At 66.5% G+C, this 115,343-nt stretch carries 84 protein-coding genes, 1 tRNA gene and 1 riboswitch (1 of these 86 running past the window's edge); of the genes, 20 read left to right on the top strand and 65 right to left on the bottom strand.

From position 1 onward, the window contains the following. The 7 genes from WS68_RS17780 to WS68_RS17750 all read right to left on the bottom strand — a co-directional run. Positions 1 to 655: the 5' portion of an F-box protein gene (locus WS68_RS17780; protein ID WP_197419635.1), read on the bottom strand. The gene continues 587 nt to the left of window position 1, outside the view; only the first 655 of its 1,242 coding nucleotides appear in the window; its start codon is at positions 653 to 655; its stop codon lies off the left edge, out of view. Between the two features lie 562 nt (positions 656 to 1,217). Next, positions 1,218 to 1,916 (bottom strand): alpha/beta hydrolase, encoded by a 699-nt coding sequence (locus WS68_RS17775; RefSeq protein WP_059572083.1) that lies wholly within the window; start codon positions 1,914 to 1,916, stop codon positions 1,218 to 1,220. 67 nt (positions 1,917 to 1,983) lie between these two features. Further along, positions 1,984 to 2,592, bottom strand: coding sequence for a vWA domain-containing protein (locus tag WS68_RS17770; RefSeq protein ID WP_059572035.1), 609 nt, complete (start codon positions 2,590 to 2,592; stop codon positions 1,984 to 1,986). 77 nt (positions 2,593 to 2,669) lie between these two features. After that, a complete protein-coding gene (locus WS68_RS17765) occupies positions 2,670 to 3,923 on the bottom strand; it encodes an ATP-binding protein (RefSeq protein ID WP_059572082.1) in 1,254 nt (417 codons plus the stop codon). 107 nt (positions 3,924 to 4,030) lie between these two features. Continuing rightward, positions 4,031 to 8,101 (bottom strand): cobaltochelatase subunit CobN, encoded by a 4,071-nt coding sequence (gene cobN, locus WS68_RS17760; protein WP_059572034.1) that lies wholly within the window; start codon positions 8,099 to 8,101, stop codon positions 4,031 to 4,033. Between the two features lie 24 nt (positions 8,102 to 8,125). After that, positions 8,126 to 9,208 (bottom strand): cobalamin biosynthesis protein CobW, encoded by a 1,083-nt coding sequence (gene cobW, locus WS68_RS17755; RefSeq protein WP_059572033.1) that lies wholly within the window; start codon positions 9,206 to 9,208, stop codon positions 8,126 to 8,128. Between the two features lie 70 nt (positions 9,209 to 9,278). After that, a complete protein-coding gene (locus WS68_RS17750; protein WP_059572081.1) occupies positions 9,279 to 10,340 on the bottom strand; it encodes a HoxN/HupN/NixA family nickel/cobalt transporter in 1,062 nt (353 codons plus the stop codon). Positions 10,341 to 10,418: 78 nt separating this feature from the next. Beyond that, positions 10,419 to 10,675: riboswitch (cobalamin riboswitch) on the bottom strand. A gap of 273 nt (positions 10,676 to 10,948) precedes the next feature. Between WS68_RS17750 and WS68_RS17745 the strand changes: the two genes are divergently transcribed. From WS68_RS17745 to WS68_RS17735, 3 genes are all read left to right on the top strand, one after another. After that, positions 10,949 to 11,491 carry a cobalamin biosynthesis protein gene (locus tag WS68_RS17745; protein WP_059572080.1) on the top strand — a complete coding sequence of 181 codons (543 nt, stop codon included), beginning with the start codon at positions 10,949 to 10,951 and terminating at the stop codon, positions 11,489 to 11,491. 112 nt (positions 11,492 to 11,603) lie between these two features. Further along, positions 11,604 to 12,206: a cob(I)yrinic acid a,c-diamide adenosyltransferase gene (gene cobO / locus WS68_RS17740; protein WP_059572032.1), complete on the top strand. Its 603-nt coding sequence runs from the start codon at positions 11,604 to 11,606 to the stop codon at positions 12,204 to 12,206. Positions 12,207 to 12,210: 4 nt separating this feature from the next. Next, the gene (locus WS68_RS17735; protein ID WP_059572031.1) at positions 12,211 to 13,704 is read left to right on the top strand and encodes a cobyrinate a,c-diamide synthase; all 1,494 of its coding nucleotides are present in this window, start codon (positions 12,211 to 12,213) and stop codon (positions 13,702 to 13,704) included. A 287-nt stretch (positions 13,705 to 13,991) separates the two neighbouring features. Here the strand turns inward: WS68_RS17735 and WS68_RS17730 are convergent, their stop codons facing one another. The 6 genes from WS68_RS17730 to WS68_RS17705 all read right to left on the bottom strand — a co-directional run bounded on the left by WS68_RS17730 (position 13,992) and on the right by WS68_RS17705 (position 34,220). Further along, positions 13,992 to 14,207: a hypothetical protein gene (locus WS68_RS17730; RefSeq protein WP_059572030.1), complete on the bottom strand. Its 216-nt coding sequence runs from the start codon at positions 14,205 to 14,207 to the stop codon at positions 13,992 to 13,994. A gap of 269 nt (positions 14,208 to 14,476) precedes the next feature. Beyond that, entirely contained in the window at positions 14,477 to 15,316 is an 840-nt protein-coding gene (locus WS68_RS17725; RefSeq protein ID WP_059572029.1) for a N(5)-hydroxyornithine transformylase PvdF, read from the bottom strand. A gap of 102 nt (positions 15,317 to 15,418) precedes the next feature. Then, positions 15,419 to 17,638, bottom strand: coding sequence for a TonB-dependent siderophore receptor (locus tag WS68_RS17720; RefSeq protein ID WP_059572079.1), 2,220 nt, complete (start codon positions 17,636 to 17,638; stop codon positions 15,419 to 15,421). Positions 17,639 to 17,683: 45 nt separating this feature from the next. Beyond that, complete coding sequence (locus WS68_RS17715; protein ID WP_059572028.1) at positions 17,684 to 19,066, bottom strand: lysine N(6)-hydroxylase/L-ornithine N(5)-oxygenase family protein; 1,383 nt, start codon at positions 19,064 to 19,066, stop codon at positions 17,684 to 17,686. A gap of 109 nt (positions 19,067 to 19,175) precedes the next feature. Further along, the gene (locus WS68_RS17710) at positions 19,176 to 24,407 is read right to left on the bottom strand and encodes a non-ribosomal peptide synthetase (RefSeq protein ID WP_082710122.1); all 5,232 of its coding nucleotides are present in this window, start codon (positions 24,405 to 24,407) and stop codon (positions 19,176 to 19,178) included. Between the two features lie 9 nt (positions 24,408 to 24,416). Then, the gene (locus WS68_RS17705) at positions 24,417 to 34,220 is read right to left on the bottom strand and encodes a non-ribosomal peptide synthetase (RefSeq protein WP_059572027.1); all 9,804 of its coding nucleotides are present in this window, start codon (positions 34,218 to 34,220) and stop codon (positions 24,417 to 24,419) included. A 727-nt stretch (positions 34,221 to 34,947) separates the two neighbouring features. Here WS68_RS17705 and WS68_RS17700 point away from each other — a divergent pair. Then, entirely contained in the window at positions 34,948 to 36,696 is a 1,749-nt protein-coding gene (locus WS68_RS17700; protein ID WP_059572026.1) for a cyclic peptide export ABC transporter, read from the top strand. Between the two features lie 361 nt (positions 36,697 to 37,057). Here WS68_RS17700 and WS68_RS17690 read toward each other — a convergent pair whose 3' ends face one another. Then, positions 37,058 to 39,052, bottom strand: coding sequence for a hypothetical protein (locus WS68_RS17690; protein ID WP_156429566.1), 1,995 nt, complete (start codon positions 39,050 to 39,052; stop codon positions 37,058 to 37,060). Between the two features lie 254 nt (positions 39,053 to 39,306). Here WS68_RS17690 and WS68_RS27795 point away from each other — a divergent pair, with 254 nt between their 5' ends. Next, complete coding sequence (locus WS68_RS27795) at positions 39,307 to 39,522, top strand: hypothetical protein (RefSeq protein WP_156429565.1); 216 nt, start codon at positions 39,307 to 39,309, stop codon at positions 39,520 to 39,522. 195 nt (positions 39,523 to 39,717) lie between these two features. Here the strand turns inward: WS68_RS27795 and WS68_RS17685 are convergent, their stop codons facing one another. The 9 genes from WS68_RS17685 to WS68_RS17645 all read right to left on the bottom strand — a co-directional run bounded on the left by WS68_RS17685 (position 39,718) and on the right by WS68_RS17645 (position 49,950). Further along, positions 39,718 to 40,788, bottom strand: coding sequence for an ABC transporter substrate-binding protein (locus WS68_RS17685; RefSeq protein WP_059572078.1), 1,071 nt, complete (start codon positions 40,786 to 40,788; stop codon positions 39,718 to 39,720). A gap of 332 nt (positions 40,789 to 41,120) precedes the next feature. After that, entirely contained in the window at positions 41,121 to 41,927 is an 807-nt protein-coding gene (fhuF, locus tag WS68_RS17680) for a siderophore-iron reductase FhuF (RefSeq protein WP_059572023.1), read from the bottom strand. After that, positions 41,927 to 44,041, bottom strand: coding sequence for a Fe(3+)-hydroxamate ABC transporter permease FhuB (gene fhuB, locus WS68_RS17675; protein WP_059572022.1), 2,115 nt, complete (start codon positions 44,039 to 44,041; stop codon positions 41,927 to 41,929). The genes fhuF and fhuB overlap by 1 nt, the downstream gene beginning before the upstream one ends. Further along, a complete protein-coding gene (locus tag WS68_RS17670; RefSeq protein ID WP_442857174.1) occupies positions 44,038 to 45,060 on the bottom strand; it encodes an ABC transporter ATP-binding protein in 1,023 nt (340 codons plus the stop codon). The genes fhuB and WS68_RS17670 overlap by 4 nt, the downstream gene beginning before the upstream one ends. Positions 45,061 to 45,092: 32 nt before the next feature. After that, the gene (locus tag WS68_RS17665) at positions 45,093 to 46,112 is read right to left on the bottom strand and encodes a TauD/TfdA family dioxygenase (RefSeq protein ID WP_059572021.1); all 1,020 of its coding nucleotides are present in this window, start codon (positions 46,110 to 46,112) and stop codon (positions 45,093 to 45,095) included. Positions 46,113 to 46,172: 60 nt separating this feature from the next. Next, on the bottom strand, positions 46,173 to 46,421 hold the full coding sequence (locus WS68_RS17660) for an MbtH family protein (protein WP_059572020.1): 249 nt from the start codon (positions 46,419 to 46,421) through the stop codon (positions 46,173 to 46,175). Positions 46,422 to 46,538: 117 nt separating this feature from the next. Next, complete coding sequence (locus WS68_RS17655) at positions 46,539 to 47,228, bottom strand: RNA polymerase factor sigma-70 (protein ID WP_059572019.1); 690 nt, start codon at positions 47,226 to 47,228, stop codon at positions 46,539 to 46,541. Positions 47,229 to 47,309: 81 nt separating this feature from the next. Further along, complete coding sequence (locus WS68_RS27790; protein ID WP_156429564.1) at positions 47,310 to 47,459, bottom strand: hypothetical protein; 150 nt, start codon at positions 47,457 to 47,459, stop codon at positions 47,310 to 47,312. Positions 47,460 to 47,586: 127 nt separating this feature from the next. After that, positions 47,587 to 49,950: an OspG family effector kinase gene (locus WS68_RS17645; RefSeq protein WP_156429563.1), complete on the bottom strand. Its 2,364-nt coding sequence runs from the start codon at positions 49,948 to 49,950 to the stop codon at positions 47,587 to 47,589. A gap of 968 nt (positions 49,951 to 50,918) precedes the next feature. On the opposite strand from WS68_RS17645, the gene capA reads away from it, so the two are divergent. The 4 genes from capA (at position 50,919) to WS68_RS17625 (ending at position 55,391) form a co-directional block, all read left to right on the top strand. Beyond that, positions 50,919 to 51,062, top strand: a complete 144-nt coding sequence (gene capA, locus WS68_RS27785; protein ID WP_156429562.1) for a capistruin family lasso peptide — start codon at positions 50,919 to 50,921, stop codon at positions 51,060 to 51,062. Between the two features lie 73 nt (positions 51,063 to 51,135). Further along, complete coding sequence (locus tag WS68_RS17635) at positions 51,136 to 51,861, top strand: lasso peptide biosynthesis B2 protein (protein ID WP_059572015.1); 726 nt, start codon at positions 51,136 to 51,138, stop codon at positions 51,859 to 51,861. Then, positions 51,797 to 53,530, top strand: a complete 1,734-nt coding sequence (locus tag WS68_RS17630; RefSeq protein WP_082710121.1) for a lasso peptide isopeptide bond-forming cyclase — start codon at positions 51,797 to 51,799, stop codon at positions 53,528 to 53,530. The genes WS68_RS17635 and WS68_RS17630 overlap by 65 nt, the downstream gene beginning before the upstream one ends. A gap of 97 nt (positions 53,531 to 53,627) precedes the next feature. Beyond that, entirely contained in the window at positions 53,628 to 55,391 is a 1,764-nt protein-coding gene (locus tag WS68_RS17625) for an ATP-binding cassette domain-containing protein (protein WP_059572014.1), read from the top strand. A 206-nt stretch (positions 55,392 to 55,597) separates the two neighbouring features. On the opposite strand, the gene WS68_RS17620 is transcribed toward WS68_RS17625, so the two are convergent. From WS68_RS17620 to WS68_RS17605, 4 genes are all read right to left on the bottom strand, one after another. Continuing rightward, positions 55,598 to 56,821 (bottom strand): hypothetical protein, encoded by a 1,224-nt coding sequence (locus WS68_RS17620; protein WP_156429561.1) that lies wholly within the window; start codon positions 56,819 to 56,821, stop codon positions 55,598 to 55,600. Positions 56,822 to 56,938: 117 nt separating this feature from the next. Next, a complete protein-coding gene (locus WS68_RS17615; RefSeq protein ID WP_059572012.1) occupies positions 56,939 to 58,654 on the bottom strand; it encodes an efflux transporter outer membrane subunit in 1,716 nt (571 codons plus the stop codon). Next, positions 58,651 to 61,782: a multidrug efflux RND transporter permease subunit gene (locus tag WS68_RS17610; RefSeq protein WP_059572011.1), complete on the bottom strand. Its 3,132-nt coding sequence runs from the start codon at positions 61,780 to 61,782 to the stop codon at positions 58,651 to 58,653. The genes WS68_RS17615 and WS68_RS17610 overlap by 4 nt, the downstream gene beginning before the upstream one ends. Before the next feature lie 24 nt (positions 61,783 to 61,806). Then, on the bottom strand, positions 61,807 to 62,970 hold the full coding sequence (locus tag WS68_RS17605) for a MexX/AxyX family multidrug efflux RND transporter periplasmic adaptor subunit (RefSeq protein WP_059572010.1): 1,164 nt from the start codon (positions 62,968 to 62,970) through the stop codon (positions 61,807 to 61,809). 149 nt (positions 62,971 to 63,119) lie between these two features. Here WS68_RS17605 and WS68_RS17600 point away from each other — a divergent pair, with 149 nt between their 5' ends. From WS68_RS17600 to WS68_RS17590, 3 genes are all read left to right on the top strand, one after another. Continuing rightward, entirely contained in the window at positions 63,120 to 63,785 is a 666-nt protein-coding gene (locus WS68_RS17600) for a TetR family transcriptional regulator (RefSeq protein WP_059572009.1), read from the top strand. 419 nt (positions 63,786 to 64,204) lie between these two features. Further along, a complete protein-coding gene (locus tag WS68_RS17595) occupies positions 64,205 to 64,897 on the top strand; it encodes a hypothetical protein (RefSeq protein ID WP_156429560.1) in 693 nt (230 codons plus the stop codon). A 404-nt stretch (positions 64,898 to 65,301) separates the two neighbouring features. Further along, positions 65,302 to 66,756 (top strand): M23 family metallopeptidase, encoded by a 1,455-nt coding sequence (locus WS68_RS17590; RefSeq protein WP_059572076.1) that lies wholly within the window; start codon positions 65,302 to 65,304, stop codon positions 66,754 to 66,756. Here the strand turns inward: WS68_RS17590 and WS68_RS17585 are convergent. From WS68_RS17585 to WS68_RS17480, 21 genes are all read right to left on the bottom strand, one after another. After that, entirely contained in the window at positions 66,741 to 67,502 is a 762-nt protein-coding gene (locus WS68_RS17585; RefSeq protein ID WP_059572075.1) for an amino acid ABC transporter permease, read from the bottom strand. The genes WS68_RS17590 and WS68_RS17585 overlap by 16 nt on opposite strands. 2 nt (positions 67,503 to 67,504) lie before the next feature. Continuing rightward, positions 67,505 to 68,233 carry an amino acid ABC transporter permease gene (locus WS68_RS17580; protein WP_059572007.1) on the bottom strand — a complete coding sequence of 243 codons (729 nt, stop codon included), beginning with the start codon at positions 68,231 to 68,233 and terminating at the stop codon, positions 67,505 to 67,507. A gap of 179 nt (positions 68,234 to 68,412) precedes the next feature. After that, positions 68,413 to 69,228 (bottom strand): ABC transporter substrate-binding protein, encoded by an 816-nt coding sequence (locus WS68_RS17575; protein ID WP_059572006.1) that lies wholly within the window; start codon positions 69,226 to 69,228, stop codon positions 68,413 to 68,415. Positions 69,229 to 69,420: 192 nt separating this feature from the next. Continuing rightward, complete coding sequence (locus WS68_RS17570; protein ID WP_059572005.1) at positions 69,421 to 70,350, bottom strand: ABC transporter permease; 930 nt, start codon at positions 70,348 to 70,350, stop codon at positions 69,421 to 69,423. Then, positions 70,347 to 71,189 (bottom strand): ABC transporter ATP-binding protein, encoded by an 843-nt coding sequence (locus tag WS68_RS17565; RefSeq protein ID WP_059572004.1) that lies wholly within the window; start codon positions 71,187 to 71,189, stop codon positions 70,347 to 70,349. The genes WS68_RS17570 and WS68_RS17565 overlap by 4 nt, the downstream gene beginning before the upstream one ends. Positions 71,190 to 71,398: 209 nt before the next feature. Continuing rightward, positions 71,399 to 72,430 carry an ABC transporter substrate-binding protein gene (locus WS68_RS17560; RefSeq protein ID WP_059572003.1) on the bottom strand — a complete coding sequence of 344 codons (1,032 nt, stop codon included), beginning with the start codon at positions 72,428 to 72,430 and terminating at the stop codon, positions 71,399 to 71,401. 306 nt (positions 72,431 to 72,736) lie between these two features. Further along, positions 72,737 to 74,041 (bottom strand): MFS family transporter, encoded by a 1,305-nt coding sequence (locus tag WS68_RS17550; RefSeq protein ID WP_059572001.1) that lies wholly within the window; start codon positions 74,039 to 74,041, stop codon positions 72,737 to 72,739. 270 nt (positions 74,042 to 74,311) lie between these two features. Further along, the gene (locus WS68_RS17545; RefSeq protein ID WP_059572000.1) at positions 74,312 to 75,988 is read right to left on the bottom strand and encodes a SpoVR family protein; all 1,677 of its coding nucleotides are present in this window, start codon (positions 75,986 to 75,988) and stop codon (positions 74,312 to 74,314) included. Further along, entirely contained in the window at positions 75,988 to 77,253 is a 1,266-nt protein-coding gene (locus WS68_RS17540; RefSeq protein WP_059571999.1) for a YeaH/YhbH family protein, read from the bottom strand. Before WS68_RS17540 ends, WS68_RS17545 begins: the two co-directional genes overlap by 1 nt. Before the next feature lie 122 nt (positions 77,254 to 77,375). Further along, positions 77,376 to 79,298 carry a PrkA family serine protein kinase gene (locus WS68_RS17535; protein WP_059518353.1) on the bottom strand — a complete coding sequence of 641 codons (1,923 nt, stop codon included), beginning with the start codon at positions 79,296 to 79,298 and terminating at the stop codon, positions 77,376 to 77,378. A 546-nt stretch (positions 79,299 to 79,844) separates the two neighbouring features. After that, positions 79,845 to 81,674 carry a methyl-accepting chemotaxis protein gene (locus WS68_RS17530; RefSeq protein ID WP_059571998.1) on the bottom strand — a complete coding sequence of 610 codons (1,830 nt, stop codon included), beginning with the start codon at positions 81,672 to 81,674 and terminating at the stop codon, positions 79,845 to 79,847. A 210-nt stretch (positions 81,675 to 81,884) separates the two neighbouring features. Further along, complete coding sequence (gene rbsK / locus WS68_RS17525; protein ID WP_059571997.1) at positions 81,885 to 82,847, bottom strand: ribokinase; 963 nt, start codon at positions 82,845 to 82,847, stop codon at positions 81,885 to 81,887. Beyond that, entirely contained in the window at positions 82,844 to 83,869 is a 1,026-nt protein-coding gene (locus WS68_RS17520) for a LacI family DNA-binding transcriptional regulator (RefSeq protein WP_059571996.1), read from the bottom strand. The genes rbsK and WS68_RS17520 overlap by 4 nt, the downstream gene beginning before the upstream one ends. A 26-nt stretch (positions 83,870 to 83,895) precedes the next feature. Continuing rightward, entirely contained in the window at positions 83,896 to 84,927 is a 1,032-nt protein-coding gene (locus WS68_RS17515) for an ABC transporter permease (RefSeq protein WP_059572074.1), read from the bottom strand. Between the two features lie 32 nt (positions 84,928 to 84,959). Beyond that, positions 84,960 to 86,546 carry a sugar ABC transporter ATP-binding protein gene (locus WS68_RS17510; protein WP_059571995.1) on the bottom strand — a complete coding sequence of 529 codons (1,587 nt, stop codon included), beginning with the start codon at positions 86,544 to 86,546 and terminating at the stop codon, positions 84,960 to 84,962. 129 nt (positions 86,547 to 86,675) lie between these two features. Then, the gene (locus WS68_RS17505; protein ID WP_059571994.1) at positions 86,676 to 87,638 is read right to left on the bottom strand and encodes a sugar ABC transporter substrate-binding protein; all 963 of its coding nucleotides are present in this window, start codon (positions 87,636 to 87,638) and stop codon (positions 86,676 to 86,678) included. Between the two features lie 300 nt (positions 87,639 to 87,938). Next, the gene (locus WS68_RS17500; RefSeq protein WP_059518363.1) at positions 87,939 to 88,865 is read right to left on the bottom strand and encodes a CysB family HTH-type transcriptional regulator; all 927 of its coding nucleotides are present in this window, start codon (positions 88,863 to 88,865) and stop codon (positions 87,939 to 87,941) included. A 67-nt stretch (positions 88,866 to 88,932) separates the two neighbouring features. Continuing rightward, positions 88,933 to 89,988, bottom strand: coding sequence for a sulfate/molybdate ABC transporter ATP-binding protein (locus WS68_RS17495; protein ID WP_059571993.1), 1,056 nt, complete (start codon positions 89,986 to 89,988; stop codon positions 88,933 to 88,935). Between the two features lie 12 nt (positions 89,989 to 90,000). Continuing rightward, positions 90,001 to 91,017, bottom strand: coding sequence for a sulfate ABC transporter permease subunit CysW (gene cysW, locus WS68_RS17490; RefSeq protein WP_231753051.1), 1,017 nt, complete (start codon positions 91,015 to 91,017; stop codon positions 90,001 to 90,003). Next, entirely contained in the window at positions 91,014 to 91,904 is an 891-nt protein-coding gene (gene cysT, locus WS68_RS17485) for a sulfate ABC transporter permease subunit CysT (protein WP_059571992.1), read from the bottom strand. The genes cysW and cysT overlap by 4 nt, the downstream gene beginning before the upstream one ends. A gap of 162 nt (positions 91,905 to 92,066) precedes the next feature. Then, positions 92,067 to 93,104 carry a sulfate ABC transporter substrate-binding protein gene (locus WS68_RS17480; protein WP_059571991.1) on the bottom strand — a complete coding sequence of 346 codons (1,038 nt, stop codon included), beginning with the start codon at positions 93,102 to 93,104 and terminating at the stop codon, positions 92,067 to 92,069. Between the two features lie 271 nt (positions 93,105 to 93,375). On the opposite strand from WS68_RS17480, the gene lexA reads away from it, so the two are divergent. The 3 genes from lexA to WS68_RS17465 are packed head-to-tail and all read left to right on the top strand — an operon-like array spanning position 93,376 to position 95,139. Beyond that, positions 93,376 to 94,023: a transcriptional repressor LexA gene (lexA, locus tag WS68_RS17475; protein WP_059571990.1), complete on the top strand. Its 648-nt coding sequence runs from the start codon at positions 93,376 to 93,378 to the stop codon at positions 94,021 to 94,023. 58 nt (positions 94,024 to 94,081) lie between these two features. Then, positions 94,082 to 94,402 carry a hypothetical protein gene (locus WS68_RS17470; RefSeq protein ID WP_059571989.1) on the top strand — a complete coding sequence of 107 codons (321 nt, stop codon included), beginning with the start codon at positions 94,082 to 94,084 and terminating at the stop codon, positions 94,400 to 94,402. Between the two features lie 35 nt (positions 94,403 to 94,437). Continuing rightward, a complete protein-coding gene (locus WS68_RS17465) occupies positions 94,438 to 95,139 on the top strand; it encodes a DUF2939 domain-containing protein (RefSeq protein WP_059571988.1) in 702 nt (233 codons plus the stop codon). Positions 95,140 to 95,239: 100 nt separating this feature from the next. Here the strand turns inward: WS68_RS17465 and WS68_RS17460 are convergent, their stop codons facing one another. After that, entirely contained in the window at positions 95,240 to 95,734 is a 495-nt protein-coding gene (locus tag WS68_RS17460; RefSeq protein ID WP_059572072.1) for a universal stress protein, read from the bottom strand. A 229-nt stretch (positions 95,735 to 95,963) separates the two neighbouring features. On the opposite strand from WS68_RS17460, the gene nodI reads away from it, so the two are divergent. Together nodI and WS68_RS17450 are read left to right on the top strand one after the other, a co-directional pair. Next, entirely contained in the window at positions 95,964 to 96,878 is a 915-nt protein-coding gene (gene nodI / locus WS68_RS17455) for a nodulation factor ABC transporter ATP-binding protein NodI (RefSeq protein ID WP_059571987.1), read from the top strand. Positions 96,879 to 96,884: 6 nt separating this feature from the next. Further along, positions 96,885 to 97,715, top strand: a complete 831-nt coding sequence (locus tag WS68_RS17450) for an ABC transporter permease (protein ID WP_059571986.1) — start codon at positions 96,885 to 96,887, stop codon at positions 97,713 to 97,715. Positions 97,716 to 97,888: 173 nt separating this feature from the next. Here WS68_RS17450 and WS68_RS17445 read toward each other — a convergent pair whose 3' ends face one another. From WS68_RS17445 to WS68_RS17430, 4 genes are all read right to left on the bottom strand, one after another. Continuing rightward, a complete protein-coding gene (locus WS68_RS17445; protein ID WP_059571985.1) occupies positions 97,889 to 98,311 on the bottom strand; it encodes a hypothetical protein in 423 nt (140 codons plus the stop codon). A gap of 63 nt (positions 98,312 to 98,374) precedes the next feature. Then, positions 98,375 to 99,436 carry a permease gene (locus WS68_RS17440; protein ID WP_059571984.1) on the bottom strand — a complete coding sequence of 354 codons (1,062 nt, stop codon included), beginning with the start codon at positions 99,434 to 99,436 and terminating at the stop codon, positions 98,375 to 98,377. Positions 99,437 to 99,751: 315 nt separating this feature from the next. After that, positions 99,752 to 100,804 (bottom strand): NADP(H)-dependent aldo-keto reductase, encoded by a 1,053-nt coding sequence (locus WS68_RS17435; RefSeq protein ID WP_059571983.1) that lies wholly within the window; start codon positions 100,802 to 100,804, stop codon positions 99,752 to 99,754. A 146-nt stretch (positions 100,805 to 100,950) separates the two neighbouring features. Further along, positions 100,951 to 101,388: a PaaI family thioesterase gene (locus WS68_RS17430; protein ID WP_059571982.1), complete on the bottom strand. Its 438-nt coding sequence runs from the start codon at positions 101,386 to 101,388 to the stop codon at positions 100,951 to 100,953. 191 nt (positions 101,389 to 101,579) lie between these two features. Between WS68_RS17430 and WS68_RS17425 the strand changes: the two genes are divergently transcribed. The 3 genes from WS68_RS17425 (at position 101,580) to WS68_RS17415 (ending at position 103,734) form a co-directional block, all read left to right on the top strand. Then, entirely contained in the window at positions 101,580 to 102,056 is a 477-nt protein-coding gene (locus WS68_RS17425; RefSeq protein ID WP_059571981.1) for a winged helix-turn-helix transcriptional regulator, read from the top strand. 495 nt (positions 102,057 to 102,551) lie between these two features. After that, on the top strand, positions 102,552 to 103,583 hold the full coding sequence (gene dusA, locus WS68_RS17420) for a tRNA dihydrouridine(20/20a) synthase DusA (protein ID WP_059571980.1): 1,032 nt from the start codon (positions 102,552 to 102,554) through the stop codon (positions 103,581 to 103,583). Between the two features lie 75 nt (positions 103,584 to 103,658). Beyond that, positions 103,659 to 103,734, top strand: a tRNA-His gene (locus WS68_RS17415). Positions 103,735 to 103,906: 172 nt separating this feature from the next. Here WS68_RS17415 and WS68_RS17410 read toward each other — a convergent pair. The 12 genes from WS68_RS17410 to WS68_RS17355 form a co-directional block, all read right to left on the bottom strand. Further along, positions 103,907 to 104,953, bottom strand: a complete 1,047-nt coding sequence (locus tag WS68_RS17410) for a phage late control D family protein (RefSeq protein WP_059571979.1) — start codon at positions 104,951 to 104,953, stop codon at positions 103,907 to 103,909. Further along, positions 104,944 to 105,156, bottom strand: a complete 213-nt coding sequence (locus tag WS68_RS17405) for a tail protein X (protein ID WP_059571978.1) — start codon at positions 105,154 to 105,156, stop codon at positions 104,944 to 104,946. Before WS68_RS17405 ends, WS68_RS17410 begins: the two co-directional genes overlap by 10 nt. Beyond that, positions 105,153 to 105,620: a phage tail protein gene (locus WS68_RS17400; RefSeq protein ID WP_059571977.1), complete on the bottom strand. Its 468-nt coding sequence runs from the start codon at positions 105,618 to 105,620 to the stop codon at positions 105,153 to 105,155. The genes WS68_RS17405 and WS68_RS17400 overlap by 4 nt, the downstream gene beginning before the upstream one ends. After that, positions 105,617 to 107,701: a hypothetical protein gene (locus WS68_RS17395; protein ID WP_059571976.1), complete on the bottom strand. Its 2,085-nt coding sequence runs from the start codon at positions 107,699 to 107,701 to the stop codon at positions 105,617 to 105,619. Before WS68_RS17395 ends, WS68_RS17400 begins: the two co-directional genes overlap by 4 nt. A 134-nt stretch (positions 107,702 to 107,835) precedes the next feature. Then, positions 107,836 to 108,120, bottom strand: a complete 285-nt coding sequence (locus tag WS68_RS17390; RefSeq protein WP_059571975.1) for a phage tail assembly protein — start codon at positions 108,118 to 108,120, stop codon at positions 107,836 to 107,838. A gap of 55 nt (positions 108,121 to 108,175) precedes the next feature. Further along, entirely contained in the window at positions 108,176 to 108,682 is a 507-nt protein-coding gene (locus WS68_RS17385) for a phage major tail tube protein (protein WP_059571974.1), read from the bottom strand. Positions 108,683 to 108,728: 46 nt separating this feature from the next. Next, entirely contained in the window at positions 108,729 to 110,165 is a 1,437-nt protein-coding gene (locus WS68_RS17380) for a phage tail sheath C-terminal domain-containing protein (RefSeq protein ID WP_059571973.1), read from the bottom strand. An 88-nt stretch (positions 110,166 to 110,253) separates the two neighbouring features. Beyond that, the gene (locus tag WS68_RS17375; protein WP_059571972.1) at positions 110,254 to 110,556 is read right to left on the bottom strand and encodes a hypothetical protein; all 303 of its coding nucleotides are present in this window, start codon (positions 110,554 to 110,556) and stop codon (positions 110,254 to 110,256) included. A gap of 2 nt (positions 110,557 to 110,558) precedes the next feature. Continuing rightward, on the bottom strand, positions 110,559 to 111,992 hold the full coding sequence (locus WS68_RS17370) for a phage tail-collar fiber domain-containing protein (protein ID WP_059571971.1): 1,434 nt from the start codon (positions 111,990 to 111,992) through the stop codon (positions 110,559 to 110,561). Positions 111,993 to 111,994: 2 nt separating this feature from the next. Next, the gene (locus tag WS68_RS17365; protein ID WP_156429557.1) at positions 111,995 to 113,650 is read right to left on the bottom strand and encodes a hypothetical protein; all 1,656 of its coding nucleotides are present in this window, start codon (positions 113,648 to 113,650) and stop codon (positions 111,995 to 111,997) included. A gap of 8 nt (positions 113,651 to 113,658) precedes the next feature. After that, positions 113,659 to 114,267, bottom strand: coding sequence for a phage tail protein I (locus tag WS68_RS17360; RefSeq protein ID WP_059571969.1), 609 nt, complete (start codon positions 114,265 to 114,267; stop codon positions 113,659 to 113,661). Further along, positions 114,260 to 115,168: a baseplate assembly protein gene (locus WS68_RS17355; protein WP_059571968.1), complete on the bottom strand. Its 909-nt coding sequence runs from the start codon at positions 115,166 to 115,168 to the stop codon at positions 114,260 to 114,262. The genes WS68_RS17360 and WS68_RS17355 overlap by 8 nt, the downstream gene beginning before the upstream one ends. Positions 115,169 to 115,343 lie beyond the last annotated feature (175 nt).

Raw genomic sequence — 115,343 nt, 5'->3', positions numbered from 1 at the left:
TCGCGGCGAACACGCGATCGAACGCCGTCTCTCGCGTCTCTCCCGGCAAATGCCTGATCATGGGAACGAGCGCGCCGAGCGGTCCGCAGCGGCGTCCGGCGGACAGTTGCCCGATTGCGCCGAAAACGCCATTGAACGCCTTCGTCCGGGCCGCGCTCGGCAGACGCCCGATCATCGGGGCGAGCGCCTCGAGCGGCCCGTGGCGGTATTCGCCGGGCAGTTGTCCAGCCGCGTTGAATGCGCCGTTGAATGCCGCCATCTGATCGGCATCCGGTAGGTGCTCGATCATCGAAGCGAGCGAACTGAGCGGCCCGTGGCGATGTTCGGCAGGCAGCTGCCGGAGCGCGTTGAACATGCCATCGAAGGTCGCCGTCCGGCCAGCTTCCGGTAGCTGACGGATCTGCGCAGCAAGCGCCATGAACGGCTCGCGTTGGAAAGACTTGGGAAGTCTCGCAACGCGTGTCAGCAAACCGGTCAGGTTGTCGGCTGTGCGCGCCCTAGCCGCTCCCAGGGTGATCCGCGCAGCCTCTTGTTCTATCTCGAGCCGATGATTCAACGATCGACTGGTGCCGGCCAGTGAAAGCCTGTCCCTGGGCGGCAGATGCGATGCGACCAGCCGGGTGAGTTCCGGGGGCAAGCTCTGCAACTCTTTCAATCGTCCGGAGTCCGGTTGAAGAGCGAGAGATGGCGAGCGGCTCGGCTCAGAACGTTGGGATGGCGCGGCGCTACTGCCGGCGCTGGTGTGAGCGGCACCCTCGACAGGCTCCGGGGTAACGGTCAAATCTGTCGCGGAGTGCGTGCGGCGGATAAGGTGGGGATTGCCTGGCATGGGTGTGTCCGAGCCGAAGTTGGAAAAAAGATCATCCGTGATGCAGCCTCAGCGAACAGCGTGTGCACCGCAATACTTCGCATGCCGGCGAAAATGCGGATGCGCAATCGGACGGTTTGTATCGCGATGCCGCGTCGGCCGGCTTCATCCGCGTATCAACACAGTTCGCGCGAGGCGCTTCCCCGCGCGTAAGGACCACAGCGGCTGCGCGACAACGTGATCGAGAGGGCGTGGATCGTCGAATTTTTCGAAGCGCTTCGCACGCGGCTCAAGCGCAGCTCGACGATGGGCAAACAAAAAAATGGTCGAAGCCCATTTCGACCATTCTAGTGCCGCATCAATCATCAAACCGCTTAGTTCGACCGTTTAGTTCGACCGTTTCCGGCGCTCACGCCGAGGCAAGCGCGGCAATCCGCGCATGCAGCCAGCCGCGCAACGCATCGACCTCTTCCGCGCAAACCGAATGCGGCATCGGATACGCGTGCCATTCGACGCGCGAGCCGGCGCCCGCGCCGCGCGCCGTTGCGAAATCGCGCGCGGCCTCGCCGAGCGCGACCGGTAGAACGTCATCGCTGGTGCCGTGCGCGGCGAAGATCGGCGTGCTTCGATTCGCTTCGGCGAGCCGCCTATCGATGAAGTCCGGCGACGGAATATATCCGGACAGCACGATCAGGCCGGCAAGCGTATCCGGATGCGTGAGCCCCGCCGAATAAGTCATCGCGCCGCCCTGCGAAAAGCCCGCGACGAAAATCCGCGAAGTCGGAATACCGCGCCGGTTTTCCGCGTCGATCAGCCGGCGCACCGTCGCGCAGGACGCCTCGACTCCCGCTTCGTCGACCTGCCGGCCAAGCGTCTGGAACGACAAAATGTCGTACCACGCGCGCATCACATAGCCGTTGTTCGCGGTCACCGCAATCTCGGGCGCGTTCGGCAGCACGAAACGCACGGCTGGCGCATCGCGCAGGTGCAATTCCGGAATCAACGGCACGAAGTCGTGCGCGTCGGCGCCGAGACCATGCATCAGGATCACGGCGAATGTCGGGTTAGGACCGGTTTCGATTTCGATGGTCGGCTGCTCGTCGGTCATGCTGGTCGGCTCCGCAAGGTCGAGTGAATATCGGCCGATGATCGCATATCGGCCGCGCCGCCGGCGATCAGCCGCTACCGAGCGCATCCGGCTCGATCAGCGTCGCGCCCCACGCGCGGGCCAGCCGGGCGCAGCGGCCGAGCCGGACGGACGCGTCATCGAAATCGACGACGACGATCCGCTCGGCATGGACGGGACGCGCCGGTGTTTCGCGAGTGCGTCCGTCGGACAGCACCCAGAGCCAGCGCGCTTGCTGCGGCTGCCGACGCGCGGCGCGCGCGAGCAGCCGCTGCGCGGCGTCGATCCCTTGCGCGAACGGCGTGCCGCCGCCGCCGCCGATCGGCGCGAGCCAGCGCTCGTTCCACCAGCGCGGCACGGCCGGGCCGAAGCGCACGTTGGCCGAGCCGCCGCCGAAGCAAACGAGCGCCGCCGCCGCGCGTTCGCGCGCGAGGCAATCGAACAATGCGACAACCAGCCCCTTTGCACGCGCAAGACGTCCGTGTGCGAGCATCGACGCGGAGCAATCGAGCACGAAGCAATGCAGCGCGCCGGGGCTGCCCGATCGCGGCCGATAGCGCAGATGCTCGGCGCGCAGCGCGTCGCCGCGCGCGGCCGCGAGCGTGGCGCGCCATGCGATGCGCGAGCCGGGTTCGCCGCGCGCGCAGCGTTTGCGTATGCCGGTGTCGAGCCATCGAAGGCCGTTGCCGGACGCATGGGGCGCGACGGCGGCATCGGCGGCATCCGTCCGATGGCTCAGCGTTTTTTTAGCGGCAGCGCAATCACGCGCTTGACGGCCGGCGCCGGGGCCATTCCCACCGGTTCGGGCGGCAGATGGCCCCAGTCGCGATCGGCCGGCGACGCGGCGTCCGCGCGGGTTTGCGCGGTGGCCCCGCGAACCGGGCGGTTCACCCCGTCCGCGCCGGACGACGCGCGGGCTCCGGCGTGCGCCGTGCCGCCCGCTTCAGCGCGGAACCCGGCTCGCGCTGATGGCGGCGGCTCGCTGGCCTGATCGGCGGCGTGCTCGATACGCGCGTCGTCATTTGGTTTGGACGATGCGTCGCGGCCCGCCGGGTTCGATGGCGTTTGGCTGGGCGAATCGCCCGCCGGCGCGCGCCGCGCGGCATGCACCGCCGCGTCGGCAGCCCCCGCCGTATCGGCATCGGGCCGCGTGCGCCGATGGCGCAACACGTCGGCGGCCACGCGCCCGACGTGCGCCGCGTCAACCGACGCCGCGCCTTCGAGCGCGGCCAGCGCCCGCGCGGCGCGCAGCATCACCAGATCGCCGCGCAGCCCGTCGACCGCCGCGTCGATGCACAGCGCGGCGGCGCGCGCATGCGCGGCATCGCTGAATGCAAGCGCCGGCAACGCGTCACGCGCAGCGCGAATCCGCGCGACGAGCGCCGCCTGCGCATCGCGGTACGGCTCCCGGAACGCATGTGCATCGAGATCGAACGCAAGCCGCATCTTGACGATCTGCTGCCGTAGCGCAGCGTCATAACAATTGCCGACTTCGACCATCAGCCCGAAACGGTCGAGCAACTGCGGCCGCAACTCGCCCTCCTCGGGATTCATCGTGCCGACGAGCGCGAAGCGCGCCGGATGGCTGTGCGAGATGCCGTCGCGCTCCACTGTGTTGATGCCGCTTGCGGCGGCATCGAGCAGCGTATCGACGAGCGCGTCCGGCAGCAGATTGATTTCGTCGACATACAGCACGCCGCGATGCGCGCGCGCGATCAGGCCCGGCGCGAAGCGCACCGTGTGATCGGCAAGCGCGCTCGCGAGATCGAGCGAGCCCGTCACCTGTTCGTCGCTGGCCGATAGCGGCAGCGTGACAAAGCGCCCTTCGGGCAGCAGTTCGGCGAGCGCGCGTGCGGCGGTGGATTTGGCCGTGCCGCGCGGGCCGCTGACGAGCACCCCGCCGATGCCCGGATCGACCGCGACGAGCAGCAGCGCCTGCTGCAATGCCTGCTGGCCGATCAGCGCGGCAAACGGATAGGCAGCCGGCAGCGCGGCGGTGTTCTGCGGCGCTGCCGCCGTTCGCGCCGCCGCTGCCGTGCCCGGTTCGGCCGGCCCGCCGCGGGCGCCGCCGTTCAGATCGTTGGTGGTCGCGTCGTTCATTGCCGTGTCCCTTCCAGAAGCTGCTCGCTTGCGAGCAGATAGCTTTCGATCGCGTCGCGGTGCCCGCCCGGCTCCTGCCACAGGCCACGCTGCATCGCCTCGACGAGCCGCTCGCAAATGCCGTGCAGCGCGTGCGGATTGTGCCGCTCGAGGAACGCGCGCGTATCCGGATCGTGCAAATACGCGTCGGCGACGAGTGCGTACTGATGATCGGCGATCACGCGCGCGGTCGCATCGTAGCCGTACAGATAATCGACGGTCGCGGCGATCTCCGCCGCGCCCTTGTAGCCGTGCCGCTTCACGCCGCCGATCCACTTCGGATTGACGACGCGCGCGCGGATCACCCGCGCGATCTCCTCGCGCAGCGTGTTGATCCGTGGCGCGGCCGGGTTGCCGTGGTCGCCGTGATACAGGCTCGGCTGCTGTCCGGACGCGTGCCGCACCGCCACCGCCATGCCGCCGTGAAACTGGTAATAGTCGTTCGAATCGAGAATATCGTGCTCGCGGCTGTCCTGGTTTTGCACGACCGCGTCGATCGCCGCAAGGCGCATTCCGAACGCGTCGTGCGCGGCTTCGCCCGCGCTGTTTTGCGCATATGCATAACCGCCCCACGCATGGTACGCGTGCGCGAGGTCGGCATCCGTCTGCCAGCGGCCGTCGTCGATCAACGTCTGCAGCCCCGCGCCATAGCCGCCCGGCCGCGCGCCGAACACGCGCCAGCCGGCGCGCCGCCGCGCGTCGTCGGCCGGCATGCCGCGCGCCGTGAGCGCCTGCGTATCGCGCAGCACGCGCTCGCGGATCGGGTTGAGTTGCGGCGGCTCGTCGAGGTTCGCGACCGCCTGCACCGCCGCGTCGAACAAATGCATCACGTTTGCGAACGCGTCGCGAAAAAAGCCGGACACGCGCAGCGTCACATCGATCCGCGGCCGGTCGAAGATTTCGATCGGCAGAATCTCGAAATCGGTCACCCGATGGCTGCCCGGCGCCCATTTCGGCCGCACGCCGAGCAGCGCGAGCGCCTGGGCGATATCGTCGCCGCCGGTGCGCATCGTCGCGGTTCCCCATACCGATAGACCGACCGCGCGCGGATAGTCGCCGTGTTCCTGCAGATGCCGCTCGATCAGTTGCTGCGCCGATTTCAAGCCGATCGACCACGCGGCCTGTGTCGGCACCGCGCGGGTATCGACGGCGTAGAAGTTGCGCCCGGTCGGCAACACGTCCGGCCGGCCGCGCGACGGCGAGCCGCTTGGCCCCGGCGGCACGAAACGGCCTTCGAGGCCGCGCCGCAACTGGCGCAGTTCCTCGGCGCCGCACGCATCGAGGCGCGGCAGCAGATCGCGCGCGAGCCGCTCGAGCACCGCGTGCGTGCGCGGCCAATGCGCGGCGACGTAGTCGAGATCGACGCCCGGGCCAACCGGCAAGGCCGCGGCGGCGCCGTCCCGCTCCGGTTCGGCGTGAGCGCTGTCGCCGGCTAGAGCGATCGTCGTATGCTCGGCGCGGCCGGCCGCCCGCCCGCCGCCTGTGCCGCTCATGTGTTGCGCCCGGCTTGCGGCGATCACCGGCTGGCCGTCGCGCCGCGCGCCATCGCACCGCTCGCACACACGCTCGATCAGCGCGCCCGCGAGCTGCTCCAGCCGCTCGCGCGTGTCGCCCGCGTGCCGCCACGGCTCGCCGCTTACCGCGCGAAGCGCGTCGGGCCGCGGCCCGGTCCACGGCTCGGCCCAGTCGGCCGCGAGCGGATCGAAATCGTCGGGCAGCGCGAGATCGCGCGCGAGCGCGCCGATCAACCCGGCGTGCTCGCCGCTGCCGTCGCCCGCCGGAAAGCGCGCGAGCGCGGCGAGCGTATCCCGCCGCTGACGGCCGCGCGGCGAACTGCCGAACGTATGCAGCCCGTCGCGGATCTGCGCTTCCTTCAGCTCGCAAAGCCACGCATCGACACGCGTGAGCAGCGCATCCTCGGCGTCGCGCCCGTCGGGCGGCGCGATGCTGAGCTCCTCGTGCAGCCGGTGCTCGACGATCGTTGCGAGAATCGTTTCGCGCAATACCTTCGCGCGGCGCGCGTCGACCATCAGCGCGTCGTAATACTCGTCGACTTGCCGCTCGAGATCCTGCAGCGGCCCGTAATTCTCCGCGCGGGTAAGCGGCGGCATCAGATGATCGACGATCACGGCTTGCGTGCGCCGCTTCGCCTGGCTGCCCTCGCCCGGATCGTTGACGATGAACGGATACAAGTGCGGCATCGGCCCGAGAATCAGGTCGGGCCAGCACGCGGGCGACAGCGCGACGCTCTTGCCCGGCAGCCATTCGAGATTGCCGTGCTTGCCGAGATGGACGATCGCGTCGATGGCGAAAACGTCGCGCAACCAGAAGTGGAACGCAAGATAGGCGTGCGGCGGCACCAGATCGGCGTCGTGATAGTTCGCGTAATCGTCGCCGCCGCGCGAGCGCGACGGCTGCACGCCGACGAATACGTTGCCCGCGCGCCAGCCCGCGATCGCGAAGCGCCCGCGCCGCAGCGCCGGGTCCGCGTCCGGCGGCCCCCAGCGTTCGTTCAGCGCGTCGCGCAGCGCCGGCGGCAGCGCGGCGAAGCGGCGCAGATAGTCGTCGAGCGCGTAGCTTTGAAACGCCGGGCGCAGCGCGCGCGTGGACGGATCGTTGGTCACGCCCGCGGTGATCCGCGCGAGCAACGCGTCGCCATCTTCGGGCAGCTCGTCGGCCTGCGCGCCGCAAGCGCCGCCGTCGCGGGTATCGGCGATGCGATACCCTTGATCGCGCAGCATCGCGAGCACCGCGAGCGCCGACGCCGGCGTGTCGAGCCCGACGCCGTTGCCGATGCGCCCTTCGCTCGCCGGATAATTCGCGAGAATCAGCGCGATCCGCTTGTCCGCGTTGTCGAGCGTGCGCAGCCGGCACCAGCGGCGGCTCAGCTCGGCGACGAACGCGATCCGCTCATCGTCCGGCTGATAACGGACCACGTCGACCTCGGTATGCGCGCAGCGGTAAGCCAGCCCCTTGAAGCTCACCGCGCGCGTGATGATCCGGCCGTCGACCTCGGGCAGCGCAACGTGCATCGCGATGTCGCGCGCGTGCAGGCCGTGCGGATCGGCCAGCCACGCGTCGCGATTGCCGCCCGACAAGATCACCTGCAGCACGGGCGCGTCGCCGGCGAGCGCCTCGGCCTCGTCGCCGGGCGTGCCCGCGGCGAACGCGGTCGTGTTCAGCACGAGGCAGACGCGCGCGGCATGCACGCCGGCATCGCGCGCATCGGCAACCGGCCCGCCCGCATCGGCCGCATCCGCGCACAACCGCTCGATCACCGCGCGGCTCATCGCATCCTTGAGCGACGTCACCGCGATCGGCAACGGATTGAGCCCTTCGCGCTCGAGCGCGCCGGCGAGCGCGTCGAACACCGCGGTATTGGCCGCCTGCCAGTGCGCCTTGTAGAACAGGATTGCGACCACCGGCGCGCCGTCGCGCCAGCGCGCGCGCCAATCGTCGAGCGTCGCGCTCGCGCGGGCCGGATGATAGAGCGCGGCCGCGGGCAGCGGACGCGGCGGCTCGGGCTCGCTGCCAAAGCCGAGCGCGTGATGCGCGATGCTGCGCAACAGCGCTTCGGCGTTCGCGCTTCCGCCCTCGCGCAGATAACGCCACCACAGCCGGCAAAGATCGGGCGCGACCGTGCTCTTCGCGATCAGATTCGTGTCTTCCTGCAAATCGCCCGAGAACATCGCAAGCTTCATTCCGGTGCGGGCCGCGAGCGCGACCGCCTGCTCGATCCCGTATGGCCAGTACGACTCGCCGCCGAGATGATCGATCACGACGACACGCGCATGCCGCAGCACGTCGTCGATATAGAAATCGACCGATGCGGGCTGGCGCAGAAACGTCACGTTCGCGAGCCGCACACTCGGAAAGCCTTCGGGAAGCATCGGCGCGGCGCTCGCGAGCAGCGACAGCGTCGTGTCGGCCGAGCTGAGAATCACGATGTCGGCCGCACGCTGGTCGATCCGCACGACGCCCGCCGTGTCGTCGACGAAGCCGCCGGGTGTGGTGCGCAGCAAATGCATGGCGCTACTTCGTGCGCGATGCGCTCACGCGGCGCGCACGCGGGCCGCGTGCGCCGCAAGCGTGGCGTCGAATGCGCGCTGCAGCGCCGCCGCGTCGAGATCCTCGCCGATCAGCACGAACCGGCTCGCCCGCGCCTCGTCGTCGCGCCAGCGTCGGTCGAAATAGCTGTCAAAGCGCTGCCCCACCCCCTGCACGACAAGCCGCATCGGTGTATCGGGCAGCGCGGCGAAGCCCTTCACTCGATAGATCGTGTGCGCTTCGACCAGCGCGGCAAGCGCGTCGAGCGCGGCGTCGCGCGAGCCGATCTGCGCATGCACGACAACCGAATCGAATTCGTCATGGTGATGATCGGCGTCGTCGGCCGAGCCGTGGTGGTCGTGCCGCAGATGGATCGTCTCCTCGGACGCCGCGTTCAGGCCGAGCAGCGTCGCGAGATCGAGCTCGCCGCGCTGCGCGCGAACGATCTTCACGTGCGGCGGGATCTCGTCGCGGATCGCCGCGTCGACGCGCGCGAGTTGCGAGTCGTCAAGCAGATCGGTCTTGTTGAGGATCACGAGGTCCGCGGCCGAAAGCTGATCGGCGAACAGTTCGTGAAGCGGCGATTCGTGGTCGAGGTTCGGGTCCGCGCGGCGCTGGGCGTCCACCGCGGCCGGATTTTCCGCGAACTGGCCGCGGGCCGCCGCCGGGCCGTCGACAACCGTCAACACCGCGTCGACCGTAAAGCTGTTCTTGATCGACGGCCAGTTGAACGCCTGCACGAGCGGCTTGGGCAACGCGAGCCCGGACGTTTCGATCAGCACGTGATCGATATCGGCGCGCCGCTCGACGAGCGCCTCCATCACGGGATAAAACTCTTCCTGCACCGTGCAGCACAGGCAGCCGTTCGCAAGCTCGTAGAGCCGGCCGTCGGCTTCGCCGCCCGCTTCGTCGCAGCCGATTGCGCAGCCCTTGAGGATTTCGCCGTCGATGCCGAGTTCGCCGAACTCGTTGACGATCACGACAATCCGGCGGCCGCCCGCGTGTTGCAGGATATGCCGCAGCAAGGTCGTCTTGCCGCTGCCGAGGAAACCCGTGACGATCGTCACGGGAATTTTGCGCATTTGCATGGTCGTTTCCGTCGAGGTATTCGAATATCGTCCGTTGTGCCGCCGCGCCAGCAGGCCGGCCGCGCGGCGCTCAGGCCGAAAGTGTCACGTCGATTTCGTCGTAGCGCTTGAGCCGGTAGACGAGCGCCGATACGGCCCAGCTCACGATGAAGATTCCGATCACGAAATAGCCGAGGATGCCGAAATGCTCGGCCGCCATTGCCGCGAAATCCCACACGCCGCCCTTCAGCTCGAACTTGTCGGCAATCAGCGCGAATGCCTCGATTCCGCCGATCACCACCGCGACCACCACCGATACGAACGTGATCGTCATGTTGTAGTAGATCTTGCGGATGGGCCGCACGAACGCCCAGCGGTACGCGCCCATCATCATGATGCCGTCTGTCGTGTCGATGAGCGTCATCCCGGCGGTGAACAGAATCGGCAGCGCCATCACCGACCAGAACGACAGGCCGCCTTGTGCATGGGTCGCCGAGATGCCGAACAGCGCGATCTCGGTCGCGGTATCGAAACCGAGCCCGAACAGAAAGCCGATTGGATACAGATGCCAGCTTTTCGACACGATCGCGAACAGCGGCCGGAATATGCGCGCGAGAAAACCGCGGCGGTTCAGCAGCAGGTCGAGATCCTGCTCGACGAGCGCCTCGCCGCGCCGGACCGCGCGGAACGTCCGGCACACGGAAATCAGGATCAGCAGGTTCGCGAACGCGAGCACCAGCAGGAAGAACGCCGACACGCTCGTGCCAATCGCGCCGCCCCACGTCTTCATCTCGTCGAAGTGGGACGCAAGCGACGCGGCCGTCGCCGCAACCGCGACGGTCATCACAATCACGATCGTCGAATGGCCGAGCGAGAAGAACAAACCCGCGCCGAGCGGATTTTTCCGCTCGTGCATCAGCTTGCGCGTGACGTTGTCGATCGCGGCAATGTGATCGGCGTCCACCGCGTGGCGCAACCCGAACGTATAGGCGAGCAACGCGGTGCCGAGCAGCGCGGGCTGCCCGCGAAACGCGGCAAGCGCCCAAAGCCACGCGCCGATGTTGAAGGCGATCAGCAGTGCGTAAATGCCGACGATCTTGCTGCGCAGCTCGGCGGGACTGTCGTTGAACAGGCGGAGAAACGGTTTGAGCATGATGCTCCCTTGACGAACGGTCCGGCGCGCCGCCTCCCCGCAGCGCGGATTCCCGGGCACGCGCGCCGCCGCACGGCGCACGCCCCCTGCATCTCGGCCGGTATCCGGGCTGACGAACACGCTGCTTCACCTTCCCGGACGCGACGCATCCAGTGGCCGATCGCACATGCGCTCGCGCATGTGGAGAAGTCAGCGCCGCATCGCTTGCGCAATGCTATCGCTTACCGTTGCGGGGGCAGCACAGGTTGGCGGGCCGTGGCGGCCATGCTCCCTGTTTCCCGTTTAACTGCGCGCAAAAGAACTCGCGCGCGAGCACCAAGACGCGGCGAGTGTAAGGCCCGCGTCCGGAACGCGTCAAGGCGGACAAAAAGCGGAAATGACCGGCGAAACACACGGCGCAAGCACGACGCGCGAGGCCGCATTCGATTCGAACCGGCGGCCAACGGCGCAGGAAGCTTGCCGCTGGCGCGCACCCCGCTGTGCTATCGTATGCGCGCATCGAGCAGAACATCCGCCCGCCAGCGCACCGTGCCCGTCTTACTCAGCATGATTCGATCCGCCTTCCGCCACTGCCACGCTCGCGCCGATCGGTGCCGCGTGCACGCGTGCTGATGCGCGTCGTGCTTGGCATAGGCTGTCGCGCGGGACGCACGGCCGGAACGATCGACACCGCGATTCGCGCGGCGCTCGCGCGCCTGCCCGATGCGCCGGCCGTCGACGTCGTGCTCGTCGCGACGCTCGATGCGAAGGCAAGCGAGCCCGGCCTCGTCGAATGCTGCGCACGGCATGGCTGGCCGCTCGCCGCGTTCTCGCGCGACGAAATCGCCGCGCAACTCGCGCGCGGCCTGAGCCATTCACCACACGCCGCTTGCGGGCCGTCGGCCGAGCGGCGCCTTGGCGCGATCGCCATCGGCGCGGCCGGTTCGGCCGGCGGGCATGCGGTTGCGCTGCGCGATGCGCGCAGCACGCCGTTCGGCGAATTCGGCAAACCGTCCGTCGCCGCGCGCGCGCGCTTCGGCGTAGACGGCGTATGCGAACCTTGCGCGCTGCTGGCCGCGCCCGGCGGCGCGCTCGTCGTGCGCAAGCTCGCGCTCGATGGCGTGACGGTCGCGGTTGCCCGCGTCACCGGCCCGCCCGCCTGCGCGCCATGAGATACGCCGAACGCCAGCCTCGCCGCGCGCCGCTGCCGGCTTCGGCGCATTGCCGGCGGCGCCCGGCCGCTCCAAACTGCTACCCCCCAACCGAATCACAGGACGCCAATCGATGAAAACCGATTCCGAATCGCATCAACGCATGGCCGAGCGCCGCCGCGCGGGTCACGAAAAGAAGCAGGCGGCCGCCACCGTCGAGAAGGGCTTGCTGGTGGTCCATACCGGCAACGGCAAAGGCAAGAGCACCGCCGCGTTCGGCATGGCCGTGCGCATGCTCGGCCACGGAATGCGCATCGGCGTCGTGCAGTTCATCAAGGGCGCGCTGCATACGTCCGAGCGGGATTTTCTCGGCACGCACGCGCAATGCGATTTCGTCACGATGGGCGACGGCTATACGTGGAATACGCAAAACCGCGACGCCGACATCGCGACCGCCCGCCGCGGCTGGGACGAGGCGCGCCGGATGATCGAAAGCGGCGACTACCGGATGGTGATCCTCGACGAGCTCAATACCGTGCTCAAGTATGAATACCTGCCGCTCGACGAAGTGCTCGCGACGCTCGCGGCCCGCACGCCGATGCTGCACGTCGTCGTGACCGGCCGGCACGCGCCCGACGCGCTGATCGACGCGGCCGATCTCGTCACCGAAATGCGGCTCGTCAAGCACCCGTACCGCGAGCAAGGGGTGAAGGCGCAGCGCGGCGTGGAATTCTGAGCCGATGCCCGCCTGCCCCGCGCTATTCATTTCGGCGAGCGCGTCCGGCCAGGGCAAGACCTCGGTGACGGCGGCGCTCGCACGCCATCACTGGCGGCTCGGGCGGCGCGTGCGCGTATTCAAGACCGGGCCGGATTTTCTCGACCCGATGCTGCTCGCGCGCGCGAGCGGCGCACCCGTTTATTCGCTCGATCTCGGCATGGTCGGCGAGCGCGATTGCCGCGCACTGCTCGCGCGCGCCGCACGCGAGGCCGACGTGATTCTGATCGAAGGCGTGATGGGCCTTTACGACGGCACGCCGTCGAGCGCGGACCTCGCGCGGGCGTTTCACGTGCCGGTCGCCGCGGTGATCTCCGCGCAGTCGATCGCGCAGACCTTCGGCGCGATCGCGTTCGGACTCGCGCAATTCCGGCCCGGCGTGCCGTTGCACGGCGTGCTCGCCAATCGCGTCGGCTCCGAGCGCCACGCGGCGTTGCTGCGCGACGCGCTGCCGCAATCGATTCGCTGGCTCGGCCATCTGCCGCGCGATCCGCTGATCGCACTGCCCGAGCGGCACCTCGGCCTGCATCAGCCCGACGATATCGCCGATCTCGAAGCGCGCATCGAACGCGCAGCCGATGCGCTCGCGGCGACGGCGCTCGCGGCGCTGCCGCCTGTCGTCGAGTTCGGCGCGGCGAGCCATGACGTTCGTGGCGATGCCGCTTGCGGAATGGCGGACGTGTTGGATGCGGGCAATCGCGACATATTCGTGCCGGCGCCCGCCGGCGATATCGGCGGTACGCATCCGGCCGCGACAACGGCACTTTTGCCCGCCGATCACGTAACCCGTTCGGCAACCGGCGCCGCCGCGGCAATCAGCGGCCTGCCCGCCAAAGCGGCCCATACCGGCGGCCGTCTCGCCGGCAAGCGGATCGCGATCGCGCGCGACGCGGCGTTTTCGTTCATCTATCCGGCCAATCTCGACGCGCTGCAAGCGCTCGGCGCGCAGCTCGCGTTTTTTTCGCCGCTCGCCGACGAGCCGCTGCCCGACGGCTGCGACGCGCTATATCTGCCGGGCGGCTATCCGGAGCTGCATGCGGCGCGGCTCGCGGCGAACGCGACGACGGCGCGCGCAATCGCCGCGCATGTCGTGGCGGGCAAACCCGTCGTTGCCGAATGCGGCGGGATGCTGTATCTGGGCGAAACGCTCACCGATGCCGACGGTGTGGCAACGCCGATGCTCGGCCTGATCCCCGGCGCGGCGTCGATGCAACGCCGCTTCGCCGGCCTGGGCATGCAGACGCTTGCCACCCGCTTCGGCGCGCTGACGGGGCACACGTTTCATTACTCGCGTTTCGTCACGCCGCTCGCGCCCAGCCTCGGCGCGACGCGGCCCGACGACGGCGCACCGGGCGAAGCCGTCTATCGGCACGGCCCGATCGTCGCGACGTATCTGCATGCTTACTGGCCGTCGAATCCGCAGGCAACCGCGGCGCTGTTCAGCGGCGATCCGCTGTGACGGGGATCGCCGCGCTCGCCCAGGCGCCGCATTCGCTGAAATCCGAGTTTGCACTATCACGTGACGCTCACGACTGAGGCTGCGTCGCGACGGCTTGGCATCGGCGCGTTCGCGCTGGTCGTTGCGGCACCGATCCGTTGGCTGGCATGACTCGCATGCGCATGGCGGCCAACATCGGCGGCGCTGGCGCCGGCAAAGCCGGAATGGGCGCGGCAATCTGAACGATCGGAACGGCACGCGCTGACCGTCGAGCTGATTCCGACTCAGCCGAGGCGGCCGCTTCGATCTCAACCGTCAACGCAATGGCAATCTCCCGCGTCGATGCGGCCCGTCGCACCGAAGGTGCTCGCATCAAAAACCACTGCATCAAAAACCACTGCGTCGAAGGCCGCTGCGTCGAAGAACGCAACATCGCGGACCATCGCATCGATGCCACGCCAGCAGGGAACCGCGCATGGCTGCATTCCCGCGCAAGTGCGCCACAACACCGCTCCGCTGCCCATGCCATCCGCCGGCGCAGCCTCAAACGACACGGCGGCAGCGCACGGCGTTCGCGCCGAAAAACCCGGCGAGCGACATCGACTGGCGAGCCGATCTCCACGCGGTCGGCTTGCCCCGGCGGGTCGCGCCAAGTGTCGTGGCAGCCGATCGAACTGTCCGCTTGGCGCCGGCCGGCGCACTCGCGCTTGCCGCGCGGGCACCGCCCGACGAAAACACCCGGCATGCGCTCGCCAGTGAATCGTGCATGCGCACCGCCGCCAGCCTTATTGCATCAACTCACGCTGACGTCGAGCCCCGCCATCATCGCCAACCCTTCATGCAGCGCCGGAAACAGACTCCGGTTGAAGTTGTTCCAGCGCAACTCGAGAATCGTGTCGCGCTCGTCGATTTCGGTGTTCAGCACGTCATGAATCACTTCGCCCGAATCGATGCCGTTGTCGACATAGTGAAACGACGCGCCCGTCATCCTGACCGGCTCGACCGGCACGCTCTCCATCGTCTGCCAATCGACCACCTTGCGCCCGCGCGCGCCGTATAGCGCATCGAGCGTCGCATATGCACCGCGCCGCTCGTAGGGCGAATCCGCGCGCGTGATGCCCGGATGGATATTGACGACCCGCCGGCAATACGGCGCGCCTGGACGCACCAGTTCGTCGAGAATCACGAGCAGCCCGTCGAGCACGACGAGATCCGCGCCGAGCCCGTCGAGCGTCTCGCGCAGGCGCGCTTCGAATGCGCGCTTGCCGGCCGGCCGCGCGGGTGAATCCGACGGCTCGCGCCGGTATTCGGACGCAATCGCAAGCAGCAGATCGTTGACGGGCCGCCCCTGCACGCGCAGCTCGGGCGGATAGAACCAGCGCTTGCCCGGCTCGTATGCGAAGCCGTATTCGGCAAGCTTCTCGCGATCGCGCGGCGAGTTCGCATCGTCGTCGTAGATCACGCGTTCGAGCGAATATACGTCACCGAGCGCGGTGTCGTTGAGCGCCTCGACAAGCGATTCGAGCACCGATTTCATGTAGCGCTTGCCGCCCTTGTAGTCGATCTGTTGGCCGGCCTTGTCGGCGGCGGCGTTTCGCAGCGACCAAATGTAGACGAGTTTTTTCTTTGCCATTGCAACGTTGTCCTGTGGTTGGCGCGGCGTGCCGCCGCGCCGCGGGTCGGGATGAAAAAGCAGGATGAAGATTCGGCAGGCGGTTCGCGCGCCGCGCCGCGCTCACCAGTTGTATTTCGCCGACGCCATCACGGTGCGCTGATTGCCGTACATGCACACCGAATACGACTGGCAGCCGCTCACGTAGCGCCGGTTGAACAAATTCGTCGCGTTGAGCGCGAAACGCCAGTTGCGCAGCTCGTAATGCAGCGCCGCATCGAACAGCGTGTAGCTCGGCACCGATATCGAGTTGTCCGCCGCGCCCGCGGCCGCGCTTTGATAGCGCACGCCCGCGCCGACGCCGAAGCCCGTGAGCGGCCCATTGCGCCACGTCCAGTCAGCCCACAGCGACGCCATCTGGCGTGGCCGCGGCACGTCGGTCGGCCACATGTTCAGCGTGTTGTCGGTCGCCTTCACGTTCTTCACGTCCTGGTACACATACGCGGCGATCAACGACAGCTCGCGCGTCAGATTGCCGACCGCGCTGAACTCGATGCCGCGCGAACGCACCTCGCCCGCCTGGATCACCGTGCTGCTGGTCGGGTCGTTCGGATTGCTCATCGCCACGTTGGTCTGGTTGATCTGATACACCGCCGCGTTGAGCATCAGATTCTTGCCGGGCGGCTGCCAGCGCAGGCCGGCCTCGATCTGGCGCCCCTTCGTCGGCGTCGCGAGCCCGCCTTGCATCAGCTTCAGGCCGATCTGCGGATTGAACGACGTGGCATAGCTGATATACGGCGACAGCCCGTAATCGCCGAGGTACGTCAGGCCGACGCGAGCGCTGAACGCATGGTCGTTCTGCTTGAAGCTCGCCGCATTCGCGATGTCGTCCTGCGTGGTGCGGGTCCAGTCCTGCCGGCCGCCGAGCGTCAGCACCCAGCGCTGCCACTTGATCTGATCCTGCGCGTAGAGGCCGAACGCGTTCAGCGTGGTGTGCGTATCGGTGCGCGGATACGCATCTGGCCCGCCGAAAATGCCGGTCGTGACCGGCGCGTAGACCGGGCGGTACATGTTCAGGCTCGGCGCCTTCGCGAGCCATTCGCTGTCGGTGGTGGTCTGCCGGTTGTAGTCGAAGCCGAACAGCAGCGTGTGCGCAAGCGGGCCGGTCGTGAATTTCGCCTGTGCCTGATTGTCGATGTCGAAGCGGCTGTAGTTGAACTGGAACACGCCCGCGTAGCGGGTCATCGACGCCATCGTCGGATCGGCATCGTCGATCCCGCCGCCGTACACCGACGCATCGTCGAGCGACAGATGCATCCAGCGCACGTTCTGCCGGAATGTCCACACCGGGTTGAGCTTGTGCTCGAACTGATAGCCGATCGACCATTGCTTCTTGCGGTAATGATCGAAGTTCGCATCGGCCGTATACAGATCGCGCGAGATCGTGCCGTTCGGGTTCGGCAGCACCGTGCCCTGGGCCGGCAGGAAGTTGCTCGACGTGTCGCCCCAGTCTTGCAGATAGGTCGCCGACAGCGTGAGCGACGTGTTCGCGTTCGGCTTCCACTTGAGCGACGGCGCGAGCGACACGCGCTGATCGGCGAGCGGGCCCGTCTGCGCGTTGCCGTCGCGGCCGACGCCGACGACCCGGTACGACAGCGTGCCGTCGTTGCCGATCTTGTCGCCCACGTCGAACATCAATTGCTTGCGCGCGTAGTTGCCGATCTGCACGCCGACTTCGCGGATGCGCTCGCCGTTCGCGAGCTTGCTCTGCACGTCGACGGTCGCGCCCGGATCGCCCTGCCCGTACAGCACCGAGGTCGGCCCGCGCAGCACGGCGATGCTGTCGATCATGTACGGATCGACGCGCCAGCTCGACAGGTTGATGGTGTTCGGCACCTGCAGCCCGTCGACGAACACGGTCGGCGTGAAGCCGCGCAGCGCCGAGTACCAGTCGGAGCGGTTGTCCGATCCGTAGCTCGAGAAGCCGGGGATGTAGCGAAACGCCTGGTTGATGTCGGTCGCGCCCGTGGCCTCGATCTGCTGCGCGGTGACGACGTTGATCGTCTGCGGAATCTCGACGATCGGCGTATCCGTTTTCGTGCCGCTCGTGCTGCGCCGCGCGACGAGGCCGACGACCGCGTCATGCTGCTTGCTCGCGCTCACCGAAATCGCGGGCAACGTGCCGCCCGCCGCGGTGGCCTGGTCCGCGTGGTTGCCTGGCTGCCGCGCCGCCGCGCCCGGCTGAGCCGCCTGCGCGTGCGCATGACTCGCGCCCGCCGCATAAAACGCCACGCCCGCCGCGGCCGCGATCGCACGCATGCGCGTGCTGGTTGCCCACTCCATCTTCCGTTGCTCCATGTTGCAAAGCGGCCTGCCGGCCGCGCTTCGTCAAAGAGCGATTGCCATCCGGCCGTCGCTCACCCCGTTGTCGTGTCTTGTATCGTGTCGTGGCCGCGCGTGGCCTTCGGCCCGCGCGGCGGGCGCGCGCCCGGCGAGCGACGCGGCGATTTCGTCGGCGCGCCGCGCGAGCACCGACAGCAGCGTGTCGGACAGCCCGTGGCTATCCTCGCAGCACCCTTGCAGATAGATGCGCGGCTTGAAGTGCGCGGGCGTCGCGAGCCGGTAGTCGCGCGCGACGCCCGCCGCGAGCGCGTCGCCCAGGTGCGGCGCGAGCGAATCGAGCAGCGCGGCGTGCGCATCGCGCCGGTAGCCGGTCGCCACCACCAGCGCGTCGAACCGCTCGATGCGCGCGTCGCCCGTCAGCTGGTCGCGCAGCACAAGCTCGATCTGCCCGTTCGCCGCACGCTCGGCCGACTCGATCGCGGCATTCGCGAGCAGATGGTGGCGCGCCGCGCCGCCTACGCGCTGCAAATAAAGCATTTCGTAGATCTGCTCGATGAGCGGCCGGTCGACCACCGCGTAATTGGTATCGCGAAAGCGCTCGAGCAATACGCGCCGGCCGCTCGCCGGCTGCGCGTAGACGACGTCGGTGAACGCCGGATCGAAGATCTCGTTGACGAACGGGCTGTCGTCGGCCGGCTTCAGCGCGCCCGAGCGGATCACGAGGCTCGCGTCGACATGCGCGAAGCGGCGCGCGAGATCGACGAACACCTCGGCCGCGCTCTGCCCCGCGCCGATCACGGCAACCCGCACGGCCGCGCCGGGCGTTTGCGCGCCCACGATCCGCTCGATCGACGTCAGATAATTCGACGAATGGATGACACGTTCGGTGCCAAGCTTCGCGAGCACATCGGGCACGTTCGGCGCGCCGCCGACGCCGATCGACAGCGCGCGCGCGACGCGCTGCCGCTCGCGCCCTTCGCGATCGCGCGACAACACGCGCAGCGCTTCGATCACGCCGCTCGCGTCGCGCGCCGCGACGGGCTCGACGGCCGTGACGGTCTCGCCATAATGGACGCGATCGTCGAAGGCGTTCGCCACCCAGCGCAGGTAGTCATGAAACTCGGTGCGGGTCGGATAGAAGTTCTTCAGATTGATGAATTCGTTCAGCCGGCCGTGTTCGTACAGGTAGTTGATGAACGTGTAGCGGCTTGTCGGATCGCGCAGCGTGACGAGATCCTTCAAAAACGAGATCTGCATCCGGCAGTCGTCGAGCAGCATGCCGCGATGCCAGCCGAATTCGGGCTGCCGCTCGATGTAGCAATGCGCGAACGGCGTGGCGTGGTCCGCTTCCGCAAGGCGCACGGCAAGCGAGAGGTTCGACGGTCCGAAGCCGACGCCGATCAGGTCGAATACGGTATCTCTGTGCATGTCTCAGGTTCCCTTGGCAAGGTGGCCGGCACGCCCGATGCGCCGGCAGGAAAAAATACGGCGCGTGCCGCGCGGGCGGCTCGTGCGCACTGGGTAGGAAAGGCGGCGCTCAGTCAGCATCGCGTGCGTCGGCCGTCGGTTGCATCGTGGGTTGATAGGCCGATTGGTCCGCCGGTTGGTCCCTCGATTGATCCGCCGGCCGGGCGGCGGGCCGAGCCGCCGGCGCCGCTTGCGACGCGCTCGCGATACGCGCGCCGAGCGCGGCGAAACTCGGCGCGGCGAACACGTCGGCGATCGATGCGGGCCAACCCGCCGCGCATGCCGCGTCGACGAAACGCACGATGTCGAACGACGTCGCGCCGGCTTCGAACAGATCGTCGTTCAGCGCGGGCGCGGTATGCCCGAAACAGGCGCGCCACACGTCGGCGAGCGCCTGCGCGGCGTGCCGGGCGGCATGCGCATGCGCGCCGTCGTGCGGCCGCGGCGTGACGGCAAGCGGATCGTGCGCGGCGAGCGCGAAGCGCGCGCCGGATGCGCCGAACGCGTGCTGCGGCGCATCGACGAAGTACTGCACGACATCGAGATAATCGGCCGCGAGCGCGGCGACGAATGCGTCGTCGACGCGCTCTTTCGCATACGAGAACGCGCCCGTCACGCGGCCGTCCGGATGTTCGACGATATCGAGTTCCAGCTCGAACACGACGTGATGCCGCACATCGTTGAACGCGTCGATCGCGAGTCCCGCCCAATCGCGCGCGGCCGTGCCCGCCGGGCGCAGGTAGTTGAACATCACCTGAAACAGCGGATTGCCGTTGACCGCGCGCGGTGCGCGCAACGCGGCGACGACGTCGGCGAACGGCGCGTCCGCGTGCGCATACGCGGCGAGCGCCGCGTCGCGCACCGTGGCGACAAGCGTGGCCGGGGTATCGGTGCCCGACAGCCGCGTGCGCACGACCACCGCGTTGATGAACAGCCCGAGCGCGCGCTCGGCGGCTTGGCCGGTCGGCTCGCGCGTCGACGCGAGCACGCCGACCGGCTGGTCGGTCGCGCCGGTCGCGCGGTAGAACGCCGCGTTGAGCGCCGCGTGCAGCAGCATCGGCAGCGTCGCGTGCGCATCGAGCGCCATCTCTCGCGCGCGCTGCACGAGCGCGCCGTCAAGCTCGAACGCGATGCGCCCCGCGTCCCAGCGCGGCATGGCGGCGCGCCCCGTGCGCGGCGGCGGCAGCGTGTGCGACGGCACGCCCGCGAGCGCATCACGCCAGAACGGCAGATGAGCGTGCGGCGCGGCATACGGCAGCACGGGAACGTCGCGCGCGCGGGACGGCCCGCTCGGTTCGCCGGGCGCGGAGCCGTCAAGCGGCGCACCCGTCACCCGCGCGACGTAGGCGGCGCGCACGTCGTCGAGCCACAGATCGATCGACTGGCCGTCCGACACGATGTGATGGACGGCCAGCGACAGCACGTGATCGTGCGCGCCGAGCCGGATCACCCGCGCGCGCCATAGCGGCGCGTCGGCGGCCAGATCGAATGGCGTGAGCGCGTCGTCGTCGGTCAGCGCCACGGCGGCGGCCAGCCGGGCATCGCCATCGGCTGGCGCGATGACGCTGGCATCGGCGCATGCGCTGTCGGCGGGCGCGGCCTGCGCCGTCAGATCGACCACGGACCATGTGAAGGACTGCATCGGCACGATCCGCTGCCCCGGCGTGCCGTCGGCCCGCTCGACGATGCGCGTGCGCAGTGCCGGATGACGGGCCGCCGCGCGCGCGAACGCGTCAGCGAGCGCGTCCACGTCGAGCGGGCCGCGCAGCCGCAGCGCGACAGGAATGTTGTACGCGGAGCTGTCCGGCTGCGAGCGCCACAGGAACCACAGCCCGCGCTGCGCGGCCGATAGCGGCAACGCGCCGCTCGCGTCCAGCGCATACGGATCGGGCCGGGCATGGGGCCCGGCGCCGGGCGCGGGCTGCGCGGGCGCGGCGCTTGCCACGCATTGCGCATACGCGGCGAGCACCGGCGCCTCGAACAGCGTGCGTACCGGCACGTCGCGCGCGAGCCGCTCTGCAACGCGCGTCGCCACCCGCACCGCGGCAAGCGAATGGCCGCCCAGCTCGAAGAAATGATCGGCACGGCCGATACGCTCAACGCCCAGCACCTCGCGCCAAATATCGGCGAGCGCCGCTTCGTCGCCATGCTGCGGCGGTTCGTATGCGCGGGCCGTATGCGCGGGCGGCGGCAGCGCCGCACGGTCGACCTTGCTGTTCGCATTGCGCGGCAGCACGTCGAGCACGACGATATGCGCGGGCACCATGTAGTCGGGCAGCGTGCGGCGCAGATGCGCATCGAGTTCGGCCGCGTCGGCGCGGCGGGCCCGCTCTCGCGCGTCGCTCGTCAGTTCGACATAGGCGACCAGCCGCGCGTGCGCGCTGTTGCCGAACACCACCGCGACCGCCTCGCGCACGTCGTCATGCGCGGCAAGCTGCGCCTCGATCTCGCCGAGTTCGATCCGTAATCCGCGCAGCTTGACCTGATGATCGATACGGCCGATGAAGTCGAACACGCCGTCCGCGCGGCGGCGCACCAGATCGCCCGTCCGATAGAGCCGCGCGCCCGGCGCGCCGTAAGGGTCGGGCACGAAGCGCTCAGCGGTAAGCGCCGGGCGCACCAGATAGCCGCGCGCCACGCCGATCCCCTCGCCGCCCAGGTAAAGCTCGCCGGTCACGCCGACTGGCAGCGGATTCAAGCGCGCGTCGAGCACGTGCGCGGTGCGTGCGCCGACCAGCGTGCCGATCGGCAGATACGCGGCATCCGCAAGCCGGGCCGGATCGTCCCCGGGCGCAAACATCCAGAGCATTGGCGTGATGACAGTCTCGGTCGGCCCGTAGCCGTTGACCACGCGCGCGTTCGGAAACGCGCGGCGCATCAGCGCGAACGCCTCGCGCGACGTCGCCTCGCCGCCGACCGTGATCGAGCGCAGCGTCGGCGGCGCGCCATGCTCGAGCGCCCACTCGGCAAGCTGCGTCGCGCAGCCGGGCGGCACATAGGTCATCGTCACGCCGTCGCGGGCGATCAGCGCGCAGGTGCGCGCGGGCGGCCATAGCGTGTCGGCCGTCACGGTGACCGCCGCGCCCGACATATATTGCGAGAGCCACCCTTCGTGCGCGCCGTCGAAATTCACCGACTGAAACAGCAGGAACACGTCGCGCCCGGTCACGCCATAGCGCGCGGCAATCGCGTCGCAATGGCGCGCGAATGCGCCGTGATCGACGACAACGCCCTTCGGCTTGCCCGTCGACCCCGACGTGTAGATCACATACGCCGCTTGATGCGGCGACACGTCCGGCAGCGTGACGGCGTCGATCTCGGCGTCGGGAACCGGTTCGTCGACGAACCACGCGTGCGTGGCGCCGGTCAACGGCAGCGCATCGACGCTGCCGCGCTCGGTGAGCACATGCTCGATGCGCGCGTCGTCGAGCATCTGCGCGAGGCGCTCGCGCGGATGGCCCGGATCGAGCGGCACGAACGCGCCGCCCGACTTGAGCGCGGCGATCAGCGCGATCAGCAGATCGACGGAACGCGACAGCGCGATGCCGACGCGCGTCTCCGCGCGCACGCCCGCCGCGACGAGCCGCCGCGCAAGCCGCGTCGCACGTTGTTCGACCTCGCCGCGCGTCAGCACGCGCTCGAGATCGGCGATGCCGCGCGCGTCGGGCCGGATGCGCGCCTGCTCGGCAATCCGGTCGTGGACCGCGATGAACGCTCGCGGCCCGGTGCGGCCCGTGGAGCTGGCGCGGCGGGCGTCGATGCCGGCGGCATCGCCCGCGCCGTCGCGCCGCTCGCCGTTCCAAGCGGCCAGTTCGCGACGCTCCCAGGCCGGCAGCCATTGAAGATCGCCGATTGCCGTGCCCGGCGCATCGGCCGCGTGGGCAAGCAGCTCGCTATAGCGTGCGGCAAGCCGCGCGATCGCATCGGCATCGAGGATATCGGTCGCATAGATGAAGCGCGCATCGAATCCGCCGTCGTCGCGCTCGTCGATGCTGAGCGTCAGGTCGAATTTCGCATAGGGCATCCCGGACGGCAGCTCGGTCACGCGCACGCCGGCGAACGACGGCAGCGTGCGCCGCGCGCCATACGCGGCCATCACTTGAAACAGCGGATGATGGCTCGCGCTGCGCGCGACGCCAAGCGCGTCGACGACCTGGTCGAACGGCACGTCCTGATGCGATTGCGCATCGACGAGCGCACGCTGCGTCGCGTCGACGAGCGCGTCGAACGCGAGCGTCGCGGGCGTCTTGGCCGCCAGCGTCAGCGTATTGACGAAAAAGCCGACGAGGCCCGCGGTTTCGCTGCGCTCGCGGTTCGCCGCCGGCACCCCGATCCGGATCTCCGGCTCGCCGCACGCGCGGGCGAGCAGCGTCGCGAGCGCGGCAAGCAACACCGCGAACGGCGTGGCGCGGCGTGCGCGGGCCAGCGCGCGCAGCCGTGCAGCGAGCGCGGGCGGAATATCGAACGCATGGCGCGCGCCGCGCGCGCTGCGCCGCGCGGGCCGCGTGGCCGCGCCGGGCAGCGGCAACGCGTCGCGGCTCGTGTCGAGCATCGCGCGCCAGTACGCGAGCTGGCGCTCGCGCTCGCCCGCATCGAGCCAGCGGCGCTGCCAAAGTGCGTAATCGGCGTATTGGATCGGCAGCGGCGCGAGCGACACGGCCGCGCCGGTCGCATACGACTGATAGAACGACGCCAGCTCCGCGAGCATCACGTCGGCCGACCAGCCGTCCGACGCGATGTGATGCGTCGTCAGCACGAGCCAGTGCGTGCGGGCGTCGAGCCGGATCAGATGCGCGCGCACGAGCGGGCCGTGCGCGAGATCGAACGGCTCGGCCTCGTCGCGCGCGGCAACGGCCGATGCGCGCGCATCGCGCGGCGCCCCGGCCGCGTCCGCGTCCGTGTCCGACAGATCGGTGAAGCGCCACGGGCAGCGCATCGGCGCGCGTACCGTCTGCAGCACGCCGTCGCCGTCCTCGGTGAATACCGTGCGCAGCGCCTCGTGACGCGCGATCAGCGCGTCGCACGAGCGGCGCAGCGCATCCGCGTCGAGCGCGCCATCGAGCCGCAGCCGCTCGGTGATGTGATACGCGGCCGGCTCGTCGAGCAGGCGCGTGTGCAGCCAAAGACGCGTTTGCGCGAACGAAGCCGGCACGCTCGCCGTGCGCTCGCCGCGCGGCGCGATCGGCAGCATCCGGAAATCGATTCCCGCGTCGCCGAGCTTCGCGAGGAACTGCTTGCGCTGCGCATCGGGCAGCCGCGCGAAGCGCTCGGCAAGCGACAACAGATCGAAAGAAGCGCTCATGCGGATTCCTTATTGGGTTTCAAGCTCGCCAAGCAATGCATCGATCGCGCTCGCGGCGTCGCGCCCGCGGTTCGCGTCGCGCGCACGGTCAATCGCCGCCGCGCAACGCGCGAGCGTGCGCTCGTCGAAGATCGTGCGCAGCGGCAGCGTCAGCGCCCATTGCAGGTTCGCCTGCGCGTTCACTTGCGCGGCGAGCAGCGAATGGCCGCCGAGCGCGAAGAAATCGTCGTCACGGCCGATCTCGCGCAAACGCAGCACGCGCTGCCAGATCGCCGCGAGCGCGCGCTCGGTATCGGTGCGCGGCACGTCGGCCGGCCGCGCGTCGAACACCGGCTCGGGCAGCGCGCGGCGGTCGCACTTGCCGTTCGGCGTGACGGGCAGCGCATCGAGCGCGACGAGCCGCGCGGGCACCATGTACGCAGGCAATTGCGCGCGCAGCTGCTCGAGCAGCGCGGCTTCGTCGAACGCGGCCGGCGCCGCGCACGCGACATAGCCGATCAGCCGCTCATCGCGCACGATCACGACCGCATCGCGCACCTGCGCCGCCGCGCGCAGCCGGGCTTCGATCTCGCCAAGCTCGATGCGCTGGCCGCGCAGCTTCACCTGCGTGTCGATCCGGCCGAGATAGTCGAGCGCGCCGTCCGCAAGCCGGCGCACGAGGTCGCCGGTCCGGTAAAGGCGCGCGCCGGCGTGCTGCGGATCGGGCACGAAGCGTTCGGCCGTCAGCGCCGCGCGGCCGAGATAGCCCCGCGCCAGACCCGCGCCGCCCAGATACAGCTCGCCCGTCGCGCCAAGCGGCGCCGGATAGAGCGCGGCGTCGAGCACGTGCAATTGCACGTTCGCGATCGGATGGCCGATCGGCACCGAGCCCGCGCGCGCATCGTCGGCCGTACACGCCCAATGCGACACGCCGATCGCCGATTCGGTCGGCCCATACGAATTGTGAAGCCGCACGTGCGGCAGCCGCGCCGCCACGCGCGCCACCAGCTCGGGCGCAAGCGCCTCGCCGCCCGCGAAGATCGTCTTGACGCTCGCGCAGCGCGCGGCGGCGCCGGCCGCGGCGAAATCGTCGAGATACGCGACGAACGCGGCAAGCATCGACGGCACGAAGTGCAGCGTCGTCACGCGATGCGTGTGGATCGCGTCGACCAGCCGGGCGGGATCGCGATGGTCCGCGGGCGCGGCGATCGCGAGCGTCGCGCCGACCGCGAGCGGCCACACCGATTCCCACACCGAGACGTCGAAGCCGAACGGCGCCTTGTGCAGCACGACGTCGTCGCACGTGAGCGGCGACGCATCCTGCGTCCACGCGATCCAGTTCGCCAGCGCGCCGTGCGTGTTGCCGGCGCCCTTGGGCTGGCCGGTCGAGCCAGACGTGTAGAGCAGATACGCGAGCTGATCGGGCGACACGCCGGCACGCCGCGGCGGCATGTCCGCGCCCGGGTGCGCGAGCAGCGCGTCGAGCGTGAAGACGGCGGCATCGCTGCCCGCGAGCGCCGTATCGATGCGCGAACGCCATTGTGCCTGCGTGATGACGACAGGCGGCTTCGCGTCGCCGAGCAGGTACGCGATCCGCTCGTCGGGATAGTCGGGATCGATGGGCAGATACGCGGCGCCCGCCTTCAGCGCGCCGAGCAGCGCGATCAGCATGTCGAACGAGCGCTCGGCGCACAGCGCGACGATCGAATCGGGCCGCACGCCGGATGCGCCAAGCGCCGCCGCCACACGGTTCGACTGCTCGTCAAGCTCGGCATAAGTCAAGCGCCGGATCGCGCCGTCGCCGCCTACGATTTCGAGCGCGACCGCGCCGGGCCGCGCGCGAGCCGCCGCCTCGAATTGCATATGAAGCGGCGCGCGCCGCGCGTCGGGCCAGCTCACGCCGGTCGCATTGCAACGGGCGATCAGCGCGAGATCATCCGCTTGCGCGCATGAGATCGTGCCAAGCGGCGCGTCCGGGGCCGCGATCAGACCGTCGATGCAGGCGGCGAACGCGCGGTGCAGCGCGTGCACGCGCGCACCGCTGATTCGCTGCGGATCGTAGCCGTAATCGATCGATAGCGTGTCGCCAGCCTCGATGCCGAGCGTCACCGCGAAATCAGTCGCCTCGATGTTGCGCAGCGCGCGCATTTGCAGCGCGCGCGGATCGCGCCCCTGCCACGCTTCGTCGACCGGGTAGTTTTCAAACACGATCAACGTGTCGAACAGCGCGCCGCCCATCCCCGCCCACTGCTGGATCTCGTAAAGCGGCGTATGCGCGTGCTCGAGCGCCGCCGCGTTGTCGCGTTGCAGGCCGGCAAGCCACGCGCGCGCGGCAAGCTGCGGCAGCGGCGCGGTGATCACCGGCACCGTGTTGATGTAGAGGCCGAGCACCTTGTCGGCGTCGGGCAGCGCGTGCGGCCGCCCCGCGACCGTCGCGCCGAACGCAACGGCCGTGCGATGCGTGACGCGCTGCAATGCGAGCGCCCACGCGCCCTGCACGATCGTATTGACGGTTACTTGCAGGCGCCGCGCGGCATCGGCCACGCGTGCGGTGTCGGCGGCGGACCATGCCGCGCGCCAGTTCGCGCGGCGCGGCGCCGTGTGGGCTGCGCGGCCCGCCTCGGCGGCCGTGGCGGGCTCGCGCTCGGCCACGCGCGTCGGCTCGTCGAGCCGCGCGAGGCGCTCGAGCCAGAACGCGCGGTCCGCGTCGGCATCGCGCTGCGCAAGCCACGCGATGAAATCGCGATAGCGCTCGCGCGCCGGCGCGCCAAACGGGTTCGCGCGCGGCGGCTCGATATAGTCGCGCAGCACCTGCGCGAACAGGTTCGCCGTGCTCCAGCCGTCGAGCAGCAAATGATGGCGGGTCCAGACGAGCCGCCATTCGGCCTCGCCGGTGCGGATCAGCGTGACACGCATCAGCGGCGGCGCGGCGAGATCGAACCCGCGCGCGCGGTCGCCAGCCAGCCACGCGTCGAGCGCGGCATCCAGGCTCGCGGCGTCCGGATGCGCGCCGCGCCAGTCGATCAGCTCCACCGGCATGCGCGCTTGCCGGTGGACGATCTGCATCGGCTTGGCCTCGTGCGCGGCGAAGCCGGTGCGCAGGATGTCGTGACGCGGCACCGCCGCGTCGAATGCGGCGCGCAGCCGCTCGATGTCCGGCGCGACGAGCGTCGCGACGAGCTGGTTCACATAGGTCGCGCGCTCCGGCGCGAGCAGCGTATGGAACAGAATCCCCTGCTGCATCGGCGACAGCGGATAGATATCGTCGATAGCGCGCGCGTCGAACGGCAACCGATCCAGCGCCGCCTGTGTGAGCCCGGCCGCCCGCGCAAGCGGATAATCGCCCGGCGTCGCGCCCGCGCCGCGCTCGGCCACGCGCGCGGCGCACGCCGCCGCCAGTTCGCGCAGCGCCGCGTCGAACCGCGCGGCGAGCGCTTCGATCGTCGCGCGCTCGAACTGCGTCGCGCCGTACACCCAATGCACTTTCAGCGCGCGCGCGTCATGCGCGTCGACATACGCGTGAATCGCGAGCGCATTGCCGAGCGGGCCGGCCGGATCGCGCTCGCACCCCGCGCCGCCGAAGCGCGGCACGAGGGCCGCGCCGCGCGGCGCGTCGAACTGGCCGAGGTAGTTGAACGTCACGCGCGGGCGCGGCACTTGGGCGAGCGCGGCGCACGCCGCATCGTTGCCGTAATGGCGCAGCACGCCGAAGCCGAGCCCCTTGTTCGGCACCGCGCGCAGCGCGTCCTTCACGCCCGCCAGCGTCGCCTCGGGCGTCGCCTCGAGTGCGAACGCAACCGGATAATGGCTCGTCAGCCAGCCGAGCGTGCGGCTCGCGTCGATATCGTCGAACAGCGGCTCGCGGCCGTGCCCTTCGAGTTCGAGCCGGCACGACGCCGCGCCGGTGTGGCCTCCGAGCGCGGCGGCGAGCGCCGCGATCAGCAGCTCGACCGCGTGGGTGCGATACGCGGCGTTCGCATCGGTCAGCACGTCGCGCGTAAGCGCCGCGTCGACGGTCTGGATCACCACGGCGGCGTCGGCGTTCGTCGCCGCCGCGCCGGGGTGGTCGAGCCGGAGGTCGTCGCACGGACCGGCGAGCGCGCTCCAGTATGGCAACTCGGCCGCGAACGGGCCCGCGCGATCGCGGGCCGCGCGCGCGAGCCGCGCGGCCCAGTCGGACGCACTCGCGCCCGCCGGTGCGAGCCGCACCGCGCGGCGCTCGCAGGCGGCGCGGTACGCGGCATCGAGATCGTCGAGCAGCAGGCGCCACGACACGCCATCGACAATCAGATGATGGATCGCCAGATAAAGCTTGGTCGCGCCGCCGGGCAGCGCGGCCGCGAACGCGCATGCAAGCGGGCCGTGCGTCACGTCGAGCGTGCGTTGCAGCGCGTCGAACTGTGCGAGCGCGTCGGCCTCGTCGCGCGCGGCGGCGGCCGCGAGCGGCAGCGAATCGAACGCGCGCGGCGCGTCGGCGCACAGCCACGCGCCGTTCGCGCCGGCCGGCGCGAAGCGCTGCCGGAACACCGGATGCTGGGTCAGCACGGCGTCGAACGCGCGCGCGAACGCGTCGAAATCGAACGCGCCGGCGACGTCGAGTTCGATCGACTGGTTCCAGTGGCCGCGCCGCGGGATATCGAGCGCGAAAAAGCGCAACTGCGCGGGCGTGAGCCAGCTCTGCCGCGCAGGCTCTCCGGCGGGCCGCCCGGCGGCAGCCGCGTCGGCCTGCGCCGCCGCGCCGTGCATCGGCGCGGCGGCCGGATCGACCACGGTGGCCACGCGCGCAAGCTCCGCGAGCGTCGGCGCATCGAACAATTGTTTCGGCGTGAATTTGACGCCGCGTTTGCGCGAGCGCGCGATCACCTGCAACACCAGAATCGAATCGCCGCCCAGTTCGAAGAAATTGTCGTGGCGACCGACGCGCGGCGCTTTCAGCACATCACGCCAAACGGCCGCGAGCACGGCTTCCCGCTCGCCCTGCGGCGCATCGGCGTCGTTCGCGCCGGCGGCGGGAGTCGCAGCCGGCTCATGCGCGAGCGCGCGCAGCGCCGCGCGATCGACCTTGCCGTTCGCGGTCACGGGCAACGTAGCGAGCACGACGATCACGGCGGGCACCATGTAATCCGGCAGGCTCGCGGCCAGCGCGTCGCGCAGCGCGGGGCCGTCGAGCCGCGCGCCGGCCGCGGGCGTCGCGAATCCAACCAGGCGCAGCCGCGCGTCATGCTCGACGGCCAGCGTCTCGGCCTGCGCAACGCCGTCAAGCGTGCGCAACGCGGCGCTCACCTCGCCCGGCTCGACGCGGTAGCCGCGAATCTTCACCTGATCGTCGAGCCTTCCAAGAAAATCGATCCGGCCGTCCGCTCGCAGCCGCACGCGGTCGCCGGTTCGGTAGACGCGCTCGCCCGCGCCGTGCGGATGCGGCACGAAGCGCTCGGCGCTTGCCGCCGCGCGCTGCCAATAGCCGCGCGCCACGCCCGGGCCGCCCAGATACAGCTCGCCGATCGCGCCCACCGGCATGCTCGCGCCATAGGCGTCGAGCACGCAGGCGTGCACGTTCGGCAGCGGCTGCCCGAGCGGCACGCTGCGCGCGCAGCCGCCGGCGGCCGCCGCGCGCAGCGCCGCCTGCGCCGGCGCGGACGTATCGCACACGAGCGCACCGACGCTTGCCTCGGTCGGCCCATAGTGATTGATCACGCGGCAGCCGGGCTTGAGCGCGGCGATCCGCTCGACGAGCGCCCACGGCAGCGCCTCGCCGCCCATGACGAGCGCGTGCGCGGGCAGCACGTCGGCGGCGCGCTGCGCATCGAGCAGCGCGTGCAGATGGCTCGGCACGATTTTCAGCACGCCGACGTCGCGCGTCGCCATCTCGTGCGCGAAGCGGTCCGGATCGAACGCCGCTTGCGCGGGCAGCAAATGCAACGTGCGGCCCGAGCACAGCGCGCCGAACAGCGTCGTGTGCCCGAGATCGGCCGCCACCGTCGACACCATCGCCATCGACGCGCCGGGCGCGAACGCCAGCTCGTCGAGCATGCCCGCCACGTAATCGCCAAGCGCGCGGTGCGAGACGACGACGCCCTTCGGCTCGCCGGTCGAGCCGGACGTGAAGATCAGGTACGCGGCCTGCTCCGGATGCGGCGATACGCGCGGCGCGGCGGCATGCGCGAGCGACGCGTCATGCGCGCATGCGTCGACGTCGAGCAGCGCGATGCCGCCGAAGCCGGCCAAACCGCCGGGCGCGCCCGCCACGAACATTCGCCGCGCGCCGCACGCGGCAAGCGCCGCGGCGATCCGCTCGCGCGGCGATGCCGGATCGAGCGGCACCGCGCACGCCCCGGCCTTCAGCACGCCGACGAACGCGACGACGAAGTGCGCCGAACGCTCGATGCAGATCGCAACGGGTGTCTCCGCGCGCACGCCGTCGCGGCGCAGCGCGAGCGCGACGCGGTCGGACGCGTCGTCCAGCTCGGCGAACGTGAGCTGCGTGCCGGCGTCGGCAAGCGCGATCCGGTGCGGGTGCTCGGCTGCCGCGCGCGCGAACGGCGCGAGCACGTCGGAGCCGGTCGCGAGCGGCCGGCCGGCGAGCCACGCGTGCGATGCGGCACCGCTGGCCCCCGGCATCGCCACCGCCAGTTCGACGACCGCGCGGCGTGGATCGCGTACCGCGTCGTCGACCAGCGCCGCAATGCTGTCGAGCCACGCGTGCGCGGTTGCGTCGTCGAGCTCGTCGCACGCATACGCGGCGACGAATTCGATGCCGCGCGGATCGTCGGTGAAATCAAGTGCGAAATCGAAGCGCGCGGCCGGATCAAGCCCCGGCGCCATGCGCACTTCCGCGCCCGGCAGCGTGCAAGACAATTCGAGATCGAACTGCTGCGCGAACTTCACGCGCAGCCACTCGTCGCCGCGCCGCACGGGCGGCTTCGCCGCATCGACGACCTGGTCGAACGGCACGTCCTGATGGGCGAACGCACCGAACGCCGCGTCGCGCACCGACGCAGCCAGCGATTCGAACGACTGCGCGGGCGATACACGAGCGCGCAACGCGAGTGTGTTCAGAAACAGACCGACGAGCGGCGCGGTTTCCGCCCGCGCGCGTTGCGCGATCGGCGCGGCGACGACGAGATCCCGCTCGCCCGTCAAACGGAACAGCCACGCGTCGAATGCGGCGAGCAGCACGGTAAACGGCGAAGCATGCAGCCGCCGCGCGAGTTCGCGGACTGCGCCGGACGCGTCGGCCGACAGACGCCGCGCGATCCGGCCGCCGCGGTAATCGCGCTCGGCAGCGCGCGGCCGGTCGAGCGGCAGCGCGAGCGGCGCGGGCGCATCGGCGAGCGCGCTGCGCCAATACACGAGCTGGCGCGCGGCCTCGCGCGCGTCCAGCGCATCGCGCTGCCACTGCGCGTAATCCGCATATTGGATCGGCAACGCAGGCAGCTCCGGCTCGCGGCCCTCGGCAAATGCCGCATACGCGCGCGTCAGTTCGTCGAACGCGCAGCGCGAACTCCAGCCGTCGCTCACCGCATGGTGGGCCGTCAGCAGGAAACGCTGTGCGCCGTCGGCAAGCGTGACGAGCAGCGCGCGCACGAGCGGGCCTTCGGATAGATCGAACGGCGCGCTTGCATGACGCTCGGTCAACTCGTCGAGCCGCTCGCCGCGCGCCGGATCGCCGCGCAGATCGGCCGTGGCGAGCCGCACCGGCAGCGCAGCGTGAATCCGCTGCATGACGACGCCGTCGTCGTTTTCGGCGAGCGTCGTGCGCCACGCTTGGTGGCGGGCGATCAGCGTATCGAGCGCGCGCTGCAGCGTAGCGGGCGCGAGCGCGCCGTCCACGTCCCAGTGGAACGACACGTGATAAGCCGCACCCGCATCCTGCGTGCGCGCGAGCACCCAGAAACGCTGTTGCGCGAACGACGCCGGGCGCTCGACAAAGCCCGCCGCGGCGGGACGCGCCGCCGCCGCGATCAGCGCGGGCGGCGCACTCGCGAGCGGCTCGGCGCGTTCGAGCCGCGCGGCGAATTCGGCGAGCGGCAGGTCGTCGAAAATCGCGTCGAGCCGCCATTCGACGCGCCATTCGAGCCGGATTGCCGTCTGCAATTGCATCGCGGCGAGCGAATCGCCGCCGCGGGCGAAAAAGCGCTCGGCGCGGCCCAGCGGCGCGTGATCGTTCAACACGCGCTGCCACAGCGCGGCAAGCCGGCGCTCGGCATCGGTGCGCGGCGCGTCATAATCGGCGGCGACCTCGGCAGGCCGCGCGGCGATTGCGTCGCGCAGCGCCGCGCGGTCCAGTTTGCCGTTCAGCGTGTAGGGCAGCTTGTCGAAATACTCGAACCGATGCGGCAGCCAGGCCGCAGGCAAATGTGCGGCGAGGTGCGCGCGCAGCGCGTCGTCGTCGAGCGCGGCGCCGTCGCGGACAGGCGGCGCGCTCACGCGGTCGGCCGCCACGACGCACGCCATCAACCGCGTGCGGCCGCCGGCCGTTTCGGCCAGCACGCCCGCATCGCGCACGCCCGGGTGCGTGAGCAGGCACGCGGCGATCTCACCCGGCTCGACCCGCACGCCGCGCACCTGTACCTGATCGTCGATACGGCCCAGATAGTCGAACGAGCCGTCGGCGCGCTCGGCCGCGAGATCGCCCGTCCGGTAGATCCGCGCGCCGGGCTCGCCCGCCGGGTCCGGCAAGAAGCGCTCGGCGCTCAGCGCCGGACGGCCGTGATAGCCCCGCGCGAGGCAAACGCCGCCGAGCAGCAGCTCGCCCGCTTCGCCGCGCGCGGCCGGTGCGCCGGCCGCGCCGTCCCGCCCGGCCACCCGCGCGACGCGCGGGCCGATCGGCCAGCCGATCGGCAGCGACGCGTAGCCGTTGGCATCGTCGAGCGCGGGCGTCGCGCCCGGGTCGAGCGGCCACAGCATCGGCGAGATCACAGCTTCGGTCGGCCCATAGCCGTTGACGAGCCGGATCGACGCAAACACGGCGCGGATCTCGTCGAACGCGCTTTGCGGCATGGCCTCGCCGCCGAACAGCAGCACGCGCAGCGACGGCGGCACGCCGTCGCGCGCACACACCGCCGCGAACTCGCGCAGATACGCGGGCGGCAGCGTCGTGTTCGTCACGCCCTCGCGCGTGATCAGCGCATGCGCGGCGTCGGGCGCGAACGGCGGCGGATCGCTGATCACCACGCTGGCGCCGACGGCGAGCGGCACGAGCCACGCCTCGATCGCGACATCGAAGTTCACCGACGCGAAATGCAGCACGCGGTCGTCGGAGCCGATCGGCAGCGACTCGGCGAGCGCGTCGCCATGCGCGGCAAGCGGGCCGTGCTCGACCACCACCGCTTTCGGCGTGCCCGTCGAGCCGGACGTGTAGATCATGTACGCGGCCGCGCGCGGGTGAACCATGTCGTCGCCGTATACGCGCGGCGCGCCCGGCTCCGGATGCGCCGCGCCCGCCACATCGAAGCACTGCGCGAAGCGTGCGCGCATCGCGGCATCGGCCGATGCGTCGACGATCCCGTGCGCGAGCCCCGCATCACGCACGATCCAGTCGAGCCGCGCGGCGGGATGGCGCGGATCGAGCGCGACGAACACGCCGCCTGCTTTCATCACGGCGAGCAGCGCGACGAACAGGTCGCACGAGCGCGCGACGCATACGCCGACCCGCACCTCCGTGGTCACGCCCGCTTCGCGTAATCGGGCGGCGAGGCGCGCGGCGCGCTCGTCGAGTTCGCCGCGCGACAGGCGCACGGTGTCGGGCGCGAACGACGCGAGCGCGGGCGCGTCGGGCGCAAGCCGCGCAAGTGCGCGGATTCGTTGATGCAGCGCAGTCGGAAAGCTCTTCATAGGGCGTGAAGTCCGTTGGCACTGGCCGGTTCGGCCGGTTCGTTCATGTCGCCGGCCGCGATCGGGCCGCTTCAACTGCAAGACGAACCACGCGCCATTTTTTTAACCGACCTTTCGCTCTTTTTAATTGGCTGGCTTTTTTGCTGCGGTCGGCGGGGGCGTTTTTCGGGGGTGGTTGCCCGATTCTTCGGTTGTCCTTTTCATTCGTCCTTTTCGTTCGTCCTTTTCATTCGTCCTTCCGGTGCCGCTGGCGCCATTTGCCCCATTCGCGCCATGCAGCGCCGGCTCCGGCCCCGTTCACGCCACAAGAATGCAGGCTTGCGCGGGCCGCCGGCCGCGCGACATTTCTCAAAATGGACGCCACGCGCGCGCTGGACTTGACATGAATAAACACAAAGCACAAATGCCCGCGCGCCGACGCGGCCCGCGCCCGGCCGCCATCCGGTGCGTATCGCGTCGAAATCGGTGCGGGATCGCCGCGAAACCCATGCCATTCCCCACCGGCCCGCCCGCCTCACCCGGCTCCCGCGGCCCGCCCAGCGAATCGCCGGCGACAGCCGCCGCGCCGCACCATGGCATGCGATGCCATGCCCCCACCGGCGCTCGACCTGGGTAAAGATTCCGCGCCCTCGTTCGTCTAAACGATCGAAGGGCGTTGCATGCGCCTTGCCGTCCGCTTCGCCGCGCCGAAGCGCCGTCTTCGATTTCTCTTGATCCGTACCTGCCGATGACCGACGCCATCGGGCGCCTCGACGCCCCGCCCTCGACTGATTCCCCCGCCGCACCGAAGCACGCGCGGCGCCTGATCCTCGCGCTGCTGCAGCGCTCGCGCGGCGCATTCGCGCTCGCGCTCGTCGCGTGCGTGCTCAATGGCGCGTCGAGCGTGCTGCTCGTGGCCACGTTGAGCCGCGCGCTGTCGCAGCCCGGCGTGGCCGACGCCGCGCTCGCGTGGCGCTTCGGCCTCTGCGCGGTCGTCGCGCTCGTCACGCGGATCGTCACCGGCGTGCTGTTCGCGCGGCTGTCGCAGGACACCATGGCGCAACTGCGCGAGCACGTCGCGCGGCGCGTCGCGGCAGCCGAGTTGCAGGACGTCGAGCGGATCGGCGCGGCGCCCGTCCAATCGGTGCTGACCGATGACGCCACCAACGTGTCGATGCTGTTTTTCGCGCTGCCGAATCTCGTGATGCACGGCTCGATCGTGTTCGGCTGCCTCGGCTACCTCGCGTGGCTGTCGTGGCCCGTCTGCCTGCTGGCGGTGGCGGCGATCCTGATCGGCTCGCTCGGCTACCACGCGGGCGACAAGCGCGCGATCGCATGGCTCGAGGATGCGGGCCGCGCGCAGGACAAACTGTTCGGCTACCTCGGCGCGCTGTTCTCCGGCGCGAAGGAACTGAAGCTGCATCAGGCGCGCTCGCGCCAGTTCGTCGACGGGCAGCTCGGCGCCGCGATCGCCGAGGTGCGCGACCATCGCCGCCGCGCGTTCAGCGCGTATGCGGTCGGCGTCGGCTGGATCGTGTTCCTGTTCTATGTGTTTCTCGGCGTCGCGTCGTTCTGGCCCGCGCTCGGCGTGCGCGGCGACGCGGGCGCCGCGTCCGGCTACGTGGTCGTGTTCCTGTTCATGCTGCTGCCGCTCGACGGGCTGTTGAACAACGTGCCGACGCTGAACGCGGCGCGCGTGTCGCTCGAGCGCATCGAGAAGCTGATGGCGCAATTTGGCGCGCTGCGCACCGCGCCGGCGCCGGACGAAAGCGCCTCGCATGCGCCGTTTCGCATGCTCGCGCTGCGCGGCGTCACCCATTCGTATTTCCACGAGCGCGACGAGCGGATGTTCCGCGTCGGTCCGATCGACCTGACGCTGAAACCCGGCGAACTGGTGTTCATCGTCGGCGGCAACGGCAGCGGCAAGACCACGCTCGCGAAGGTGCTCACGGGGCTCTACGAGCCCGAGGGCGGGGTCATCGAGTTCGACGGCAAGCCGGTCGGCCTCGTCGAGCGCGCTGCGTATCGCGAGCGCTTCTCGGCCGTGTTCAACGATTTCCACCTGTTCGACGCGCTGCTCGGCATCGTCGACCCGAGCGACGCGGCGCGCGCGCAGGCCGATGCGCGCGCGAACGCGCTCGTCGCCAAGCTCGCGCTCGATCACAAGGTCAAGGTCGTCGACGGCGCATTTTCGACCCGCGCGCTGTCTACCGGGCAGCGCAAGCGGCTTGCCCTCGTCGTCGCCTATCTCGAGGACCGGCCGCTCTACCTGTTCGACGAATGGGCCGCGGACCAGGACCCGGCGTTCAAGGCAGTGTTCTACGAGCAATTGCTGCCGGAACTGCGCGCGCGCGGCAAGACGGTGATCGTGATCAGCCACGACGACCGCTATTTCCCGATCGCCGACCGCGTGCTGAAGCTCGATAACGGACGCATCGTCAGCGAGACGCACGGCCCGGCGCACGCCGCGGCGCTCGCGAACGGAACCAGCGGATAATCGCGGCGCGCGGCGGATGTGCCGGTACATACGGGTCGCCGATGCGCTGCCCGATGTCGAGCACCGGCACGCGCGGGCCGCTCGATACGCTACTCGATGTCGAGCACCGGCACGCGCGAACCGTTCGATGCGTCACTCGATGCCGACCACCAGCACGCGCGGGCCACTCGATATGCCGCTCGATTTCGACCACCGGCACGCGCGGGCCGCTCGATGCGTCACTCGATGCCGACCACCGGCGCGCGCGGGCCGCTGCGGGCCGCTCGATCGCCGTTCGACTCCGAACACCGGCGCGCATGAGCCGCTCGATACCGCGCACTGGCGGCCCATCTGGCCCGCCCGCCGCGCACCTCCACCGCCTCTACATCTTCGAGCCGCGGTCTTTGCAGCCGTCGGCGTCGGCGCTGCCGTCATCGCGGCGGCAGCCGCCGAGCCGGCCGCCGTCCGTGCCCTTGCCGTCGTCGCCGACAGCATCGCCTAGCGCGACCGGATCGGGCATTGTCGCGAACACCTTGGCCGCGTCGCTATTGCCGATCACCGCGACATCGAGCGTACAAGCGTCCTGCAGCGGGCCCTGTCTGACGCCGGCTTGCACGCAGACCGCGCGCGTGCGCTTGGCCAGATCCGCCGGCAGATCCCGCGCGAAGAACGGCCGCCTCGGCACGCTGCGCTCGATCTTGGTTCCCCCGCACGCGGACAGCATCGAGTCTTTCGCGGGCACGCGCCAGCTTTCGGCAAAACGGCCGTAAAGCGCATCATGCGAGAACGGGCTCATCAGCATCTCGCCACTTCGCGTCTCGATCGAGCGAACCCCGCCCGTGCCATTGGCCAGCAGACCGCGAACGTTGCCCGGCCAGCGGCCGAGCCCGACGGAAACGTTGATATAGCTGGTGTTGTTCACTGCGCGGATGCTGTCGCCGCTCGGGCCGCGCACGATGTATACGTTGCCGTCGACCAGAATCTGCCCGCCGCCGGGAAGCAGAGTCGCCCGCTTCTCGACCACACGCGCCTGCCTGCCGTTGATCACGATGCGCGGCGGCGCCAGACAGATCGCGACGCGGCTTTTCCCCGCTTGCACCGCGACAGCCTTGTTGACCGTCGCGTTCGGCCAGCTCGGCGCGCCCGATACCTGGCGCGTCTGTACCGCGAAGCCCGGGCCGGTCTCGGCCAGCAGGAAGTCACCCGCGGCTTGGAAGTCGTACAGCAAGCCGCCGAAAGTCGTCAGATGCGTGTCGCCGATCGTGGCCGCTGCCGCGCAGTTCGACGGCGCGCCGCCCGCGCTGCTGGCGGCAAAGATAACCGCCGGCCCCGGCGCCGATGCGGCTGGCGGGCTCGGGCCGAAGCTCAGATTGTTGGTCTCGGCGGTAAAGCCCTGCGCAACGCAGGCCGGCGCGCTCGTGTTGCCGTTGATGACGCGGGTGCGCGCGACAAGCGTCGTGCCCGCGCTGAAATTGACCTGCGACGAACAGCAATCGCCGAAGATGCCGAACTCGGCGGTATCCCATTGCTGGCTCAGGCTGACCACGCTATCGGCCGCCGTCGCCGTGGCGGTGCCGCCCGGCGACGTGAGCACGACGGTATCGGTCGTGCCCGAGGCCGTGCCGGTCAGCGTGGTTCCCTGCAATTGCGCGCCGCTTATCGCGGGCGCGGACGTGCTGGCCGAATTGAACCAGCAGCTGTTGCCGGACTGAATCCAGGGCCCCGCCGGGCAAGTGGGCCCGTAATTGATCAGCCAATACTCCATGAAGACGCACGGGCCGCTGCACTGATTCTGCGAATAGATGAACTGCTGCCAGCCGATGCACCCGGCCACGCCGTTACACGCCGGCGTCGAGAAAAATTGGCTGTTGATCTGCAACGTGAACGCATTCGCGGCATTCGCGTTGCCGCCCCACGGCCCGGAGACGGTGACGGTCGACGGCGCGACGCTGTCGAAACTGCCGATGGCCGTGTTGATCTTCGGCCCGGACACCTGGGCCGAGATATCGTTGCCGTTGCCGACGAGGTTCGGCCGGGGCCCCGAAGCCGGCGGATTCTGGAATTTAGACGGCTCGCCGCAACGCACTTCCTGCCATTCGAGGCTTGGATACGCGCCTTGAAAGCAGCCTTTCTTCGGCACCGGCCTTTGCGACATCGATTTTTGCCACGCCTGCCGCTTCTGCTGCTCGTCCTGGCTCATCGGCGCTTGCGCTCCAGCGGCGGCTTCCGGCAGCGGCGCGGCAACTGCCGAGGCTGGCGGCGGCGGTTGCTGGGCGGATACGTCGACGGACAAGAACACGGCTGAAGCGACGCATCCCGCTGCCCAGATTCCCAAGGCCCGGATGCCGCGCACCGATGAAGAGAAAAAGGATTGCATGATCGCCCTCCAAAACGCGGATCGCACACGCCGGGAATATCGATATTTTGATGAATGGGTAGGCGTGCCAGAAAAATATAGGCGTCTTTTTACATATCCTGAAAAATCGGATTTGAAAAAATGCCGTTTTTTATTTTCGGAGGGTAGAGAAAATCACCAGCCAAGGTAAATCATGTGCCTTATTGTTGATAGGTTTGAATCTTTGATGAAAATCATCAGAAGGAAATGGCCCACCGATTCTGCCGCCGGCCGTCATGAAGCAGCCCACCACTGCGATGGGAAAAGCGGCGCCGCCTGTTTACGCGGCGGCCATCGCACATGCATTCGAGACCATTCCGATTGATCAGACAATCGCCGTAACACGGAAAATTCGAATTCCTACGATTTATAAAATACCGGCCCGACTCGACCGGGCATTCTCGGACATTTATTTATTGAAAAATTCCGATAATTCCAAAATCCGTCAATGATCGATCGGCCCACGACTTTCACCGCACCGCGATTTCAAATCATGTGATTGATCGAATATTGCCAATTAAACCGTTATTTAGCATGGCCGGTGGATTGTCTGCCGCCACGCTGGGCGCGTGCGCCGGATCGATTGACGGCTCGCTTGCTCAATCCGCCGAGCGTGCGCCGCACACCGGAACAAGCATGCCGCCGGCTCAACGCGGCGCGCGCGCGGGCGCTTTCGGTAGCGCCAGCAGCCGCGCCGTGATCTCGTCCGCGAGCCGCAGCGCCGACATCGGCCCGCCGAACCCCCAGATATTGCGTTCGACGAGCGCCACCCGCCCCGCCCGCCGCGCCGGCACGAACCGCCAGATCTGCGAATCGAGCTTCGCGTCGAGCGGCACGCCCGGCGCGCTCGCGCTGACGAACAGCACCGCCAGATCCGGCTGCTTGAGTAAATCCTCCGATGTCACATAGACCGTGCCCTCCCGTGTCGGCTCACCGGGCCAAGGGTCGAGCCCGAGCGCGCGCGCGATTCCCGCTGGCGCGCTGTTGCCGGTGAACGCCCAGTACCGGTCCGGCAGCCCCAACTCCTGCAACCATGCCACGCGCTCGCCGTCGCGCCCCGCCGCCGAAATCCGCTGCGCGTTGCGGGCGATGCCGGCATCGACTCGCGCGTTGAGCGCCTGCGCATCGCGCTCGCGGCCGGTCAAACAGCCAATCGTGCGCAAAATCGCGCGCGCCCAATCGAATTGCGTTACCTGCCGCCCGTCCTCGACGTAGTTCGGGCTGTATTTGAACAGCACCGTCGGCGCGATCCGCGATAGTGCATCGAAAATCGGCGCATGCCGCAGGCCGACCCCCAGGATCAAATCCGGCTTGGCCGCCACGATTGCCTCGAGGCTCGGCTCCTGCCGCGTGCCGACATCCGGCACACGCGCGAGCCGCGCATCGTCGTAACCGATCCAGACCGGGTAGTACGCGGGATCGGCCATGCCGGCCGGCGTGATGCCGAGCGCGGCGAGATCCTCCGCGAACATGAATTCGAGCACGACGATCCGTTTCGGCTTGACCGGTAACGTCCGGCTGAACTGCGAGACAGTCGGATCGGCGGCGAGCGGCTGGCAGACGGGCAATGGCGGCGCTGCCCGCGCAGCCGCCTGCGCGTGCGGCGCGAGCAGCGCCGCGCAGGCGGCGAATGCCGCCGCGGCGGCTGCCGCGCGCGCGAATAGCCGGGCCAGGGGCCGCCGCGCTATCGATGGCCGCGCAACGGAGCACCGGACCATGAACGGCGGGATCGTGATGCGTCGAATCATGCACGGCCGGATCATGACGGGCCACGCCGCGAATGGCAGCCTCGCACGCGGCCCCCTCACGCATGAGCGAATCGTGAATGGCCAAGCCGTGAATAGGCGGCAGGGTCGAGCCGCGAACGGCAGTCCGGAGAGCAATCCTGAGAGCAGTTCCACGAGCGGCCCCATTCCCAACAGCCGCCGGCACGCGAGCCACCGGCACGCGCGCCGCGTGCGGCACGTCGCGTGCGTATAGGCATCCGCCACCGCATCGATCAGGCCCGTCAGCCGCACGAGCCACCGGCCCAACGGCGCGCCGCGCACGCTCACCGCAGCGCTTCCTGCTTCGCGAGTTCGTCGTCGCCCATCGTCAGGAGCAGCGGACAGCTTCCACACAGTTGGTCTTCCCCAGGAATTTCGTTGCGCAGGCAACACACGCGGCGCACGCGGAACGGATCGGGCAAACGCGCCGAACCGGGCGTCACGCGCCGCACCGGCAAGCGCAACGGATTCGCCTCGCCGTGCGCGTCGAGCGCGCCGAACAGCCACGCGGCATCGGCCGCCGCACGCGGCATGTGCGCGCACTGTTCGAACAGATAGTCGAGTAAATTGCCCGCATTGCTCCACAGCACGCGCGGCGAGAGCTTCGCAAGCGTGCCGAGCGCGCCGATCGTCGCGCGCAAATGTTCGACGAGCGTCGCGTAGCGCGACGCGGGATCGGGCCGCGCCGGGCGCAGCGCGTCGGCGTCGAAAATCAGCGCGGCGGGCATCCCGTCGCGCAGCACGACGCGCATCCGCGACGGCGTCATGTCGAGCGGGCGGCCCAGCAGCAGCGCGGCGGCGAAACCGGCGGACGCCGCCAGCCCGAAGTAATACTTGCTCCATTGCGACAGCAACGCGCGCGCCTGCGCGCAAACGTCGCCGCCGTACAACGCGGCCATCGCGCCGAGCAGCGCGTCGCGCCGGCTCGCGAGCGCGTCGGGCGGAATCACCTCCGGCACGCTGCCGCCGTGCGCCGCCAGGGCGGGCTCGTCGCACGCATCCGGCGCGCCGAGCCACACATGTTCGAGATAATGCGCGACCGACGCCGGCGCGAACGCCGACAAACGTTGCGCATGCGTGCGATGCGGCATCACCGGGCGCCTCGCCGCTCGCGCCGCGCCTCGGCGATCAACAACGCGAGCAGATACGGCGCGCCGATCAGCGCGGTGAGCACGCCGGCCGGAATCTCGCGCGGCGCGAGCAGCGTGCGCGCGGCGATATCAGCCGCCGCGAGCACGAGCGCGCCGCACGCGGCGGCGACCCACAGGCGCGTCGCATGCGTGCGTGCGCCCAGCATCGCCGCGAGATGCGGCGCCATCAATCCGATGAACCCGATCGGGCCGACCGCCGCGACCGCCGCGCAGGCCGCGAGGGTCGCGATCGTCAAGACGAGCGGACGCAACAGCGCGATCGGCAGCCCCAGCGCGGCGGCCTGATCGTCGCCGAGCGCAAGCAGATCGAGCGGCTTGGCCAGCAGCGCGAACGCCGGCAGCGCGAACACGCACCACGGCAGCAGCGCGGCGAGTTCACCCCAACTACGGCCATACGTGCCGCCGACAAGCCAGACGACGAAGCGCGCGGGCTGCACGCTTTCCTGCGTAATCAGCCACTGCGCGAGCGTCGTCCACAGCGTGCCGAGCACGATGCCCGTCAGCGCGACGGCAATCGGCGCATAGCGATGCCGGCGGTTCAGCAGCAGTGTCAACGCGAGCGTCGCGCCGCCGCCCGCGAGCGAGGCGGCAACGAGCGTCGAATGCGCGGCGAGCGGCCACGCAACGAGCGCGGCGAGCGTCGCGAGCCCCGCGCCCTGCGTGACGCCCAGCACCTCGGGCCCCGCGAGCGGGTTGCGCACGACGCTCTGCATCAGCACGCCGGACGCCGCGAGCAATCCGCCCGCCAGCAGCGCGCAGATCAGGCGCGGCGCGCGCAGCTCGACGAGCATGCGCGCGACCTCGTCGCGGCCGGCAAGCGCCGCGAACCAGCGCGCAGGGCCAAGCGGCACCGGCCCGAACGACGCGCCGGCCACGACGATCAGCGCCGCCACGATCAACGCGAGCGCGGCCAGCACGGGCGATGGCAGGGCTTTGAGCGCGCGCAATGCGCGCGCGCCGCCGTCAGGCCGGGCCCGCCGCTCGTGCGTGAGATCGAGCGCGCCGGACCATGCCGCGCCGCGCCGGATCATCGCGAGCATCAGCGGCGTGCCGACGAACGCGATCGCCACGCCCGTCGATAGCGTCGAATCCAGACCGAGCGCGAGCACGGCGCTGTCGGTGGCAAGCACGAGCGCGCCGCCCGCAAGCGCCGCAAGCGGCACCAGCGCGCCAAGCTTGGCCGATTTGGCGCCGCGCATGCGCCGCAACAGATTCGGCGCGACGAGTCCGACATAGGACAGCGGGCCCGCGATACCGACCGCCACACTCGCGAAGCCGACCGCAACGAGCGTGGCCGCAAGCCGCGTCGCGTCGACGCGCACGCCGGCCGCGGCCGCCGCGTCGTCGCCGAGCACAAGCGGATCGAGCGGCCTGATCACGAGCGGCAGCGCCGCGAGCGGCGCCACGAGCCAGACGAGCGCGTCGCGCAGCCCGGCCGCGCCCGGCTGGTACAGGCTGCCGCTCGCCCACAGCGACGCGCCGGTGACGGTTTGCTCGAAAAACGCGAGCAGCAGCGTCGTCATTGCCGAAAAAAGCAGCATGCAGACGCTGCCCGCGAGAATCAGCCGCAGCGGCGTTGCGCGCCAGCCGCCCGCCGCGGCCGACACGCACACGGCCGCGGCAATCCCGCACGCGAACAGCAGCGGCACCGATGCATGGCCGCCGAGCGCCGGCACGAGCATCGCGGCGATCAAGCCGAGCTGCGCGCCGCCCGTGATGCCGAGCAGATCGGGCGCGGCGAGCGGATTGCGCGTGAGCGCCTGAAACAGCGCGCCCGCGACCGCGAGGCAGCCGCCCGCGACGAGCGCCGCAACCACGCGCGGCGCGTTCAGATCGAACAGCATGATATGCGCGAGTTGCGCGGCATCGCTGCCTGCCGGCGCGGCCAGCCAGGCGCGCCACTGCGGCGCGAGCCGCGACGCGGCAACGAGCGCGATGAACGCGACCAGCGCGGCTGCGATCGCGCCGACCCGGCTCGGCGCGATCGCGCGGGACGCGGCGTCGATGGTGCGCGCATCGCGGCGCGAGCGCTTGCGCATGGCGAGTGTCGTCATGCGGCGAGATCTCGCTGCGACGACGGAACCGGGGCCGGCGCATGCGTGCCGAATGTGGCCGAGGTAGCGGAAGCGCCTGGCGGATGCGATGCGGCGCACGCATCTTGCGCGCGAGATGCGCCGGGCAAGCCGCCCATGCCCGGTGCGCCGCTGACATCCGGCGTCTGGGCCTGCGTGCCGTCACACGGCGCGCCTGCCCGGCCCGGCGGCGCGCCGGCATCGATCACCCCTTCATACGCGGGCACGCACATCGGCGCGCCCGTCAGCGGATGCGCGGTCTTGAGCATCGTCACGCCGAACGCCGCTTGCAAGTGATGCGGCTCGAGCATCGCATCAGGCGTGCCCTGCGCGACGATCCGCCCGGCGCGCATCAGCACGATTTCGTCGCTGTATGCGGCCGCCTGATTCAGGTCGTGCAGCACCCAGACGATCGTCAGCCCACGCTCGCGGTTCAGACGCCGCAGCTCACGCAGGATATCGAGTTGATGATGGATGTCGAGATACGTGGTGGGCTCGTCGAGCAGCACGATCGGCGCCTGCTGCGCGAGCGCCATCGCGATCCACGCGCGCTGCCGCTCGCCGCCCGATAACGCCGCGACGTCGCGCGCCGCATCGCCGGCAAATCCGGTCGCGGCAAGCGCCGCATCGATCGCATCGCGATCGATGCGCGACAGCCCGCGCAGCCAACCGCCGTGCGCATAGCGGCCATAGGCGACCAACTCGCGCACCGTGAGCCCGGCTGGAATCTGGTTGAACTGCGCGAGCATCGTCAGCTTGCGCGCAAGCGCGCGCCGCCGGTACGACCCGAGCGGCGCGCCGTCCACGTCGATGGCGCCCGACAGCGCCGGCTGCAACCCGGCAAGCGTGCGCAGCAACGTGCTCTTGCCGCAGCCGTTCGGCCCGCACAGCGCGGTCACACGCCCCGCCGCGATCGTCAGATCCAGGCCGTCGAGCACCAGCCGGTCCCGGTAGCCGACACGCAACGCCCGCGCCGTGAGCGCCGCCGCAGTCTTCGTCATGATTGGATCATCCGCCCGCATCCGCTAGCTGTTTACTCACCATGGCTTGCGTCTCGATGGCTTTGCGCCATCGCCACCACCACCTTGCGCGGCCCGTCGAACGGATCGCGTGCGTGCGCGCTCAGCATGTTGTCAAGCATCAGCACATCACCCGTGCACCATGGAAACACGATCCGCTGCCCGTCGAGCACACCGCGGATCTCGTCGAGCGCGCTCGCCTCCAGCGGCGCACCGTCACCATAGTAGACGTTGCGCGGCACGTTTTCGATGCCCACCGCGTCGACGAGCGCTTCCTGCATATCGTCGTCGAGCGCGGACAGGTGAAAGAGATGCGCCTGATTGAACCACACCGTCTCGCCCGTGCGCGGGTGCCGCGCCACCGCCTGGCAGCGTTCGCGCGTGCGCAGCAGCGGCTCGCCGTCCTCGCCGTCGCGCCATTCGCATTCGATCCCGCGCGCCGCACAGATGCGCTCGACCTCGCGCGGCTCACCGGTGCCAAACGCTTGCGACCACGGCAGATCGAGCCCCTGCCCGAAATTACGCACATACAGCAGTTCGCGCGACGCAAAACGCGCGACGAGCGCCGGATCGAGCGCGCGATGGATCGCGCGGCTGTCGGCGATCGGCGTCGCGCCGCCCGAGCGGGCGGCCAGCGCGCAGTGGAACCAGATGCGCATTGGCCACTCGCGCGTATATGACTGCTCGTTGTGCAGCGGAATCGAACGGTGCGGCGGATACTCGGTGGACGTGTAAACCGCGCCCTCGACCTGGCTGCGTGGCGTTGACGCGAATTCGTAACCGATCAGCGGATCGCCGAAGCCGGCCGCAAAGCGCTGAAACGTCTCGATCGACGCGACGCGAAAGCCGGTGAACAACACGCCGCCCGCGCGCTCGACGACGTCGTTCGCGATCTCGCGCAACAGCGGCGCGGCCGCGTCGAGCGTCAGATCCGCGCCGGCGCGCGGCGATACGACGGTCGGCAGCCCCGGCTCGACGCTCAGATCGTCCAGCGTCGGGCGCACAGCCTCATCAACAATCGAAAGCTCGGACATTCGGAATCCTCCCGCGATGGATGGCAATGGCTCGCGAAAAACGGCGCGGCGCGCCCGGCGTCACGCCGCGTTCGCGGCGTCGAGGTGGCGGCGCAGGCTCGCGGGGCGCATATCGGTCCACACGGCGTCGATATGCGCGAGGCAGTCGGCCTTCGGCCCGCGCACGCCGATCTCGCGCCAGCCGGCGGGCACCTCGCGGAACGTCGGCCAGATCGAATACTGCTCTTCGTCGTTGATGACGACCGTGTAGACGACTTCGTCGGCGGCCGTGCCGTCGAGCGCACGGGAGGAAGATTGTGCTTGCGTCATGATCAGGACTCGCTTGAAAAATTCGGGAAGCGGCGCGCGACGCGGCGGGCGAACCCGCCGCGCGCGGCGCGAACGCGCAATGCGTGTACTCGATAGACGAATCGCGCGCGCATTTTTTTACCGGCGGCGCGCGCGGCCGCTGCAGAAGGCCGGGCGCGCGTCGCCGCGCTCGGATGCGGCGACGCACGCGACGCAGTGCTGCTCGGCGTCGCGCACCATGAAATGCACGAGCGTTTGCGACACGTTCAGCGCGCGCGCCGTGGCCTGCAGCGTCTCGTCGCGCAGCCGGACCATCTCGAACGCGATGCGGCTGCGCGCGGGCAATTGCGCAAGCGCGTCGCAGACGCGGCGCAACGTGTCGCGCACGACGAGCGCGGCCTCGGGCGACAGCTCCGGCGACGGCACGTCGAGGCCGTCGTCCTCGTCCGCGTGATAGACGTTCTCGAGCGTCTGGCGGCGGCACGCATCGATCGACGCATTGCGAACCATCCGGGTCACATAGGCGACGGGCTGCCGAATCGCGTCCTGGTTCGGGAAATCGACAAGCTTGATCAGCACGTCGTGAACCACGTCTTCCGCGCGGCTCGCGCAGCCGACGAAACTGCGCGCGAGCTTGACCAGCATCGGCCGGTTCGCGACCAGCACGTCGACCAGCGCGCCGTGCACGCGCTGAGCGGCCCGGCGCCCGCGCGCCGGCGCAGCGGCTGGCGTCGCGGCCGGCGGGCGAACGTCGAACGCAAGCGCCGCGCACGCATCGGCGATCGGCAATGAGGTTGCCGGCATCGGCCGTTCAAGCACTTCGGCCATGAGTTCTCCAGACGTTGACGAGATGACCGTTAATTTAACGTAAACGCGAATCGTTCTCAATTTTATTTATTAATACCCTGATCATCTCAGGGATGCCCGCGTCGGCGTGAAGCCATCGCGCCAAAGGCTCGTCGTTTCCGGGGCGAGCGAGCAAGCGTGCTTCGCGCGCACGCCCGTCATGTACGCGGCGCTCGGCGGCGCCAGCGCCGCGACGAGCATTTTTCCCGGCATTTTTTCCATCATTGGCGCGAAATCTGCGCCATGCGCGGCGGGCAAGCGGCCGGCCCTGGCATGCCGGCTGCCGGCACACCGGCCGCATTCGCGTTTTTGAAACCGGCGAACGCTGGTCAAACGAGCGTCATTCGATGCCGCTCAACAGCCGAAACTCGTTGAGATCGAACCTGAGCTTTCTTCGCATACTCGTAGTCTCCCCTTCGGTCAGCGGTGTTCCGAGCGGACGAAGATTCGCGCTATCAAAATCGATCAAATTGAATTTTTTCGTATTGCTGTCATACAGGATATTTCCAAGATTGATATCCTCATGAGAGATTCCATGCGATTTCAATTGATCGATCAGTTCCGACACCACATCCCTTTTACTCGCTTCGTCCCATATCTGCGCGGCCAGCGCCCGATCGCCGCGCCGCAAAATGGAATCGAGCGATTCACCGGGAATTTTTTTCATTTTCAGCGCGACGATTTTGACGGCAGGATCATCGGTGGTCTGCAAAATCACCGACGCGGCGTTCTCGCCATAAAGCCGATTGAACGCATCCTTGCTGGTTTCGGCTTTCTGCAATGCGCTCGAATAATCCTTTCTCAAGCGGCTCTTATATTCCTTGATCACGTGAGCGTCGTCCAATTGATAGACTTTGCCGGCCGTGCCGCTGCCCAGCAGATTCGATTCAGTTCTGTAAGCAGGCTCCGCCGCATGGCTTGGCCCTGCCTCCTGGCGGTGTCGGTTCGTCCGCCTGGGACGCGACAGCACACGGAAGCAGTCGCCGCCTCTTTTGACGCGCGGCTTGGCCCGCGCTATGCAATAGACGTTCCCCCGCTTGCGGATCGAGGGCTTCCACGACATGCCGCCGCCCTGGCGAACCAATTGGCTGACCCCTTGCACGCCTGCCTTGGCAAGTCTGGCGCCGTCGATTTTTTCGACGTGCCCGCGAAAAACCCGCCCTCTCCTGAAATGGGTGATCCAGACTTTCTTGGCCAATGAAGGCGCCAATTTGAATAATTTTTTTCCGACCGATTTGAGAGGCCCGATACTGTCGAGCACTCCGCCGACTACGTGAAACACCGCTTCATTGACATTTTCCTTGACGACGGCGTCCGCCAAGCCATAAATATCGCCGACGAACGGAAGCAGTTTTCTGCCTTCAATCGAATTATTTTCTAATTCGGTTTCCCCGTATTTTTCGTCATATATGTCGCGCCAATGGTCCAGCAGATATTTGTTGACGACCTCGTTCACGGCCGGTTCCGGGGCAGACGCCCGCTCCAACGCATGGACCCGAAACGTGGAGCCGCCGCCTATCCGCACATCACCGGAAAAAAACAGGTGTTTATGCTCGGAAATCCACGCATTCCATTGAGACACCTCGCCTCCGTCGTCCAAATTTCCGTCAAGCGGGATTTTCTCCACCGCCAATTCCTTATTGGAAAACGATATATAGAAGTTGCCTTTCTCCGTGGCGAGAATATATCCCTGCGATCCGTGATTGAGCGGAGACAGGAAGGTCATACGGGGTTTCAGCGCATGCCGGATGACCTCGTAGGCCTGCGCGCGCCCGGACTCCGGCTCGACGCCATAGTTCGACAATGCCGTATTAACGATATCCGTGAGCGTATGGGCCAAGGTGCTCATCGCTTCCTGGAATTTCGCCTCGAACTCCTCGTTGAGATCGGGAAGGCCGAATTGTTCCGTGAGCGTCGGCCCGACGATATCGCCGGAAGGCGAAACCGTCCGCCCATATTCCTCGAGATATAAATCGACATACTTTTTGCTGTAAGTGCAATGCGAGCGGCCGTCCCTGCAAATCCCCTGGGCCACCCATTCCTCGGGAATGAAATTGGCGATTTTTCGAGAACCTGCCGCCTCCGGGTCCTGGTTATGCTTTTTGAGAATGTCCTCGGCAACATCGCGCCGGCTGGGAATGATGTCCGGAATATGCAACGGCTTATCGATGTAATGCTCAAGCCGTGGCTCGGCCGTTTGCGTGACTTTCCTCGTCTGCCGGACCGGGTTGATAGGGTTGCCCTCCACGTCGGCGGCGCGCAGCGTGATTTTCTTTGGCAACGCGTGCGCCGGAAACATCAGCCCCCGGTCCGGCGCCCTATCGCCGCGGGCTCTGCCGGCCTTGCTATTCAACGTATATGAGCCGCCATGCCCGGCACGGTTTTCGCCCCTGCCGAGAGTCTCATCGGCATCGACGCCTTCAATGCGCATTTGCGATAAAAATAAAAACGCATTCAATCCAACCGCAAGCGGATGGGTGGTGACCTTGGTCGGCCGGAATGAAAACTCCGGCTTGGGAAAAAGCCGTTGCCTGCCATGACCTGTCAGTTGCAGCAAATCATCGTGAACCGCCGGGGCTTGCACCATACTCGGGGACGCTTGCAGGGGGTTCGCCGCCATGCGTTGCTTGGCTACCCGGTCCTCATGGTTTCCACCGGCGCGCCGAGCCTGCTCCAGCGCCAATAAATTCAAATTCTTTCCCATGGCGGCATTCACTTCTCAAAAATATCAAAATCGGACAAAACGTTTTTACTCATCCAGTTGAATTGCCGGCCCGCCACATGGTCGCTCCGGCCGCGCACGCATGGCACGGCGTCACCCGCGCGACTTCCATTCGCAACGCGTGATGTGCACGGGAATATCCGTCATTGCCGCCGTGGCGTGCCTGCACGCCGCGCGCGCCATCGCGCAATATGAAGCGCGCATTGGCTATCCCGCAACGCTATCGGGCCGGCTGTGCCGGCACGCTCGCGGCCCTGCGGAGCAGCCGGCCGGCGATTTCCGGCGGGGCTCGGCGGGAAGATCCGCAATCCGAGCGGCGAATAAGCTAAACCGCTCAGCAAGACGTGAGCATGCGTGGCGCCGAATCCCACGTGCGCGCCGCGCGAGCGCTGCGGCGCGCGGCACGATGCGCGCGAGCGCCGGCAACGCAAGCGCCGGCGCATGAAGATTGGGTTCGGCTCATGTTCTGAGTGTCCGTTGAGTGCGGTATGCGCACCATACGCGTGTCCAATCGGTAAGGCAGCCGCGATGGCGAAAAGGCCGGGATCAGGGCGCAACGACTCGGCCGACGCCATCGTCTCGACAGCGGCGCGCTGCACGCATCCCCGGTTGCGGCCGCCGTGCGATCGCCGCTCGCGGCGCATGATGCGCCGGTCGCCGCGATCGCGAACCCGAGATCCGCCGAATGCGGCACGGGCGGCGCGGAAATTGCGGAATTAATTCCACCTCCAAAATCGCGGATTAAGTCGACAAATCTCAATTTCGATTTCCCAATCCAAATAAATCGTTTATTCAGGATAAATTCCAAGCAAACACGATATTAAATCATCAAAAAATAATAAATAATATTTCGATTGAATTTCATTGAAGGCGATGCTATAAACCCAATGTCAGATGCCTTACTATTTTGAAAGGCTGATGACTCACTTGATATTTTTTAGGAGATTAAAATGGTTCGATTCTTGGCGAAGCTGCTTCGTTCGACGATCCAAGGCTCCAACGGCGTCAGCCTGGACGCGGTTTCCTCGACTCACGGCACTCCGGGTTTCCAAACTCCGGATGCGCGCGTCATTTCGCGCTTCGGGTTTAATTAAATCCCGCATTGCATCTGATTAAATAACGCTTCATGAAACGGGTGGGGCATTTTGCCCCACCATGAAAATAGCCATGACGCCAGCCAGCCATTGCCATATTGCAGTATTCGATCAGGCGATCGTCGCGCTCGATATGCAACGGTCGCGTTATTTTCTTTATGACGACTCATGCGCGAAGACGTTTGCCGATCATTATCTGGATGGCAGGCCGATCGACGCGCCGCATACGCTGCAGCCGCTGATCTCGGACCGGATCGTCATCGCCCACGCGCAGGCATGCGTGCCGGGCCGCGTCGCCGACTACCGCGGATGGGGATTCGACGCGTTCGATTCGGGCGTCTGGGCAAGCCGCACGCTCGGCGAGCGGCGCACGGGCGGCTTCGAGTGGCTGCCATTCTGGCGCATCGTGCGCAGCGCGGCGTCGCTGAAAATTCGCGGCTTTCGCGCGCTCTCGGCACTCGATCGGCTGGACAGGTCCGCCGCGGGCGCCGGGCAACGCGCGCACGCCGGCGACGGCCCGTCGCGCACGGTCGAGCGCTATCTTCGCGCGTCGATTTGGTCGCCCTTTCGCATCACGTGCCTGCAAATGTCGTTCGCGCTCGCCACACACCTGAGGCGCGAGCGCGTGCCCGCTCAACTGGTGATCGGCGTGAGGCCGATGCCGTTTGTCGCCCATGCATGGGTCGAGGTCGACGGGCGCGTATACGGTGACGAACCGGATCTGAAAAAAAGCTATGGCGAAATCTATCGAACGCCTCGACACGACGAACGCGCCGCCCCGGTCGGGCTGGCGGCTTGACGGCCGTACATGGACGAACGCGCACGGTTACCGCTGCGTGCTGTCCTCCTCGGCCGGTCCCGATCGGCCGATCGGCGTGACACTGCTCGAAGCCGGCGGCCGCGCCCACGCCTACCTGCGCGGCGCGCGCTCGAGCCTCGAGCAGGCGCTCGCGCACGCGCGCACGCTGTCTGAAGCGCGCGACGCCGTCACGCGCTCCGTGTGGGGCGCGTACCTGCTTGTGCTCGACGAAGCGGCAACCGGCCGGCGCGTGTTCCTGCCCGATCCACTGCATTCGGTCCGGCTCTATTACCGCACGCAAGGACCCGGGCGCGTCGACGTCGATCCGCAAGCGGCGAATCTGCTCGACGGCGCGCCGATCGACTGGAACCTCGATTACCTGATCGAATTCGCGTGCACGCAGTTCGGTGCGCTCGACGAAACGCCATTCGCGTCGGTCCGCGTGGTGCCGCCCGGATGCGCGCTCGCCGTCGACGCCGACGGACGATGCACGATCGAGCGCGCGTGGCTGCCACGCGCGCCAGCCACGGACGACATTCGCGCGTCGTGCGCGACGGCGCTCGACGACGTCTATTCGAGCCTCGCGCGCAGCCATCCGAGCGTGTGCGCCGCACTGTCGGGCGGCGTCGATTCGTCCGCGGGCGCGATCCTTCTGCGCAAGGCGCTCGGCGCGGGCGCACCGCTCGCCGCCGTCCACCTGTTCTCCACGTCATCGCCGGACTGCTACGAGCGGGACATGGCCGCGCGCGTCGCCGATTCGATCGGCGCGGAGCTGGTGTGCATCGACATCGACCGCCATTTGCCGTTCTCCGAGCGCCTCGTGAAAACTCCACCCGCCGCGCTGAGCCAGGACATGCTGTTCTTGGGCATCGACCGCGCGGTGTCGAAGGCGATCGGTCCGTCGGCGGTGCTGCTCGAAGGCCAGGGCGGCGATCTGCTGTTCCGGGCGGTGCCCGACGCGAGCGTGGTGCTCGACGCGCTGCACGGCAACGGATGGGCGTGCGCGCTGCGCACGGCAGAAAAGCTCGCGATGCTGCACAACGATTCGATTCCGCGCGTCCTGCTGATGGCCGCGAAGATCGCGCTGAGGCGGCAGTTGTTCGCGCAGCACGCGCCGGCGCCGCGGCAATCGATGTCCACGCTGTTCGCGCCGCGCGCGCCGGCCGGACGGTCACGTGCGCGCGCGCCGCGGCAGACGCTCGACGAGTCGATCTCGATGCTCGATCGGTTCGTGTCGATCATGACGCCCGTCACCGACGCCGCGTACACGAGACGGCTCAATCCGTATCTCGCGCAACCGGTCGTCGAGGCCGCGTTCGGGCTGCGCAGCTACGACAGCTTCGATCACCGCAACGACCGGATCGTGCTGCGCGAGATCGCCTCGGCCCACACTCCCGTCGACGTGCTGTGGCGCAGAACCAAGGGATCGTTCGGCATCAGCTTCGTGAAGGGCATCGTGTCGCATGACGGCGCATTGCGCGAGCTGATTCGCGACGGCGTGCTGATGCGCAGCGGCAGGCTCGACGAAGCGGAACTCGAGCGCGCGTTCAAGGCCGCGCGCGTCGGACAGAACGCGGCCGCGATCAGCGTCGCGCTCGTCGGATGCGTGGAGGTATTCTGCGCGTCCTGGCAGAATTTCATCGCGAACCGGCGCGCTGCGATATGCTGACGCACCGTTTCGCCGCATGCCCGGCGGCGCGCACGCGGCCGCATCCAGCGCCGCCGTCATTCGAACCGCCGGCTTGCCGGCCCGACCGCGAATCGTCATGAAGCTTGCCGCACTACGCTCGTTGGCGGACGTCGTCCGCCTGATGGTCGACTACGAAACGCGCGCGCGAAAGCTAATCGTCGCCGGTGTGCTGATTGAGGCGCTGACGTCGGCCTTCATGCTGCTCGGCCCGGTTACGTTGAAGCTCGCCGTCGACGAGATGTCGCGCGCGCAGTTCGACGCGACGAAGGCTTCCGTCTACATCGTGCTGTTCGCCGTGCTCTGGTCCGCGTCCGCGATCTCGTCGATCGCGCTGCTCGCGTACACGGGCAGAATCGTGCATGCCACATCGAATATGCTGCTGCGCCGCGCGCTGCATGCGCAGCTGCCGGCGCTTGCCGGCCGCGCGTCGAGCGACAGCGGCTACGTGCAGGGCCTGCTCGAGCGTCTGCCGTACAGCCTGCAGGTGATCATCGAAGGCGTGCTGTGGAAAATCACGCCGGTGGCGCTCCAGATCGTCGTCGCGCTCGTGCTGATCGCGCTGCTCGTGCCGCTTCGATACGCGGCGATCCTGTTTGCGGTGCTGGCCGCCTACTTTGTGTTTTCTCACCTGTCGGCCGAGCGGTACGAAACCAGCGCGGCCGCGACGAACGAGGCCGCGGGCGCGCTGTCGGCGGCGCTCGGCGACGTGCTCGCGAACGCGCCGCGCGTCGTCTACAACGGCGCGGTGCCACAGGAGATCGACTACGTCGCGGCGCGCGCCATCGCCCGGCTCGACGTCGACTGGCGCCGATCGTGGCTGCTCACGCGCGCGGCCGCCTATCAGTACGGCATCATCGCACTCGGCATGGCCGCGATGTTCGTGCTGTGCGTGCGCGACATCGCCGCTCACCGGATCACGCTCGGCGATTTCATGCTGCTGCAAACGTATGTGCTGCAATTCGCGCTGCCGCTCGGCGCGTACGGTTTCGTGCTGCGCCAGGCGGGCGCGGCGCTCGCGAACGTGCGCGAGGCGCTCGCGATCGCGCCGCGCGAGAACCGCGGCGACAGCGGCGCGGTCGCGGCGCCGCGCCCGGGCAGCTCGGCCGCGCACATCGCGGTGCGCCGGCTCGCGCTTGCCCGGGCCGGGCGCTTCGCGATCGAGCCGATGTCGTTCGATTTGCCGGCGGGCAGCTACACGGCGATCGTCGGGCACAACGGCTCGGGCAAGTCCACGCTCGCGAAGATCGTCGCGGGGCTGCTGCCGCCCGACGCGGGCGTGGTCGCGTACAGCGGCGTCGACCTGTACGGCATCGACGACGGTGCGCGCCACCGCTTCGCGCTGTACGTACCGCAGAACGTCGCGCTGCTGAACCGCTCGTTGCGGGAAAACGTCCGCTACCATCCGTCGACGCTCGCCGACGACGACGCGATCCGGCTGCTCGAACGCCTCACGTTCCACGACGACGGCCAGCGCATCGATCTCGACGGCGACGTCGGCGAAGGCGGCGCGCGCCTGTCCGGCGGCCAGGTGCAGAAGGTCGAACTCGTCAGGCTGATGGGCGTCGATGTTCCCGCCATCGTCCTCGACGAAACGACATCGGGGCTCGACCCGCACAGCGACACGCTCGGCATCGCGATGCTGCGCGAGCGCCTCGGCAAGCGGACCACGCTCGTGCTGATCACCCACCGGATCGCGAACGTCGAGGCGGCCGACCAGGTGCTGTTCCTGGCCGGCGGGCGGCTCGTCGCGGCGGGCCCGCACCGGCGCCTTGCCGACACGTGCGACGAATATCGGGCGTTCTGGCGCCGCCAGCCCGAGCACGCCGACGCAAAGGCGTGACGCGCGAACGTGCGCGCGCCACGTTCAGTGGATGAACGACCGAATCGCCGCCGTTACGCTGAACGACTCGATATCCGGCGCGCCGAGCCTGGCGTTTCAATACGGCACGCCGCCCGGCATCTGTGTGAGCGCGAACCGCTTGATTGAACGGGATCGCGGGCCGTTCGCGCCCAAGCGCGCGGCGGCGGCTTGCGCCGCGCGCGCCGTCAGCAGGCCGAACCGGCCGGCACCGCCCGGCCATCGCCGCACACGAGCGGATGATGCGCGCTCTGGACCGCGCGCACCGCTTCGTCGGACGCGAACATCCGCGCGACGTCGTGGCCGACGCCGCGCACTTCGAGCAGCCGCCAGCCGAACGTCCAGCCACGGCTGCGCGCCGCCGCCTGCGCCGTCTGGAACGCGTGCAGCCCGCGCGCAAGGCGGGTCGGGCCCTGTGCGTCGGCTTCGGCGCCGTGCGCGAGCCGGTTGCCTTTCACGTCGTCCATGCCGAGCAGCACCGTGACGGGCTGCGCCAAATACGCACGCAGCGCCGCCTCTTGACGGCGCGCCGAGCCGAGGCCGCCGAAACCGTAAGGCGCGGTGGCAGTCGAATTCGGCATCACCCACGTACCCGGATTGGCGAGCACGATCCGCGCCGCGCCCGGCTGCGAGTACGCGGCGACGCGGTCGAGAAATTGCGCGCCCGCCGAATGGCCGAGCAGCACCACCTGCAACGCCGGCGCGCCGGCGGCGCGCTGCGCCCAGCCGGCGAGCCGCGGCACCAGATCGATCGGACGCGCGCCGCCAGGCAGCGGCGCGGCGGGCAGCGAACCGAAGGCGGGCGCGGGCGTCACGCCGCCATGCTGATAGAGCGCGTCCGGAAAGCGCGACTCGTCGAATTGCGGCGCGACGGTAATCGCGCAGATACGCTCGGCCAGCGGCGTCGCGGCATCGCGATACTCGGCGCCGTTGCGGCTCATCCCGTGAAAGACCAACAACAGTACCGACGGCGCGCATCGCGCGGGCCGATACGTGAATACCGGCAGCGACGTGCCGCCGAGATCGACCGTCTGCATCGACGGGCCGACCGGAATGCCCGCCGACGCGTCGGCGGGCGGCGTCGGCTGGGCAGGCGCAGTGCTGCGCAGCATCCACGACGCGGCGAGCGTGCCGCGTGTGGCGCTCGCGTGGGCAGGCTCCTCCGGCGGTTGGGCCGGCTGCGGCGCCTGAGCGGGCTCGGGCAATTGAGCCGCCGCGGATGCCGGAATGCTCCCCGGTGCCTGCGCTGAGCCAAACGCCTGAGCGGGCCGCGGCATCTGCGCCGCGGCGGATGCCGCAGCCAACTCAGCCGCCCGCGCCGCGTCAACCGGCTGCGTAGACTGCGCGAGCGCCAAGCCAAGCGGCGCGCCCAGCGCGATGGCCGCCGCCCATCGTCCGATTCGAATCCTCACTGCATTGCCCTTTCCGTCTGTTGATGTGCGTTGCGCCATGCCATCTCAACGGCGCAACCCGATACCTTACCGGATTTGGCAATTTCGCGTCGTCGCCGTGGCGCGCGCGGCCCGCGCCTATGCCGCGCCGTCCCTCGCCGAGCGCGACCAGCCGCCGCCGAGCGCGCGATACAGTGCGATCGCATTGGTCAAGCGCAATTGCTTCAGACGAATCAGTTCCTGGCCCGACTCGAACGTGCTGCGCTGCGCGTCGAGCAACTCCAGATAATTCGCGACGCCGTGCTGATAGCGCCGCTGCGCAAGCCTCAGCCGCTCGGCGTCCGCATCGTAGACGGCTCGCTGCGCATCGAGCTGCGCGTCTATCTGATCGCGCGCCGCAAGCGTATCGGCGACTTCGCGAAACGCGATCTGGATCGCCTTTTCGTATTCCGCCACTGCGATATGCGCGCGCGCGTCGGCCACGTCGAGGTTCGCGCGGTTGCGCCCGCCCGCGAAGATCGGCAGCGTCAGCTTCGGCGCGAACGTCCAAACGCCCGCGCCGGCCGAGAACAAGCCCGCGAACGTATCGCTGATCGAACCGATTTCGGTCGTCAGCGCGATACGCGGAAAAAATGCCGCGCGCGCCGCGCCGATATTCGCGTTCGCCGCGATCAGCCGCTGCTCGGCCTGCCGGATGTCGGGCCGCTGCTCGATCAGATCCGACGACAGCCCCGGCGCGATCGGCGCGACCATCCACTCGTCGAGCGGGCGCGCATCGGCTGAGCTTGGCGTCTCGAAATCGCCCGCCAGCAGTTGCAACGCGTGCACCGCCTGCGCATGCTCGCGCGCGAGCGCCGCGCGCGACGCACTGGCCGACGCCACGAGCATTTGCGCCGTGCGCAGCTCGATGGCCGTGCTCGTGCCGCTGTCATAGCGCCGCTGCGTCAGCGCGCGAGCCAATTCGCGCGCGGCGAACGTGCGCTCGGCAAGCGCGAGTTGCTCGACGAGCGCGCGCTCCGTCACATAAGCGGACGCCACCTCCGCGATCAGGCTGATGAGCACGGCACGCCGCGCCTCGGTAGTCGCGAAATACTCGGCAAGCGCCGCGTCGGACAGGTTTTTCACGCGGCCGAACAGATCGATCTCGAACGCGCTCACTCCCACGCCCGCGCGATACAGCCCGCTCGTCGCGCTTTCGCGCAGCACCGGGTCGTACTGGCGGGCACGCTCATAGCCAAGATTGCCGTCGATCGACGGCAGCCGGTCCGCACGCACGACGCCGTACATGCCGCGCGCCTCCTGGATACGCAGCGTCGCGATCCGCAGGTCGCGATTGTTCTTGAGCGCGGCGTCGATCCGCGCGCGCAGCGACGGATCGGTGAAATACGCGCGCCAGTCGTCAAGCCGCGCATCCGGTGCATGCCCGGCAGCCATCGCAAGCCGAACCGCGGCCGCCTGGCGCTCGTGCGGCGGTTGCGCGGCATCGCGCGTTTGTCGCGCGGCGAATGCGTGCGGCCCCTCGGATGCGGGCCGCGCGTCAGACGGGTGCGCTCCGGCGGATACCGGCGAGGCATCCGGCGCTTGGCCGCCGTGCGCGGCCGGCGGCCGCGCGGCGCCCGCGCCGCTGGCCGCATCCGGCGCGTGCGCCTGTTGCGCCTGTTGCGCCTGTTGCGCCTGTTGCGCCGGATACGCCGGATACGCCGGATAACTCGCCGGCACCGGCGCCGCCGGCCGCTCGTAGCGCGGCGCGAGCGAGCAGCCCGCCAGCAGCGCGGCCGCGAGCGCGGCCGGCCATGCGCCGCGCGCCGGCGGCATCGTCAGGCCGCGCTCGCGGCCCGATGCGCGTTTGATCATGACTGAGTCTCCCAAGCCTGCGCATCGCCTCGGCGGCGCGGGCGGACGTCGAACGCACGGCCGACGCAGACGAAAAAGAGCGGGACAAGAAAGATCGCCAGCAGCGTCGCGCTGATCACGCCGCCAAGCACGCCGGTGCCGATCGCCACCTGCGCGCCCGACGCCGCGCCGGACGCGAATGCGAGCGGCAGCACGCCCACGCCGAACGCGAGCGACGTCATCACGATCGGCCGCAGCCGCAGCCGCGCCGCTTCGAGCGCCGCTTCGACGAGCGGCGAGCCCTGCGCGACCAGATCCTTCGCGACCTCGACGATCAGGATCGCGTTCTTCGCCGACAACCCGATCGTCGCGATCAGTCCCACCTTGAAATAAATATCGTTGGGCATCCCGCGCAGCACGACGCCCGTCACGGCGCCGATCACGCCGAGCGGCACGACGAGCATCACTGCGAACGGAATCGACCAGCTCTCATAGAGCGCCGCGAGCGCGAGGAACACGACGAGCACCGACAACGCGAACAGCATCGGCGCCTGCGCGCCCGACAGCCGCTCCTCGTAAGACTGCCCGGACCACGCGTGGCCGATGCCGGCAGGCAGCTTCGCCGCGATCCGCTCGATCGCCGCCATCGCGTCGCCGCTGCTGCGCCCCTCGGCGGCCGAGCCGTTGATCGTAAACGACGGGAAACCGTTGTAGCGGGTCAACTGCGGCGGCCCCAGCGTCCAGCGCAGCTTGGCGAACGCGGAAAGCGGCACCATCTCGCCCTTCGCGTTGCGCACGCGCAGCTTCGTCACGTCGTCGGGATCGAGCCGGTGCTGCCCGTTCGCCTGCACCACCACGCGCCGCACCTGCGCGCCGTGCATGAAATCGCCGATGTAGTCGGAGCCGAACATCACCGCCAGCGTCGTGTTGATTTCGTCCATCGACACGCCGAGCGCCGACGCCTTCGCGCGATCGATATCGAGCTTCAGTTGCGGCGCATCCTGCGTGCCGGCGAACATCAGGTCGGTCAACGCGGCGTCCTTGCGCCCCTCGGCGAGCAGTTTCTCGCGCGCGGCGACGAGCGCTTCGTGGCCGAGTCCGCCGCGATCCTGCAAACGCAAGTCGAAGCCGCTCGTCGAGCCCAGGTCGGGCAGCGCGGGCGAATTCATCGCGAAGACGGTCGTATTCGGCGTGCCCGCAAAGCGCGCGTTGATCCGCTCGACGATCGCCTGCACTTGGTCGTGCGCGCGCTTGCGCAGCTTCCAGTCCTTCAGCGTGACGAAGATCATCCCGCCGTTCGGCCCTTCGCCGTACAGATTGAAGCCGCCGAGCGCGAACGTGTACGCGCTCGGCTCCTCGCGGCGCACGTATTGCTCGACGCGCTGCACGCTCTTCATCGTTTCCGCCAGCGGCGTGCCTTGCGGATGAACCACCATCACCATGAAGTTGCCCTGGTCCTCGTCCGGCAGGAACGCGCTCGGCAGGTGCGTGAGCAACAGCGCCGCGGCCGCCGTCAGCGCGCCGTACACGGCAAGCCAGCGCAGCGGCCGCTTCAGCACGGCGCCCACGCGCTGCGTATAACGGTTCGTCGCGCGCGCGACGAAGCGGTTGAACCAGCCGAAGAAGCCGCGCTTGTCGTGATGGTCGGCGGCAACCGGCGCGAGCAGCGTCGCGCACAACGCGGGCGTCAGCGACAACGCGAGAAACGCCGAGAAACCGATCGACACCGCGAGCGCCAGCGCGAACTGCCGATAGATGTTGCCGACCGCGCCGCCGAAGAACGCCATCGGCACGAACACCGACGTCAGCACCACGGTAATGCCGATGATCGCGCCGCTGATCTGCTTCATCGCCTTCACGGTCGCCTGGTAGGGCGGCAGCTTCTCCTCGACCATCAGCCGCTCGACGTTCTCGACGACGACGATCGCGTCGTCGACCAGGATGCCGATCGCGAGCACCATCCCGAACATCGTCAGCACGTTGATCGAAAAACCCGCGGCGAGCATCACGCCGAACGTGCCGAGCAGCGCGACGGGCACGACGAGCGTCGGAATCAGCGTCGCGCGCAGGTTCTGCATGAACAGGAACATCACGGCGAACACCAGCACGCCCGCCTCGATCAGCGTCGTCACGACCTTGCTCATCGACACGCGCACGAACGACGACGTCTCGTACGGAATCTGGTACTTGACGCCCGCCGGGAAGTACTTCGACAGTTCGTCCATCGTCGCGCGCACGCGCTTTTCGGTGGCCACCGCGTTCGAGCCCGGCGCCAGCTTGATGCCCATGCCGACCGCCGTCTTGCCGTTGACGAACGACGGATAGTTGTAGTCGCTGCCGCCGAATTCGACTTTCGCGACATCGCGCAGATACAGCGCCGAGCCGTCGGCGCGGGCGCGCAGCGCGATCGCGCCGAACGCCTCGGGAGTGGCCAGCGGCGCGTCGGCGAGCACGGTCGCCGCGATCGGCGCGCTATCCGGCACCGCGCTGCGGCCAATGTCGCCGATCGTCACGCGCGCATTGTGCGCGCGCACCGCCGACGCGATGTCGGAAGCCGTCAGATTGAGCGCGGCCATCTTGAGCGGATCGGGCCAGATCCGCATCGCATATTCGGCGCCCCAGAACTGCACCTTGCCGACGCCGTCGACACGGCGCAACGCCTGCACCACGTTCGCCGATGCGTACTCGCCGAGCTGCACGGCCGACAGCCGCCCGTCCTCCGAGGTCAGCGACACGACGATCTGCGTGTTGTCGGCGGCCTTCTCGATCGAAATGCCGTCGCGCCGCACCGGCTCGGGCAGCCGCGATTCGACGGTCTTCAGACGGTTCTCGACATCGACGGCCGCCAGATCGGCGCTCACGCCCTGGCGAAACGTCAGATACAGCGCCGCCTGGCCGACGCTGCTCGTCGCCGACGTGTACAGCAGGCCGGGCACGCCGTTCATCTCGCGCTCGATCACCGCCGTGACCGATTCCTCGACGACCTGCGCGGACGCGCCCGGATAGGTCGCATAAATGCTGACCACGGGCGGCGCGATGTCCGGATACTGGGCCACGGGCAGCGCGCGGATCGCGAAGATGCCGCCCATCATGATGAATAGCGAGATCACCCACGCGAATATCGGGCGATCGATAAAGAATCGAGCCATGATCGAAAACGATGCTTGTCAGATTTAGCGCGGCGCCGAAGCCGGCCGCGCGGCGGCGGCGCGCTCGAGCGCCTTCACGCTCGCGCCCGCGTCGAATTGCGCGGCGTCGCTCACGACGACGCGCTCGCCGCCGGCCAGCCCGCGCGTGACGATCCAGTCACCGCCCTTCATTCGCGACGCGTCGACCGCCACGTCGCGCACCTTGCCGTTCGCGTCGACGACCTTGACGCTCGCGCCGTCGGCCGTGCGCAGCAGCGCGTCGCGCGGCACGAGCACCGCATCGCGCTCGATCGCGCGATCGAGCGCGATGCGCACATACGCGCCCGGCAGCAATTCACGCTCGGGGTTCGGAAAAAGCGCGCGCATCGCGACCGTGTCGGTGGACGGATCGACCGCGAGATCCGCGAACAGCAATTTGCCCTTGCGCTCGTACACGCTGCCATCCGGGCGTATCAGCGTCACCTCGACGTCCTGCTGCGCGATGCCCGCCGCGCGGCCGCTTTTCACCGCGCGCCGCAGCGCCTCGACCTCGGCGGCCGGCTGCGAGAAGTTCACGTAAATCGGATCGAGCTGCTCGACGGTCGTGAGCGGCGTGGCCTGATCCTGGCCGACGAGCGCGCCCTCCGTGACGAGCGCGCGGCGCGCGCGGCCGTCGATCGGCGCGGTGACGCTCGCGTAGCCGAGCTGCAACTGCGCGCGCGCCAGCTCGGCACGCGCGGACGCGACGGCGGCGCGCGCCTGACGCTCGTCGGCTAGCGCCTCGGTATGGTCGCGCTCGCTGACCGCCCGGTCGCGCACCAGATCGTCGTAGCGGCGGCGCTTGTCCTGCGCGGCGAGATATGCGGCCTGCGCCTTCTCGAGCGCGCCGGCCGCCGCATCGCGCGCCGCCTTGAACGGCGCGGGATCGATCCTGAACAGCACGGCGCCGCGCTTGACCTCCTGCCCCTCTTCATAGGTTCGCGCCGTGACGATGCCCGCGACCCGCGCCCGCACTTCGGCCTGCCGGTACGCGTCGAGCCGGCCCGGTAGTTCGACCGTCAGCGGCACCGGCGTCTTGGCAACCGTCACCACGGCCGCATCGCGCGGCGCGGCCGCGTCGCCGTCATCGTGTTTGCCGCAGCCGGCGGCCAGCGCCGCGACGGCGAACGCCAGCCAGATTCGGCGCGTGCGCGCCCGTCGGTCTGTCATTGTTTTCCTCATGATTCATTCGACCCCGCGCGAATGGGAGCCGGTCAGGGCGATCGATTATAATCAGTCACGATTGATTAAATACTCCTGATTGACAGCATGTCGCAAGAAAGCGACAACCATTCGAAAGCAAGGGAGAATCGACCCACATGGCCCGCAAAACGCGTGAAGAATCACTGAACACGAAGCATCGGATTCTCGACGCCGCCGAACTCGTGCTGCTTGAAAAAGGGATCGGGCAAACCGCGATGGCCGATTTCGCGGAAGCGGCCGGCATGTCGCGCGGTGCGATATATGGGCATTTCAAGAACAAGATCGAGGTGTGCGTCGCGATGTGCGACCGGGCGTTCTCGCGCGCGGTCGCGGGCTTCGAATTGTCCGACGAGCGGCCCGCGCTGCACACGCTGCGCCTGGCCGCATCGCACTATCTGCATCAGTGCGGCGAGCCCGGCTCGATGCAGCGCGTGCTCGAAATCCTCTACCTGAAGTGCGAGCAAAGCGACGAAAACGCGCCGGTGCTGCGCCGGCGCGCGCTGTACGAACTGCAGACGCTCAGGATCGCCAAGGCCCTGTTGCGGCGCGCGGTGACGTCGGGCGAACTCAATGCCGCGCTCGATATCCATCTGGCCGGCGTGTATTTCCTGTCGCTGCTCGAAGGCATCTTCGGCTCGATGATCTGGACCACCCGTCTGCGCGGCGATCGCTGGCGCGACGCCGACGCGATGCTGGACGCGGGCATCGATACGTTGCGCACGTCCGCCGCGCTGCGGCTGCGCGACGCCGATGCGCCGCCTCGGCACGCACGCGCGGACTGACGGCGATGGCGCGACGGCGCGATGGCGCGCGGGCCGGGGCTCAGGTTTAGGCTCAGGCCCGAGCCCAAGCACAGACCCAAGCCGATGCACCGCCAAGCGAGCCGCGTCATTTCGCACCGGCCCCGCCCTTTTTCGCACGGGCGGCCCGCCGCGGGCATCGGCGCGCGTATCGTGCGTCGTCCGAATTCGAGGCCCTCATGAAACCATCCACACCCTGCCCGCCTGCACTTGCGCCAGCGTCTGCTCTCCCGCCCGCCGCCGGGATCACGCGCGGCGCGCCCGCGCCTTGCCCGGCGCAGCCAACGGCGTCGCCGAGCCTCGCGGAGCTTTCCCGCCCGAGCGCCAGACGGATAACGGATCTTCCGGCCGAAATCTTGACGAAAATCGCCGGCCACGCCGGCCCGGACGGGCGCAAAAACATGCGCGTCGCTCACTCCCGGTTGAAACAGGCCGCCGAGAACAACGCGGCGCTGCTGATCACGGACCGCACCGAGTTGCGGCAACTGTTGTCGAGCGGGCATTTCAGCCGCCCCAAGAAACTCACGTTGATCGGCAATTACGAAACGGGCGATCTCGACGCGCTGCCGGCCCGTTTGCGCGGCGCGGCCGCTAAGCTTGGGCGTTTGCCGGGAGAATCGGACGGGACTTATCTGAACCGGCTCTTGAGCGCCGGCATCCGGCCGAAGCCTGCCGCCAACGCGGCGGGCTTGTCGGCGTTGCCGGACGAGCCCGGCTGGCCCTATTTCGAGCGTCTTCATCGGCTTGGCGTGAGCGCGCGCCATGCAGCAGCGATCGCGGGCATCGACGTCCCGCCCCCGCCTCGCGCAGACGGATTTCAGCAGGCGCTGTTCTTCCAGCAACACGGCTTTGAAGCTGCCGAGGCAGCGGACCTGGCGCGCGTGCCGCGGGAGACGAACTTGATCCGGCGGCTCAGGCGTATAGCGCGGCCCCCTGATCCAGTCTCCGCGCGATTTATCCAGACGGTTCAATGGCGCGCGCGATCCGATCCGCGCTACGCGGTCTTCGCCGCGCGGCTGAGGCTCGACGCCGACGCATCGCCACCGCGCGGCGGCGAACCTGGGTCTCCGCGAGCGGCGGCGGTGAGCCAGTGAGCCGGTTCATCCGGCTCACCCGCAAGCGGCAGGCGGCCGGGCGGCGGCCGACGGCCCCAACCGGCGCGGTCCTTTCGGACGGCCTGGCGCATCAAATGCGCGCCAGGTTCCACACCCGGACAAAATCGCCCGCCGTCAGGAACAATTGCGCGCATCGCACTGTCACTCAGTACGGCGTCGATTCACCCGGCGGGTTTCAACCGTCCGGAACCGGGTCGCCGTTCGGAGCGGACCAGGTCCGCGTCGCTGGGCCGAACGGGGCGTAATGGGGCACGATCACGAAGATCGTGCCCCGTTACGTTGAACGCCTTGCACTGCCGGCTCGCTTGACGCGAGTCTGTCCGCAGCCGCATACCCACCCCCTATTCGATCGAACCACGCATTTTTAAAGGATGTGGATTCTTTTGGCCAAGCCATCCTTGCATACCGTTTCCGCCGATGAAACCGCGCACGCCGCAGGATCGTCGGCCTCGTTGCCGCGCCCGCCCGCATTCAAGCGCAAGTTGTCCACTGCCAGCGCGATCGGCGCGCTGATCGCATTCGGCATCGCCGCGCTGCCAGCGGTGTCGAAGCCGCCCGCGACGTCAACGCGCGATGCCGCGCGCGCGCCGCAGCGCGTGCTCGCCGACGCGCCGTTCCCCAGCGCGCAGCGCTATGTGACAGCCGAGCTGGAGCAGATCATCGATCAACGCGCGGCGTCAGCCGGCGCTCAGGCGGGCGCCGCGTGGCCCGACCTGCTGGGCGACGCGCTGCCGGCCGGCGCCGGTTTCGCGCCGGCCAGCCGCCCCGCGCCGTCCGGCGTGGCGCGGCCGGGCCTTTTCGCGCCGCTCGCTGAACACCACAGCGAACTCCTCGGCTACGACGTCGGCGCGTTCTCGCTCGCCGTCCCGGCCTTTACGCCGGCCACGAGCGGCGTGCGCACCGGCGCGATCGAGCAGTCGCTCGCCGATACGCTGAACCAGATCGATCTGCCGCCTGAAGTGCGCATTCAGATCGGCGATCTGATCATGAATCGCGTGAAAGCGCACGCGAGCGCGCAGCCGGGCGACTATTACCGGATCGCATTCGATTCCGCGCCGAACTCGGGCACATCGGCCGCTCCCGACGCGGCCGATACACCCGATGCGGCCACGCCGCGCCGGCCGCACGTGGTCGCGCTCGATCTGCGCGTCGCGGGCCGCACATTCGGCATGCTCTGGTTCAAGCCGCCGGGCGCGACAGCCGGCGCGTATTACGCATTCGACGGCCAGCCGCTCGATGCGCCGTCGCTCGTCGAGCCCGTCGTCAGCACACGCATCAGTTCGTACTTCGGCGAGCGCATTCATCCGATCACCCAGGAATTGCAGATGCACACCGGCGTCGATCTCGTCGCGCCGGCCGGCGCGCCCGTCGATGCGGCGGCGGCCGGCGTCGTGTCGTTCATCGGCACCGATCCCGAAGGCTACGGCAAATACGTCGTGATCGACCATCCGGATCGGACGTCGACCTATTACGCGCACCTGTCGGCGTTCGCGCCGGGGCTCGAGGTCGGCATGCCCGTCGCCCAGGGGCAACGGGTCGGCGCGGTGGGCTCGACGGGCGCGGCCACCGGGCCGCACTTGCATTTCGAGGTCCGCATCGACGATCAGCCGGTCGATCCGCTCGTCGCGCTCGCGAACGCGCAGCACACGCTGTCGGCGATGCAGCTCGACGCGTTCCGGCGCGTGGCAAGCGAGACGCGCCTGCGGCTCGCGGCAAACGATACGCGGCGGCCCGGGCTTGCGCGTGTCGACGCGCCGCTGTGGTCCGCTTTCGCGACCGGCACAACCGGCGCATCGACACTGCGTGCGATCTTCGCCGCGCACTATGCCGCGTCGTGACGTTGCCATGAAGCGCGCGCATCGGATGCGGCAGCGCACGCCGCGGCCGGTTGCTCCGGTGCGGGCGGCCGCGTGCGGCGGCGCGCGAGCAGCCGTGTCGCCGCGAAATCCAGTGTCGTGCAGAGCACCAGATAAATGACGCCAACGAAGAAGAAAATCTGCGCGGGATACACCATCAGCCGGTTGTTGATCTGCGTCGCGACGAACGACAGCTCCGGCACGCCGACGATATACGCGAGCGAAGTGTCCTTCACGAGCGATACCCACTGATTGACGAACGACGGCGTCATGATCCGCACCGCCTGCGGCAACAGCACGTAACGGACCGTCTGCCAGCGCGTGAGCCCGAGCGACAGGCCCGCCTGCCACTGCCCGGCCCCCGCCGCGCGAATGCCGGCATGCACCGAATGCGCAAGATAGGCGCCGCCGATCAGCGACAGCGCGCTCACCACGGCCGCGAGCCCCGGCACATCCGCATGCAGCAGCACCGGCAGCAGAAAGTACGTCCAGAAGATCAGCATCAGCACCGGAATCGCCCGGAAAAAGCCGATCACGACAACGAGCGCGCCGCGCACCGCGCCGCTCGACAGCGCGAGCGCCACGCCAAGTGCGACGCCGAGCACGGCCGACGCGAGCGCCGAGGCAATCGCCAGCACGAGCGACAGCGCGGCGCCGCCGAGCGGGCCGTCGGGAAACGCGCCGATCAGCAGATACGGAAGATTGTCGAAGAGTATCGGCCAGTCCATCGTCAGCGCCCGGTGAATGCGCGCTCGCGCCGCATGACGCTCCATTGCGCGAGCGCCTCGACGGCCGCGACCGCCGCGATGTACAGCACGCTCGCCACGCCGAACGCCGCGAAGGTCTTAAACGTCTCGGTTTCAACCTGCCGCGACGCATACGACAGCTCAGCGACACCGATGGCCATCGTCAACGACGAATTCTTGATCAGATTCATGTATTGACCGAACAGCGGCGGCAACGCGATGCGCACCGCCTGCGGCAGCACGACGAAGCGAAACGTCTGCTGCGGCGTGAGCCCAAGCGCGCTCGCCGCGTCACGCTGCCCCTGCGGCACGCCGCGAATGCCCGCTTGAAATTCCTCGGCAACGAACGCGCTGGTATAGAGGCTCAGTCCGATCCAGCCGGCGACGAATTCGAACGACGGCCACTGCACGAGCGTGACGCCGCCCCACGTCCATGCATGCCGCGCATTGAGCCACGCCATCGCGTGCTCCGGCAGCAGCGACGCCACGCCGAAATACCAAAACAGCAGTTGCACGACGAGCGGCGTGTTGCGGAACGCGACAATGTACGCGGCCACGGCGCGCGCTGGCAGCGCGGCCCTCGCATCGCGCGTGAGCGCGAGCGCAAAACCCGCGAGCGTCGCGGCCACGGCCGCCGCGAGCGACAAACCCAGCGTCAGCAGAAAACCCTGCCACAGCCACATCAGATACTTCGGAGCGAGCCAGCCATCCATTTCGTTTGCATGGGCCGCCGGAACGCGGCCGTTGGTTCCTTCGCAAGCGCCGCGGTGCGCATCGATACGGCGCGCGCCGCGGCATGGCGTGCATGAGCACGCATCGTCGATCCAACGCCGGGGCGGATGCGAAGATTGAACGTCCGGATCGAACGCCCCGGCCGAACGTCAGATCCGGATCAGCTCTTGTCGCCGATTTTGAAGATGCGCGCGAGCGGCGTCTTGGTGGCCGGGCCGAACCACGCATCGTAAATCCGCGCCGCTCGCCCGCTCGATTCGAGTCCCTTGAGCGTCTCGTTGACGAACGCGACGAGCCGCGTCTCGCCCTTCGGAATGCCCACGCCCATGTAATCGCTCGAAATAGCGAACGACGACACTTCATAGTTCTGCCGATCCGGCACGTTCGCCAGCAAGCCGATCAGCTTCGGGCCGTCCTGCGTGATCGCCTGCACGTTGCCCGCGCGCAGCGCGGCGAATGCGAACGGCGTGTCGTCGTAGGCGACGATCGTTGCCTTCGGATACTTCTCGCGCACGACGATCTCGTTCGTCGTGCCCTTGTCCGCGCCGATACGCAGCGCGTTCAGTTGATCCGGCGATTTCAGCACGCCCTTCTTCGAAATGAACTGCGTGCCGGACGCGAAGTACGGAATGCTGAAGTCGATCTGCTTCGCACGCTCGTCGGTGATCGTGAAGTTCGCGAGCACGAGATCGACCTTGCCCGACGTGAGGAACGGAATGCGATTCGCGGGATTGGTCGGCTGCAGCTTCAGCTTGACGCCGAGCTTGTCAGCCAGCGCTTGCGCGTAGTCCACGTCCAGGCCGACGATCTGGTTCGTCTTCGGATCGACGAAACCGAACGGCGGGTTGCTGTCGAACGTCGCGACGCGCAGCACGCCGGCTTTCTTGATGTCGTCCAGACGGTCCGCGTGCGCGGCGGCATGAGCCGCGATCAGCGAGCAGCCGACGAGCCAGGTAGCGAGTGTCTTGAGTTTCATTGGTGCAATCTCTCTGATGGAGCCTTGTGGTTTATCCGGCGGGCCGGCGCGCGACGTGCATCGGCTCGGGAGTCGGCGCAGCGGCGTCGCCGCTGCGAGCCCGTCACCGTAACAGTGCATGCACCCTTTTCGAACCAATAAATGCTGCTGTACTCAGCAATATTTCTGCTATGACGCACCCACGCGCCACGCTCAATGCTGCGCGCCCCAGCGCCGGACCGTCACACGCTCGAGCACGTCGAACACGCCGTGCTCGACCAGCAGACCGATCACGATCACCGCGGCGAGCCCGGCGAACACGCGATCGGTATAAAGCTCATTGCGGTTCTGGAATATGTACCAGCCGAGGCCGCCGCCCGCGCTCGCGCCGAACACCAGCTCGGCCGCGATCAGCGTGCGCCACGCAAACGCCCAGCCGACGCGCAGACCCGCGAGAATCGACGGCAGCGCGGCCGGAATCAGGATCGCGACGACGTGGCGCAGCCCCGTCAGCCCGTAGTTGCGGCCGACCATGCGCAGCGTCGCGGGCACAGCCTGGAAACCCGCGAACGTATTGAGCGCGAGCGGCCAGAGCACCGCATGGACGAGCACGAATAGCAGACTGCCGCTGCCGAGGCCGAACCACAGCAGCGCGAGCGGCAGCAGCGCGATCGACGGTAGCGGATTGAACATCGCGGTCAGCATCGTCAGCAGATCGCGACCGATACGCGTCGATACCGCCAGCGCGGTCAACGCGAATGCGCAGCCCACGCCGAGCGCATAGCCGCGCAACAGCACCGATAGCGACACCGCGATCTTCGCCGGCAGCTCGCCGCTCGCAATGCCTTGCGCGAATGCGAGCGCCGTCGCGCCGAACGTCGGCAGCAGCAGATCGTTGTCGAGCACGCGCGCGGCGATTTCCCACAACGCGATCAATACGATGGCGATCGCCGTCTTGCGCAGCCAGCCGGCGTCGCGCAGGCGGCCAAGCAACGCACGGCGGGCGCCGCGCGCCAGCGGCCGCGCGTGCTGGCCGCCGGCGTGCGGCGCGGCATCGCGAACAGCGCCGGCCGGCGCCGATGCGGTTTCATCGAGCGCGATCTCATATTCGCGCCGCACGGGAGGCAGCGGCCGGGCGCTCATGCGCTGGCTCCGGCCTCGCGGGCGTCGTCGCCGTCGCCGTCGCCGAACAGCAGCCGATGAATCCGGTTCGCCGCTTGCTGAAAATCCGCTCGGCCGACGCTGCCGTCGTCGAAATGATGGCTGTTGAGTTCCGCGCGCACGCGCCCCGGATGCGGCGACAGCAACAAAATCCGATTGCCGACCACGAGCGCTTCGTCGATCGAATGCGTGACGAACAGCAGCGTGAAGCGCGCATCGTCCCACAAACGCAGCAGCTCTTGCTGCATGCGTCGCCGCGTCAATGCATCGAGCGCGGCAAACGGCTCGTCCATCAGCAGCACGCGCGGCTCCATGGCGAGCGCGCGCGCGATGGCGACCCGCTGCTTCATGCCGCCCGACAGCGTATGCGGATACGCGTCGGCGAATGCCGACAGCCCGACCTTTTCGAGCGCCTCGCCCGCGCGCCGCGCCGCGTCGCCGCGCGGCAGCTTCCTCGCCGCACGCAACGCGAACGCAATGTTCTCGTGCACCGTTTTCCACGGCGGCAACTGATCGAACTCCTGGAATACGACGATGCGATCGGCACCAGGGCCGCGCACCGGCTCGCCCGCGAGCGCGATCGTGCCCTCGACGGGCGCGATGAAGCCCGCGATCGCCTTGAGCAACGTCGATTTGCCGCAACCGGACGGGCCGAGCAGCACGAAACGGTCCGCTTCGTACACGTCGAAACTTACCTGCTGCGTCGCGCGCACGACGCGCTCGCGGCTGCGGTATTCGAGCGTCACGCGATCGATCGCGAGCAGCTTGCCGCTTGTCGCGCCGCCCAAATGCGGCAACAGGATTGGCGCTTGCGCCGCCATGCACTGTACTCCATCGAAGTCCGCCGGAATCGATCGCCCGCGCGTCACGCAAAAAAATGCCCGCTGCGCGAGCGGGCGAGAATCCCAGTCAAGGAGGTGTCACACGAACTACGGGTTCAGAATAAAACCCGCCGCCATTGCGCACAACGAAGCATTTTCGATATCGATATCGTTCGCGCCGCATTGAGCGCATAGCGGATGCCTGCCACTCAACTGCCCTGCGCCGTCGCGGGATCGTCGAAAAAATAATCGCGCCAGGTCTTGGGCTCATTGCGGATCGCCCCGACCCGGTGCATGAACGCCGCGAGCGCGAACGTGTTCTGCGGCGTGACCTTGAACTGCACCTGCGGATTCTTCACGATCTTCAGCAGCAGCGCGCGGTCCGCGTTCGTTTGGTTCACACGCCGGTACGCGTCCACCGCGCCGTCCGGATTGGCCTGCACGTAGCGCGCGGCCTGCTCGAGCGCGGCGACGAACGCGCGATAAGTCTTCGGATTGTCGCGCCGAAAGCGTTCGGTCGCATACAGCACCGTCGCGGAACTTGGGCCGCCCAGCACGTCGTAGGAATTCAGCACGACATGCGCGTTCGGATTGCCCGCGAGTTCCTGGTCCTGAAACGGCGGATTGCCGAAATGCGCGCTGATCTCGGTGCCGCCCGCGATGATCGCGGCCGTCGCATCGGGATGCGGAACCGCTTGCGTCAGCTTGTCGAGCCGGTTGTATTCTCGATCGCCCCAGCGCTGCGCCGCCGCGAATTGCAGCACGCGCGATTGCACCGATACCGTGACCGCCGGCACCGCGATGCGGTCGCGCTCGGTGAAATCCGCGATCGTCTTCACGCGCGGCTGGTTACTGATGAGGTAGTACGGCAGATTGCCGAGCGACGCGACGCCCTTCACATTCTGCTTACCGCGCGTGCGGTCCCAGATCGTCAAAAGCGGCCCGACGCCCGCGCCCGCGATGTCGATCGAGCCCGACAGCAGCGCATCGTTGATCGCCGCGCCGCCCGACAGCCGAACCCAGTCGACGTCGATCGAAATCCCCTCGGCACGCCCGGCTTGCTCGATCAAATGCTGATCGCGCGCGACGTTCAGCAACAAATAGACGATGCCGAACTGCTCGGCGATCCGGATGCGACCTTCGGCGCGGGCCGCCGGCGCGGCCAGCCATGATCCCGCCGCAAGCGTGGCAACGAGCGCGGCCGCGAACGCGCGCCGCGCGGAAAAAACAATCCGTGCCATGAAATCCCCCAAGCCATGCCGTCGAGACAGCGAATCTAGTGGCGGCGCGGCGTGCGGGTCAACGAAGCAAATTCGCTACGCTTATCGGCTGCGGCGATAACGGCGGCGCAGCGCTCGAGGCAACGCATATGAAAAAACGGCGTTTCGCACTGAAGACGAAACGCCGTGTGACGTGAAAACGTGAATGACGTGAAACGTCGCGCCTCCGCGCGGCGCGGCATCCGGCTCGAATGCGGCAGCCCGTGCCTCGACGGCCCCATACCGCGCCCATGCCGTTGCCGACGCCGGCGGCGGCCGCGCCGGACCTCACGGTTCGTTGCGCAAATAACCTTCCTTGCCCGGATCGCGCATCCGGTACGACACCACGAGCGAAATCGCCGCCAGCGCCGTGACATACCAGTAGAACATCGATTCGCTGCCGATCGACTTGAACCACAGCGCGACATACTCGGCCGTGCCGCCGAAGGCCGCGTTCGCGACCGCATACGACAGGCCCACGCCCATCGCACGCACCTCGGGCGGGAACATCTCGGCCTTGATGAGGCCGCTGATCGACGTATAGAAACTGACGATCGCGAGCGCGACGATCACGAGCCCGAATGCCGCATACGGGTTCGTCACGCCGCCGAGCGCATGCATCAGCGGGACGGTGCAGATCATCGAGCCCGAGCCGAACAGGATCATCGACGTGCGGCGTCCGATCCTGTCCGACAGCGCGCCAAACACAGGCTGCATCAGCATGTAGACGAACAGCGCCGCGGTCATCACGTTGCTCGCCGTTTTCGCGTGCATGCCCGCCGTGTTGACGAGGTACTTCTGCATATACGTCGTGAACGTATAGAAAAGCAGCGAACCGCCGGCGGTAAAGCCCACCACGGTCAGGAACGCGCCCTTGTGCTGCCAGACGCCGCGGATCGTGCCCGCGTCCTTCGCCTTGCGCGACGCTTGAGTCGACGTCTCGTCGAGCGACTTGCGCAGATACAGCGAAATCAGCGCGGCCGCCGCGCCGGCGACGAACGGAATGCGCCAGCCCCACGCCTTGAGTTCGGCGCTGGACAGCACCTGCTGCAGAATCACGAGCACAAGAAGCGCGCAGAGCTGGCCGCCGATCAGCGTCACGTACTGAAACGACGCGAAGAAGCCGCGCCGCCCCTTGAGCGCGACCTCGCTCATGTAAGTCGCGCTCGTGCCGTACTCGCCGCCCACGGACAGCCCCTGGAACAACCGGGCGACGAGCAGCAGGACCGGCGCGAGCGCGCCGATCTGCGCGTAAGTCGGCAACGCCGCGATCACGAGCGAGCCGCCGCACATCATCAGCACCGAAATCATCATCGCGGTGCGGCGGCCGTGCTTGTCGGCAATCCGGCCGAACAGCCAGCCACCGATCGGCCGCATCAGAAATCCTGCCGCGAACACGCCCGCCGTGTTCAAAAGCTGCGTCGTCGCATTGCCGCTCGGGAAGAACGCGGGCGCGAAGTACAGCGCGCAAAACGAGTAAACGTAAAAATCAAACCATTCGACGAGATTGCCCGACGATGCGCCAACGATCGCGAGAACGCGTCGCCGCACGTCGGACCGCGCGACGGCGGCATGGTCGAGTCGATCATTCATGGGTGGTCTCTGCGGGTTGAAATTTTCTCGAATTGCCGGCGATCGACGCATCGGCCCGGCCGGACGCGCCGGTGATACCGGTTCCAGCGTCGCGCGCAGCGATTTTAACGAAATGTAAGTTGGCTGAATGTACGGGATGGTCCGGATATCGCGCTGCGGCCGGCGGTTATTTTGGCCACCATGCGCGCATCAAGCGAAAACGCGAGCCAGGCGGCTCGCGTTTCGCGCAAGATTGCGCGCCGCGACGGGCGCGCGCGGATCATCGGAAGATCAAAGGCGGATTTCCGGCGCGGTGTAGCGGCACTCGTAGCGCTTGCGGACCGTCCCCGATTCGTCGACGCTTTCGAGAAACACGTCGAACTGCCAGAGCCGCGCCACATGCTTGAGCACCTCTTCGCTGTCGTTCGACAGATGCCGGTTGTCGGTCATGAAGTGACGCAACGTCAAACTGCGATCGCCGCGCGTGTTGACCGACCACACCTGAATGTTCGGCTCGCGATGGTGGATGTCGTACTGACGGGACAATGCCTGCCTCACATACTGATAGCCGCTGTCGTCATGAATCGCCGACACTTCGAGCGCATCGCGCATATCGTCGTCGAGCACCGAGAAAAGCCGCATCTCGCGAATCAAATGCGGCGACAGATATTGCGCGATGAAGCTCTCGTCCTTGAAGTTGCGCATCGCGTAATGGAGTGCCGGCAGCCACGGACTGCCGGCAAGCTCCGGAAACCATTTGTAGTCCTCGTCGGTCGGCGCCTCGCAGATCCGGCGAATGTCGCTCATCATCGAAAAGCCGAGCGCGTAAGGGTTGATCCCGCTGTAATACGGTTTCGTCACGGGCGGCTGATAGATCACGTTGCTGTGCGAATGGAGGAACTCCATCATGAAGCCGTCCGCGAGCTTGCCCTGGTTGTACATCGTGTTGAGCAGCGTGTAATGCCAGAACGTCGCCCAGCCCTCGTTCATCACCTGCGTTTGCCGCTGTGGATAGAAATACTGGCCGATCTTGCGCACGATGCGGATCACCTCCCGCTCCCACGGCTCGAGAAACGGCGAATTCTTCTCGGCAAAATACAGCAGGTTCTCCTGCGGCTCGGGCGGATAGCGCTCCTCCTGCTCTTCCGCCTGTTCCTGCTTCTTGCCGGGCAGCGTGCGCCATAGCTCATTGATCTGCGACTGCAGGTAAGCTTCGCGCTCGCGCCGCAATTCCGACTCTTTCGCAAGCGACGGCTTTTGCGGCCGCTTATAGCGGTCGACGCCGTAATTCATCAGCGCGTGGCACGAGTCGAGCAGTTCCTCGACGCGATCGAGCCCGTAGCGCTCCTCACATTCGGCGACGTAGTTCTTCGCGTAGACCAAGTAATCGATGATCGCATGCGCGTCCGTCCACAACCGGAACAGATAGTTGCCCTTGAAAAACGAGTTATGCCCGTAAGCCGCGTGCGCGATCACGAGCGCCTGCATCGTCATCGTATTCTCTTCCATCAGATACGCGATGCAAGGATTCGAATTGATGACGATCTCGTAAGCGAGCCCCATCTGCCCGCGCCGGTAGCTTTTCTCGGTGGCGAGGAAATGCTTGCCGAACGACCAGTGGCGATAGTTGACCGGCATGCCCACCGACGCGTAAGCATCCATCATCTGCTCGGCGCTGATGAGTTCGAGTTGGATCGGATAGATGTCGAGTTCGTATTGCTCGGCGACCTGCGAGATGTGGGTGTCGTACTCTTCGATCAGCTCGAAAGTCCAATCGGACGGGCACGGCAACGGTTTGCGATCGGCAACGTTCATACGCGCTTCCTTCGGCCCGCTCGCCGGTGCTTGCAGGCAATGCGCCGCCGTGTCGGCCGTCGCGCCGTGTTGCGCGCCGGGCTCCGATGCGTCGTCGCTGTTGCGGTGCGGTTCATATCCGCGTGCTTCGTTATCCAAATGGCGTGTCGTCATCAGGTTTCCACGTGCTTTTCGAAGAGTTCCCGGAACACCGGATAGATATCGGCGGCCGATTCCACTTTCTTCATCGCGAGATGCGGTTGCGACAGCGCCAGTTGCGCGTATTCGAGCCACAGATTTTGCTCTTCCGGCGTCACCTGGATGTAGGCGAAGTAGCGCACCTTGGTCAGGATATCGTCGTCGAGGATCTTGCGGCATTTCGGCGAATCATCGGTCCAGTTGTCGCCGTCCGATGCCTGCGCGCCATAGATGTTCCATTCGGTCGGCGAATAGCGTTCATCCATCACCTTGCGCATGAGTTCGAGCGCGCTCGACACGACCGTGCCGCCGCTTTCGGTCGAATGGAAGAACGTGTCCTCGTCGACCTCCTCTGCACGCGTATGGTGACGGATGAACACAACCTCGATGCGCTCGTAATTGCGTTTCAGGAACAGGTACAGCAGGATGAAAAAGCGCTTGGCAAGATCCTTGCGCTGCTCGTCCATCGAGCCCGATACGTCCATCAGGCAGAACATCACCGCCTGGCTCGACGGCTGCGGCTGTTTCACCCGGTTCACGTAGCGAAGGTCGAACGGATCGATGAACGGAATCCGCCAGATGCGGCCCTTCAGATGATGGATCGCCTCTTCCAACTGCGCCATCTCGACACGGTGATCGCCGGGTTCGTCGCTCAGCGCCTCGAGCTTCGCTTCGAGTTCGCGCAATTCGTTGACGAGCGGCGAGCCAAGCGCGATACGCCGGCCCAGCGCGCTCCTGAGCGAGCGCACAATGTCGATGTTGTTCGGCGTGCCTTCGGCCGCCCAGCCCGCCCGCACGCTCTTCCAGCTCGGAACCGTCAGCAGATGGGTTTTGACCAGGCGCGGCAGTTCGAGATCGTCGAAGAAATATTGCATGAACTCTTCGCGGGACAACTCGAACACGAAGTCATCCTGACCTTCCCCCTCGTTGCTCGCCTGGCTGCCGCCGCCTCCACCGCCGCCTGGCGGACGCGGAATCTTGTCGCCGCGCACATAATCGGCGTTGCCCGGATGCACGATCTCGCGGCGCCCGCCGGGGCCGTGCCGGAACGTCGGCTCGGCGATGTCCTTGCGCGGAATCGTGATGCTCTGCGTGCTTTGAATGTCCTTGATGCTGCGATCACGCACGGCGTCGGATACCGCGCGTCGAATGTAATTCTTCACGCGGCGCAGGAAGCGCTCGCGGTTTGCAATGCTCTTGTTCTTGCCGGCCAGCCTGCGGTCGATGATTTGATGAAGCACACCCGGTCTCCCGCTCGAATGTCGATATGCCGGGGCACCGCCGCGCATGCGACCCGCATGCATGTGCGGCGGCGCCTCTCAGGGGGCCCGCGCGCGGCCGCGCGGGCGTCGCACGGCACGCGTCATGACGACTTGCGCACGCGCAGATACCAGTCGCACAGGAGCCGTACCTGTTTCGGCGTATAGCCCTTCGCGACCATCCGGTTCACAAAGTCTTCATGCTTGCGTTGCTCCTCCGCCGAGCCCTTCGCGTTGAACGAAATGACCGGCAACAGCTCCTCGGTGTTCGAGAACATCTTCTTCTCGATCACGACGCGCAGCTTCTCGTAGCTGACCCAGGCCGGGTTCTTGCCGCCATTCGCCGCGCGCGCACGCAACACGAAGTTCACGATCTCGTTGCGGAAATCCTTCGGATTGCTGATGCCCGCCGGTTTCTCGATCTTCTCCAGCTCGGCGTTGAGCGCCGCGCGATCGAAGCTCTCGCCCGTGTCGTGATCGCGAAATTCCTGATCCTGAATCCAGAAATCCGCATACGTCACATAGCGGTCGAAGATATTCTGCCCGTACTCCGAATACGATTCGAGGTACGCGGTCTGGATCTCCTTGCCGATGAACTCCGCATAGCGCGACGCGAGCAGATCCTTCACGAACGACAGATACTTCTGCTCGGTCTCCGGCGGGAACTGCTCGCGCTCGATCTGCTGCTCCAGCACGTACATCAGATGCACCGGGTTCGCCGCGACTTCGGCCGAATCGAAGTTGAACACGCGCGACAGGATCTTGAACGCGAAGCGTGTCGACACGCCCGTCATCCCCTCGTCGACACCCGCATAGTCGCGATACTCTTGATACGACTTCGCCTTCGGATCGGTATCCTTCAGGTTCTCACCGTCGTACACCTGCATCTTCGAGAAAAGGTTCGAGTTCTCCGGCTCCTGCAGCCGCGTCAACACTGAAAACTGCGCCATCATTTTCAACGTGCCGGGCGCGCACACGGCTTCGGCAAGCGACGAATTCCGGATCAGCTTCTCGTAGATCTTGATCTCCTCGGACACACGCAGGCAGTAAGGCACCTTGACGACGAAAATCCGGTCGAGCAGCGCTTCGTTGTTCTTGTTGTTGCGGAACGCCTTCCATTCGGATTCGTTCGAGTGCGCGAGAATGATACCGTCGAACGGAATCGCGCCGAATCCTTCGGTGCCCTTGAAGTTGCCTTCCTGCGTTGCGGTCAGCAGCGGATGCAGCACCTTGATCGGCGCCTTGAACATTTCGACGAATTCCAGCAGGCCCTGGTTCGCGAGGCACAAGCCGCCCGAGTAGCTGTATGCATCGGCGTCGTCCTGCGCGTATTGCTCCAGCTTGCGGATATCGACCTTGCCGACAAGCGAAGAAATGTCCTGATTGTTTTCGTCGCCGGGTTCCGTCTTCGCGATGCCGATCTGCCGCAGCACCGACGGGTAGCGGCGCACGACGCTAAAGCGCCGGATGTCGCCGTTGTATTCGTGCAGGCGCTTGACCGCCCACGGGCTCAGAATGCTTTTCAGGTAGCGGCGTGGAATCCCGTATTGTTCTTCGAGGATCGGACCGTCCTCGTTGTAATCGAACAGGCCGAGCGGCGATTCGTTGACGGGCGAACCCTTGAGCGCATAGAACGGCACACGCTCCATCAACTGCTTCAAACGCTCGGCGATCGACGACTTGCCGCCCCCCACCGGACCGAGCAAATAGAGAATCTGCTTGCGCTCCTCGAGCCCTTGCGCGGCATGCCGGAAGTAAGCGACGACCTGTTCGATCACCTCCTCCATCCCGTAGAACTCGCGAAACGCCGGATACACCTTGATGACCTTGTTCGCAAAGATACGCGACAGGCGCGGGTCATTGCGCGTGTCGATCTGCTCCGGTTCCCCGATGGCCGCCAACATCCGTTCGCCGGCAGTCGCATAAGCCGATGCATCGTTCTTGCAGAGCGCGAGATACTCCTCAAGCGAGAGTTCTTCTTCTCGCGTTTTTTCGAAGCGGTTCGCGAAGCTGCCGTAAATATCCATGCTACCTCCTCGCCTGAGTCTGAAGACGATCTTGCCTTCATGTAGATCGCGTCGAAGCAGGATCGTTCGAGTTCATCCTAAACCCATTTCCTTAATTTTTCACGCACTCTTCGGCCACACGATCAATTCTTAACATTGCTGAAAACGCTTCTTGGAAAGGGCTTTATGCTGCCCTACAATGGTGCTCCCGCTTCGCGCCGCACGCGCATCGGCGTGCTCCATTCGCGCGGAGAATCGTCTGCATCCATTGGTGCTTTCAAGGCGTCCGAAAACCCCTCCTGCTTATTTCCATATACGCGCGACATAGCGTTTGCGACGACAAAGCCGCCCCGCCGTTACAAATTTTTTTTGTGGCGCACGCAACACCCAGCGCACCGGCCCCGGCCTCGGCAATCTCGATGAGCCGAGCCGGTGAAAACCCGCACGGCGAATGCGGTCAAAACCTGCGCCCGGCGGCTTGCATTCGATGCGAAAACGCCCGCTTTCGCGGGCGCCGGCAGATACGCAAATTAGGGGTGGATCGTCGTGCGATCAACGCCAAAAAAATCAGAAAGTCTCCCAATCGTCTGCGGCCACGCCGGACGCGGCGGCCGATGCGGTTCGTGGTTGCAGTTGTCCGGCAAGAGGTTCGGATAGAACGGCGGGCGCCGATGTCGCGAATGAAGCAGAGGCGCCCGATGCATGCTTGGCCGCCGCCCGGCGCGCGATGTACGCCGCTTGGGGCGGCAATGGCGTATCCGGCGCGGCGCCACGCGCGCCGGCCACCGGTTTGACGCCGGCAGCCGCGCGAGTTGCATGGGCATCGCCCACACGCGTTTGGTCGCCGCCGCTTGCGTCGAGCTGAAACATCGAGACAGTCTGCCGCAACCGCGACGCCTGCTCGTCGAGCGCCTGTGCGGCTGCCGCGGCCTGCTCGACGAGCGCCGCGTTCTGCTGCGTAACCTCGTCCATCTGCGCGAGCGCGCGCGACACTTGATCGATCCCGCTGCTCTGCTCCTCGGACGCCGACGCGATCTCGCCCATGATGTCGGTCACGCGCCGCACCGCGCCGATCACATCGCTCATCGTGCGCCCCGCGTCATCGACGAGCATCGAGCCGGCGCGCACGCGCTCGACCGATGTATCGATCAGCGCCTTGATCTCCTTGGCCGCGCCCGACGAGCGCTGCGCCAGATTGCGCACCTCGCCCGCGACGACCGCGAAGCCGCGCCCTTCGTCGCCCGCGCGCGCCGCCTCGACCGCCGCGTTGAGCGCGAGGATGTTGGTCTGAAACGCGATCCCCTCGATGATCGAGATGATGTCGGCGATTTTCGCGGAACTCTCATTGATATCGCCCATCGTCGCGACCACTTGACCGACTACCGTGTTGCCGCGGTTCGCGATGTCCGACGCGCTCGCCGCCAGCGCGCTTGCCTGCCGCGCGTTGTCGGCATTGCGGCGCACGGCACCCGCAAGCTCCTCCATGCTCGACGCGGTTTCCTCCAGCGCCGCCGCCTGCTCCTCGGTTCGCGACGACAGATCGACGTTGCCCGCCGCGATCTGCCCCGCCGCGGCGGCAATCGATTCGCTGCCGGCTCGCACGATACGCACGGTGCTGCCCAAGCTTGCCTGCATCCTCGCGAGCCCTTCGAGCAGCATCCCCATCTCGTCGCGCCGCTCGACGACAATCCGCCGGCGCAGCTCGCCTGCGGCGATGGCGTCGAAATAGCCGAGCGTATCGGCAAGCGGCCGCGAAATCGCCGCACGCAAGCTCAGATAGCAGTACAGCGCGATCGCGAGGCCGAGCGCGAGCATGCCGGCATTCGCGATCCGGCTCGTTTCGTAGGCCCGTTGCGTCGCGTCGAAATGCACGCTCGCCTGCTTGAACTGAAAAGTGCGCAACGCTTCGCCGGCAAGCGCGAAATCGTTGAATACCGCCTGCAGCCGCTTCGCCCCGGCGAGAATCTTGTCATGATCCGCGCCATCGACGAGCGAGGCGAATGCGTCGAGTTCGCGCTGCAGGATCTGCCGCTTCGCCGCGACGTCCTGCGCGAGGCGGTCCTCGCCGGCGTCGCGCGGCAGATCGAGGTACTTGCGCCACCATGAATCGGAAATCGCGCGCATCTCACGCGCGCGCTCGATCATCGCCGCCGTCTCGGGCGTGCCGGCGGCGAACGCCGCGCGATCGAGCGCGAGCCGCTCGCGCGCCGCGAACAGCTCGGCGGATGCAACATCCACCGCACTCGGCATCTGGTTGGTGAAGATCTTTTCGTTGGCGTCGTTGGCCTTCTGCATTCCAAACCAACCCAGCGCGCCGACGACGCACAACAGACCGGTAAGGAGCGCCATGGCCATCGCCACACGCGTTCTGATCGCGAGATGATTGTTGAGCAACATGATTCTTCCTGTGATGCGTCGTCACGACGACGGAATCGCGCAGCGGCCGCACGCCAAATCGAAACAACCGCTTTGCTTATTCCGTTTACGACGCTATTCAGGAAGTCTTGATCCGAACGATGGGGTTCTGAGGAAAAGTTCGGCTTGCCCGCCGTGCCGCCGCGATATTTTTTTCTTTTACGCGCGGCAGCGCGGCGGGCAGCGCGTATGTCACGCCACGGCCGGCACGAACGCGTCGAGTTCGGCAAGCGTTGGAATCGACGGCTGGGCGCCCGCGCGCGTCACCGACAACGCCGCCGCCCGTTGCGCGAAGCGGATCGCCTCCGGCAGCGCATCGCCCGCCGCGATCCGCGCGGCGAAACCGCCGATGAACGTGTCGCCCGCCGCGGTCGTGTCGACGGGCACGACGCGCGGCGCCGGATAATGGCTCGCCGCGCCGTGCGCCGTCAGCGCGAGCACGCCCTGGCCGCCAAGCGTGACGATCACGTTGCGCGCGCCCGCCGCCTGCAGCGCACGCGCCGCCGCTTCGGCGCCCGCCGGATCGCGCACCGGCAGCCCGGTGAGCATCGCGGCCTCGACTTCGTTCGGAATCAGATAATCGACGAGCGGCAGCCAGTCGCCGGGCAGCGCCCCGACGGCAGGCGCCGGATTCAGCACCACCGCCTTGCCGAGCCGCCGGCCCGCGGCGAGCGCCGCGCGCACCGTATCCTCGGGCGTTTCGAGCTGGCAAATCAGCACGTCGGCCGCGGCGAGCGCCGCTTCGTGCGCGGCGATCGCCGCGGGCGTCACCTCGCCGTTGCTACCCGCGACGATCACGATCGCATTCTGGCTCGTATCGTCGACGACAATCAGCGCGACGCCCGTGGCCGCCTTTTCGCTGACCGCGAGTGCCGTGCAATCGATGCCCTCGGCAACGAGCCCCGCGCGCAGCGCGGCGCCGTGCCCGTCCGCGCCGACGCAGCCGAGCATCGTTACACGCGCGCCGAGCCGCGCGGCCGCCACCGCCTGATTGCCGCCCTTGCCGCCCGCCGCCTGCGCGAACGAGCGGCCGGCGAGCGTCTCTCCCGGCAGCGGCAACCTGGGCGCACGCACGACGAGATCCATGTTCAGACTGCCGACGATCATCACGTTGCCGGCCGCCGCCGGCGCGGCCTTGTCGATTCCTGCCGTCATCCCCGATACCCGGACTGCGCCGGCTCCCTGTAAACCGCTGTCGATTCGCGCGGCACGAGCCGCGGCGACACGACACGCCGCCGCTTGGCCGCCCCCGCGCCGCCGATGCGCTCGATCAACGTCTGCGCGGCCATTTCGCCGAGCGCGCGCACCGATTGGCCGACCGTGGACAGCGCCGGATACGTGTAGCGCGACAACTCGATATCGTCGAACCCGATGATCGAGCAACCGGCGGGCACGGCGATCCCGCGCTCGGCCGCCGCGCGCAGCGCGCCGAGCGCCATCAGATCGTTGCCGGCGAAGATCGCGCTCGGATGCACGGTGTCGAACAGCCGCGCGGCCGCGTGATAGCCGCCGATACACGAGAAATCGCTTTCCGCGATCGCGCCCGGCATGATTTCGATGCCATGCTCGGCCATCGCCCGGATGAAGCCGTGCACGCGCATCGCGCTGACCGCGGTCGATACCGCGCCCGTGATGCAGCCGATCTTCGCGTGGCCGAGTTCGAGCAAGTGACGCGTCGCGAGGTACGCGCCCCGCTCGTGGTCGATCTGCACCAGATCGGCCGACAGCCCCTCGATGTTCCGGTCGACAACCACGAGTGGCTCGCGCGTGTCGGCAAGCGTCTGCGCGAGCACCGCGTCGTCGCCCGCGGACGCGATGATCAGCCCGTCGATGCGCTTTTCCTGCAGCACGCGCAGATAGTTGCGCTGCTTTTGCGGATCGTCGTCCGAATTGCACAGGAACACGCAGTAGCCGGACATCGCGCACTGGTCCTCGATGCCGCGCGCAAGCTCGGCGAAGTACGGATTCGTGCTGTTCGGCACCACCAGGCCGATGGTGGCCGTCGAGCGCGCCTTCAGCGAGCGCGCGACGGCCGAAGGCACATAGTTCAGCTCGCGGATCGCCTGCTCGACTTTCGCCCGCACATCGGCCGATACCGGCCGCGAATTATTGACTACGTGCGATACCGTCGTAAACGACACGCCGGCGATGGCCGCCACATCCTTGATCGTCGCCATTCCGTTTCTCTCTTTATGAGTTCTCGCTATCCCCGCGCGCGCCGGCTGCGATACGTGTCGAGCACCACGGCCACGACGATCACGGCGCCGGTAATGATGCGCTTGGTCGGTTCGTTCGCGCCGATCTGGGCAAGCCCGGCCGCGAGCACCGAGATGATCAACACGCCGAAAAACGTGCTGACGACCGAGTCGCGGCCGCCCATCAGGCTCGTGCCGCCGATCACGACCGCCGCGATGACTTGCAGCTCGAGCCCCGCGCCCGCGTTCGGGTCGGCAGCTTCGAGCCGCGAGATCTGAAACAGCGCGGCCAGCCCGGCGAGCGCGCCCATCAGCGCGAAAACGATGATTTTATACGGGCGCGGGTTCACTCCGGCGAGACGCACAGCCTCCTCGTTGGTGCCGATGCCGATCAGGTAGCGGCCGAACACCGTGCGCGCCAGCACGAACTGCGCGACGATCATCACCGCCACGGCGATCAGGAACGCGGGCGAGATGCCGAGCGCGATCGGGTTCGACAGGAAGTCGAGCGCATCGCCGATATAGGCGGTGCGCGAGTTCGTCAATTGATATGCGACGCCGCGCGCCGCCTCGAGCACGCCGAGCGAGACGATGAACGACGGAATCCGCCAGCCCACCGTCACCGCACCCGTGAGCATGCCGGTCACGGCCGCCGCGAGCACGCCCGCGGCCGCGGCCGGCAGCGGCGCCCAGTGCCAGCGCAGCGCGGCGACGCTGACCACCGATGCCGCGAGCGCGAGCACGGAGCCGACCGACAGATCGATCCCCGCGATGATGAGCACGAAGGTCATGCCGACCGACAGCACGACGAGATCAGGAATCTGGTTCGCGATCGTGCTGAACGTATCGTAGGTGAGGAAATGCGAGCTCAGCACCGAGAAGAGCGCGATCAGCGCGATCAGCGCGAGCGCGAGCCCGACGTAGTTGGACAAGCCGAGCCGCACGCCGCGCGGCTTCGCGGCCACGGAAGAGGAAGCAGCGGCGGCGCCCGCCTGCCGGGATGGCGCGCCGCCGGCGCGCTCGATCGATCGGTCGTTCATCATCATTCAATCCTGTCGTCAATCCTGTCTGGTCACGCCCCCGCCCGCTCGGCGGGCCGGGAAGGGTCGTCGAGCGGCGCCGCCACGGCGTCGCGGCGCGCGTAGCCGGCGAACGCGGCGGCGAGCAATGCATCCTGCGTCCATGCGCCGCGCTCGAACACGGCGCTCATCCTGCCCGCCGACATCACGCCGATCCGGTCGCAGATCAGCATCAGCTCGCGCAGATCGCTCGACACGACGACGAGCGCGCGCCCTTCGCGCGCGAGCGCATCGAGCAGCGCGTAGATGTCGAATTTCGCGCCGACGTCGATGCCGCGGGTCGGCTCGTCGAACAGCAGCACCCGCATATCGCGGCCGAGCCAGCGGCCGATCGCGACTTTCTGCTGATTGCCGCCCGAAAGCTCCGCCACGTGCTGCTCGGGCCCGCGCGTGCGAATGCGCAGCGCGTCGATCTGCTGCGCGGCGAGCGCCGCCTCGCGCCGCGCGTCGATCACGCCGCCGCGCGCGACACGCGCAAGCTGGCCGAGCGACACGTTGGCCGAGATCGGCTGGCTCAGCAGCAGCCCTTCGCCCTTGCGGTCCTCGCTGACGAACGCGATGCCGTGGCGCACCGCGTCGGCGGGCGAGCGGATCGTGACGGATCGCGGCGGATCGCCGATCGACACCGCGCCGCGCTCGGCCGCGTCCGCGCCGTAGATGAGCCGCATCAGCTCGGTGCGTCCCGCGCCGATCAGCCCGGAGATGCCGAAGATCTCGCCCGCGCGCACGTCGAACGACACATCGCGCACCGCGTCGCCGCGCGCGAGGCCGTCGACCTTCAGAAGCGGCGCGCCGCGCGGGCGCGCCTGCGGCGCCGCCTGCTCGTCGAGTTCGCGCCCGGCCATCAGCGCGACGAGCCGCTCGATCGGCTGCGCATCGATCGCACCGACGTGCACGAGCCGGCCGTCGCGCAGCACCGCGACGCGCTCGGCCACCCGCGCCAGTTCCTCCAGCCGATGCGAGATATAGACAAGCGCGACGCCGCGCGCCTTCAGCCGGTCGATCTGCTCGAACAGCAGTTCGACCTCGCGCGCGGTCAGCATCGCGGTCGGCTCGTCGAGAATCAGCACCCGGCAATCGCCGGCGAGACTGCGCGCGATCTCCACCATCTGCTGATGGCCGATGCCGAGCGCGCCGACGGGCGTATCCGGGTCGAGCGCATCGAGTCCGACGCGCGCCATCGCCGCGCGCGCGTCGTCGCGCAGCCTGCGGCGGTCGATCACGCCGAACCGGTGCGGCAGCCGGTCGAGAAACAGATTTTCGGCAACGGTGAGCGTGGGCACCAGGTTCAGCTCCTGCATCACCATCCGCACGCCGAGCGCTTCCGCGTGCGCGCGGCTCGCCGGCGCATACGGCGCGCCCGCGAGCCGCATCGCGCCCGCGCTCGGCGTGACGAGCCCGGCGACGATTTTCGACAGCGTGCTCTTGCCCGCGCCGTTCTCGCCCGTCAGCGCAAGCGCCTCGCCCGCGATCAGCGACAGCGACACGCCGGCGAGCACGGGCTCCGCGTAGGTCTTGCCGACGCCGTCGACGACGAGCGTCGGCGCGGCATGCGGCGAATCCGGAGTGGTCGAATCCATCTCGATCCTGAATGAAAAACGATTGACGCAAGCCGCGCGATGCGCGGCCAACGGCGCGGCAAGGCCGTCTCGACGGTCATCCCGCGCGGCTCCCGAACTCGGCGGCGCGCATGCGCGCCGCCGTGCGCGTTAAGGCTTCGTCACGAGATCGACGGGAGTGGCCACCACGCTCGTCATGTCGGCCTGCCTGCGGTGCTCGGCAAACGCCTTCAACGCGGTGTCGATGCCGAACACCGCCTGCTTGGCCGCGTATTGATCGGCGGTCGCGAGCACCCGGCCGTCCTTGAGCATCGGCTTGATCGCGTTGATGTTGTCGTAGCCGATCACCAGCACCTTGCCCTGGCGGCCCGCCGCGCGCACCGCCGACACGGCGCCGATCGCCATGTTGTCGTTACCGCACAGAAGCGCCTTCAGATTCGGATATTCGTTGAGCATCGCCGACGCAACCGCATTGCCCTTGTCGATCTCCCATTCGCCCGACTGCACCGACACGATCTTCGCGCCCGCCGCCTTCATCGCGTCGGTGAAGCCCGCGGTGCGCTGCTGCGCGTTGGTCGTCGTCGACACGCCCTCGACGATGCCGACCTCGTCGCCCGCCTTCAGCCGCTTCGCGAGATAGTCGCCGACGAGCCGGGCGCCCTTGCGGTTGTCCGGGCCGACGAACGGCACATTCAGATTCTTCGACTTCAGCACGTCCGGATCGAGCCGGTTGTCGATGTTGACGACGAGAATCCCGGCATCGACGGCCTTCTTGACCACCGGCACGAGCGCCTTCGAATCGGCGGGCGCGAGCACGATCGCGTCGACCTTCGATACGATCATCTGCTCGACGATCCGGATCTGGCTTGCGGTGTCCGTCTCGTCCTTGATGCCATTGGTGACGAGATCGAACTGGCCCGTGTTGTGTTTCTGGTATTCCTTCGCGCCGTTTTCCATCGTGAGGAAAAACTCGTTGGCGAGCGACTTCATCACGAGCGCGACTTTCGGCTTATGCGCCGGCTCGGCCCATGAGCGCGACGGCAATGCAGCGGCGGCGACGGTGACGCAAGCGGCCGCGGCAATCAGTGCGCGGCGACGGAGGCTGATATTCATGTGTTGTCTCCTGGAGATGATTATTAGGGGTGGACAGTATGTCGTTTTTTTGTTGAGCAAACGTTTGCGCGACTACGTCCGATTGTTTCCTGTCAGGAGCGCCTATCGTCGACTTTTTCTCTGGATTATGCAATGCCGATTGCACGCGTTTAGGGGTTTACGCGGAGAAAATCCGCCGCTTGCCCCATGCGCGCAATCGGCTTGCCGACTCGGCGGAACCGGCCGGCTCAGCAAGCCGGCCCGCGGTATCCGCGTAACCCGCGCCGGCCGAGCCCGCAGCCGGCTCGGCCCATCTCAACGTCAGGCCGCCTCGCGCAATTGCCCAGCGATCTCGCTTTCGGACAGATGAGGCGCGAACATCTCGATCAGCCGGTATGCGTAGGCACGCAGGAACGCGCCCTTGCGCAACCCCACCCGCGTCGTGCTCGCCTCGAACAGATGCTGCGTGTCGAGCGCGACAAGGCCCGTGTCGCGCTGCGCGTCATACGCCATCGCGGCGACCACGCCGATACCCATCCCCAGCTCGACATAGGTTTTGATCACGTCCGCGTCGATCGCGGTCAGCACCACATCGGGCACCGCGCCCGCCTGCGCGAACGCCTGGTCGATATGCGAGCGGCCGGTGAAATCCTGGTCATACGTGATGATCGGATATTCGGCGATGTCGTCGAGCGTCACCTTCTCGCGGCCGACGAGCGGATGCTCCTTCGGCACGACGACGACGTGATGCCACGAATAGCACGGGAACGTGACGATGTCCGGGTAGCGGTCGAGCGCCTCGGTCGAGATGCCGAGATCCGCCTCGCCGTTCAGGATCATCTGCGCGATCTGCTGAGGGCTGCCCTGGCGCAGCGCGAGATGCACCTTCGGATAGACGTCGGTGAACTGGCGGATCACCTTCGGCAGCGCGTAACGCGCCTGCGTGTGCGTGGTCGCGACCACCAGGTGGCCGCTGTCCTGATCCGCATACTGGCGCGCGACGCGGCGCAGGTTCTCCGCGTCGAGCAGCATCCGCTCGATCAGCTGGTGAACCGCCTTGCCCGGCTCGGTAAGCCCCGTCAACCGCTTGCCGCGGCGAATGAAGATATCGACGCCGAGTTCGTCCTCGAGATCCTTGATCTGTTTCGATACGCCCGACTGCGACGTGTAAAGCACGTTCGCGACTTCCGTCAGGTTCATGTTCTGCCTTACGGCTTCGCGCACGAAGCGCAATTGCTGAAAATTCATGGGTAGCCTCTGTCGGGCAATGTCTTTGTTGATTTGATGTAACGGTTCGAAGCGGCGCGAAAGCGCGTCAACACGCGGGAAACACGCGCACCGCGCGCGGCACGGCCGTGAGGCCGTCGCCGACGTCGAGCGCGAGCGCCTGCCACACGTTGCGGTCGAGTTCGGCCTCCAGCACGCCGCCCGCGCGCGCGGCAAGCTCGATGCGCACCGAGCCGCCGAGCGGCACGACCCGGCGCACGTCGGCGGCAATGCCGCTCGCGCGCGCGTCGGCGCGAACCAGCGTGAGGTCGTGCGGGCGCACGTAGGCAAACGCCCGGCCCGCGAAATCGGCGTCGACCGCGATCGCATCGCTCGCGCCGTCGGCCACGAAGCCCTCGCCGCTGACCGTGCCGGCGAGCCGGTTCGCCGCGCCGAGAAATTCGTAGACGAACGCGCTCGCCGGATGGTCGTAGACATCCTGCGGGCTGCCGACCTGCTCGACGTGCCCATGATTGAGCACGACGATCCGGTCCGCGACTTCGAGCGCCTCTTCCTGATCATGCGTGACGAAGATCGTCGAGATGTGCAGATCGTCGTGCAGCCGCCGCAGCCAGCTGCGCAACTCCTTGCGCACCTTCGCATCGAGCGCGCCGAACGGCTCGTCGAGCAGCAGCACCTTCGGCTCGACGGCCAGCGCGCGCGCCAGCGCAATGCGCTGCCGCTGACCGCCCGACAGCTCGGACGGATAGCGCTGCGCGAGCCAGTCGAGCTGCACGAGCTTGAGCAATTCGTGCACCTTGTCACGGATCGCCGCCTCCGAAGGACGCTCGCGGCGCGGCTTCACGCGCAGCCCGAACGCGACGTTCTCGAACACCGTCATGTGCCGGAACAGCGCGTAATGCTGGAATACGAAACCGACCTGCCGCTCGCGCGCGCCGACCGACGCAACATCGAGCCCTTGCAGCAGAACCTGGCCGGCGTCCGCGTACTCGAGGCCCGCGATCACGCGCAGCAACGTCGTCTTGCCGCAACCGGACGGCCCGAGGAGCGCGACGAGTTCGCCTGGCGGAAAGTCGAGCGATACGTCGTCGAGCGCGGTGAAGTCGCCGAAGCGCTTGTGCAGGTTGCGAACGGTGATACCCATCTCGGTGCCTCTTTATGAAATCGACGAAGTGACGGCGGCCCGCGCCGCTGGCGTGCCGGCGGCCGCGCGCGTATCGGCCGGCTCGTCGAGCAGGCCGCGTTCGGCCGACAGATGCCGCTCGGCGACGAACTTGAGCGCGAGCGTGACGAGCGCGAGCAACGCGAGCAGCGACGCCACCGCGAACGCGGCCGCGAAGTTGTATTCGTTGTACAGAATCTCGACGTGCAGCGGCATCGTATCGGTCTGCCCGCGGATGTGGCCGGACACGACCGATACCGCGCCGAACTCGCCCATCGCACGCGCATTGCAGAGAATCACGCCGTACAGCAGCCCCCATTTGACGTTCGGCAGCGTCACGCGCCGGAAAATCTGCCAACCGGAGGCGCCGAGCACCCGCGCCGCCTCTTCTTCATCCGCGCCTTGTGCCTGCATCAGCGGAATCAATTCGCGCGCAACGAACGGGAACGTGACGAAGATCGTCGCGAGCACGATGCCCGGCACCGCGAAGATGATCTGCACGTCGTGCGCCTGCAGCCACGGCCCGAGCCACCCTTGCGCGCCGAACAGCAGCACGTAGATCAAACCCGAGATCACCGGCGACACCGAGAACGGCAAGTCGATCAGCGTGGTGAGCAGCGCCTTGCCCTTGAATTCGAACTTCGCGATCGCCCACGATGCGCACACGCCGAACGCGAGATTGAGCGGCACCGCGATCGCCGCGACGCTCAGCGTCAGCGTGATCGCCGACCACGCATCCGGATCGGTGAGCGACGCCAGATAAAAGCCGATGCCCTTGCGCAGCGCCTCGACGAACACCGCGGCGAGCGGTACGACGAGAAAGAGCGCGAGAAACGCGAGCGCTATGCCCGTGAGCAGCCAACGCACCGCGCGCGGCTCGCTGACCGGGTCAAGGCCCGCGAACGCGCCCGCGCGGGCTTGCGTACCGGCGCCCGCACGGGCGCCGCCGCTGCGCGGCGCGGCCGATACCGGCGCTACGTGGTTCTGGTTCTGCACAAGATCATCGCTCATTGCGCGCCTCCCAGTGCCGCGGCGCCGGCCGCCGGCGCGGGACCGCTCGCGCCGCGGCTCGTGCGGCGCTGCAAATACCACTGCAGCATGTTGACGACGAGCAGCATTGCGAACGACACGACGAGCATCACCACGGCAAGCGCCGTCGCGCCCGCATAGTCGTACTGCTCGAGCTTCGTGATGATGAGCAGCGACGTGATCTCCGATTTCATCGGCACGTTGCCCGCGATGAAGATCACCGAACCGTATTCGCCGAGCGCACGCGCGAATGCGAGCGCGAAGCCCGTCAACAGCGCGGGCAGCACGGCGGGCAGCACGACGCGCCGGAACGTGAGCCAGCGCGTTGCGCCGAGGCACGCGGCCGCCTCCTCCTGCTCGCGCTCGAAATCTTCCAGCACCGGCTGCACGGTGCGCACGACAAACGGCAGGCCGATGAACGTCAGCGCGACGAGCACGCCAAGCGGCGTGAAAGCGATCTTGATATCGAGCGGCGCGAGCAGGCTGCCGACCCAGCCGTTCGTCGCATAGACGGCCGCGAGCGAGATGCCCGCAACCGAAGTCGGCAGCGCGAACGGCAGATCGACGATCGCATCGACGAGCCGCTTGAACGGGAAGGTATAGCGCACCAGCACCCACGCGACGAGAAAACCGAACACCGCGTTGACGAGCGCGCCGCCGAGCGCAGCGAGAAACGTCAACCGGTACGACGCAAGCACGCGCGGCGATGTCGTCGCGGCGACGAACTGATCCCAGGTAAGCGTTGCCGTTTTCAGAAAAGTCGCGGCGAGCGGAATCAGCACCACGAGGCTCAAATATGCCAGCGTGATGCCGAGCGTCACGCCAAATCCCGGCAACGCGCTCGGTTTGCGCAAGGTAAACGTCGTCATGCGGAATGCTCTTCCTGGATGATGCACATGGGGGCGCCGGACGGCGCTCGCGCCACTACAGCGCGGGCGCCCGTCCGGTTCGCCATCTGCGCCGGCGGGGCCGGCGCGGCCGCTGAACGCGCGGCCGCGCACGGCGCCCAACCGGGCGCTTATTGCGTTGACTTATTGCGGCTTGTAGATCGAATCGAACACGCCGCCGTCGGCGAAATGCGTCTTCTGCGCTTGCGTCCAGCCGCCGAACGTGTCGTCGACCGTGTACAGCTTCAGCTTCGGAAACTGCTTCGTCAGCGCGGCCGGCACATCCTTCGCACGCGGCCGGTAATAATTGCGCGCGGCGATCTCCTGCCCCTCCTTGCTGTACAGGAACTGCAGATACGCCTGTGCAAGCTTGCGCGTGCCCTTCTTGTCAACCACCTTGTCGACCACCGCGACCGGCGGCTCGGCAAGAATGCTGGCCGACGGCACGACGATCTCGAACTTATCGGCGCCGAATTCCTTGACCGACAGGAACGCCTCGTTTTCCCATGCGATCAACACGTCGCCGATGCCGCGCTGCACGAAGCTCGTGGTCGCGCCGCGCGCGCCGGAATCGAGCACGCCCGCGTTCTTATAGAGCTTCGTGACGAATTCCTTTGCCGTTGCCGCGCTGCCGCCCGGCTTGTGCTGCGCATACGCCCACGCGGCGAGATAGTTCCAGCGCGCGCCGCCCGAGGTCTTCGGGTTCGGCGTGACGATCGACACGCCCGGCTTCACGAGGTCGTCCCAGTCCTTGATGCCTTTCGGGTTGCCCTTGCGCACGAGAAACACGATCGTCGACGTATAAGGCGACGCATTGTCCGGCAGACGTTTTTGCCAATCCTTGTCGACGAGGCCCTTGTTCGCGAGCGCGTCGATGTCATAGGCGAGCGCGAGCGTCACGACGTCGGCCTGCAAGCCGTCGATCACCGAGCGCGCCTGCGCGCCCGAGCCGCCGTGCGACTGCTTGAAATTGACCGCCTCACCCGTCTTGGCTTTCCACTCCTTGCTGAACGCCTGGTTGACGTCCTGATACAGTTCGCGCGTCGGATCATACGAGACGTTCAGAAACGTCGTGTCCGCCAGCGCGGGCGTGAGCACGCCGAGCACGGCTGCCGCGCCGAGCGCGACCGATGCGATGAGACGCCGCGCGCCGTTGCCCAACCCCGTTTTGCGCTTGACCATCCGTTGTTCTCCAAGTGTGTGTACAGGCCGTCAGTACAAGGTGGGGCCAGTCTAGCGAACGGGTTTCATCATTAAAAATAATCGTTCCTTATTTTTTAATACTCAAAAGTGGTAATGAAGCGCCGATGGACGGTTATTGCTGCCGAAACGCCGCTGGGACGGCACGAAGCCACGGCGAAAACGACGCGATAGCGTCGAACTTCAAGTAACGCTTGAATTTCCGCGGATACTGTATAAAAATACAGACACTGTCTATCCATACAGTTATCTCATGATCAAACTCACCGCCCGTCAGCAGCAAGTGTTCGACTTGATCCGCCGCGCGATCGAGCGCTCCGGCTTCCCGCCCACCCGCGCGGAAATCGCCGCCGAACTGGGGTTCAGCTCGCCGAACGCCGCCGAGGAGCACTTGCGGGCGCTTGCGCGCAAGGGCGTGATCGAACTGGCTGCCGGCGCATCGCGCGGCATCCGTCTGCTCGGCACCGACGACACGCCGCATCAGTTCCCCTTGCCGCACGCGGCGCTGATGCAGCTGTCGCTGCCGCTCGTCGGCCGTGTCGCCGCAGGCAGCCCGATCCTCGCGCAGGAGCACATCTCGCAACATTACGCGTGCGATCCGGCGCTCTTCTCGAGCAAGCCCGACTACCTGCTGAAAGTGCGCGGGCTGTCGATGCGCGACGCCGGCATCCTCGACGGCGACTTGCTCGCGGTACAAAAGCGCAGCGAGGCAAAAGATGGCCAGATCATCGTCGCGCGGCTCGGCGATGACGTCACGGTCAAGCGCCTGAAGCGTCACGCCGGCGGCGTCGAGCTGATCGCGGAAAACCCGGATTACGAAAATATCTTCGTCAAGGCGGGCAGCGCGGAATTCGCGCTCGAAGGTATCGCCGTCGGACTGATTCGCTCGGGCGAATTCTGATCGCCCGCTGGCCCCGCTACAGCTTCGCCTTTCCATTCGCTTGGATCTGGAGGACCTTATGGAACGCCTCGCCCGCCTGCTGCCTTTTCGACAATTTGGCCGCCTGCGCCATCTGCGCGGACGCACGCCTTGCGCACCGCTCGTCGAGGATCCGCATGCCGCCGGCGCGCAGCCGTCGCTGCTGCCGTCTGCACTGCCCGCGTTCGCGCGCGTGTCGCTAAACAGCGCGCTCCATCACGCCGAGCCCGCGCGACGCGCTCCGGTAAGGGTTTACCACGGGCCGTCCCGGTTTATCATGGTCGGCACGGTCGACGCGATCTGCCGCATGATCGATCGCTGCATCGCCGAGGAACATTCGCTTACACAGCAAGGTCTCTGATCCTCGAGTGCTATTTCGTTCGTCGAGGGGGCTGTTTGAGTGTTATCACGCATCCGCAAAGACGGGTTCCGAAACCGTTTTTTATCATCGCGGTGTTCGTTATTATCGTCGCGATGATTGTCTATGGGTATGCGTCGCCTTATCTCGCACTCAGACAAATCAAGCAGGCGATCGACGCGCGCGACGCTCACGCGATCAGCCAATACGTCGATTTCCCGGCGCTGCGCAGTAGCCTGAAGCAGCAGCTCACCAATGAATTGATGCAGCGTATCGAAGCCCGGCAGCGCGACAATCCGTTGGCGGTCATCGGTGCGCTCGTTGGTTCGGCACTCGTCGGTCCGCTCGTCGATGCGTATGCAACGCCGGAGGGCGTCGCTGCGTTGATGAGCGGTTTACCGCCACGCGCTCAGCCTGGTGAACGTCCGCCGGAACTGAACCCGGCCGGCAGCGAACCGTCCACGGCAGCGGCGACGGCTCCCGGCGCCACGCCGCCGTTAACCAACAGCGGCGCTTTGTCCTCCACATCTGAATCCGCCACCGGCGCCACGGCCCAAGCCGCGCCGCCGTCGATGCCCGACGTGGCGCCGCACGCCAGCGCATCATATCGAGGAGTTGACGAATTCGTCGTCATCTACCGCCGCAGCAACAGCAATGCACACTACGCCGCAATTTTCCATCGCAGCGGGCTGTTCGGCTGGAAATTGTCGGCAATCGACCTGCACGAGCATGACGGTTGAACTGGCAGCCAGCACGCCAGCCGTTCGAACAATTGTCGGCGCAACCGAATACGCTCCGTTGCGCCGCACCGTTGCAGTCGCCCATCGTTCCCGGCGATCGTTATCGTCCAGTCGTCGCCTGCGCCGCCTCTTTCTGGCTCTCCGCGCGCTGTTCGGCAGACGATGAGCAGGCAACGAGAATGCTGCACGATATACGGTCGAGCAATTGCGTGTTGCCCGAACCCATCCACCATCGCGACAAGCCGCTCCGGCAACGATGGCCGACCACGACGAGATCGACCTCGAGTTTCGTTGCGAGATTGGCGATTTCGTCGATCGGATAGCCGAACGCAAAGTGTCCCTGCGCCTGCACGCCGCGCGCGGTCAGCCAATCGACGCCTTCTTGCAAGATTTCGCGCGCCGTCTCCTCAAAGCGGCTGCATGCAACGTCGGTCAGCAAGCCGGCGCTTTGTGCAATGCTCGATCGCATGTCGACAACCGACAGCAAATGCGTTTCCGCCTTCAGATCGAGCGCCAAATCGGCACCGCACCGCAATGCCTTGCGGCCTTCGAGCGTGCCGTCGTAGCACAATAGAATTTTTTTATAGCTCGCCATGATGATCTCCCTATTACGCAACAGGCGCGTGAGTTCATCATGGTGCGACGCAATCGCAGATGCAAGAGCTGGAAAACGCTGATTCGCCGCGCGCCACAAATGCACAATGATGTGATGTAACGATGCGGAGCGGCGCGTGATCCGCGCGTCTCGCGCCGCTGAAATCATGCAATCGATGCACTAGAATGGCCCGTTCGTGCCGCACGATTCCTATTACCTCTGCTCGCCCATGTCCGCCGCATCGATCGATTTTCAGGAAGTCGAAAAACGCTATGACAACCGGCTCGTCGTCAATGGGCTGTCGTTTCACGTGCATCCCGGCGAATGTTTTGGTTTGCTCGGTCCGAACGGCGCGGGCAAAACCACGACGCTCAAGATGCTGCTCGGCGTCACCCACCCCGATGCAGGCTCGATCCGCCTATGCGGCGAACCGGTGCCGGCGCGCGCACGTCATGCGCGCCGGCGCATCGGCGTGGTGCCGCAGTTCGACAACCTCGACCCCGACTTCACCGTTCGGGAAAATCTGATCGTCTTCGCGCGCTATTTCGGGCTCACCGCGCATGATGCGCGCGCACTCGTGCCGCCGCTGCTCGAATTCGCAAAGCTCGAAAACAAGGCGAATGCGAAGGTAAGCGAGCTGTCCGGCGGCATGAAGCGGCGGCTGACTCTCGCACGCGCGCTCGTCAACGATCCCGACGTGCTCGTGCTCGACGAGCCGACGACAGGACTCGATCCGCAAGCGCGGCACCTGATGTGGGAACGGTTGCGCTCGCTGCTCGCGCGCGGCAAGACGATCCTCTTGACCACACATTTCATGGAAGAAGCCGAGCGCCTGTGCCACCGGCTGTGCGTGATCGAGGAAGGCCGGAAGATCGCGGAAGGCGCACCGCACTCGCTGATCGAAAAGGAAATCGGTTGCGATGTGATCGAAATTTACGGCCCCGATCCCGTGAGCTTGCGCGACGAGCTCGCGCCACTGGTCAAGCGCACCGAAATCAGCGGCGAAACGCTCTTTTGCTACGTCGACGATCCTGAGCCGATCAACACGCGGCTCAAAGGCCGTCACGGCCTGCGCTGCCTGCACCGGCCGGCTAATCTCGAAGACGTGTTTTTGCGGCTGACGGGCCGCGAGATGCAGGACTGACGCACGATGGACACCCGCCGTTACACGCCGCCATCCGCCACCGCGCCTCGCGAGCGCGGATCCCTGCTGGCGCTGCCCGCGAACGCGACCAACTGGATCGCCGTCTGGCGCCGCAACTATCTCGTCTGGCAGAAGCTCGCGCTCGCGTCGATGTTCGGCAATCTCGCCGATCCGATGATCTATTTATTCGGACTCGGGCTCGGACTCGGGCTGATGGTCGGGCACGTCGACGGCGTGTCGTACATTGCATTTCTCGCGGCCGGCACGGTCGGCTCGAGCGTGATGATGTCGGCGAGCTTCGAAACAATGTATTCGGGCTTTTCGCGCATGCACGTGCAGCGCACCTGGGAGGCGATCATGCATACGCCGCTCGCGCTCGGCGATATTGTGCTCGGCGAGATCGTCTGGGCAGCGAGCAAGGCGATGCTGTCGGGCGCCGCGATCATGCTCGTCGCGGGCATCCTCGGTTACGCGGCATTCCCGTCGATGTTGCTTGCGTTGCCGGTGATCGCACTCGCCGGCCTTGCATTCGCAAGCTTATCGATGATCGTCACCGCGCTCGCGCCATCCTATGACTTCTTCATGTTCTATCAGACACTTGTACTGACGCCGATGCTGCTGCTCTCCGGCGTGTTCTTTCCGCTCACGCAGTTGCCCGATTTCGCACGGCATGCTGCTTATGCGTTGCCGCTCGCGAATGCCGTCGACTTGATCCGCCCCGCGATGCTCGATCGTCCGGCCACCGGCGCCGCGATGCACATCGCAGTGCTTGCCGCGTATGCGATTGGCGGTTTTTTCGTCTGCGCCCGGCTATTCAGGCGGCGGATGATGCGCTGAATGCTAGAGCGGCATCGCCATACAAATGACGCCTGCACGCGAGGCATCACTGCGCGGCGCTTCACCAGCCACACCTCACCGGCCGCGCTTCATAAACCGCGTTCACCGGCCGTCCGAATCGCATTCCCCGCCGCGGCTGCCGATTGCTGCGCCGGCCCGCCGCTCATTCGCGCTCACTCGTCGTCGTCGCTCCACGGCATCTCGACATCGGTCAAGAATGCAACAGTCGCGATCGGACCGCCCTCCTGCCGGCCGAGTTTGCCATCCGCGCGATGCCATTCGACGCGGAACATGGTGCCCGGATCGTCGGCGAGCAAATACACGGTACGCAACTCTTCCGGATCGGCATCCGCGACAGGCCCATCGAACGACACCAGCATCTTCTGCGGCCACAGCCCGTTGATCGGATCGTAAACTCGCTCGCCTTGCGGAATCTCCACGCTCGCCTCGACGCCGATCGTCGCCGACGCCTCGACGATCATCTTGCCGAGCGCGTTCAGCACGGCTGTCGCGCGTGTGGAGTTAGCCTGGCGGATGGCCAGATCGCCGCGCGTCAGCGCCTGTTCGAGCCGGGGATGTACCTTGTGTTGCGTCATGCGTTTTCCTGATTGTTTCTGCTGCTGAAATAGCGGCCGGCCTCTGCGCCGAGGCCGGCCCGATTAGAATCCAAGCCCGACTGCAGCCAGGCCGCCGACGATCCCGAATACGACGACAAGCCCCGCGACGAGCGCGAGCGTCGCCGGTTTGAACGAGCGGGCAAGCATGGCAAGCGACGGCACGCTGACGGGCGGCAGCGTCATCAGCAATGCGCCGGCCGGCCCGACGCCCATGCCAAGCGACAGCATCGCCTGGATGATCGGCACCTCGCCCGCGGTCGGGATCACGAACAGCATGCCCGCCACCGCGAATGCGGCGATCCAGCCAAGCCCATTGCCGATATCCGGCCCGATGTGTGGAAAAAGCCATGCGCGCGCCGCACCGAGCAGCAGCACGAGCACCAGATACTCGGGAATGAGGCGCACCGCCATTCGCACGAAAAGCTTCGCCCAACGGACAAACGCGTTGCCGGCCTCGGCCTGCCCGGCAATGAGCCGCGCGCGCAATGCATCGTCGATCCCACGCGTTTGCGGCCCGGCAAGACGGTTCAGCAAATAACCGATGCCGAACACCATGGCGATGCCGAGCACGAGCCGCAACGCGCTCCATTGCCAGCCGAGCACGAAGCCCATGAACACCAGCGCAGCGGGGTTGAGCACCGTATTGCCGAGCCAGAAGGCGACCGCCCCGCCCGGCGATGCGTTACGCTCGCGCAAACCGGCGACCACAGGCGCCGCGCAGCACGTGCACATCATGCCGGGTAGCGCAAGCAGACCGCCCGCCGCGACACTGCCGAACCCCGTGCCGCCGAGCGCGCGCGTGACCCACTGCGCGGGCAGCAGCGCCTGCACCGCCGAGCCGAGCAGCAAACCCAACACCATCGCCTGCCAGATCGCCTTGCCATACGCCCATGCATAGTCGAGCGCCGCCTTCAGCGACGGCTCGGGCGGCTGCGCCGCAGCTCCCATCAGAATCGATTGGCCGATCGAATGGTGGTCGGCGGCAACGAACGCCTTGTGGTAGTACGGAAACCACTTCACGTAGAAGAGCCCTGCGACAACGAGCAGCACGAACGCAGCCAAGCCAAGCGCGGGATGCGGATTAAGAGAGCGGGAAGTGGTCATGCTGGTCGCCGTGAATGCGTATATCGGAGCCTATTGCGCATCGAAGCGAAACGCCGGAAATGGATGAATGAGCGAGCGGCCGCGCCGCATGCAGCGATGGCGGCCACTCATCGACGCTTCGGCCTCGGATACGGGAAATCACTACCCGGTTCGACCGAACCGGGCCGGTAACGGGAAACCTGAATTATCGCACGTGATGCGCGATTCTCCGATCAACGCCCGTGCCGCGGCACGCATGACGCCCATCGGCCGCTTGCACCGGCGGGCGCTGCCGCACCCGCGTAAAAGCCGCATCATCGCCACCGGATGCGCCACTCAAGGCGCCGGGTTGGGTTGCAATTCGTGCAGCGCGTCGATTTCGGCGAGAATTTCCGGCGACAGCGTCACGTCGATACTGGCGATGTTCTCCCGCAACTGCTCGAGCGACGTCGCGCCCACCAGATTACTCGTCACGAACGGCCGGCTGTTGACGAACGCGAGTGCCAACTGCACCGGCGACAGCCCATGGTGCTTGGCCAGCGCGACATAGCGCGAGGTCGCCTCCAGCGCCTTCGGCTTGCTGTAACGCTGGAACCGCTCGTACAGCGTGATGCGCGCGCCGGCGGGGCGCGCGCCGCCTTCATATTTGCCAGACAGCCAGCCGAACGCGAGCGGCGAATAGGCGAGCAGCCCGATGCCGTCGCGATGGCTGAACTCCGACAGCCCGTTCTCGAACGTGCGGTTCAGCAAGCTGTACGGATTCTGGATGCTAACGATGCGCGGCACGCCGGCTTGCCGCGCCGCGTGCAGAAACTGCGCGACGCCCCACGGCGTTTCGTTCGACACGCCGACACGCCGCACCTTGCCCGCCTTGACGAACTCGCCGAGCACGGCGAGCGTTTCTTCGATCGGCACCGTATAGGGCTCGTCGACCCATGGGTAGGCCGAGCGGCCGAACGTGGTCGTGCTCCGGTCAGGCCAATGGAGTTGGTACAGATCGACATAATCGGTTTGCAAGCGCTTCAGGCTGCCGTCGAGCGCCTCGGTCAGATTCTTGCGGTCGAACTGGTTGCCCGTGCCGCGAATATGCGTGGGCTGATGCGGCTGGCGCACGGGGCCAGCGATCTTCGTCGCGATCGTCAGCTTGTCTCTGAGCGCGCGGTGCTTCGCAAGCCAAGTGCCGAGGTAGGATTCGGTGCGCCCTTGCGTTTCCGGCTTCGGCGGCACGGGGTACATCTCGGCCGTGTCGATCAGCGTCACGCCCTGGTCGATGGCGTAATCGAGCTGCGCGTGCGCGTCGCTTTCCGTATTCTGCTCGCCCCAGGTCATCGTGCCGAGGCCGATCACGCTGACTTCAACGCCCGAATCGCCGAGTGTGCGGTATTTCATGCTGGTTTCCTGTTGCGTCGAGTGGAAAATCCCGACGCTAGCACATCGGCGGGATTGCTTCACGGCGCGCCCGGCCCCGCGCCGCTCAAGCAGCGCTTACGCTGCCGGCGCGGCTCAAGCCCAGCGCACATGCACCGTCCCGCCGCTCAGGGCTGCCGCTGAATGAAACAGGTGGCCGATGCGTGGGCAACCAGTTTGTCATCCGACGTCTTCAACGTCCCTTCCGCAACGCCCAGGCTTTTCGACAGATGGATCACACGCCCCTCGGCAATCAGATCGGCGTCGCGCGGCACCGGACGCAGCATTTTCACGTGCAGATCGATCGTCCCGTAACCGATTCCCGCATCGAGCATCGTATGCACCGCGCAGCCGGTGACGGAATCGAGCACGGTCGCGGCGAAACCGCCGTGCACGCCGCCCAGCGGATTCAAATGGCGACCGTCGGCCCGGGCGCTCATCCTGATGTAACCGAGCTCGACATCGTCGATGCGCATCGGTACCGTCTCGGCAATCGACGCAGCCGGCAAATCGCCCGCCGCAGCGGCGCGCAACAGTTCGAGACCGGACATGGAAAGCGGATTCATCAATACTCCTCGTTATCGCGACACAGGAACGACGCGCATTGCACGCCAGTAAGTTCTAAAAGAGAACTAACAATGGCGCTCATTATTGATAAGCGATCAAAGGCTTGTCAACACGCATGGATGCATCCGATCCGAACCTAAGTTCTATAATGGAATGCAATGCCAGATCCGATCCACGATGGAAATCAATCATGAAATGGGATGACGTCGGCTCGATGCCGTGCTCGATCGCGCGCACGCTCGCGGTTCTCGGCGACCGCTGGACCATGCTCATTCTGCGCAACGCGTTTTTCGGCGTGCGCCGCTTCGACGCGTTTCAGGCGCAACTCGGCCTCACCCGCCACGTGCTGGCGGATCGGCTCGCCCGGCTCGTCGACGAAGGCATCTTCACGAAGCGCGCATACCAGGAACGGCCGCCGCGCTTCGAATATCGACTGTCCCAGAAAGGGCTCGACCTCTACCCCGTGCTGCTTGCGCTCAACGCGTGGGGCGATCGCTGGAAAGACGACGGCAACGGGCCGCCCATCCTGCTGCGGCACCGGGCATGCGGCCATCTGATCAAGCCCGTGACCGTGTGTGCGCAATGCGGCGATCCGCTCGATCCGCACGACGTCGAGCCGGTGCTGGGCGCATATTGGCAACAAAGAATGGAAAACAAGGTCGGGTAATCGCACTCAGGCCGCACTCAGGCGCGGAAATCGGACGATGCGCGCGGTTTCCTCCACTTGTAAGCGCGGCCGTTTTTTGACGCGACCATTCAAAGAGCGCATGCAGTTCTGCTCGCTTCACCATGACAGCTCATTCTTCCGGCCGCCCGCGCGATTCAGCCCGGCTACGAATCGCGAGCAAAAGCGATTGATTCGGCTGGAGTAAAAAATCTACCGGCGCGGCGCGCCGTCGATTTGCCGCGCGGGTTGAACACAACACATTGCGTGGATTCGCCATAGCGGATGACGTTTGGCGCTCGAGCGATTTCTCGTCGCCCCGCCTTCAGGCTCGGCGATCCACGCTTGCCGCGTGGCCGATCGGCCCGCGACGATGCGGCCTGCGGGTTACGCGTTTTGCGTCGATGGAATAGGCCTATTCGCTCGGCAGCCCAGCCGGATTCATTGCGGTAAAATCGCGAGTTATCCCTACGTCGCCACGCCTTTCGGTCCCCGCTTATGTCAGCTTCACCCTTGCTTAGTCCTCGCCGCGTATCGGTTGCGCCGATGATGGACTGGACCGACCGCCATTGTCGTTCGTTTCATCGGATGATCTCGCGCCATACGTGGCTTTATACGGAAATGGTGACGACAGGCGCATTGATTCACGGCGACGTCGCGCGTCACCTGGCGTTCACCCCCGAGGAAGCGCCGGTCGCGTTGCAATTGGGCGGCAGCGAACCGGCCGATCTCGCGCATTCGGCGAAACTCGGCGAGCGCTGGGGGTACGACGAAATCAACTTGAACTGCGGCTGCCCGTCCGAGCGAGTGCAGCGCGGCGCGTTCGGCGCATGCTTGATGAACGAGCCGCAACTCGTCGCGCAATGCGTGAAGGCGATGCGCGATGCCGTGTCGATCCCGGTGACGGTCAAGCACCGGATCGGCGTGGACGCGGTCGAAGATTATGGGTTCGTGCGCGACTTTGTCGGCACGGTCGCGTCGGCCGGCTGCGACGTATTTATCGTCCATGCGCGCAATGCGATCCTGAAAGGCTTGTCGCCGAAGGAAAATCGCGAGATTCCGCCGCTCAAGTACGACTACGCCTATCGCTTGAAACGCGACTTTCCGCAACTCGAGATCATCGTCAATGGCGGCATCACGACACTCGACGAAGTCGAACAACACTTGCAGCACGTCGATGGCGTGATGCTCGGACGCGAGGCGTATCACAATCCCTACGTGCTCGCGAACGTCGACGCACGCTTCTATCGCGCCAGCTCTGCCGCGCCAACGCGCGACGAGGTCCAGGCGCGGCTCATCGAATACTGCGCGACCGAACTTGCGCGCGGCACTTATCTCGGCGCGATCATCCGGCACGCGCTGGGGTTATATCGCGGCGCCGCCGGCGCGCGCGGTTGGCGGCGCGTGCTATCGGACAATAAGCGGCTGGCGCGCGGCGATCTGTCGATTTTCGATGAAGCACGCGTGCACCTGAATGCGGCGAATGCGAGCAAAGCCGAATTTTTTGAAAAAAGGGCTTTGCAAAATTAAACGGGGTTTGTATAATCTCGCTTCTTCGCTGATAAGTTCTTCCGGCGAATCAGATGAAGAGGTAGCAAGCCAGTGGTGGCTGTAGCTCAGTTGGTAGAGTCCAGGATTGTGATTCCTGTTGTCGTGGGTTCGAGTCCCATCAGCCACCCCAAAAGACTCAATAAAATCAAGGAACTAAGAGAGTCACTTGATTTTATATAATGAAATTCAGAACGAAAATCGAAATTTCAGAATGAGCCCGCTCGTGAGCGGGCTTTATTTTTGTACTTTTGATCTACTGGGATACCTTGCGGCAGACTCAGCGGTCTTCATGAAACCCGCGCCTAAACCGCGTCGTCAACCGCGCCTTGCCGCCCCGCATTCGGCTGCTCAAGCTCCACATGACAGACATAGCCCTCGGTATCGAGAGTGTGCTCCACGCGCGTCGCAATCCACGTGGTCGGCACCCCATCGCGCCACCCCCGTAAATTCACTTGCGATTCGGCCGCCAGGTCGGCGCGCCCCGGACACGTGAGCGTCATTTTCAGCATGCCCCGCGTGCGTTTGGCCAACTCGGCCTTCGCGGCAGCCACCGCCTGATCCTGCGTCGGGAAATATTGCTTGATGCGCCGCACCGGTTCGCCGGACCCCACCGTCACAATATGGCGCTTCGCTTGTTTCACGGCATGGTAGTACGCCACAACCGTGCCGGCCGTTTCCCGGCGCTGCTGCGTCATGGTCCAGCGACTGCATTCACGCGCCTGAAGCGTGATGGTCGGCAAGTCCTGACCGCTCACGCTCTTGAACTCGCCGCGCTTGGCCACCACCAGCTTGCTGCCGGCCGGCTTCACCACCGCGTCGTATTTTTTCGCGACGACACGCAACAGCAAGTTCAAGTCGGACTCGTCTTGCTGGTCGATGTGGGGCAATTGAATGCCGGCGAGCGATGCGGACACGGCGCCAGTCATGCCGTGTTCCCTGGCGATTTTCTGCACTATCCCCCCAATGGTGACACCCGCCTTCCAACTCCGAATTTTCTGGGTCTGTAGATGAAATTCGCCGCCGTTGCCCATGTCGTACGCCGCCGCCCGCGCGCGGATGTGCATCACACCCGGCCACCCCGACAACTCGATTTCGTCGACAATGAACGACCCCATCGGCTGGGATGCGCCGTCATATCCGAGGAACAATTGCAGTTGCGCGCCCGTTGGCGGAAACTGAATTGGCGTGGCGGGATCATGGTCGGACAGGCTAAATTCCAGCATGTCGCTCGTGTTACCTGTCTCGTCAGTCAAGCTCAGACTAATGAAACGATCCAGGATCGTCGCCGTGATGTTGCGATCGTTCGCCACCAGTTTGAAATTTGGGCGAACCGGCTGTGTCAGTCCCATAGCTTGATGCTCTGCTGCGTCGCGGGCAGCGTGAAATCGGGCAGGATGATCGTGATGCCAGCGGTCAGAACGGGGCCGCGATCAGCCAACCCAGGATTCGCGTCTAACAATTGCTCCACCACCCGGCTTGCGCGCGTGCCGTAATAGTTCCAGGCGATTTCGTCGGCCAGGTCGCCGTCCTTCGTCACATATTCGGTCGTCATGACAACCATTGCGAAATCGAGTCGGTGAGGGAATTTTCCAGCGGTGCGATATCCGAGCCGTCGAACCGCTTCAACGTCACGGTAAATTCAATCTTGCGCGGCAATGCGAACGCCGCAAACGTCCCGCGCGTTTCCTCTACGTTGGTGATGACCCAACGCCCATAGACGCGCCCTTGCGCATCCAGCATCAGTTGCGGCTGCCCCTGCTCCGCCAGCGCGCGCAGCATCGCCATCGCATTCGCACTGCCTCGCCACTCCGGATAGATGATGCCGGGTAGTGTGACGCTTTCCTCACCGGCCCCGGTGTACTGCAACGCCGGTAACTGGCCGAAGCGTTCCTGGGCAGGCCATCGATATTCGGCGCTATGGTGCATCTCTTGGAACACCGCCACATTCAGCGCAAAATTGAAGTTGCCGAGCCTGAGCATCGGTACGAAGCCCGCGATAAATGCGCCCAAGCTCATGACGATGCTCCATCGTGCATACGGCTACGATTTTTGATGCCTTGCTGGCGCTGGATTTCCTGCATTATTTCACGCGCCAGCGCGCTGCCGTTCTGGCCGGGCTGCTGGTTGATCGTGATGCCACCGACGTTCACAGTGCTGTTCGTTGGCGCTGCGCTGCGCGACGCCATCGGCGGAACGGCGGGCGCAGCCTTCGCCGCAGGGTTTTGGCCTGCCGCAAGCGATGCTGCGATTTCCTCATTCGATTTGCCAGAAATGCGAGCGGCACCAGCCCGCAGAAAATCGCCAGCAGAGAGGTGCGTAGACGCGGCCCACCAGCGGCCATTCTTCACATCGTCCGCGCCTTTTGCGCCGTCAACATCCGGCAAGCCGGCCGCCTTAGCCGCCGCCAGTGCGGCGGTCGCGAGTCCTGCCGCTAGCCCAAGCTTTCCGATGAACCCAAGGAGGCCGCCGCCAGCGCTCGCCGCCGCGCCCTGCACGCCGTTCATCGCGCTTACCATCGAATTGACTTGTGCCGTTGCGGTGGCCAGACGCACGAGCGCAATCGTCTGCAAGATGCCGTTTGCCGCCAACAGGACCGGTGCGACGACGACAAGCGCCGCAGCAGTCCCAGCCAGCCCAACGGTGACGGCCTTGAACAGGCGCGGGTTTTCTTCGGCGAACTTATTTACCGATTCCAAGGCAGATGCCGCCCTTTCCATCGCCGTGGCGAACGTTGGCAGAAGGACGTTGCCCATCCGCACCTGCGCGTCGTTCAGGCGAGCGCGTGCGTTGTCGATCTTGCCTTGCGTGGACGCGCGATTGGCCGCCTCAGATTCGTCGATGCCGTGCGCGATATCAACATTGTGCCGGTCCTTCGCGATGTTGTGTGAGAACCGCATCCGCTGCGTGACAATGTTCGCCGCGTTCGTATTCGAGGCGATGCTGTTCGCGAATTTTGCAATCTGGGCCGGATCGTCGATATCCACACCGCGACTTTTGGCGATCGGGATCAAGTGCTTATCCACCCACGCCTGTGGATCCTTCAGGAACAGCTCGTTGTCAATCAGCGCGTTCGAGGAAACCTTTTTAATTTTTCCGGTCTTGTCGAATTGGACGTTGCCGTTCTTCGTGTCGAGCAGGCCGAGTTTCGCCATCTCGTCAAACGCGCCGTGCGTCTGATGGCCACCGATCCAGGCATTCACCAGCGTACTGGATGCAGTGCCGTACTGATTCGCGCCCATCGCCTGCATCAGAAACGTATCGCCGAAGAATGCACGGTCGCTCATCGCCGCAACCGCGCTCTTGCCGCGCCGGATTGCGGTCAGTTGTTCATCTGCGCTAACGACGCCGTTAGAACCTGTCAGCGCCTTGAATGCCCAGTTTTGCTTTTCGCGCAGCGCTTCAGGCGATGAAGCGCCGCCGCGCTCTTCGGCGATCTTCGCGAGACTATACGCGGCGTCCTCGCCAATCTGGTTTTTGTGGCCGCGATTGTAGAGTTGCAGACCGGAAATCGCCTTCAGCGTTGTTGGCAATGCCTCGATAGCATGGTGTGCATCGCCCAGCGCCGTGCGCAGTTCGCTGACGGTTTCCGTAGCCTTCGTGACCGATACGCCGAACTGTTTCGAGTCCTGCGCGGCCTTCACCATCGAGTCGGCCTCTTCCTTCGATACGCCAGAGTTGCGGATAACGTTGACGGCGTTCTCGCGCTCGATAGCGGCGTGAATGCCGGTGTACAGGACGCCGCCCATAACCAAGCCGCCAGCGGCAGCGCGATGCGCGACCCCCGTCAGCTTGCCGCCGATTTCGCCGGCCTTCGACTTGAACGCCTGCGCCTTCGTCAGCCGTTCCTGCGCGCGACGCGCGCGGTCCAGCTCGACCGTCAGCTTCGCATACGAACCGCGCAGACTGTCCACATCCCTGCCGGTCCGGCCGAATTGCTGAATGGCGCGGCCCAGCAGCTTCTGGCGCTTCGTCAGGTCCGTGACGCTCTGACCCACCCTGCCCAGCGACTTGTTGATCTCTCCGAAAGCGCCTCTCAGCGTCCCGGAAACCGCGCCGCCGATGGTGATGGTTGCGGAAAGTCGCTTGTTGCTTGCCATGGGCGGGATTTATTCCTTCGGCAGCCCGTCCAGCCACCAGAGAAAACGTGACGTGCGCATCCCGAGGATTTCGCCTTGCGACCACCCGGTATGGGACGCGAGTGCCAACGCCCCGGCGCGCACATGGTCCGCACTCAATCGAGGAAATTTCCGAATGCGGCTTGCAGGCGCAAGTAATCGCGCAACTTCAAACGGCGCAGGTCGGCCGGCGCGACGGTACAAAGATTGGCAAACAGCGTGATTTCCTTCAACACGTCACTGCCACGCGCTTCGTTGCTCGCCACCTGGTCATCCAGGGTGGGTTCGCGCATCGTGACCTCCTGAAGCGGCACCCCGTTCACTTCCAGCGGCTTCGACAGCGTGATGGTCACGCTACCGTCGCCGTTTTCTTTCAACCACGTTTCCTTTTTTGCGCTCATTGCTGACCTGTTTAAATGAGATGATTGATGCGGGTCGGTCCGCGCCGGATGTGGATTACAGCCCCAGCGCACTGCGGAATGCCGCCAGCGTGTCCGCGCCGTTGATGGTCGCAATCATGTTTTCGACATCGATTTCGGTCACCACCTTGTCGTGATGCAGTAGCTTGTAATAATTCAGCGCCATCTGGATTTTCAGGAACGGCACTTCGCCAGGCTTCCAGGTGCCGGGGTCTTGCTCGATGACCTTGCCGCGCATGTTCATCATGACGGGGATCACCGTCCCATCGCCCGATTCGAGCGCGCCGCGGATGGTCAGCGGCACGTTCGCCCCTTCCGTGACGCCAAACAACGACAGCACGTTGCGGTCATACGAGATCAACGAAAAGTCCGTGGTCAACCCTTCCATGCCCACCGTGATCTTCAACGGGGCCACCATGCCGCCACCCTGGAAGTCCTCCGTTTTCTGCGTCAGCTTCGGTGGATTCACATCCCGCACCTGGCCGGCATAGCCTCGGCCATCGGCCCAAAGCGTTAAATTTTTAAGAACCTCTCTTGCAGCCATGTGCTTGCACTCCTAGATTCCTGGGCATACACAGCGCCCGCGCCGTTCAATTAAAAATCGTGCTGATGTAGTCATTCACCAGGTGCGAGCGGAAGGTGATGTGCTCCGCCGGATACGCCGGAGTAAAATCGAAGTCGAAGTAAATCCGGCCGTTGGCGATGGCATCCGCCGTGTTCAGATCAGGATCGGCCCAGCACACACCGCCGAGGATCGCGCCCTTCACGACCAAGCCACGCAGGAACGCATTCACTCCCTCGACAACCTCTGTCACGTACTGCTTCGTGATGCCTCGATCGACCGCCCACAGATGGGCCGCCATCAGGCTATCGTTAATGACATCCGCCGTGCGCACCACGCACAGAAATTGCCACTTCGGATCACTGGACAGCGTACGGTTGCCCCACAAGCGGAAGCCATTCTGCCGAACGATCGTCGCCACGTTCTTTTCGTTCAGCAAATTTGCGCGGCTGTTGGCATCACCCAGCTTGAAGTCGATGGGCCGCGTGGTGCCCTGGATACCATTGATATTCTGATTGGAGGGTGACCACCAAAATCCTAAGTCGTTATCCACCTTCGCAATCAGGCCAGCGACGGCGGCGCTGGAGCGCGACGGCACCAGATTACCCTGGCTGTCCGTCTTAATACCCTGCGGGTCCACCAGATATACGCGCTTGCTGCCGAAATCGCCGGCCGCGGCGATGGCGTCCGCGTCATTCACGTCGGGGCCGTCCTGGATAATGACCGCGCGCATGCGTTCAGCGATGCCGATCAACTCGGCGACCACGGCGTTACCGACCGTGCCGATGTTCGCCGTGAACGTGGCGGCCGTCGTCGGTGTGCCCGCAGCCGGCGGAAGGGCGAACACGGGCGCGGCGGTATATCCGGCACCCGGATTCTTGATCGTGGTCGCGGCGACGCCGCCGCCCTTGATGGTCGCACTCGCGGCAACGCCTGCGCCGCCCGCACCGCCAGACGGCACCAGGTCATAGATGCCATCCGTGTAGCCCGCGCCCGGCGTCATCAACAGCGATGTGACGCCGCCTTGCGTGCGCTGGTGCGTGAACCCCGGCGCAATCAAGATGCGCGGTGCAAACCCGACCACGGACTCCGCCGCCAGTAGCGCTTGGACGCCCTCGTATTGACCGGTATTCGCATTGACGCCACCCAGCACATTGACCAGCGTCGCCTGAGTGTCCGCGCCCTCGTCCACGCGAATGACAATGACAACCGCGCCAGACTGATCAAAAATCGAATCCATCGCGTCCGGCAGCGTCCCTCTGCCCTGCCCCGTCACATCCAATTTTGCGGCGACGCTTCGGCTGCCGGCAATCAACACCGGCGTATTCAACGGGAACGTCTTCGCATCGGCATCCGGGGCCGTACCCACCAGCCCAATGACGGACGTGCGCACCGTCGAAATGGGGCGAGGGCCATCGTCAATGTCGATGACTTCAACGCCATGCAAAAAGGTGTCGCCCGCCATAGGTATGTCCTTGGTGCCAATCGGCTCAATCTAGATTGGCTGGCATTGTCCGGCGCGCGGCCCACACTTTCCTCTTGTGGGTTCTTCGTTATGCGGGCAATACGGGACGCTGTTCAATCGCAATCGCGACATCCGGATTCGCCGCTAAAAACGCCCGAAGCTTCTCGATGGGATCGAGATTGCTTTCGATGGGCCGCGGCCTCGTGACAAGTTCCCATGCTGCACCGCTCCAGCGCGGCCACTTGTCATCCGGCCATTTATCTGGGGGCGCGACATCCACCGCGCCAGCGGGCATCAAGAATACACCCGGCTCAAGCGGGCTTTCGTCCGCCGAGGCAGTCCCGCAATACATACCCGCGCGATCGGTTTGGAAAACTGTTCTCGTGTTCATGGTCAGTATTTGATGCAGGCAAGTAGCGCGACGTTACGTGGACGCGATTCGTTGCCGCCGTCTGGATTGATCGTAATATTGTGATAATGGTCGCCGCCAAGCTGGATCGTGATACCGGTGGCTGCTGCCTCAGTGCGGATGGTGCCGATCAGTCCAGGCGCCCCGCTACCAGAACTCAGGTTGGTGTTGTTCGTCAAATTCATCTGGTGAGAATGGCCGGGGTCATTCACTCCGTGGGTGTGCCTACCCTGCACATCGCTCGACGCCCAGTGCGCATGCGCCAGATTCTGCGACCCCTGCCGCGAGCCTGCCTGGCGCCCGCCATCGACGCCCCGCCCATCATCCCAGCCGCGAATAAACTCACCGCGCAAATCCGGCAGGTTGAACGTATTGAAACCGTCACCGGCACCGTGCGTCGTCCCGATGTTGAAGAATAGGGCGGCATACGTCGTCCGGCTGACCGCCGCCCCATTCGCTTTCATCCAGCCAGGCGGGGGAACGGCTGCGGCAAAATACATAATCATGCCAGGAGGTGCATGCGTGTCCGTGTTTACCTTGCTGTCCACGCCCAGGTTTGCGCGCGCAACGCCCACGTCAGGAACATCGGAAAGGTTTTTCGATTGAATGAGCGGCGCAGGAACAAAGGCAGCAGGATCGTTCTGCACGAAATAGGCACGCGATCCGGCCGGATACGACCGGGCAAGCATCAGCCTCGCGCGGTCAATCGAATCGGCCGTCCATTCGGTGGGCAGCAAGCGGCTGCCTTCAATATATATCGCCAGCCCGATCGTGCTGCACTTCGTCAACGTAACGGCGGTTTGCCCATCCGCCAGCGTCTGCACCTCATCTACCGTGCTGACTGTCACATTTGCCGTCGTCGGATCCTGCCATGACACATCACCATCCGCGTTCGATTTCTTCGCTAAAATCTGGCCGGTGTGACCGCCCTTCAGCAGGTAGGGAAGTGTAATCGCGTTATTGACCCACGCTTGCGTAGCAACAGCCACATTCGGGTCAATCTGTATGGTAACCATGTCGGCATTCGTTGCCAGGAATTCCATGCGCAACACGGTATCGCCGAATGAACCTTCGCTGCCATCCCCTTGCGGCTTGTACACGTCCGGAACATTCGCTACGGCGAACATTCCCCCTTGATCATCCCATGCGGCCATTTCGCGGATGGTAAAACCCCCCATCGTGGCCGGGATCACCATTTCAACCACGAATAACACAGGATTTTGGGGATCCTGATAGACGCGATTCGGCGCGGTCCGGAACATCTCCCGAATTAATTGCGTCTGCCCTCGATCTGGCGTCGTCGGATTGCCGCCGCCATCGCCTACCGATACAGCCACCAAATTAATCGATGTACCCGTTGCTTCGGCCTGCGTCATGCGCCGCAAGCCATAGTTTGTGTGAATGGTCTTATAGCGCATAGTCAGGCCGTCACGAGCATATTATTGGCAATGATCCGGTTGGGCGATCCGCTACCGTATTCGTTGACGACGGCATCGCTGACTTGCATCAGATTGTTCGTGATGACGTAGCTATCGCTGTCGCCTTTCCCGATGGTGACGCCGTCGACAACTCCATCCGTGCCAATGACATTCAGACTCTCGACCTTGATACGCTTGCTTCCAATGACATTGACAATGCACGAACTGGCACCATCACCGTGAATCGATGACATGCTGCCACCGGAGACGTTCATCCCGCCAATACCCAGCATCACGATCGCTGCATTCTGATTGTTGTCACCGTAATTGCCCAGGAACATCGTGTTGGCATAGAGATCCGTGACATCGACGTTCATGAACGTGGCGTTATTGTCCGCATGCGCAAATACGGCCGGAGCACGATATCCAGCAAAGTACGGTGACGATACCTTGACATTGATCAGTGTGGCGCCGGACCCGCTCGCGACCATTTCCAGTGCGCACTCCCCTTTCTCCGATGCTCCAGAATCGAATTGAATATCGGACATCCAGATATCGCCGAGTTGCGAATTCCCAGTCGCGAGCAGGACCGTTCCAGCTCCATAAACGGTGCCATTAGCAAATCGAATACCGCGCACCATCGACGGGTTGCCTGCCGCGCCCCCGCTCGCCACCAGTGCAAGCGGCGGGTAGGTCTTCGACCCTTGACCCTCATACGTATTGAAAACCATATCTCCACAAAACGATCCCGGCGCACTAGCCTGGAGCCGCATGCCACCAGAGAAAATGACGAGCCGATTAATCTCGTAATGCCGCGTCTCGGTAAAAGTAACCACCGTCGATCCACTCGGGAAGTGGGCGGCCAGTATGTCGTCAATTCGATTCCATTCGAGCGAGCTACAGAAATAGCCCGACTTCCCGATAGCCAATGCAGCGCTGGTTGCATCACCCAACGACCCGTCGAACGTCAGCTTGCCTAGTATTTCAATCCGCGCATTACCGCGATTGCTGCTCGCATCAGCCAGCAAACAGCGCGGCACGATGCTGATGGCCGTCACACCGGGCATCGGGTAAAGCGTCGCTCCGTTCGAGATCAGCCGCGGCAGATACGTGAGCGCATCGCCACTCGCCGCTTGACCATGCTTGAATACCAATCCTTTCGCCAGCCGCAGCTTTGCATTCGCCGGCAATTCAACCGGCAATCCCAATGACTGCGCCAAATCGATCGCGCGCTGAAGCGGCCCCGATGCATCCGTCGCATGGTCGGCCGGCAACCCAAATGCCTCCGCCTTGATCGACGTTGCCCGCTCCGGGTGCGGGCGCAGATAGACGCGCGCATCCCCCACCAGACAGACCCCAGCTCCCCATGATTTCTCGATGTCCGGCGCCTGATCGAGCAAATAAGTTCCTTCCGGCCAATACACGGATGAAGACTTGGACTCCGCGCTAGCGCGCGCCGTGTCATCGTTCGTTCTGCCATCGCCTTGCGCCCCGAAATGCCTGACACTGACCGTATAGAACGTCTTGATCGCTTCTGTTCGATTCGCGAGCGCCTGCGCTTGCGCGTTCATCGGACCACCCGCGCCCCCCATGGCTTTGGTGCTTTTCTCCAACTGCGGTACGTCGTCCCAAGCTGGGGCGGGAATCAAATTCGCCATATTCGCTTTTAAACCTTAGTTCCACTAAGTGAAATCGCCCCATCAAGATTCCAGCTTCCATCCAACCATCTATCGACTAGCTGCGTGCCGTCGTACGAGATCGTGATGTTGTTTCCAATCGTCAAAACGCCAGCCAGCACTGGGCCGCCACGCGTCGTGACCGACGGCTGAAATGAACCAAAATGCGATCGGAGATTCTTCATTGCGCGGATATAGGAGATGATCTTCCCATAGCCATCCTGATCAATTCCACTCTGGCTACTGTCCACCCAAACGCTAAACGTATAGGGGGCAGCAGGCGGTATTTGCTGAAACCACTCCTGGATGGTCACCGTGTACCCGAGTGCATCGAGCGCCTGCTTCACCGCGCCAATCGTGCCTTTGTAGCGCTGGACCGCCACGGCGGATTGAATGGAATTTCTCTTCTGCTCATCCAGCCAGTTTGCATCCCAAAAATCGACGCTGAACGCCCAGGCGAGCCACGGAAGCAAATCCGATGGACACCGGTCGGCATTCCAGATGTCCCGCACTGGCGTCGGGACATCGCTGATTCGCGCGACGCTCTCGGCCAGTGAAACTTCAAACGGCGCCGCATTCGGCGGCAATAGGCTAGCCATTGGACGCCACCGTGACGTTAATGGCCGTGCAGTACGGCGCCTGGCCCGCCGATGCTGGGATATTGGCACTCGGCGTGCGCAAGTTGACCCGATCAACGCCCGGACGATGCAGCGCCTGATAGACACCGGACAAACTCACGTCGTAACCGTTTCGATGGACCGAATCCGCGTAAGCCTGGGCAGCACGCTTCGCCGCCTGCGTCACCACATCCGCATCCGGCCCATCAAACAACACCAGTTCGGCATCGATCGTGTACGGCAAAATCCCCGCCGACAGCACGGAAACCTGGTCCGTCATTGGGCGTATTTTTTCCGCATTCAACGCAGCCGTCACAGCCGCGATTTCATCCTCCCCCGCCGCTCCGTCGCCGTTGCGCGATAGCACATACACCACCACTTTCCCCGGCGCCGGCGAGACGGCAGAAATATCCTTGATCGTGCCCGTCGCGCTCAAACCGTGAAACACGTAACTCCCCTCGCTTCCGGCGGTGGTGTAACCTTCCAGAGAAACCGGAATGCGAGCGCGGTAATCGTCGTCCGATTCCCACACTGCGGGCGTCGGTGGAATGGCGGCATCATCAGCCGGCTTGATCAACAGACGCGGCACGTTGTAGTTCGCGCCGATCTGATCCAGGTCGGTACCGATGGCGAACGCGAGCATGACTGCGCGCACGGCCTCGTTGGCGCGTTGGCGAACGAGCAGTTCTCGATACGCGCAAACTTCCAGAATCTTATAGGCTGGGTCACTCTCCACCAGAGCGGTAAACGGCTGCCCAGCCCCTTGCGTGCGCGCCTGAAGATCAGCCAGCATGGCTCGAAAAATCGTTTCGAAGTCCAGTTGCTCGACCGCATTGGGGGCCGGTAACTGCGACAGATTCACGGTAGTAAACGCACCGATCATCAGTTCACCTTAATGCCATCAAGCGTCACGGTCCGACCATCAGGAAGATATCGGCCGATCAAATCGAGCGCGACGACGCCGACATCGGCACTCGCCAACTTGACTTGTGTGAGCCGAAAACGCGGCTCCCATGCCGCCAGCGCTTCAGCAGTCGCCGCGTACAAGTCCACGATCG

The organism is Burkholderia sp. TSV86 (assembly GCF_001522865.1).
GTDB lineage: Bacteria > Pseudomonadota > Gammaproteobacteria > Burkholderiales > Burkholderiaceae > Burkholderia.
Note: the sequence above shows the minus strand (reverse complement) of the source record. Positions and strands in the feature narration are given on the sequence as shown.

What these genes read in the sequence shown, in the direction of transcription:
- WS68_RS17775 (WP_059572083.1), bottom strand. Translation starts at nt 1,916, where the DNA reads ATGACCGACGAGCAGCCGACCATCGAAATCGAAACCGGTCCTAACCCG.
- cobN (WP_059572034.1), bottom strand. Translation starts at nt 8,101, where the DNA reads ATGCATTTGCTGCGCACCACACCCGGCGGCTTCGTCGACGACACGGCG.
- cobW (WP_059572033.1), bottom strand. Translation starts at nt 9,208, where the DNA reads ATGCAAATGCGCAAAATTCCCGTGACGATCGTCACGGGTTTCCTCGGC.
- WS68_RS17750 (WP_059572081.1), bottom strand. Translation starts at nt 10,340, where the DNA reads ATGCTCAAACCGTTTCTCCGCCTGTTCAACGACAGTCCCGCCGAGCTG.
- cobO (WP_059572032.1), top strand. Translation starts at nt 11,604, where the DNA reads ATGAAAACCGATTCCGAATCGCATCAACGCATGGCCGAGCGCCGCCGC.
- WS68_RS17735 (WP_059572031.1), top strand. Translation starts at nt 12,211, where the DNA reads ATGCCCGCCTGCCCCGCGCTATTCATTTCGGCGAGCGCGTCCGGCCAG.
- WS68_RS17730 (WP_059572030.1), bottom strand. Translation starts at nt 14,207, where the DNA reads ATGGGCAGCGGAGCGGTGTTGTGGCGCACTTGCGCGGGAATGCAGCCA.
- WS68_RS17725 (WP_059572029.1), bottom strand. Translation starts at nt 15,316, where the DNA reads ATGGCAAAGAAAAAACTCGTCTACATTTGGTCGCTGCGAAACGCCGCC.
- WS68_RS17720 (WP_059572079.1), bottom strand. Translation starts at nt 17,638, where the DNA reads ATGGAGTGGGCAACCAGCACGCGCATGCGTGCGATCGCGGCCGCGGCG.
- WS68_RS17715 (WP_059572028.1), bottom strand. Translation starts at nt 19,066, where the DNA reads ATGCACAGAGATACCGTATTCGACCTGATCGGCGTCGGCTTCGGACCG.
- WS68_RS17710 (WP_082710122.1), bottom strand. Translation starts at nt 24,407, where the DNA reads ATGAGCGCTTCTTTCGATCTGTTGTCGCTTGCCGAGCGCTTCGCGCGG.
- WS68_RS17705 (WP_059572027.1), bottom strand. Translation starts at nt 34,220, where the DNA reads ATGAAGAGCTTTCCGACTGCGCTGCATCAACGAATCCGCGCACTTGCG.
- WS68_RS17700 (WP_059572026.1), top strand. Translation starts at nt 34,948, where the DNA reads ATGACCGACGCCATCGGGCGCCTCGACGCCCCGCCCTCGACTGATTCC.
- WS68_RS17690 (WP_156429566.1), bottom strand. Translation starts at nt 39,052, where the DNA reads ATGCAATCCTTTTTCTCTTCATCGGTGCGCGGCATCCGGGCCTTGGGA.
- WS68_RS27795 (WP_156429565.1), top strand. Translation starts at nt 39,307, where the DNA reads ATGAAGCAGCCCACCACTGCGATGGGAAAAGCGGCGCCGCCTGTTTAC.
- WS68_RS17685 (WP_059572078.1), bottom strand. Translation starts at nt 40,788, where the DNA reads ATGGTCCGGTGCTCCGTTGCGCGGCCATCGATAGCGCGGCGGCCCCTG.
- fhuF (WP_059572023.1), bottom strand. Translation starts at nt 41,927, where the DNA reads ATGCCGCATCGCACGCATGCGCAACGTTTGTCGGCGTTCGCGCCGGCG.
- fhuB (WP_059572022.1), bottom strand. Translation starts at nt 44,041, where the DNA reads ATGACGACACTCGCCATGCGCAAGCGCTCGCGCCGCGATGCGCGCACC.
- WS68_RS17670 (WP_442857174.1), bottom strand. Translation starts at nt 45,060, where the DNA reads ATGACGAAGACTGCGGCGGCGCTCACGGCGCGGGCGTTGCGTGTCGGC.
- WS68_RS17665 (WP_059572021.1), bottom strand. Translation starts at nt 46,112, where the DNA reads ATGTCCGAGCTTTCGATTGTTGATGAGGCTGTGCGCCCGACGCTGGAC.
- WS68_RS17660 (WP_059572020.1), bottom strand. Translation starts at nt 46,421, where the DNA reads ATGACGCAAGCACAATCTTCCTCCCGTGCGCTCGACGGCACGGCCGCC.
- WS68_RS17655 (WP_059572019.1), bottom strand. Translation starts at nt 47,228, where the DNA reads ATGGCCGAAGTGCTTGAACGGCCGATGCCGGCAACCTCATTGCCGATC.
- WS68_RS27790 (WP_156429564.1), bottom strand. Translation starts at nt 47,459, where the DNA reads ATGCCGGGAAAAATGCTCGTCGCGGCGCTGGCGCCGCCGAGCGCCGCG.
- WS68_RS17645 (WP_156429563.1), bottom strand. Translation starts at nt 49,950, where the DNA reads ATGGGAAAGAATTTGAATTTATTGGCGCTGGAGCAGGCTCGGCGCGCC.
- capA (WP_156429562.1), top strand. Translation starts at nt 50,919, where the DNA reads ATGGTTCGATTCTTGGCGAAGCTGCTTCGTTCGACGATCCAAGGCTCC.
- WS68_RS17635 (WP_059572015.1), top strand. Translation starts at nt 51,136, where the DNA reads ATGACGCCAGCCAGCCATTGCCATATTGCAGTATTCGATCAGGCGATC.
- WS68_RS17630 (WP_082710121.1), top strand. Translation starts at nt 51,797, where the DNA reads ATGGCGAAATCTATCGAACGCCTCGACACGACGAACGCGCCGCCCCGG.
- WS68_RS17625 (WP_059572014.1), top strand. Translation starts at nt 53,628, where the DNA reads ATGAAGCTTGCCGCACTACGCTCGTTGGCGGACGTCGTCCGCCTGATG.
- WS68_RS17615 (WP_059572012.1), bottom strand. Translation starts at nt 58,654, where the DNA reads ATGATCAAACGCGCATCGGGCCGCGAGCGCGGCCTGACGATGCCGCCG.
- WS68_RS17610 (WP_059572011.1), bottom strand. Translation starts at nt 61,782, where the DNA reads ATGGCTCGATTCTTTATCGATCGCCCGATATTCGCGTGGGTGATCTCG.
- WS68_RS17605 (WP_059572010.1), bottom strand. Translation starts at nt 62,970, where the DNA reads ATGACAGACCGACGGGCGCGCACGCGCCGAATCTGGCTGGCGTTCGCC.
- WS68_RS17600 (WP_059572009.1), top strand. Translation starts at nt 63,120, where the DNA reads ATGGCCCGCAAAACGCGTGAAGAATCACTGAACACGAAGCATCGGATT.
- WS68_RS17595 (WP_156429560.1), top strand. Translation starts at nt 64,205, where the DNA reads ATGCGCGTCGCTCACTCCCGGTTGAAACAGGCCGCCGAGAACAACGCG.
- WS68_RS17585 (WP_059572075.1), bottom strand. Translation starts at nt 67,502, where the DNA reads ATGGACTGGCCGATACTCTTCGACAATCTTCCGTATCTGCTGATCGGC.
- WS68_RS17580 (WP_059572007.1), bottom strand. Translation starts at nt 68,233, where the DNA reads ATGGATGGCTGGCTCGCTCCGAAGTATCTGATGTGGCTGTGGCAGGGT.
- WS68_RS17575 (WP_059572006.1), bottom strand. Translation starts at nt 69,228, where the DNA reads ATGAAACTCAAGACACTCGCTACCTGGCTCGTCGGCTGCTCGCTGATC.
- WS68_RS17570 (WP_059572005.1), bottom strand. Translation starts at nt 70,350, where the DNA reads ATGAGCGCCCGGCCGCTGCCTCCCGTGCGGCGCGAATATGAGATCGCG.
- WS68_RS17565 (WP_059572004.1), bottom strand. Translation starts at nt 71,189, where the DNA reads ATGGCGGCGCAAGCGCCAATCCTGTTGCCGCATTTGGGCGGCGCGACA.
- WS68_RS17560 (WP_059572003.1), bottom strand. Translation starts at nt 72,430, where the DNA reads ATGGCACGGATTGTTTTTTCCGCGCGGCGCGCGTTCGCGGCCGCGCTC.
- WS68_RS17550 (WP_059572001.1), bottom strand. Translation starts at nt 74,041, where the DNA reads ATGAATGATCGACTCGACCATGCCGCCGTCGCGCGGTCCGACGTGCGG.
- WS68_RS17545 (WP_059572000.1), bottom strand. Translation starts at nt 75,988, where the DNA reads ATGACGACACGCCATTTGGATAACGAAGCACGCGGATATGAACCGCAC.
- WS68_RS17535 (WP_059518353.1), bottom strand. Translation starts at nt 79,298, where the DNA reads ATGGATATTTACGGCAGCTTCGCGAACCGCTTCGAAAAAACGCGAGAA.
- WS68_RS17530 (WP_059571998.1), bottom strand. Translation starts at nt 81,674, where the DNA reads ATGTTGCTCAACAATCATCTCGCGATCAGAACGCGTGTGGCGATGGCC.
- rbsK (WP_059571997.1), bottom strand. Translation starts at nt 82,847, where the DNA reads ATGACGGCAGGAATCGACAAGGCCGCGCCGGCGGCGGCCGGCAACGTG.
- WS68_RS17520 (WP_059571996.1), bottom strand. Translation starts at nt 83,869, where the DNA reads ATGGCGACGATCAAGGATGTGGCGGCCATCGCCGGCGTGTCGTTTACG.
- WS68_RS17515 (WP_059572074.1), bottom strand. Translation starts at nt 84,927, where the DNA reads ATGAACGACCGATCGATCGAGCGCGCCGGCGGCGCGCCATCCCGGCAG.
- WS68_RS17510 (WP_059571995.1), bottom strand. Translation starts at nt 86,546, where the DNA reads ATGGATTCGACCACTCCGGATTCGCCGCATGCCGCGCCGACGCTCGTC.
- WS68_RS17505 (WP_059571994.1), bottom strand. Translation starts at nt 87,638, where the DNA reads ATGAATATCAGCCTCCGTCGCCGCGCACTGATTGCCGCGGCCGCTTGC.
- WS68_RS17500 (WP_059518363.1), bottom strand. Translation starts at nt 88,865, where the DNA reads ATGAATTTTCAGCAATTGCGCTTCGTGCGCGAAGCCGTAAGGCAGAAC.
- WS68_RS17495 (WP_059571993.1), bottom strand. Translation starts at nt 89,988, where the DNA reads ATGGGTATCACCGTTCGCAACCTGCACAAGCGCTTCGGCGACTTCACC.
- cysW (WP_231753051.1), bottom strand. Translation starts at nt 91,017, where the DNA reads ATGAGCGATGATCTTGTGCAGAACCAGAACCACGTAGCGCCGGTATCG.
- cysT (WP_059571992.1), bottom strand. Translation starts at nt 91,904, where the DNA reads ATGACGACGTTTACCTTGCGCAAACCGAGCGCGTTGCCGGGATTTGGC.
- WS68_RS17480 (WP_059571991.1), bottom strand. Translation starts at nt 93,104, where the DNA reads ATGGTCAAGCGCAAAACGGGGTTGGGCAACGGCGCGCGGCGTCTCATC.
- lexA (WP_059571990.1), top strand. Translation starts at nt 93,376, where the DNA reads ATGATCAAACTCACCGCCCGTCAGCAGCAAGTGTTCGACTTGATCCGC.
- WS68_RS17470 (WP_059571989.1), top strand. Translation starts at nt 94,082, where the DNA reads ATGGAACGCCTCGCCCGCCTGCTGCCTTTTCGACAATTTGGCCGCCTG.
- WS68_RS17460 (WP_059572072.1), bottom strand. Translation starts at nt 95,734, where the DNA reads ATGGCGAGCTATAAAAAAATTCTATTGTGCTACGACGGCACGCTCGAA.
- nodI (WP_059571987.1), top strand. Translation starts at nt 95,964, where the DNA reads ATGTCCGCCGCATCGATCGATTTTCAGGAAGTCGAAAAACGCTATGAC.
- WS68_RS17450 (WP_059571986.1), top strand. Translation starts at nt 96,885, where the DNA reads ATGGACACCCGCCGTTACACGCCGCCATCCGCCACCGCGCCTCGCGAG.
- WS68_RS17445 (WP_059571985.1), bottom strand. Translation starts at nt 98,311, where the DNA reads ATGACGCAACACAAGGTACATCCCCGGCTCGAACAGGCGCTGACGCGC.
- WS68_RS17440 (WP_059571984.1), bottom strand. Translation starts at nt 99,436, where the DNA reads ATGACCACTTCCCGCTCTCTTAATCCGCATCCCGCGCTTGGCTTGGCT.
- WS68_RS17435 (WP_059571983.1), bottom strand. Translation starts at nt 100,804, where the DNA reads ATGAAATACCGCACACTCGGCGATTCGGGCGTTGAAGTCAGCGTGATC.
- WS68_RS17430 (WP_059571982.1), bottom strand. Translation starts at nt 101,388, where the DNA reads ATGAATCCGCTTTCCATGTCCGGTCTCGAACTGTTGCGCGCCGCTGCG.
- WS68_RS17425 (WP_059571981.1), top strand. Translation starts at nt 101,580, where the DNA reads ATGAAATGGGATGACGTCGGCTCGATGCCGTGCTCGATCGCGCGCACG.
- dusA (WP_059571980.1), top strand. Translation starts at nt 102,552, where the DNA reads ATGTCAGCTTCACCCTTGCTTAGTCCTCGCCGCGTATCGGTTGCGCCG.
- WS68_RS17410 (WP_059571979.1), bottom strand. Translation starts at nt 104,953, where the DNA reads ATGGGACTGACACAGCCGGTTCGCCCAAATTTCAAACTGGTGGCGAAC.
- WS68_RS17405 (WP_059571978.1), bottom strand. Translation starts at nt 105,156, where the DNA reads ATGACGACCGAATATGTGACGAAGGACGGCGACCTGGCCGACGAAATC.
- WS68_RS17400 (WP_059571977.1), bottom strand. Translation starts at nt 105,620, where the DNA reads ATGAGCTTGGGCGCATTTATCGCGGGCTTCGTACCGATGCTCAGGCTC.
- WS68_RS17395 (WP_059571976.1), bottom strand. Translation starts at nt 107,701, where the DNA reads ATGGCAAGCAACAAGCGACTTTCCGCAACCATCACCATCGGCGGCGCG.
- WS68_RS17390 (WP_059571975.1), bottom strand. Translation starts at nt 108,120, where the DNA reads ATGAGCGCAAAAAAGGAAACGTGGTTGAAAGAAAACGGCGACGGTAGC.
- WS68_RS17385 (WP_059571974.1), bottom strand. Translation starts at nt 108,682, where the DNA reads ATGGCTGCAAGAGAGGTTCTTAAAAATTTAACGCTTTGGGCCGATGGC.
- WS68_RS17380 (WP_059571973.1), bottom strand. Translation starts at nt 110,165, where the DNA reads ATGGCGGGCGACACCTTTTTGCATGGCGTTGAAGTCATCGACATTGAC.
- WS68_RS17375 (WP_059571972.1), bottom strand. Translation starts at nt 110,556, where the DNA reads ATGAACACGAGAACAGTTTTCCAAACCGATCGCGCGGGTATGTATTGC.
- WS68_RS17370 (WP_059571971.1), bottom strand. Translation starts at nt 111,992, where the DNA reads ATGCGCTATAAGACCATTCACACAAACTATGGCTTGCGGCGCATGACG.
- WS68_RS17365 (WP_156429557.1), bottom strand. Translation starts at nt 113,650, where the DNA reads ATGGCGAATTTGATTCCCGCCCCAGCTTGGGACGACGTACCGCAGTTG.
- WS68_RS17360 (WP_059571969.1), bottom strand. Translation starts at nt 114,267, where the DNA reads ATGGCTAGCCTATTGCCGCCGAATGCGGCGCCGTTTGAAGTTTCACTG.
- WS68_RS17355 (WP_059571968.1), bottom strand. Translation starts at nt 115,168, where the DNA reads ATGATCGGTGCGTTTACTACCGTGAATCTGTCGCAGTTACCGGCCCCC.